This window comes from Micromonospora sp. MP36, from assembly GCF_008119785.1.
Taxonomy (GTDB): domain Bacteria; phylum Actinomycetota; class Actinomycetes; order Mycobacteriales; family Micromonosporaceae; genus Micromonospora.
This window is the reverse complement of sequence record NZ_VSFA01000001.1, coordinates 394,271-507,090: the sequence shown is the minus strand read 5'-3', so window position 1 is coordinate 507,090 and position 112,820 is coordinate 394,271. Positions and strand designations below refer to the sequence as shown.

Genomic DNA, 112,820 nt, shown 5'->3' with positions numbered 1-112,820 from the left:
CTGCTCGGCCTGCTCGATCACTGTCTCGCGGAACACCTCCCAGCTCAGCTGCACCGGGTCGCCGCCGACCTTCTCCAGCGCCTGGTAGATCGGCACGGTCCCGATCGGCACCGGCGAGTTGCGCACGATCGCCTCGCGGGTCTCGTGGATCCGCTTCCCCGTCGACAGGTCCATCACGGTGTCCGCGCCCCAGCGGGTGGCCCAGGTCAGCTTCTCCACCTCCTCGGCGACCGACGAGGTCACCGCGGAGGTGCCGATGTTGGCGTTCACCTTCACCAGGAACGCCTTGCCGATGATCGCCGGCTCGCACTCCGGGTGGTTGACGTTGAGCGGCAGCACCGCCCGCCCGGCGGCGATCTCGTCCCGGACGAACTCCGGCGGCACGCCCTCCCGGATCGCCACGAACTCCATCTCCGGCGTGACCAGCCCCGCCCGCGCGTACGCGAGCTGGGTCGGTCGCTTCCCGTCGACACCGGCCAGCGGGGTGCCCGCCCCGCGCACCGGGGCGACGTCCCCGCGTTCGGCGATCCAGGGTCCGCGCAGCGGCGGCAGCCCCACCGCCGGGTCCGATCCCGGACCGGAGGTGTCGTAGAGCCGTACCGGCGGGTTGTCCCCGGTCAGCGCCACCTCGGCGAACGGCACCCGGATGTCCGGGCGTGCCCCCGCCACGTAGATCTTGCGTCGTGCCTGCATGACAGCCTCCTGTCGGCTCAGGCGGACCAGCCGAAGTGGTCCAGCGGGCCGGATCCCGCACCCAGTTCCCAGTCCCGCGCGCCGGCCAGCGCGCGGGCGACGTACTCCTTGGCGGCGGTGACCGCGACCGGCACCGGATCGCCCGCCGCCAGCCGGACGGCGATCGCCGCCGAGAACGAACAGCCGGTGCCGTGGTGGTGCCGGGTGACCACCCGGCAGCCGCGAAGCAGCGTGGTCGCCCCGCCGCCGGCCAGCACATCCACCGACCCACCCGCCGCGTCCACGTCGCCGCCGGTCACCACCACGTGCGCCGGCCCGGTCGCCGCGAGGGCCTCGGCCGCCGCGACCATCTCCTCGACCGTGGTCACCGGACGTCCGGTGAGCGCCGCGGCCTCCGCGCAGTTCGGCGTCGCCACCTCGGCGTACGGCAGCAGCCGCTGCACCGCCTCCACCACGCCGAGCCGGTGTCCACTGGTGGCGACCAGTACCGGGTCGACGACGAGCCGGGGCAGCCGGCCCGCCTCTGCCGCCTCGGCGATCGCATCGGCGACCGCCGGGGTGCCCAGCATGCCGGTCTTGACCGCGCGGACGTCGAAGTCGCCGAGCACGCTGTCGAGCTGGGCGCGGACGGTCTGCGGGGGCAGCGGCAGGACCGCGTCGACGCCCCTGGTGTTCTGCGCGGTGATCGCGGTGATGACGCTGGTGCCGTACGCGCCGAGGGCGGCGAAGACCTTGAGGTCCGCCTGGATGCCGGCACCGGCGCCGGAGTCGGATCCGGCGATGGTGAGTACTGTCCTTGGCGTCACTGGTGCCCCTCGGTTGCGGTTGAGAGCCGTGCTGTTGGGGGCTGCGGCCGACCGTGCCCACTCCGGGCGGTCAGGCTTGATCCCTCCGTGGGCACGGTCGGCCGCAGCCCTCTCGTGGGGGCCTCCGCCGGGGTGTGCCAGCTTTGCGGCACGGGGGTGATCGCCTGCTGATAGCTCTCGGTCAGCCGGGTGACCGCCTGGTGGAAGCTCTCGGTCAGCGTGGTGGCTGCCTCGGTTGGGTCTTCGGCGCGCATGATCGCGCCGAGCACCGCCACCCCTGCGGCTCCTGCCTCGACGCACGCCTCGACCTGTTCCGGCGTCTCGATGCCGCCCAACGCCAGGGTCGGCACCGGACTGACCTGCGCTAAGGTGGCGAGCCCGCGCGTGTTCAGGGGTGGGCCGTAGCCGGGTTTGGTCTTTGTGGGGAAGACCGGGGACAGCGTCACATAGTCCTCTGTGGTGAGTCGGCGCAGCTCCTGCTCGTCGTGGCAGGAGCGGCCGACCAGGCCGACGGGCGGCGGTGGGTACGGGCCGGCGGCGGGCAGGTGCACGGCGCCGCCGCCGAGCGGGTCCGGCCCGGCCACGATCAGGTTGCCTCCGACGTCGGCGAGGATCGCCCGCAGCTCGACGGCAAGGGCGGCACGCTCGGCGCGCGGCAGGTCCTTCTCCCGCAGCACCACCCACCGCACCCCCCCGCCCACGGCCGCTGCGATCACCTCGGGCAGCGGCCCCCGCGCCACCCGCCGATCCGTCAGCACCACGAGACCGGACGGCGCGGCGCTCGACGAGATCTTGGAGGAATCCGGCCCCTCCAGGGGCCCTCTCCTATCAAGAAACTGGTGACCAGCGGCAACCCGCGCGGTCACAGGTCCGGCCGTCCCTCGTCCGAGGTGGAGGCGAGGGCGTGGAAGCGGCGGGCGATCCGTCCCGCCCCGTACGCGAGCCGCCCGGACTGGACCGCGTACCGCATGGCGGTGGCCATCGCCACCGGGTCGGCGGCCCGGGTCACCGCGCTGGCCAGCAGCACCGCGTCGCAGCCCAGCTCCATGGCGAGCGCGGCGTCCGAGGCGGTGCCGATGCCGGCGTCGAGGATCACCGGCACGTCCACGCTCTGCCGGATCAGCCGGATGTGGTGCGGGTTGCCCACCCCCAGGCCGGAGCCGATCGGCGCACCGGCCGGCATCACCGCCGCGCAGCCCACGTCGGCCAGCCGCCGGGCCAGGACCGGATCGTCCGACGTGTACGGCAGCACGGTGAACCCGTCCGCCACCAGTTCCTCGGCGGCGCGCAGCAGCTCCACCCCGTCGGGCAGCAGCGTGCGCTCGTCGCCGATCACCTCCAGCTTCACCCAGTCGGTGTCGAACGCCTCCCGCGCCAGGTGAGCCACCTTCACGGCCTCCGACGCGGTGTGGCAGCCGGCCGTGTTCGGCAACACCCGTACACCGCACCGGTCGAGCAGGTCGAGCAGGCCGCCTGCGGTGCCCGGGGCGGTGTCCACCCGGCGCAGCGCCACGGTGACCAGCTCGGTGCCGGAGGCGCGGATCGCCTGCTCCAGCACGTGCAGGTTGGCGGCGCCGCCGGTGCCGAGGATGAGCCGGGAGCCGAACGCCGTCCCGCCGACCTCGAAGGCCATGCCGGTCACCCGCCCTGCGCGGCGCTGAGCACCTCGACCCGGTCGCCGTCGCGCAGGGTGGTCGCCGACCAGCCGCCGCGCGGCACGACCTCGCCGTTGACCGCGACCGCCAGGCCGCGCCGCTGATCGGTGACCTCCCCGACCACGTCGGCCACGGTCGCCTCGCCGGGCACCGTCCGCCCGGCACCGTTGACGATCAGTTCCACCTGCGCTCCTCCTCGGGTACGAAGCGGTCCGGGGTGAACGGGGCGAGCAGCGGATCCGGCTCGCCGGTGACGATCAGCTCGGTGACCAGGTCGGCGGTGACCGGGGTGAGCACGATGCCGTGCCGGTGGTGGCCGGTGGCCACGAGCACGCCCGGCCGGCCGGGCAGCGACCCGATGACCGGCGCATTGTCCGGCGTACCGGGGCGCAGCCCGGCGGACGCCTCGACCAGGTCGTACTCGGCCAGCTCGGGGACCAGGTCGACGGCGGCGCGGAGCAGCCGGAGCACCGCCCCGGCGGTCACCTCGGTGTCGGCGCGCTCCTCGACGGTCGCCCCGACCACCACCTCGCCGCTGTCCCGGGGCACCAGATAGATCGACTCGCCGTCGGCGTACCCCCGGATCACGTGCCGGAAGCCCGGCGCGCCGCGGCCGGGCGCGCGGAGCCGGAGCACCTGCCCCTTCACCGACCGGACCGGCAGCCCGGTGAGTGCCGCCGCGCCGCACCCGGCGGCGACCACGGTGACCCGGGCGTCCAGGTCGGAGAGTCGGGCGACCGGGGCGGGGTGCAGCGCGGCGCCGGCCCGTTCGGCTGCCGCCCGCAGCGCGGGCACCAGCCGGCGCGGGTCGACCTGATGGTCGCCGGGCGCGACCGCGCCGCCGCGCACCCGGGGGGCCAGCGCCGGCTCCCGGTCCCGCAGCGCCGAGGGGCGCAGCGGCGTGATCGGCAGCCCCAACCCCTGCTGGTACGCCCAGAGTCGGCGAGCCTCGGCCAGGTCGTCGGCGGTCAGCCCGACCACCAGCGTGCCGTCGGTGCGGTACCCGACGTCGGCGCCGGCGGCCTCGGCGAGCTCGGCGGCGAAGGCCGGCCAGCGGGCGGCGGAGTCGGCGAGCAGCGCGGTCAGCTCGTGCTCCCCGAAGTACGCCTCGGCCACCGGCGACAGCATCCCGGCCGCCACGTGCGACGCCCCGGAGCCCGGTGCCGGATCGTGGACGACCACCCGCAGCCCGCGCTGCGCGCACCGCCACGCGATCGACAGCCCGACCGGTCCCGCCCCCACGACGGCGACGTCCACAAGGAAGGGTCCCTGGTTGACGCCGCCGGTAGCGGAGGGGTGCCTGCTCAACACGCCAGCGCTCCCAGCAGCTCGGCCGTCGCCCGAGCGGGATCGGCCGTCCCCGACAGCGCCCCGACCACCGCCACCCCGTACGCCCCGGCGGCGCGCAGCGCCGGCACGCTCGCGGCGGTCACCCCGCCGATGGCGATCACCGGCACGTCCACTGCCTCGACGACCGCACGTACGCCGGCGGGGCCGATCGGGTCGGGCAGCCCGGCCTTGGTGGTGGTGGCGTGGCAGGGGCCCACGCCCAGGTAGCTGGCCCCGGCGGCGACGGCCGCCGCGGCGGTCCCCGGTTCCCGCGCGGTGGCGCCGAGCACGGCGGCCGAGCCGAGCACCTGGCGGGCGGCTGCCACGGGCAGGTCGTCCGCACCGACGTGACCGCCGGCCGCGTCCACCGCGAGCGCCACGTGCAGCCGGTCGTTGAGCAGACAGGCCGCGCCGTACGGCCGGCACAGGGCGACGACCCGGCGGGCCAGCTCGTACGCCTCCCGGTCGGTGGCGTCGTCTGCTACCCGGACCTGGACGACCAGTTCGGCGCGGGCGACCGGCAGTGCGGCGCGCAGCACGGCGAGCGGGTCCCGCCCCGGCCGGGTGTCGGTGATCAGATGCAGACGTCCCAGGGACGGCACGGCAACACTCCTCCCTGCGCCGGCATTACCCGGATCAGGTTCGACGGTCGGGGGCTGCAGCCCCCCTCTCAGCCCGGTGCACCGGGCTCCCGTGGGTCACTTGCGGCCTACCGTACGACGCCCGCCACGGATCCGCCAAGGGCGGGTGACACATTTCCCACCCACCGTCGGCTGTGGAGGGCACGGACAGCAAGTGCTCACCCGGTCACGCCATGCTGTCCTGATGCCCGGATGAGCGGCGGACAGCGCGCTGCCCCGGTGCCGTGGGACGGCGCCGGGGCAGCGGGTGTGCGGGTCGAATCAGAGGATGGCGTCGAGGGCGGCCAGGTCCTCGTCGGTGGGCTGCCAGGTCCCCGCCTCGGCGTTGGCGCGCACCTGCTCGGGCGTGGTGGCGCCGGCGATCACCGAGGTCACCGCGGGGCGCGCGGCGAGTCCGCCGATGGCCACCTGGAGCATCGAGATGCCGCGCTCCGCCGCGTACGACCTGATCGCCTCGATGGTGTCCCAGTCCGCCGCGGCCAGCCGCTCGGCGTACCGGCCGCCGCCGGCGAGCCGGCTGCCGGCGGGCGGCGCCTCGCCGCGGTGGTACTTGCCGGTGAGCAGGCCGTTGGCCAGCGGGAAGAACGGCAGCATGCCCAGGCCGAACCGCTCGCAGGCCGGGATGACCTCGGCCTCCACGCCCCGCTCCAGCAGGCTGTAGTGGTTCTGCGCGGAGATGAAGCGGGTGCGGCCCTGGGAGGACGCGGTCCAGTCGGCGTCGGCGATCTGCCAGCCGGCGAAGTTCGAGTTGCCGAGGTAGCGGACCTTGCCGGCGCGGACCAGGTCGTCCAGGGCGGCAAGGGTTTCGTCGATCGGGGTGTCCGGGTCGGGTTCGTGCATCTGGTACAGGTCGATGTGGTCGGTGCCGAGCCGGCGCAGCGACGCCTCCACCGCGCGCGCGATGTAGCGGCGGGCGCCCCGGGCACCGAAGTCCGGCCCGTTCAGGCCGTGCATGTCCATGCCGAACTTGGTGGCGACCACCACGTCGTCGCGGTGGCCCTTGAGCGCCTGCCCGAGCAGTTCCTCGGAGCCGCCCTGCGGTTCGCCGTAGATGTCGGCGGTGTCGAAGAAGTTGATGCCGGCATCGAGCGCGGCCTCGACCACCGCCCGGGTGCCGTCGAGGTCGAGCTTGCGGCCGAAGTTGTTGCAGCCGACGCCGACCACGGACACCACGAGCCCGGAGTCGCCCAGCCGGCGGTACGTCATCTCACTCACGAGATCCACCCTATGCCCAGGCGCGGACCAGCATCCGGGTGAGTCGTTCATGCCATCAAGTTCGTAGCGGCGCGCCGTCCCCCTGCCACCGGTCCCGGCACACCGGCACCGGTCCGCCGCCGCCCGGCCCGCTCAGCCGAGCACGTCGGCGACCAGCCGCCGCGCGGCCGCCAGGGTCCGTGCCAGCTCCTCCGGGGTACGACCGACCTCAGCGAGCAGCCCGTACGCCCGGGACACGAAGTCGGGCGGCGCATCGGGCAGCCGGCCGGCCGAGGCGATCATCCCCTTCTCGTTGACCAGCCACCGCCCAGCCCGGCCGTGCAGCGCCTGGACCAGCACCCCGACCGCCCGGAACAGGCAGCCCGCCACGTACGCGCTGTCCCCGGCGGCGGCACCCTTGGCCGCCCCGTCGAGCAGGAAACCCGCCTCCCACCCGCCGGCCACCAGGGCCTTCCCCAGCGCGGGCGGATACGCCTGCGTCTCCGACCGCAGCGCGGTCAGCTCCCCGGTCGGGTCGCCGAGCACCCGGCCCAACGCCAACTCGCCTGCGTACGCGTGCGAGTAGAAACCGAGCGGGTGCCCGGCCTGCACGCCCACCGTGTAGCGGCCGGCTCGGCAGTCGGCCCAGACCGCGTGCACCCGGTCGAGGTCGCGGTAGATCCAGTCCACCGCCACCCCGCCGACGCGCAGCCAGCCACCGCCGTCGACCCACGGCCCCCAGCCGCCGGGCGCGGTGAGCTGCGCCTCGGCGTCGGCGACGGCGGCCACGGCCCGCAGCCCGGCCACGTCCAGCGGGCCCCGGTAGTAGAGGCCCAGGTCCCAGTCGGAGTCCGGGCGGTGCTCGCCCCGGGCCCGGCTGCCGCCGAGCGCCACGGCGACCACCCCGTTGACCGCGCAGAGCCGGTCGACCAGCGCGGCGTCGATCACGCCACGTCCCAGACCGGCTCGGGGGTCTCGACCACCTCACCGTCGCCGCGAAACAGCACGAACCGCTCGAAGGAGCGGGTGAACCACCGGTCGTGGGTCACCGCGATCACCGTCCCCTCGAAGGCGGCCAGTCCCGCTTCGAGCGCCTCGGCGGAGGCCAGGTCGAGGTTGTCGGTCGGCTCGTCGAGCAGCAGCAGGGTCGCGCCGGAGAGTTCCAGCAGCAGCACCAGGAAGCGGGCCTGCTGGCCCCCGGAGAGGGTGCCGAACCGCTGGTCGCCCTGCCCGGCCAGCTCATACCGGGACAGCGCCGCCATCGCCGCGTGCCGGTCCATCCCGGCCCGGTGCTCGTCACCCCGCCAGAGGATGTCGACCAGCGTCTTCTCCATCAGCTCCGGGCGGTCGTGGGTCTGCGAGAAGTGGCCGGGCCGGACCCGGGCGCCGAGGCGTACCACCCCGTCGTGGGCGACGGGCGCGAGCGCCGCCGCGCCGTCGACCGGGCTGTTGGCCGGGTCCGGGTCGGTGCCGCCGCGGGCGAGCAGACGGAGGAAGTGCGACTTGCCCGTCCCGTTCGCGCCCAGCACGGCGACCCGGTCGCCGTACCAGAGCTCCAGGTCGAAGGGGTAGGTCAGGCCGTCGAGCTCGAGCTGCTCGGCGATCACCGCGCGCTTGCCGGTGCGCCCGCCGGTCAGCCGCATCCGGATGTCCTGGTCCTTCGGGGGTACGGGCGGGGGCCCGGCCTCCTCGAACTTGCGCAACCGGGTCTGCGCGGCCTGGTAGCGCGAGGCCATCCCGTCGTTGTACGCGGCTTTCTGCTTGTACATCAGCATCAGCTCGCGCAGCTTCTGGTGCTCCTCGTCCCAGCGCCTGCGCAGCTCGTCGAGGCGGGCGTGCCGGGCCACCCGCGCCTCGTGCCAGCTGGCGAAGCCGCTCGGGTGCACCCAGGCGCTGCCGCCCTCGACGGCGACCACCCGGTCGGCGGTCTGCGCCAGCAGCTCGCGGTCGTGCGAGACGTAGAGCACCGACTTGCCGGACTCGCGCAGCCGCGCCTCCAGCCACCGCTTGCCCGGTACGTCGAGGAAGTTGTCCGGTTCGTCGAGGAGGAGCACCTCGTCGGTGCCCCGGAGCAGCAGTTCGAGGGCGAAGCGCTTCTGCTGGCCGCCGGAGAGGGTCCGCACCGGACGGTCCCGGGCGGCGTCCCACGGCAGGTCGAGGACGATGGTGGCGACGGTGTCGAAGAGCACCTCGGCGTCGTACCCGCCGACCTCGCCCCAGGCGGCGAGCGCGTCCGCGTACGCGAGCTGGGCCTTGCCGGCGGCGCTGCTGTACTTGCCGCGGACCTCGGCCGCCCGCATGGCCGCCTCGGTCTCGGCGAGGCGGTGGCCGGCGTCGCGCAGCGCCGGCGGGGCGAGCGAGAGCGCCAGGTCGGCGAGGGTCGAGTCGTCCCCGATCATGCCGATGAACTGCCGCATCACGCCGAGGCCGCCGGAGCGGGCGATCGCGCCGGTCTTCACCGGCAGGTCGCCGGCGACCATCCGGAGCAGCGTGGTCTTGCCGGCGCCGTTGGGGCCGACCAGGGCCACCTTGGCGCCCTCACCGACCCGGAACGACACCTCGGCGAAGAGCTCCCGGCCGTCCGGGAGCAAGTGACCGACCCCTGCCACGTCCACGTATCCCACGCGGGCATCCTGCCCGAGAGGCCGCCCCGAACGACACTCGATTACCGGGTGACCCGCAGTACCCGGTAGCCCTTCTGGCTGGCGTGCCGCTCGACCTGCCAGCCCTGCTCGACCAGCCAGCGCTGCAGCGAGTCGCCGCCGAGGTGCCGGGCGACGACCAGCCACGCCATCCCGTCCGGGGCGAGCCGGGGCAGCCAGCGCCGCAGCAGCTCGTGCAGTTCCGGCTTGCCGATCCGGATCGGCGGGTTGGACCAGATCTCGGCGAAGGAGAGGTCGGCCGGCACCTCGTCCGGCGCCGCCACCCGGACCCGGTCGGCGGCGCCCACCCGGGCGGCGTTGCCGGCGGTGAGCTCGCGGGCCCGCTCGTTGACGTCGACCGCCCAGACCGCGGCGGCCGGCGCGCTGGTGGCGAGTACGCAGGTGATCGGCCCGAATCCGCAGCCGAGGTCGAGCAGCGGTCCGGTGGCGGCGGCGCTCGGCAGCTCGGCCTTGCGCAGCAGGACGGCGGTGCCGGGGTCGAGCCGGTCGGCGGAGAAGACCCCGCCGGCCGAGGCGAGGGTGTAGTCGCGCCCGGCGACGGAGAACTCGACCTCGCGCGGCTGGGCAGCGGTCGTGGGTTCAGCGGTGAAGTAGTGGTCGCCGGTCACGTCGGGCATTGTCGCACCGGGCCGGGACGGTGCCGTCGACGGTGCTCGGGGCATGCGGCGCCAGCCAGGTGCCCGAGGCGGGCGAAAAAGAGATGCGACACCACTTCGCTTGATTTCCCCGAAATTACCCTCGAAAGGGACAATGGGCCCTAGGGTAACGCACATGGTGTATCGGTACGAGTCCGATGAGGACGCCTTCCTGGAGTTCCCGAGGCCCGGGTCGGACCCGTCCGTACCCGGGACACCGCCACCGCCGGGTCCCTCGCCGTCCCGCTTCCCCACCCCGTCGCTGCCCCCGCCGGTGCGGCGCACCCGGCCACCCGTCGACGTCGACCCCGCCCCCACGCCCGCCCCGGTGCCGGCCCGGTCCGGATCCGGTCGGGCGGTCGTCTCCCGGGACACCGTGCCGCAGCCGCCGCCCGCCGCCGCACCGCACCGGCCGGCGCCACCTGCGGCCACCGCCGCGTCGCGCCCACCCGCGGCGGCTCCGGAGGCCCCGGTCGCCGCTACGGTCGACGAGCTGGACCTGTCCGAGCCCCGCCAGGTCGACCGCAAGCGTGGCGGCGGCCGGACCTGGCAGGTGCTGATCGGCGGTGCCGCCGTGCTGGTGCTGCTCGCGCTCTGCGGCCTGGCCGTCGCCGCCCTGCTCCAGGACCGGACCGGCACGCCGACGGCCGGTCAGCAGACCGGGCAGCCGGCGGTGGAGCAGTCGGCCGTGGCCGACGGGAAGGACCTGGACTCCCGGGACACCGACCAGTCGGCGCTCACCGCCAAGGAGGTCTTCCCGGGGCGGCAGCTGGTGGTCACCAGCGGCCAGCCGGCCTACCAGGTGCTCAAGTCGCAGTCCAGCGGCAGCTGCGCGGTGGCGGCGACCGGCGAGATCGCGGACCTGCTGGTCCGCCTCGGCTGCAACCAGGTGGTCCGGGCGACCCTCCGCTCCCCCGACGGGGCCTACCTGCTCACCGCCGGCCTGTTCAACCTGACCGACGTGGCCAGCGCCCAGCGGGCCCGGGACCGGATGCGGCAGCTGCTTGACGAGCGCCAGGGCCGGCTGCAGGGCATGTCCGTCGACGCCAGCACCGAGGCCGTGGCCAAGGGCGCCGCCCGGGTCGGCTGGCAGGTACGCGGCCACTACCTCGCCTACTGCGTGGTCACCCGCGCCGACGGGCAGCGGATCAGCTCCACCGACGCCAAGGCGCGCGACATCCTGTACGACCTGATCGAGGTCCACCTGAACCGCGGCGTGCTGGAGCGTCGGGCGAACAGCGGGGTGGCCAGCCAGCCCACCCAGCCGCAGACCGACGACACCGCCGGCCAGGACGGGACCACCCAGCGGAACACCCGGAACAACTGACCGACGACAGCGGCGGCCCGTCGTCCCACCGGGGACGGCGGGCCGTACGACGTCCGGGCGGCGGTGCCGGCGGGACGGTCAGCCCTCGACGGCCGGGACCCGGAGCCGGCGGGTGAGGTCGGCGCGGCGGGCGTACTCGGCGGGGTCGTCCGGGTAACCGACGGCGACCAGGGTCAGCCCGTGCGCCGGGGCCACCGTGACCTCGCTGGACCGTTCCCGGCGGGTCAGCAGGCTGGCCGGCCACTCGACCGGCCGACGGCCGTCCCCGGCCACCAGCATGGCGCCGACCAGGCTGCGCACCATCGCCTGGCAGAACGCGTCGGCCTGCACCGTGGCGACCAGGATCCCGTCCGGGTCGCGCCGCCAGTCCAGCCGGGTCACCTCGCGCAGCGTGGTGGCGTTCTCCTTGCGCCGGCAGTACGCGGCGAAGTCGTGCTCCCCCACCAGGCCGGCGGCGGCGGCGTTCAGCGCCGCCAGGTCGAGCGGCTTCGGCCAGGAAAGGGTGTCGGTGCGGCGCAGCGGCTCGGCACCCCAGGGCGCGTCCGTGACCCGGTACGCGTAGCGGCGGAAGGTGGCCGAGAAGCGGGCGTCGAAGTCCGCCGGCACCTCGGTCATGGCGCGTACCCGCACGTCGGGCGGCAGCAGCCGGGCCAGGCGGCGCAGCAGGCTCCCCTCGTGCTGCCGCCACACGGCGGTCGGCAGGTCGAGGTGGCAGACCTGCCCGGTGGCGTGCACGCCGGCGTCGGTGCGGCCGGCCACGGTCAACCCGGTCGCGGTGCCCGCGCCGAGGACCAGGTCCAGCGTCTCGACGAGCACCCCGGCGACCGTACGCCGGGTGGGCTGGGCGGCCCAGCCGGAGAAGTCGGTGCCGTCGTACGAGACGTCCAGCCGCAGCCGGGTCCGCTCGTCCACCTCGTACCTCCCGTTGACGGCGTCGGGCCCGGCACCCCAGTGAGGGATGCCGGGCCCGACGATGCTGCCTCTGCTCAGGCCTTGTTCTCGTTGGCCTCGTCGCTGTCCTCGCGGGCGGCGGCGGTGTCACCGGAGACGTGCACCGGCGGCTCGGAGTCCTGGTCGGCCGGGGCCGGGCTCTCCTCGGCCGGGGCCAGGGCCTCGACCTTGTCCTGCTGCGCGGCCTTGCGGGCGGCAGTCTTCTTGTTCGCCTTCGGCTCGGCGACCTGAAGCTCCTCCACCAGCTCGATGATCGCCATCGGAGCGGCGTCACCCTTGCGCGGGCCGGTCTTCACGATCCGGGTGTAGCCACCGTTGCGGTTGGCGTACCGGGGCGCGATCTGGTCGAACAGGGTGTAGACCACGTCCTTGTCCTTGACGACGGCCAGCACCCGCCGACGCGAGGCGAGGTCGCCCCGCTTGGCCTTGGTGATCAGCTGCTCGGCCAGCGGACGCAGCCGCCGGGCCTTCGTCTCGGTGGTCTGGATCTTGCCGTGCTGGAACAGCGAGGTGGCCAGGTTGGCCAGCATCAGCCGCTCGTGCGCGGGGCTGCCGCCGAGGCGGGGGCCCTTGGTGGGCGTGGGCATTGTTGGTGCTCCTCAGATGTGGCGGCAGCCGGACTTAGAGCTGCTCGGTCTCGCGGTAGTCGTCGGTGTCGTAGTCGGCCTCGCCGAAGGCGTCCACGACGTGCGCCGGGTCGAAGTTCGGGGCGGAGTCCTTCAGCCCCAGGCCCATCCCGGCGAGCTTCATCTTGACCTCGTCGATCGACTTCTGACCGAAGTTCCGGATGTCGAGGAGGTCCGCCTCGGTACGCCCGATCAGCTCACCAACGGAGTTGATGCCCTCGCGCTTGAGGCAGTTGTAGGAGCGGACGGTGAGGTCCAGCTCCTCGATCGGCAGAGCCAGGTCGGCCGCCAGCTGGGCGTCCTGCGGGGACGGCCCGATGTCGATGCCCTCGGCGGTCTCGTCCAGCTCCCGGGCCAGCCCGAACAGCTCCACCAGCGTCGAGCCGGCCGAGGCCAGCGCGGTACGCGGGCCCATCGACGGCTTGGTCTCGACGTCGATGATCAGCCGGTCGAAGTCGGTCCGCTGCTCGACCCGGGTCGCCTCGACCCGGTAGGTCACCTTGAGCACCGGCGAGTAGATCGAGTCGACCGGGATCCGGCCGATCTCCGCACCCGCCTGCTTGTTCTGCGCCGCCGTGACGTAGCCACGACCCCGCTCGACGGTCAGCTCCATGTCGAGCCGGCCCTTGCCGTTGAGGGTGGCGAGCTTCAGGTCCGGGTTGTGCACCGAGACACCGGCCGGGGGCTGGATGTCACCGGCGGTCACGTCGCCCGGGCCCTGCTTGCGCAGGTACATGCTGACCGGCTCGTCGTGCTCGGAGCTGACGCAGAGCTCCTTGATGTTCATGACGAGCTCGACCACGTCCTCCTTGACCCCGGGGATCGTGGTGAACTCGTGCAGGACACCGTCGATCTTGATCGAGGTCACCGCCGCACCCGGGATGGACGACAGCAGCGTGCGCCGCAGCGAGTTGCCCAGGGTGTAGCCGAAGCCCGGCTCCAGCGGCTCGATGGTGAACCGGGACCGGGTCTCGTTGATCGACTCTTCGGAGAGAGACGGTCGCTGGCTGATGAGCATCTTTTCTCTTCTCTTCCGGGGCGCCCGCTATATGACGCCCACGACACAAACTGTTCCGGTGGCCCCGCCCCGGAGGGCGGGGCCACCGCAACGAGCCCTTACTTGGAGTAGAGCTCGACGATCAGCTGCTCCTGGACCTGGGTGTCGATCACCTGGCGGGCCGGGAGCGAGTGCACGAGGATCTTCAGCTGGCTCGGGATGGCCTCCAGCCACGCCGGGACGGTCCGCGAGCCGGCCTCACCCTGCGCCACCAGGAACGGGGTGAGCTCCTTGCTCTTCGCACGCACCTCGACGATGTCGTGCTCCTTGACCCGGTACGACGGGATGTCGACCTTCTTGCCGTTCACCGTGAAGTGACCGTGCTTGACCAGCTGACGGGCCATGTCCCGGGACTTGGCGTAGCCGGCCCGGTAGACCACGTTGTCCAGCCGCGACTCGAGGATCTGCAGGAGGACCTCACCGGTCTTGGCCTGCTTGCCCACGGCCTCCTCGTAGTAACCGCGGAACTGCTTCTCCAGCACGCCGTAGACCCGGCGAGCCTTCTGCTTCTCACGGAGCTGGAGCAGGTACTCCGTCTCCTTGGTGCGGCCACGGCCGTGCTGCCCGGGCGGGAACGGCCGGGACTCGAACGGGCACTTCGGGCCATCGCACTTGCTGCCCTTGAGGAACAGCTTCATCTTCTCCCGCCGGCAACGGCGGCAGTCAGCACCGGTGTAACGAGCCATCTCTCTCTAACCTCTCAGACCCGGCGACGCTTCGGCGGACGGCACCCGTTGTGCGGCTGCGGGGTGACGTCGGAGATCTGACCGACCTCGAGGCCCACGGCCTGCAGCGAACGGATGGCGGTCTCCCGGCCGGAGCCGGGTCCCTTGACGAACACGTCGACCTTGCGCATGCCGTGCTCCATGGCCCGACGCGCGGCGGCCTCGGCGGCCAACTGCGCGGCGAACGGAGTCGACTTGCGGGAGCCCTTGAAGCCCACCTGGCCCGCGGAGGCCCAGGAGATGACCGCACCGGTCGGGTCCGTGATGGACACGATGGTGTTGTTGAAGGTGCTCTTGATGTGCGCCTGCCCGTGGGCGACGTTCTTGCGTTCCTTGCGCCGGACCTTCTTGACGGCGGCTCCGGCACGAGCCTTCGGTGGCATAAGTCTGTGCGCTCCTAGTTACTTCTTGCCGGGCTTCTTCTTGCCGGCCACGGTCCGCTTCGGGCCCTTTCGGGTCCGCGCGTTGGTCTTGGTCCGCTGGCCACGGACGGGCAGGCCCCGGCGGTGCCGGATACCGGCGTAGCAGCCGATTTCGACCTTGCGGCGGATGTCAGCGGCGACCTCGCGGCGAAGGTCACCTTCAACCTGGTAGTTGGCCTCGATGTGGTCGCGGAGCTGCACGAGCTCCTCGTCCGTGAGGTCCCGAGCGCGCTTGTCCGGCGAGATACCGGTGGCGGCGAGCGTCTCCAGGGCACGGGTGCGACCGACCCCGAAGATGTAGGTGAGCGCGATCTCCATCCGCTTGTCGCGGGGGAGGTCCACGCCGACTAGACGTGCCATGTGCGGGCGTACTCCTCGTGATGTTGTGGCGGAGGTGTGGACCCGTCCCACCCCGCTACCGACCGTCCCTGTCCTTCCGGCGTCACGCGCCGGCGACCGGGATCGGTCGCTGCCCGAGCGGGCCCCGGCCTCCGACCGGGGGTCAACCACGAGGGAGTACGCGCTGCGTACGGCTCGCGGCTGGGACGAGCATGTGCTGTGTTGTCTGGATCTGCGACCCGGACCGATCCGACCGGCCGTCACGACCGGTTGGACTGGTTCAGCCCTGGCGCTGCTTGTGGCGCGGGTCCTGGCAGATGACCATGACCCGGCCGTGCCGGCGGATCACCCGGCACTTGTTGCAGATCCTCTTGACGCTCGGCTTGACCTTCACGGTTGCCTTACTTCCCATCTGGCCCGGAGGCGCGACGAGGCGCGACGCCGGACGTCGAAGACGGACACGGGGACGTCCCGGCCGTCGTCAGGCTTACTTGTAGCGGTAGACGATGCGCCCGCGGGTCAGGTCGTACGGCGAGAGTTCGACGACGACCCGGTCCTCCGGCAGGATGCGGATGTAGTGCTGCCGCATCTTGCCGCTGATGTGAGCCAGCACCTTGTGGCCGTTCGCGAGCTCCACGCGGAACATGGCGTTCGGCAGGGGCTCGATGACCCGACCCTCGATCTCGATGGCTCCGTCTTTTTTCGGCATGTCCTCCGCTGTCCTGACGTCGGTTGCTCCGGACGGCCCACAACGTCTTACACGGGTGAACTGATCAAGATCAGGAAACCCGCGCCAGCCGCGGCTCCAGCTCCCACCGAAGCGCGGGGTGGGCATGCCGGAGTGGACGCTGTGCGCCGATCAGAAAGTGTACGCCCGCCTGCGCGCCGCCGCCAAACCGGCCGCGCATCCGACCACCGGCCGGGGAAATTCGTCAAGCCACGCCGACCTGCCGTGACGCCGGCCACACCGCTGCCGCGCCGCGGCGGCTGCCGCTACCGATCCCCCGCGTCGCCCGCCTGCCGCCGGGCCTCCCGGCGGGCCCGGCGCCGCTCCCGGCGCCCCGCCGCGCGGCGGGGCTCGCCGGTGGCCAGGCCGCCCGCGGTACGCATCAGCAGCACGGCACCCCACGGGCCGAGCGCCCAGACCGGCCAGTAGAAGACAAGTTCCCCCGAGCCGAGGCAGGAGAGCAGCCAGACCGCGGTCAGGATCGCCGCCACCCGCAGCCAGGGCAGCCACGCTTCGATCAACCACCGGGTCGAGCTGGCGGCCGGCACCGGCGGCTCCGCGGACACCGGGGCGGGCTCGGGGCCGCGCTGCACGGGCGCCAGGGCCGACCGGTCCGCTGGCGGGGGCCCGGGCAGGTCCGCCAGCACCGCCGCCAGGTCGCCGTACGTCTTCGCGCCGTAGGCCCGCCCCAGTCGTTCGTCGTACTCGTGCAGGTTGAGCCGGCCCTCCTCCAGGGCCACCCGGAGCCGCTCCGCCGTGGCCTCACGGTCGGCGTCGGCCGCCCGCATCCCGCTCCGCCCGTCCATGACGGTAAGCATGACATCGGCACGCCAGTTGCCGGAAACGCCCTTTCCGATCGACCAGCCCTGGCCGGCGACGAGGACGGCGCAAGCGCCCGATCGGGGGCGAACCTCCCAGCCGTCGCCCTACGAACCTGCTGACGCAAACGGATCGGCCTGGTTCGAGTGCCGACACGGATCCTCCGGATCGCCACCGCCGGGCCAGCCCCAGGCCCGGCGGGGTGGTGGCCGCCTCCGGCCCCGGTCCGACGCGGCACCGCCCGCGGTGTCGCCTCCCGCCCTCACCCGCGCCGCCCGCGCGCTCGCCTGCACCCCTCGCCGGCCACCGCCCCGTGGCCACCGCCGTCACCGGGCGGCACCCGTGCGCTCGTCTCCGCCGTCCGGGTACGACACGCGCGATCGTCTCCGGCGTCGGGTGTCGGGTGTCGGGTGTCGGGTGTCGGGCGGCGGGCGGCGGGCGGCGGGCGGCGAATCGTCTACGACATCAAGTTCGTAGCGACGCGCACGGCATGCCTGGAGCGGTGCTCACCGAGACAGTGGTGACGCCGTGGCTGCCGGCCGGCGCGCCACCGGGCACCCGCGAGGAGACTCGGCAGCCGGGGCACGCCGGGCCGGACGCGGGCCGGTCAGATCGCTGGGGAGTCCGCCGGCTGGCGGGCGGTGACCAGGTCACCGAGCCGGGCCCGGCCGCCGTCCTCGGCGGTCAGCACCCACACACCGTCGTCCAGCAGGGCCATCGAGTGCTCGACGTGCGCCGCCACCGACCCGTCCCGGGTGACCACGGTCCAGCCGTCCGACAGTTCGACCGTACGCGGCGAGCCCATGGTGATCATCGGCTCGATCGCCAGCGCCATGCCGGGCACCAGCCGGGGGCCCTTGCCCGGGCGCCCGTGGTTGAGCACGTGCGGGTCCTGGTGCATCTCGGTACCGATGCCGTGCCCGCCGTACCCGTCGACGATGCCGTACCGGCCGGCCTTGCGGACCGCGTGCTCCACCGCGTGGGAGATGTCGGTGAGCCGGCCCTTCCCACCGGCCGCGCCCCGGGCGGCGGCGGCGATGCCGGCCCACATCGCGTCCTCGGCCACGGCGGCCATCCTCAGCAGGGCCGGGTCGGCCTCGCCCACGCCGACCGTGATCGCCGCGTCGCCGTGCCATCCGTTGAGCACCGCACCGCAGTCAATCGAGATCAGGTCGCCCTCGCGGAGCACCTGCTTCGAGGACGGGATGGCGTGCACCACCTGCTCGTTGACCGAGGAGCAGATCGACGCCGGGTAGCCGTGGTAGCCCTTGAACGACGGAACGGCGCCAGCCTCCCGGATGGTGGCCTCGGCGATCGCGTCGAGGTCGGCCGTGCTCACACCGGGGGCGACCGCCTCCCGCATCCGACGCAGCGCGCGGGCGACCACCAGACCGGCGGCCCGCATCATCTCGATCTGGTCGGGGGTCTTCAGCTGGATGTCCAGCTGGGGACGACGCATGGAGGCGTTACCTTTCGTTGCGCGGAACAGCGGGGCACGTCGCACGTACCCCGCTGCTCGCACTCTATCCGCCGGAGGCGGGCGGGACGTCAGCCGCCGTAGGAACGGAGGGCGTCGATGGCGCGGACGGTGACGTCCTCCACCGGCCCGGTCGCGTCGATGCCGACGAGCTTGCCCTGGGCGCCGTAGTAGTCGACCAGCGGCGCGGTCTTCTCGGCGTACTCCCGGAGCCGGGCGGCGATGGTCTCCGGCTTGTCGTCGTCCCGCTGGAACAGCTCGGCGCCGCAGCGGTCGCAGATCCCCTCACGGGTGGTGGCGTCGAACTCGACGTGCCAGATCTTGCCGCAGCCCCGGCAGGTGCGCCGGCCGGAGAGCCGCCGGATCACCTCGTCGTCGTCGACGACCAGTTCCAGCACCAGGTCCAGCGCGGTGCCGAGGTCGGCGAGGAGCTTGTCCAGCGCGGCGGCCTGCGGGGTGGTACGCGGGAAGCCGTCGAGCAGGAAGCCCTCACTGGCGTCCGGCTCGGCGAGCCGGTCCCGCACCATGTTGATGGTGACCTCGTCCGGGACCAGCTTGCCGGCGTCCATGTATCGCTTCGCCTCGACGCCCAGCGGCGTGCCCTGGGAGACGTTCGCCCGGAAGATGTCCCCGGTCGAGATCTTCGGCACCGACAGGTGAGCGGCGATGAACTCCGCCTGTGTGCCCTTGCCCGCGCCCGGCGGGCCAACCAGAACGAGTCGCATCTACCGCAGGAACCCTTCGTAGTTCCGCTGCATGAGTTGGCTCTCGATCTGCTTCACGGTCTCCAGACCGACGCCGACCATGATGAGCACAGCGGTGCCGCCGAACGGGAAGTTCTGGAACTGCTGGTTGTCGAGCCAGATGAAGAAGAAGTTCGGCAGGATCGCGATGATGCCCAGGTAGAGCGCACCCGGCAGGGTGATCCGGCTGAGGATGAAGTCGAGGTACTCGGCGGTCGGCTTGCCGGGGCGGATGCCCGGCACGAAGCCGCCGTACTTCTTCATGTTGTCCGCGACCTCGGTCGGGTTGAACGTGATCGACACGTAGAAGTACGTGAAGAAGATGATCAGCAGGAAGTAGATCGCGATGTGCTCCGGCGCGCTCGCCTTCACGATGTGGTTCTGGATCCAGGCCTGGGTCTTGCCCGGGTTGGTCTGGTCGAAGAACTGGAGCGCGAGCTGCGGCAGGTAGAGCAGCGACGAGGCGAAGATGACCGGGATGACACCGGCCTGGTTCACCTTCAGCGGGATGTAGGTGGAGGTGCCGCCGTACATCCGCCGGCCGATCATGCGCTTGGCGTACTGCACCGGGATCCGGCGCTGGGCCTGCTCGATGAAGGTGACCGCGGTAATGACCAGCAGGACTAGGGCGATGACGAGGAGGAACATCCCCCAGCCCTTGGTGGTCTTGATCTTCCAGCCCTCGCTGGGCAGCCGGGCGGCGATCGAGGTGAAGATCAGGACGGACATGCCGTTGCCGACGCCGCGGTCGGTGATCAGCTCGCCGAGCCACATCACCACGCCGGTGCCGGCGGTCATGGTCATGACCAGGATGCCCAGGGTCAGCCAGTCCGGGATGCCGGTGTCCCGCGGGACGATCGGCCACTGGTCGCAGCGGTTCTGGAAGAGCTGCCCGGAGCGGGCCAGCGCCACGAACGCCGAGGACTGGAGGATGCCCAGGCCCAGCGTCAGGTAGCGGGTGTACTGGGTGATCTTCGCCTGGCCGGCCTGACCCTCCTTGCGGAGCTGCTCCAGCCGCGGGATGACCACGGTCAGCAGCTGCAGGATGATCGACGCGGTGATGTAGGGCATGATGCCCAGCGCGAAGACCGAGAGCTGGAGCAGCGCGCCACCGCTGAAGAGGTCCAGCAGGTTCAGCACGCCGGTGCCGCCGCCCTGGATGGCGTCGAGGCACTTCTGCACGTTGCCGTACGAGACGCCGGGGCTGGGCAGGGTGGCGCCGAGCCGGTAGACCGCGATGATGCCTACTGTGAACAGCAGCTTCTTGCGCAGGTCAGGCGTTCGGAACGCACTGAGAAAGGCGGACAGCAACTTCTTCCTCCTGCGCGACGCGGGCCGCCGGTGATCACTGGCGGAGCGGGGTGGGTGCCGGGCGAGTGCCCGATATCCATAGCTGGGATGGGACTCTAACAGCCCGATCCCGGTCCGGGCAGATGTGCCCGGCTACATAAAACGAATCCGATGTTACCCGGCGCACATTCGCCAGGTAGACCATGGCGCCCGCCCAGTCACGCGGAACTGAGCGGGCGCCATGTGTCGTGCCTTACAGCTCGGTGACCGAGCCACCGGCAGCGGTGATCTTCTCCTTGGCCGACGCGCTGAACGCGTGCGCCGACACCTGGAGCGCCACTCCGCCGAGGTCGCCGGTGCCGAGCACCTTGACCGGCTGGCCCTTGCGGACCGCGCCGGCCTCGACCAGCTCGACCGGGCCGACCTGGCCGCCGTTCGGGAAGAGCTCGGCGAGCCGGTCCAGGTTGACCACCTGGAAGACGACCTTGAACTTGTTCTTGAAGCCCTTCATCTTCGGCAGGCGCATGTGGATGGGCATCTGCCCACCCTCGAACGCCGGCGAGATGTTCTTCCGGGCCTTCGAACCCTTGGTACCGCGGCCGGCGGTCTTGCCCTTGGAGCCCTCACCGCGACCCACGCGGGTCTTCTCGGTCTTGGCCCCCGGCGCCGGGCGCAGGTGGTGGACCTTGATCGTCATTACTCGACCTCCTCGACCTTCACGAGGTGGTTGACCGTGAAGATCATGCCCCGGATCTCCGGCCGGTCCTCCTTGACCACCACGTCGTTGATCCGCTTGAGACCGAGCGAACGCAGCGAGTCACGCTGGTTCTTCTTGGTCCCGATCTCGGACCGGACCTGGGTGACCTTCAGGCGCGCCATCAGGACGCCACCCCCGCCCGGGACGCCAGCATCGCGGCCGGCGCGACGTCCTCGACCGGCAGACCACGACGGGCCGCGACCGCCTCCGGCGACTCGAGCGCCTTCAGGGCCGCCACCGTGGCGTGCACGATGTTGATCGGGTTGGACGAGCCGAGGCTCTTGGAGAGCACGTCGTGGATGCCCGCGCACTCCAGCACGGCACGCACCGGACCACCGGCGATGACGCCCGTACCGGCCGAGGCCGGCTTGAGCAGCACCACGCCGGCCGCGTCCTCGCCCTGCACCGGGTGCGGGATCGAGGCACCGATCCGCGGCACCTTGAAGAAGTGCTTCTTGGCCTCCTCGACACCCTTGGCGATCGCCGCGGGCACCTCCTTGGCCTTTCCGTAGCCCACGCCGACGGTGCCGTCGCCGTCGCCCACGATCACCAGGGCGGTGAAGCTGAAGCGACGACCACCCTTCACGACCTTGGCGACGCGGTTGATCGCGACGACCCGCTCGAGGTGCGGGGTCTTCTCGACGGGCGCGTTTCCGCGGCCGCCCTCACGGCGGTTGTCGCGGCGACCACCCTCGTTGCCACCGGACCCGCCGCCACGGCGCTGTTGACCTGGCATCAGCAGCCTTCCTTCTCTCTCGTGACGGGGTTTCTAGAACTCGAGCCCGGCTTCGCGGGCGGCGTCGGCAAGCGCGGCGACCCGCCCCGCGTACCGGTTGCCACCGCGGTCGAAGACGACCTTCGAGATGCCGGCGGCCTTGGCCCGCTCGGCGAGCAGGGCGCCGACCTTGCCGGCCAGGGCGCTCTTGTCGCCCTCGGCGCCGCGCAGCGAGGCGTCCAGGGTCGAGGCCGACGCCAGGGTGTGACCCTTGGTGTCGTCCACGATCTGGGCGACGATGTGCCGCAGGGAGCGGGTGACGACCAGGCGGGGACGCTCGGCGGTGCCGCTGATGTTCTTGCGGACCCGGAAGTGCCGACGCGCACGCCCGACGGCACGCTTGGCGGCGACGCCGCGGCGGCGCTTGAGCAGCGTGGCGCTCACTTCTTACCTGCCTTTCCAGCCTTGCGGCGGATGACCTCGCCCTGGTACTTGACGCCCTTGCCCTTGTAGGGCTCCGGCGGGCGGATCTTCCGGATGTTGGCGGCAACCTCGCCGACCTGCTGCTTGTCGATGCCGGCCACGTGGAACAGCGTCGGCCGCTCCACCGTGAAGGTGATGCCCTCCGGCGCCGGCACCAGCACCGGGTGCGAGAACCCGAGCGCGAACTCCAGGTCCTTGCCCTTGGCGGTGACGCGGTAACCGGTGCCGGCGATCTCGAGGCTCTTGCGGTAGCCCTCGGTCACGCCGACGATCATGTTGGCGACCAGCGTACGGCTCAGGCCGTGCAGCTCCTTGGCCTTGCGCTCGTCGTTCGGCCGGTTGACGTGCAGCGCACCGTCCTCGCCCCGCTCCGCCGTGATCGGCTCGGCGAGGACGTGGGTCAGCTCGCCCTTCGGGCCCTTGACCTTGACGGTCTGGCCGTCGATCGTGATGTCGACGCCGGCTGGCACCGGGATCGACTTACGTCCAATACGCGACATTTCTACCTGTCTCCCGTTACCAGACGAAGGCGAGGACTTCCCCGCCAACGCTCCGCTTGCGGGCCTGCCGGTCGGTGAGCAGCCCCTGGGACGTCGAAATGATCGCCACACCCAGCCCGCCGAGCACCCGCGGGAGCCCGTCCGACTTGGCGTAAACCCGCAGACCGGGCTTGGACACGCGCTTGATGCCGGCCAGGCTCCGCTCCCGGTTCTGGCCGTACTTCAGCTCGACGACCAGTCGCTTGCCGACGGCGCCCTCCTCGGGCTCCTCGACCGACCAGGTGGCGATGTAACCCTCGGCCTTGAGGACCTCGGCGATGTTCGCCTTGATCTTCGAGTAGGGCATCGTCACCCGGTCGTGGTACGCCTGGTTGGCGTTACGCAGACGCGTGAGCATGTCTGCGATCGGGTCGGTCATCGTCATGGAATTCGTCAGCCTTTCTCGCCGCGGTTCCCCGGGCACGCCCGGGGCCTACGGCGAAGAGCAATAGCTATTACCAGGAAGCCTTGGACACGCCGGGCAGCTCACCGCGGTGGGCCATCTCCCGGATACACACCCGGCAGAGACCGAACTTGCGGTAGACCGCCTTCGGACGCCCGCACCGCTGGCAGCGGGTGTACGCGCGAACCGAGAACTTCGGCTTCGCGGCCGCCTTGAGGATCAGCGCCTTCTTGGCCATCTCAGTTCTCCTTGAACGGGAAGCCCAGGAGCTTGAGCAGCGCCCGGCCCTCGTCGTCGGTCGTGGCGGTCGTGACCACCGTGATGTCCATGCCCCGCTGGCGATCGATCTTGTCCTGGTCGATCTCGTGGAACACCGACTGCTCGGTCAGACCGAACGTGTAGTTGCCGTGCCCGTCGAGCTTGCGCCCGTCGAGGCCGCGGAAGTCGCGGATACGCGGCAGCGCGATGGACAGCAGCCGGTCCAGGAACTCCCACATCCGGTCGCCGCGCAGGGTGACCTTCGCGCCGATCGGCATGCCCTCACGAAGCTTGAACTGCGCGATGGACTTGGTCGCCCGCCGCACCTGCGGCTTCTGGCCGGTGATGGTGGCCAGGTCGCGGACCGCGCCGTCGATCAGCTTGGCGTCCCGAGCGGCCTCGCCGACACCCATGTTGACGACGATCTTGACCAACCGCGGCACCTGCATGGGGTTGCCGTAGTTGTGCTGCTTCTGCAGCTCCGCCACGATCTCGTTGCGGTACCGCTCCTTGAGGCGCGGCATGGTCTTGGTTTCGGTAGCCGTGGTCATCACAGGTCCTTACCGGTGCTACGCGCGATGCGGACCTTCTGGCCGTTCTCGTCGATCCGGTAACCGACGCGGGTCGGCTTGCCGTCGGAGTCCAGGACCTGCACGTTCGAGACGTGGATCGGGGCCTCCTGGGTGACGATGCCACCGGTCTTGGCGCCACGCTGGGTGGTGCTGATGCGGGTGTGCTTCTTGACCCGGTTCACGCCCTCGACCAGGACCTTGTCCTGCCGCGGGTAGGCCGCGATGACCTTGCCCTTGGCGCCCTTGTCCTTGCCGGCGATGACGACGACCGTGTCGCCCTTCTTGACCTTCACGGTCACAACACCTCCGGCGCGAGAGAGATGATCTTCATGAACCGCTTGTCCCGCAGCTCGCGGCCCACCGGGCCGAAGATACGGGTACCGCGCGGGTCCCCACCGTCCTTGATGATGACGGCGGCGTTCTCGTCGAAGCGGATGTACGAGCCGTCCGGCCGCCGCTTCTCCTTGGCGGTGCGAACGACGACGGCCTTGACGACGTCGCCCTTCTTCACACCGGCACCGGGGATCGCGTCCTTGACCGTGGCCACGATGACGTCGCCGATGCTCGCGTAGCGCCGACCGGAGCCACCGAGAACCCGGATGCACAGGATCTCCCGGGCACCCGTGTTGTCGGCGACGCGCAGTCGCGACTCCTGCTGAATCACGTCTATCTCCTATGTCTGCCGGTTCTCCGGCCGCCCACAGGCGGCCGGAGCCTGGCGGAACCTGCGCCCGACCGATGCCGGCCGAGCTCGAGCCTTCGCTACTTGGCCTTCTCGAGGATCTCCACGAGCCGCCACCGCTTGGTGGCGGACAGCGGCCGGGTCTCCATGATCAGGACCCGGTCGCCGATCCCGGCGGAGTTCTGCTCGTCGTGGACCTTGAGCTTGCTGGTCCGGCGCATGATCTTGCCGTACAGCGCGTGCTTGACCCGGTCCTCGACCTCGACCACGACGGTCTTTTCCATCTTGTCGCTGACCACGAGGCCCTCACGCACCTTGCGGCGGGCCCGCGCGGTGGCGGTGGTGTTCTCACTCATGATGCAGTCACCTCAGTCGGCGCGGCCGAGAGACCCAGCTCACGCTCACGCATGATCGTGTAGATCCGGGCGATCTCCCGACGGATGACCTGCAGCCGCCGGTTGTTGTCCAGCTGCCCGGTTGCGGCCTGCACGCGGAGGTTGAACAGCTCCGCCTTCGCCTCACGCAGCTTCGTGACCAGCTCCTCCTCGGAGAGCTCACGCAGCTCGGAGGCCTTGACGCCCGCTGCCATCAGGATTCACCCACTTCGCGCGTAACAATGCGGCACTTCATCGGGAGCTTGTGGATCGCGCGACGCATCGCCTCTCGCGCGATCTGCTCGTTGGGGAAGGACATCTCGAAGAGGACCCGACCCGGCTTGACGTTGGCGACCCACCACTCGGGCGAACCCTTACCGGAACCCATCCGGGTTTCCGCCGGCTTCTTGGTGATGGCCTGGTCCGGGAAGATCGTGATCCAGACCTTGCCACCACGCTTGATGTGCCGGGTCATCGCGATACGCGCCGCCTCGATCTGACGGTTGGTCACGTACGCCGGCTCGAGAGCCTGGATCCCGAACTCGCCGAACACCACCCGGTTGCCACCCTTGGACGCGCCGTGGCGGTCCGGGTGGTGCGGCTTGCGGAAGCCCTTCGGGGGCTTGCGCGGCATCAGCATCTGTCAGCCCTCCTGCTGCGTTTCTGCCGGAGTCGAAGCAGCCGCGGCGACAGCACCGCTGTCGATCGGCTCGCCGCTCGGCGTCTCGGCCTGCTGCGCGATGGTGGTCGCGGCAGCCCGGCCGGCCTCGGTGCCACCGGCAGTCGTGCCGGACGAACCCGACCGGCCGCGGCGCGGCCGCTCGGGACGCTCGCCGCGCTCACGGCGCGGGCGGGACGGACCGGCCTCGGCCGGAGCCTCCCGGCCCGGGACGGCGTCGCCCTTGTAGATCCAGACCTTCACGCCGATCCGGCCGAAGGTGGTACGCGCCTCGAAGAAGCCGTACTCGATGTTGGCCCGCAGCGTGTGCAGCGGAACCCGGCCCTCGCGGTAGAACTCGGTCCGGCTCATCTCGGCGCCACCGAGACGGCCCGAGACCTGCACCCGGATGCCCTTGCAGACCGGGTTCTTCATCGCGGACTGCATCGCCTTGCGCATGGCCCGACGGAAGCTGACCCGGCTGGACAGCTGCTCGGCGACGCCCTGGGCGACCAGCTGCGCGTCCGACTCGGGGCTCTTCACCTCGATGATGTTCAGCTGAACCTGCTTGCCGGTGAGCTTCTCCAGCTCGCCCCGGATCCGGTCGGCCTCCGCACCCTTACGGCCGATGACGATGCCCGGCCGGGCGGTGTGGATGTCGACGCGGACCCGGTCCCGGGTGCGCTCGATGTCGACCTTGGAGATACCGGCGCGCTCCAGGCCCTTGGACATCATCCGGCGGATCTTGACGTCCTCGCCGATGTAGTCCTTGTAGAGCTTGTCCGCGAACCAGCGGGACTTCCAGTCGGTCGAGATGCCGAGCCGGAACCCAGTGGGGTGAACCTTCTGACCCATTACTCGGCACCCTCCGTCGTGCTCTGCCCCTCGGCGGCCTCGGCCTGCTTGGCCGGGGCGGCCTTCTTCGCCGACTTCTTCGGCGCGGCCGGCGCCACCGCCTCGACCGCCACGGTGATGTGGCAGGTGCGCTTGCGGATCCGGTACGCCCGGCCCTGCGCCCGCGGCCGGAACCGCTTCATGGTCGGGCCCTCGTCGACGAACGCCTCGCTGACGAGCAGCGCGTCGGGGTCCAGCCGCTCGTTGTTCTCCGCGTTGGCGATCGCGCTCGCGAGCACCTTGTACACCTGCTCGCTCGCAGCCTGCGGCGCGAACTGCAGCACCGTGAGCGCCTCCTTCGCGGGCAGGCCGCGGACGAGGTTGACCACCCGGCGCGCCTTCATCGGCGAGATGCGCACGTGCCGCGCAACCGCCCGCGCGCCCGGAAGCACCGGAGCGTCGCCCTTTCCTGGCATCGCTGTAACCCCTTGTTCCTCTATCCGTATGCCCGCGGCGTCAGCGCCGGCGGCTCTTCCGGTCGTCCTTCTCGTGACCCTTGAACGTGCGGGTCAGCGCGAACTCGCCGAGCTTGTGCCCGACCATGGCCTCGGTCACGAACACGGGGACGTGCTTGCGTCCGTCGTGCACGGCGATCGTGTGCCCGAGCATCTCGGGGATGATCGTCGAGCGCCGCGACCAGGTCTTGATGACGTTCTTCGAGCCCTTGTCGTTCTGCGTCTCCACCTTCTTGAGCAGGTGGTCGTCGACGAACGGGCCCTTCTTCAGGCTGCGAGGCATCTGTCAGCTCTCCTGTTAGCCGCGCTTGCGGGTGGCGTAGCGGCGGCGGACGATCAGCCGGTCGCTCGGCTGGCCCTTACGACGGGTGCGGCCCTCGGGCTTACCCTGCGGGTTGACCGGGTGGCGACCACCGGAGGTCTTACCCTCACCACCACCGTGCGGGTGGTCGACCGGGTTCATCGCGACACCACGGACGGTCGGGCGCTTGCCCTTCCACCGCATCCGGCCGGCCTTACCCCAGTTGATGTTCGACTGGTCGGCGTTGCCGATCTCGCCGATGCTGGCGCGGCAGCGCACGTCGACCCGCCGGATCTCACCGGACGGCATGCGGAGGGTCGCGTACGCGCCCTCACGGCCGAGCAGCTGGATGCCGACGCCGGCCGAGCGGGCCAGCTTGGCGCCACCGCCCGGGCGCAGCTCCACGTTGTGGATCGTGGTGCCGACCGGGATGTTGCGCAGCGGCAGGTTGTTGCCCGGCTTGATGTCGGCGCTCGGGCCCGACTCGACGGCGTCGCCCTGCTTCAGGTCCTTCGGCGCGATGATGTAGCGCTTCTCGCCGTCGGCGTAGTGCAGCAGCGCGATCCGCGCGGTGCGGTTCGGGTCGTACTCGATGTGGGCGACCTTCGCCGGCACGCCGTCCTTGTCGACCCGCTTGAAGTCGATCAGACGGTACTGGCGCTTGTGGCCGCCACCGTGGTGCCGCGTGGTGATCCGGCCGTGGGCGTTGCGACCGCCCTTCTTCGGCAGCGGAGCAAGCAGCGACTTCTCGGGCGTCGACCGGGTGATCTCGGCGAAGTCGGCGACGCTCGAGCCACGCCGGCCCGGCGTCGTCGGCTTGTACTTACGGATAGCCATTGTCTACACCCCTCAGCTGACCGGGCCGCCGAAGGCCTCGATACGGTCACCGTCAGCCAGCTTCACGATCGCCCGCTTGGTGGCCTTGCGCTGACCGAAGCCGGTCTTGGTGCGCTTGCGCTTGCCCTCACGGTTGAGCGTGTTGACCGTCAGGACGCGGACGTTGAAGATCTGCTGGATCGCGATCTTGATCTCGGTCTTGTTCGCGTCCGGGTGCACCAGGAAGGTGTACCAGTTGCGGTTCAGCTCGCTGTAGCTCTTCTCCGAGACGACCGGCGCGACGATGATGTCGCGCGGATCGGCGATCGTGCTCACTTGCCACCCTCCTCGGTGGTCTCGGCGGGAACGCCCAGGAACTCGTCCAGGGCCTCCTTGGTGAAGACCACGTCGTCGGCGACCAGCACGTCGTACGTGTTGAGCTGGCCGGCCTCGATCAGGTGCACCCGCGGCTCGTTGCGCAGCGACACCCAGTTCAGCTCGTCGGTGCTGCTCAGCACGACCAGGACGCGCCGGGCGTCGGTCAGCTTCGCCAGCGTGGCCAGCGCGGCCTTGGTCGACGGCTTCTCGCCCGAGACGAACGCCTCGACGACGTGCACCTGGCCGGCGCGGGCCCGGTCGGAGAGGGCGCCACGCAGGGCGGCGGCCTTCATCTTCTTCGGGGTGCGCTGGCTGTAGTCGCGCGGCACCGGGCCGTGGACCACGCCACCGCCGGCGAACTGCGGCGCGCGGGTCGAGCCCTGGCGGGCACGACCGGTGCCCTTCTGCTTGTACGGCTTCTTGCCTCCACCGGAGACCTCGCCGCGGGTCTTGGCCTTGTGCGTGCCCTGCCGGGCCGCCGCGAGCTGAGCCACCACGACCTGGTGCATCAGCGCGATGTTGGCCTGGGCGTCGAAGATGTCGGCCGGCAGCTCGACCGAGCCGCTCTTGGTGCCTTCGACGCTGAGGACGTCAACGGTGGTCACTTGGCCGCACCGCCCTTCTTCACCTTGGTCTTGGCCGCGGTACGGACCAGGACCAGCGCGCCCTTGGGGCCGGGGATGGCACCACGGACGAGCAGGAGGTTGTTCTCGGTGTCGACCGCCTGGACGGTCAGGTTCTGGACGGTGTAGCGCACGCCACCCATCCGACCCGCCATCCGGGTGCCCTTGAAGACGCGACCCGGGGTCGCGCACGCGCCGATCGAGCCCGGCGAGCGGTGCTTGCGCTCGACACCGTGGCTGGCGCGCAGACCGTGGAAGCCGTGCCGCTTCATCGGGCCGGCGTAGCCCTTGCCCTTGGTCTTGCCGGTGACGTCGATGGTGACGCCGGCCGGGAACTCCTCGACCGTGACCTCCTGGCCCAGCGAGTAGTCCGCGGCGTCGACGGTGCGCAGCTCGACGATGTGCCGGCGCGGCGCGACGTCCGCCTTGGCGTAGTGCCCGGCGATCGGCTTCTTGACCTTGCGCGGGTCGATGGCCCCGTACGCCAGCTGGACCGCGGAGTAACCGTCCTTGTCGGCGCTACGAACCTGGCTCACGACGCACGGGCCGGCCTGAACCACGGTCACCGGGACAACGCGGTTGTTGTCCCAGACCTGGGTCATGCCGAGCTTTGCGCCCAGGATCCCCTTGACTTGCCTGTCCATTTGTCCGGTCCCTACAGCTTGATCTCGATGTCGACGCCAGCCGGCAGGTCGAGGCGCATGAGCGAGTCGACCGTCTTCGGGGTCGGGTCGATGATGTCGATCAGACGCTTGTGCGTGCGCATCTCGAAGTGCTCGCGCGAGTCCTTGTACTTGTGCGGCGAGCGGATAACGCAGAAACGGTTGATCTCCGTGGGCAGCGGCACCGGGCCAGCGACCTGCGCCCCGGTACGCGTCACCGTCTCGACGATCTTCCGAGCCGAGGAGTCGACGACCTCGTGGTCATAGGCCTTGAGCCGGATGCGGATCTTCTGTCCCGCCATGGTGGCTTCTGTTCCTTCTCTCGATGCCGCTGTGTTGCGGGCGCCTGCACCGGCTGGCACAGGCCCACTTCCGCCGACCCCCGCGGTCGGGCGTGTCGCGCCCGTGGGCCGGGCTCCGCCCCGGGACTCCGAAGCGGTTCTCCGACCACGCGGTGGGTCATGGCGCCGATCGCGTTACCGCGACCTGGACGCCGCGCGAGGGTGGTTGACCGCCAGGGGCGATCAACCACCCTACGCGAGACTGTCGGTCACCCGGAGGTCCAGCAGACACCGGACGCAGGCGACTGACCGTCGTTACGCAACCTGACTAGTATGCCGCACGACCGGCGGCGACGCTAATCGGGGTTACCCAGCTCACTTGATGATCTTGGTGACGCGACCCGCGCCGACCGTACGGCCACCCTCCCGGATCGCGAACTTGAGGTTCTCCTCCATCGCGATGGGCTGGATCAGCTTCACGGTCATCGTGGTGTTGTCGCCCGGCATGACCATCTCGGTGCCCTCGGGCAGCGTGACGACACCGGTGACGTCCGTGGTCCGGAAGTAGAACTGCGGACGGTAGTTCTGGAAGAACGGGGTGTGGCGGCCACCCTCCTCCTTGGAGAGGATGTAGACCGTCGCCTCGAACTCCGTGTGCGGGGTCGTGGTGCCCGGCTTGATGACGACCATGCCGCGCTCGACGTCCTCGCGCTTGATGCCGCGGAGCAGCAGGCCGACGTTCTCGCCCGCGCGGGCCTCGTCGAGCAGCTTGCGGAACATCTCGATGCCGGTGCAGACCGTCTTCTGCGACTTCTCGCGGATACCGACGATCTCCACCTCCTCGTTCGGCTTGAGGATGCCGCGCTCGGCGCGGCCGGTGACCACGGTACCGCGACCGGTGATGGTGAAGACGTCCTCGATCGGCATGAGGAACGGCTTCTCGGTCTCGCGCTCCGGCTGCGGGATCGCGGTGTCGACGGCGTTCATCAGGTCCATGAGCTTCCCGGTCCACTCCGGGTCGCCCTCGAGGGCCTTCAGCGCCGAGACCCGGACGACCGGCAGGTCGTCACCCGGGTACTCCTGCGAGGAGAGCAGCTCGCGGACCTCGAGCTCGACGAGCTCCAGGAGCTCCTCATCGTCGACCATGTCGCTCTTGTTGAGCGCCACGACGATGTACGGCACGCCGACCTGACGGGCCAGCAGCACGTGCTCGCGGGTCTGCGGCATCGGGCCGTCGGTCGCCGCCACCACCAGGATCGCGCCGTCCATCTGGGCGGCACCGGTGATCATGTTCTTGATGTAGTCGGCGTGACCGGGGCAGTCGACGTGCGCGTAGTGACGCGCCTCGGTCTGGTACTCGACGTGCGCGATCGAGATCGTGATGCCGCGGGCCTTCTCCTCCGGCGCCTTGTCGATCTCGTCGAACGGCGTGTACGGGTTCAGGTCCGGGTACTGGTCGTGCAGGACCTTGGTGATGGCCGCCGTCAGCGTCGTCTTACCGTGGTCGATGTGACCAATGGTGCCGATGTTGACGTGCGGCTTAGTCCGCTCGAACTTCGCCTTCGCCACTGGTGTCCTCCTGTGGACTTTCTTGGTTCGTTCGCCCCGGCGCGCCAGGTCGGCGCTTAGGACTCTGTCGACAGCCTTTCCGACCTGACGGCCGGAGAGCCTTTGTGGGTTCTGCGGCGATGAAGCCTACAGGCCCGGATTCACACAACTCGCCCGAGGTGGCCGCGGGCGGGAGATCCCTCCCGCGACCAGTCCCGGCTCATCGGATCAGCTCAGGTGAGCGTCACTCACCAGTCGCCTTGGCGATGATCTCCTTCGCCACGCTCTGCGGAACCTCGGCGTAGGAGTCGAACTGCATGCTGTAGCTAGCCCGGCCCTGGGTCTTCGACCGCAGGTCGCCGACGTAGCCGAACATCTCCGACAACGGCACCAGGGCGCGGACGACGCGGGCACCGCCGCGCTCCTCCATCGCCTGGATGATGCCACGGCGGGAGTTGAGGTCGCCGATGACGTCACCCATGTTCTCCTCAGGAGTGGTGACCTCAACGGCCATCATCGGCTCGAGCAGCGCCGGGTCGGCCTTGCGGGCCGCCTCCTTCAGCGCCATCGAACCGGCGATCTTGAACGCCATCTCGGACGAGTCGACCTCGTGGTACTGACCGTCCACCAACGTCAGCTTGACACCCACCAGCGGGAAGCCGGCGAGGATGCCGTACTGCATGGCGTCCTGGGCGCCCGCGTCCACCGAGGGGATGAACTCCCGGGGGATACGACCACCGGTGACGGCGTTCGCGAACTCGTAGGTCGGCGAGTCGTTGTCCAGCGGCAGCGGCTCCAGGCTGATGATGACCCGGGCGTACTGGCCGGAACCACCGGTCTGCTTCTTGTGGGTGTACTCGACCTTCTCCACCGTGCGGCGGATGGTCTCGCGGTACGCCACCTGCGGCTTACCGATGTTCGCCTCGACGTTGAACTCGCGGCGCATCCGGTCGACCAGGATGTCCAGGTGCAGCTCGCCCATGCCGGAGATGACCGTCTGGCCGGTCTCCTCGTCCAGCTTGACGCGGACGGTCGGGTCCTCCTCGGCCAGCCGCTGGATGGCGGTGCTGAGCTTCTCCTGGTCGGCCTTGGTCTTCGGCTCGATGGCGACCTCGATGACCGGCTCCGGGAAGGTCATCGACTCCAGGATGACCGGGTTCGCCGGGTCGCACAGCGTGTCACCCGTGGTGGTCTGCTTCAGGCCCTGGACCGCGATGATGTCGCCAGCCTTGGCGGAGCTGCGCTCCTCCCGCTTGTTGGCGTGCATCTGGTAGATCTTGCCGATCCGCTCCTTGCGGTCCTTGGTGGAGTTGACCACCTGGGACCCGGACTCGACCACACCCGAGTAGACCCGGACGTAGGTGAGCTTGCCGAGGTGCTTGTCGGTCTGGATCTTGAAGGCCAGGCCCGAGAACGGCTCCGAGGTCGACGGCTTCCGCTGCATCGGAGTCTCGCCGTCGGTCGCCGTGCCCTCGATCGCCGGGATGTCCAGCGGCGACGGCAGGTAGGCGACCACCGCGTCGAGCATGGGCTGGATGCCCTTGTTCTTGAACGCGGTGCCGCAGAGGACCGGGTTGGCCTTGCCGCCGATGGTGGCGCGGCGGATGCCGGCCTGGATGTCCTCGACGGAGAGCTCCTCGCCCTCGAGGTACTTCTCCATCACCGAGTCGTCGACGTCGGCCAGGGTCTCCAGCAGCTTCTCGCGCCACTCGGCAGCGGTGTCCGCCAGCTCGGCCGGGATCTCCTCGATCGCGTAGTCCTCACCCTTCTGGGTCTCCCCGCGCCAGGTGAGGGCGCGCATGCCGACCAGGTCCACCACGCCGACGAAGTCGGCCTCGGCGCCGATCGGCACCTGGAGGACCAGCGGGGTGGCGTTGAGCCGGTCGATCATCATCTGCACGCAGCGGAAGAAGTCGGCACCGGTCCGGTCGAGCTTGTTGACGAAGCACATCCGGGGGACGTTGTACTTGTCCGCCTGGCGCCAGACGTTCTCCGTCTGCGGCTCCACGCCGGCGACACCGTCGTAGACCGCGACCGCACCGTCCAGAACCCGCAGCGACCGCTCGACCTCCACCGTGAAGTCGACGTGGCCGGGCGTGTCGATGATCTGGATCGTGTGGCCCTTCCACTCGCACTTCGTGGCGGCGGAAGTGATGGTGATACCGCGCTCCTGCTCCTGCTCCATCCAGTCCATGACGGCAGCGCCCTCGTGGACCTCACCGATCTTGTAGGTGATACCGGTGTAGAACAGGATCCGCTCGGTGGTAGTGGTCTTACCGGCATCGATGTGCGCCATGATGCCGATGTTGCGTACGTTGGCGAGCGCGTCTGCGGCGGCCACTTCAATCCCTACTTATCGTCGTCTCGACACAACTGGTGGCGGTTCCGGCGCCTCGTGAGCGCCGGAACCAGGGTGTTACCAGCGGTAGTGCGCGAAGGCCTTGTTGGACTCGGCCATCTTGTGCGTGTCCTCGCGCCGCTTGACGGCGGCACCAAGGCCGTTGCTCGCGTCCAGCAGCTCGTTCATCAGCCGCTCGATCATGGTCTTCTCGCGCCGGGCGCGGGAGTAGGTGACCAGCCAGCGCAGGCCCAGGGTGGTCGCCCGGGCGGGCCGGACCTCGACCGGGACCTGGTAGGTGGCGCCACCGACGCGGCGGCTGCGCACCTCAAGGGTCGGCTTGACGTTGTCCATCGCCCGCTTCAGGGTGACGACCGGGTCGGTGCCGGACTTCTCCCGGCAGCCCTCGAGGGCGGCGTAGACGATGCGCTCGGCGAGCTGACGCTTGCCACGCAGCAGGATCTTGTTCACCAGCTGGGTGACCAGCGGCGAGTTGTACACCGGGTCAGCGACCAGCGGCTTCCGCGGAGCGGGTCCCTTACGCGGCATGTCAGCTCTTCTCCTTCTTCGCGCCGTAGCGGCTGCGCGCCTGCTTGCGGTTGCGGACACCCTGGGTGTCCAGCGAACCGCGGACGATCTTGTACCGCACGCCGGGGAGGTCCTTCACCCGGCCACCGCGGACGAGCACGATCGAGTGCTCCTGCAGGTTGTGGCCGACACCCGGGATGTACGCGGTTACCTCGATCTGGCTGCTGAGCTTGACACGAGCGACCTTGCGCAGCGCCGAGTTCGGCTTCTTCGGGGTGGTGGTGTACACGCGGGTGCACACGCCGCGCCGCTGGGGGGACCCCTTCAGCGCCGGGGTCTTGGTCTTGGTCGTCTTGGCCTGGCGGCCCTTTCGGACCAGCTGCTGAATGGTGGGCACCGGGTTTCTCCGCTCCCTTCGGCCGCTGCGAGGCGACCGCGCTGTCTGCTCGTTAGCCGACCTGGTGGACGGCTCTCCTACATTCCAACCAGGGCCACCTGACGGAGGTCCCAGCACCCGCGGTCGGGCGTGTCGCCCGGATCACGGCCCCGGTGCGCCGTTCACACGTCGTACCGGGTTTCTGTCACCGGCGCAGAAGAATCCAAACGCCGGATCTTGGACTTGGTCGTGCCGCCGCGCGATCACCGGGGACCGGGTCCAGCGCACGCACGCATTGCCCGGGCGCGCCCGGGCACAAGGGGAAAGGGTACCTACCACAGCCGCGCAGGTCAAAACCGAGCGGTCCGCGAACCCGTCTGATGGTCCACCGGCCGATCGTGTCTTTCCCTGCCCGCCCGCAACGGGCACCTACGGTGACAAGTGTACCGGCTTCCCCACGGATCACCCTCGGGGCCCCGGTTCCGCCCGACCGCCGGACCCCCTCGCGCGGTGGTCGCCCCTGGTCAGCCCGGCGGACCGGCCGCCGGACACCGCTCACGTGAGTTGCACCACCAGCGCCACTCCGAGCCCGAGCAGGCTGAGCGCCAGCCCCACTCCCCCGCAGCTCAGACCGGCCAGGGCCAGTCCGCGCCCGGTGAACCGGACCGCCGGCGGGGGTGCCGGGCGCCCGATCTGCCGGCGGGCCAGCAGCCCGGCCACGACGGCGGCAGCGCCGGCGAGCCCGCCGAGCACCGTGAACGCCCCGGCCGCCCAGGCTCCGCCGAAGTTCGGCCCGGCGATGCCGAAGCAGAAGACCAGCAGCGAGACCAGGATCGAGGCGATCCCGGTGACCAGTGAACCGATGGCGAGCCCCGAGGCCACCGGGGGCACGTCCAGATGGACCACACCGAACGGGGTGCCGGGGACCGGGTCGACCCGCTTCGGCGGGCGCGGGGCCTCCTGCGGGGGCGGCGGCACGCTGCCCGGGGCCGCCCACTCACCGCCGCCAGCCGGCACATTTCCCGGGTACGCCCCGGGCGGTGTCCATCCGTCGACACGCGGCGGCGGGCCCCACTGCGGCCCGGGTCCCGTCGGCAGGGCATACCCCCGGTGGTGGGGCGGAACGCCGGGCGGAGCCGGCGGCTGGCCCGGTGCGGCACCCGGGGCCGACGGCCGGACGGGCGGGTACAGCCCGGGCGGCGTGGGCTGCTGCCCGGGGGGCGGATACGGCCCGGCCGGCGGCCAGGACCCGGGCGGGGACGACTGCGGGGTGACCGGCGGTGGGGCGTACCCCAGGCTGGCGGGCTCCGGCGACGCGCTCGGCCCCTCGTCGGGCCCGACCCTCGGCGCGGCCCACGGGCTGGCGGGTGCCGGGCCCGGCGTGGCGGACTCCGGCCCGGCGACGGACCGGGTCGGGTCGTCCCCCGGCGATGGGGCCGGTTCCGTCACGGGGTCCTCCTGTCGACGCGACTCACCCGCCACGCGGCGGACACCGGCCAGGCTACCGTCGCGGCTCCCGCCGGCGGGTCCGGGCGCGGGGCCCCCGCCCGGTCAGTCGACGTTCGGGGGGTAGTCGTGCCCGAAGGGGGCGTCGGCGAGCCGGACCACCCCGATCACCACGGCCGCCACCACCGCGACCGCACACAGCACCAGACCCGCCCAGGCCAGCCGCTCCCCGCGCCGTAGCCAGTCCGCACCGGTGAGGAACCCGCCCGAGGCGTACGCCTCCCGCCGGGCCTGCCGGGCGAGCCACAGGGCGATGGTCGACGGCACCACCCCGCCGATGAACAGCCCGGTCAACCCGCCGATCAGCCCCAGGGCGAAAACGGCACGGGCCTTCGTCGAGCGGACCGGCTCAGGGTCGAGGGGATGGCGCGGCCCCTGCTGGGCGACGGGCACCTGCCCGGGCGCGGTCGTCATGCCGTCCATCATGCCCCGCCACGCGCCGGCCGGCGCTCGGTAGGAGCAGACGCGACGAGGCCCCCGGCGGATGCCGGGGGCCTCGTCGTTGCTGGTGCTTAGCGGTACGACCCGAAGTCGAAGTCGTCCAGCGGCACCGCCTGGCCGCTGGCCGGCCCGAAGCCGTAGTCGGTCTCCGGGTAGCCGGTCATCGAGTAGACCTTGGCCTTCGCCTCCTCGGTCGGCTCGACCCGGACGTTGCGGTACTTGCTGATGCCCGTACCGGCCGGGATGAGCTTACCGATGATCACGTTCTCCTTGAGGCCGATCAGCGAGTCGCTGCGGGCGTGGATCGCCGCGTCCGTCAGCACCCGGGTGGTCTCCTGGAAGGAGGCCGCCGACAGCCAGGAGTCCGTGGCCAGCGAGGCCTTGGTGATACCCATCAGCACCGGGCGGCCCGCCGCGGGCTCGCCGCCCTCGGAGACGAGCCGGCGGTTCTCCGACTCGAAGAGCGCCCGGTCGACCAGCACGCCCGGCAAGAACTCGGTCGAGCCGGAGTCGATGACCGTCACCCGCTTGAGCATCTGGCGGATGATGATCTCGATGTGCTTGTCGTGGATGAGCACACCCTGCGAGCGGTAGACCTCCTGGACCTCCTGGGTCAGGTGGACCTGGACCGCGCGCGGGCCGAGGATACGCAGCAGCTCGTGCGGGTCGATGGTGCCCTCGGTGAGCTTCTCGCCGACCTCGACGTGGTCCCCGTCGTGGGCCCGCAGCCGGACCCGCTTGGAGATCTTGTCGTAGACGATCTCGTCGCTGCCGTCGTCCGGCACCACGATGATCTTCCGCGACCGCTCGCCGTCCTCAATCCGGATCCGGCCCGGGGTGTCGGCGATGGGCGCCTTACCCTTCGGGACCCGGGCCTCGAAGATCTCCTGGACCCGGGGCAGACCCTGGGTGATGTCCTCACCGGCGACACCACCGGTGTGGAAGGTACGCATCGTCAGCTGCGTACCCGGCTCACCGATCGACTGGGCGGCGATGATGCCGACCGCCTCGCCGACGTCCACGGTCTTGCCGGTCGGCAGCGAGCGGCCGTAGCACGCACCGCAGACGCCCAGCTTCGACTCGCAGGTGAGCACGCTGCGCACCCGGACGGTCTCCACCCCGGCCGCGACGATCCTGTCGACCAGGATCGAGTTGATGTCCTGCCCCCGCTCGGCCACCACGGTGCCGTCCGGCCCCTTGATGTCGTCGGCCAGGGTACGGGCGTGCACGCTGGTCTCGGCGTGCTCGTGCACGACCAGCTTGCCGTCGATCCGCTCGCCGATCTGCATCGGGATGGCGCGGTCGGTGCCGCAGTCCTCCTCGCGGATGATGACGTCCTGCGAGACGTCCACCAGACGACGGGTCAGGTAACCCGAGTCGGCGGTACGCAGGGCGGTGTCCGCGAGACCCTTACGGGCACCGTGCGTGGAGATGAAGTACTCCAGCACGGACAGACCCTCCCGGTACGAGGCCTTGATGGGCCGCGGGATGATCTCACCCTTCGGGTTGGCCACCAGACCACGGATCGCCGCGATCTGCCGGAGCTGGAGCAGGTTACCGCGGGCACCCGAGTTGATCATCTTCCACAGCGGGTTCTCCTGCGGCAGCGCGGTGTCCATCTCCTTGGCGACCTCGTTGGTCGCCTTGGTCCAGATCTCGATGAGCTCGCCGCGGCGCTCCTCGGCGGTCATCAGACCACGCTGGTACTGCTTGTCGATCCGGTCGGCTTCCTTCTCGTACCGCTCCAGGATCTCCCGCTTGCGCGGCGGAGCGATGACGTCCTCCATGCCGATGGTGACGCCGGACCAGGTGGCCCAGTGGAAACCGGCCTCCTTGAGCCCGTCGAGGGTGGCCGCCAGGGCCACCTTCGGGAAGCGCTCCGCGAGGTCGTTGACGATCGCGGAGAGCTGACCCTTGCGGATCTCGTAGTTCACGAAGCGGTAGCCCGGCGGCAGCGTCTCGTTGAACAGGACCCGGCCCAGGGTGGTCTCCACCGTCACCGGCTCGCCCTCGACCCAGCCCTCGGGCGCGACCCACGGCTCGGCGCCGGCGCCGTTGTCGACCCCGACGATGTCCCGCAGCCGGATCTTGACCGGGGCCTGCAGGTGCAGCTCGCCGTTGTCGTACGCCATCCGCGCCTCGGCGTCCGAGCTGAACGCCCGGCCCTCGCCCGCACCACCGGGGGTGAGGTGGGTGAGGTGGTAGAGGCCGATGACCATGTCCTGGGTGGGCATGGTGACCGGCTTGCCGTCGGCCGGCTTGAGGATGTTGTTCGACGACAGCATCAGGATCCGCGCCTCGGCCTGGGCCTCGGCGGACAGCGGCACGTGCACCGCCATCTGGTCACCGTCGAAGTCGGCGTTGAACGCGGTGCAGACCAGCGGGTGGATCTGGATCGCCTTGCCCTCGACCAGCTGCGGCTCGAAGGCCTGGATGCCCAGCCGGTGCAGGGTCGGCGCCCGGTTCAGCAGAACCGGGTGCTCGCCGATGACCTCCTCCAGCACGTCCCAGACGACCGGCCGCTGCCGCTCCACCATCCGCTTGGCGGACTTGATGTTCTGGGCGTGGTTGAGGTCGACCAGCCGCTTCATCACGAACGGCTTGAACAGCTCCAGCGCCATCTGCTTGGGCAGGCCGCACTGGTGCAGCTTGAGCTTCGGGCCGACCACGATGACCGAACGGCCCGAGTAGTCGACGCGCTTGCCCAGCAGGTTCTGGCGGAACCGGCCCTGCTTGCCCTTGAGCATGTCGGACAGCGACTTCAGCGGGCGGTTGCCCGGGCCGGTGACCGGCCGGCCGCGGCGGCCGTTGTCGAACAGCGCGTCGACGGCCTCCTGCAGCATCCGCTTCTCGTTGTTGACGATGATCTCGGGCGCGCCGAGGTCGATCAGCCGCTTGAGGCGGTTGTTCCGGTTGATCACCCGGCGGTAGAGGTCGTTCAGGTCGGAGGTCGCGAAGCGACCACCGTCCAGCTGCACCATCGGCCGCAGGTCCGGCGGGATGACCGGGACGCAGTCCAGCACCATGCCGAGCGGCGAGTTGCGGGTGTTCTGGAACGCCGCGACGACCTTCAGCCGCTTGAGCGCCCGGATCTTCCGCTGGCCCTTGCCGGTACGGATGGTCTCGCGCAGGCTCTCGGCCTCGGCGTCGAGGTCCATGTTCTGGACCAGCGCCTTGATGGCCTCGGCGCCCATGCTGCCGGTGAAGTACTCACCGAAGCGGTCGCGCAGCTCGCGGTAGAGCAGCTCGTCGGTGACGAGCTGCTTGGGCTCGAGCTTGCGGAAGGTGTCGAGGACCTCGTCGAGGCGGTCGATCTCGCGCTGGGCCCGGTCGCGGATCTGGCGCATCTCGCGCTCTCCGCCCTCCTTGACCTTGCGCCGGACGTCCGCCTTCGCGCCCTCGGCCTCCAGCTCGGCCAGGTCGGCCTCGAGCTTGGCGGCCCGCTTCTCGATCTCCGAGTCGCGGCTGTTCTCGGCCTGCCGCTTCTCGGCCAGGATCTCGTTCTCGATCGTCGAGAGGTCGCGGTGACGCGCCTCGGCGTCCACGCTCGTCACGACGTACGAGGCGAAGTAGATGATCTTCTCGAGGTCCTTCGGGGCGAGGTCCAGCAGGTAGCCCAGCCGGCTCGGCACGCCCTTGAAGTACCAGATGTGGGTCACCGGAGCGGCCAGCTCGATGTGACCCATCCGCTCCCGGCGAACCTTGGAGCGGGTCACCTCGACGCCGCAGCGCTCGCAGATGATGCCCTTGAAGCGGACCCGCTTGTACTTACCGCAGTAGCACTCCCAGTCCCGCTGCGGACCGAAGATCTTCTCGCAGAAGAGCCCGTCCTTCTCCGGCTTCAGGGTGCGGTAGTTGATGGTCTCGGGCTTCTTGACCTCGCCGTGGGACCACTGACGGATGTCGTCGGCGGTGGCGAGGCCGATGCGCAGCTCGTCGAAGAAGTTGACGTCGAGCACTATGTCCCCTATGTCGTCGTCTGTACTGCTTAGCTATTGGGTGGGGTCGGGAGCCGGCGAGCCGGCCCCCGACCGCTCACCTCAGACCTCTTCGACCGAGCTCGGCTCGCGCCGGGACAGGTCGATGCCCAGCTCCTCCGCGGCCCGGAACACCTCGTCGTCGGTCTCGCGCATCTCCAGGGCCACACCGTCGCTGGACAGCACCTCAACGTTGAGGCACAGCGACTGCAGCTCCTTGAGCAGCACCTTGAACGACTCCGGGATGCCCGGCTCGGGGATGTTCTCGCCCTTGACGATCGCCTCGTAGACCTTCACCCGGCCGAGGACGTCGTCGGACTTGATCGTCAGCAGCTCCTGCAGGGCGTAGGCGGCGCCGTACGCCTGCATCGCCCAGCACTCCATCTCACCGAAGCGCTGGCCACCGAACTGCGCCTTACCACCCAGCGGCTGCTGCGTGATCATCGAGTACGGGCCGGTCGACCGGGCGTGGATCTTGTCGTCGACCAGGTGGTTGAGCTTCAGGATGTAGATGTAGCCGACCGCGATCGGGTCCGGCAGCGGCTCGCCGGAGCGACCGTCGAACAGCCGCGCCTTACCCGTACGGCCGATCAGCTGGTCGCCGTCCCGGTTGGGCAGGGTCGACTCGAGCAGGCCGGCGATCTCCTCCTCGCGAGCACCGTCGAAGACCGGGGTGGCCACGTTGGTGTCCGGCTCGGACTCGTGCGCGTTGATCGAGCGGAGCTGGCGCTTCCACTCCTCGTCGTCGCCCTGGACGCTCCAACCGGTCTTGGCCACCCACCCGAGGTGGGTCTCCAGGACCTGGCCGATGTTCATCCGGGACGGCACGCCGAGCGGGTTCAGCACGATGTCGACCGGGGTGCCGTCCTCCAGGAACGGCATGTCCTCGATCGGCAGGATCTTGGAGATGACGCCCTTGTTGCCGTGACGGCCCGCGAGCTTGTCACCGTCCTGGATCTTGCGCTTCTGGGCCACGTAGACCCGGACCAGCTCGTTGACGCCCGGGGGCAGCTCGTCGCCGTCCTCCCGGGAGAAGGTACGCACGCCGATGACCGTGCCGGTCTCACCGTGCGGCACCTTCAGCGAGGTGTCCCGGACCTCCCGCGCCTTCTCGCCGAAGATCGCGCGGAGCAGCCGCTCCTCCGGGGTCAGCTCGGTCTCACCCTTCGGGGTGACCTTGCCGACCAGGATGTCGCCGGGGACGACCTCGGCGCCGATCCGGATGATGCCGCGCTCGTCGAGGTCGGCGAGCATCTCCTCGCTGACGTTCGGGATGTCGCGGGTGATCTCCTCCGGGCCGAGCTTGGTGTCCCGGGCGTCGACCTCGTGCTCCTCGATGTGGATCGAGGTGAGCACATCCTGCTGCACGAGGCGCTGCGACAGGATGATCGCGTCCTCGTAGTTGTGGCCCTCCCAGGTCATGAACGCCACGAGCAGGTTGCGCCCGAGCGCCATCTCGCCCTCGTCGGTGCACGGACCGTCGGCGATGACCTGACCGGCCTCGACGCGGTCGCCCTCGAAGACGACCGGCTTCTGGTTGACGCAGGAGCCGGCATTGGAGCGGCGGAACTTGTGCAGCAGGTACGTCCGGCGGTGGCCGTCGTCCTGGTGGACGGTGATGTAGTCGGCGCAGAGGTCCTCGATCACACCGCCGACCTCGGCGACGACGACGTCACCGGCGTCGACCGCCGCGCGGTACTCCATGCCCGTACCGACCAGCGGGGACTCGGCCTTGACCAGCGGCACCGCCTGGCGCTGCATGTTCGCACCCATGAGCGCGCGGTTGGCGTCGTCGTGCTCGAGGAACGGGATCATCGCGGTCGCCACGGAGGTCATCTGCCGCGGCGACACGTCCATGTAGTCCACGGCCTCCGGCGGCACGTCCTCGGTCTCGCCGCCCTTACGGCGGACCAGGACGCGGTCCTCGGCGAACGACCCGTCGGACTTCAACGGGGCGTTGGCCTGCGCCTTGACGAACCGGTCCTCCTCGTCCGCGGTCAGGTAGTCGATCTGGTCGGTGACCCGACCGTTCACGACCTTCCGGTACGGCGTCTCGATGAAGCCGAACGGGTTGACCCGGGCGAAGGTGGACAGGGCGCCGATCAGACCGATGTTCGGGCCTTCCGGCGTCTCGATCGGGCACATCCGGCCGTAGTGGGACGGGTGCACGTCGCGGACCTCGAAGCCGGCCCGCTCCCGGGACAGACCACCCGGGCCGAGCGCGCTCAGCCGGCGCCGGTGGGTCAGGCCCGCCAGCGGGTTGGTCTGGTCCATGAACTGGGACAGCTGCGACGTACCGAAGAACTCCTTGATCGCCGCCACCACCGGGCGGATGTTGATCAGGGTCTGCGGCGTGATCGCCTCGACGTCCTGGGTGGTCATCCGCTCGCGGACGACCCGCTCCATGCGGGACAGGCCGACCCGAACCTGGTTCTGGATCAGCTCGCCCACGGTACGCAGGCGCCGGTTGCCGAAGTGGTCGATGTCGTCGGCCTCGTAGCCCTCCTCACCGGCGTGCAGCCGGCAGAGGTACTCGACGGTGGCGACGATGTCGTCCTCGGTCAGCGTCCCCGTGGTGATCGGGACGTCGATCTCGAGCTTCTTGTTGAACTTGTATCGCCCGACCTTGGCCAGGTCGTACCGCTTCGGGTTGAAGAAGAGGTTGTCCAGCAGGGTCTGGGCGTTCTCACGGGTCGGCGGCTCGCCCGGACGGAGCTTCCGGTAGATGTCGAGCAGCGCCTCGTCCTGGCCGGCGATGTGGTCCTTCTCGAGCGTGGTCATCATCAGCTCGGACCAGCCGAACTTCTCGCGGATCTGCTCCGCGGACCACCCGATGGCCTTGAGCAGGACGGTGACGGCCTGCCGGCGCTTGCGGTCGATGCGGACGCCGACCGTGTCGCGCTTGTCAATGTCGAACTCCAGCCAGGCACCCCGGCTCGGGATGACCTTGACGCTGGAGAGGTCGCGGTCGGAGGTCTTGTCCGGCTGCTTGTCGAAGTAGACGCCCGGCGAGCGGACGAGCTGGCTGACCACGACGCGCTCGGTGCCGTTGATGATGAAGGTGCCCTTCGGCGTCATCATCGGGAAGTCACCCATGAACACCGTCTGGCTCTTGATCTCGCCGGTGGTGTTGTTGGTGAACTCCGCGGTCACGAACAGCGGGGCGCAGTAGGTCAGGTCCTTCTCCTTGCACTCCTCGATCGAGGCCTTGACCTCGTCGAAGCGCGGAGCCGAGAAGGAGAGCGACATGGTGCCGGAGAAGTCCTCAATGGGACTGATCTCGTCGAGGATCTCCGCGAGACCCGAGCGTGCGTGCGGGTCGTCCGCCGACCGGCCCTGCCAAGCCTCGTTGCCGACGAGCCAGTCGAAGGACTCGTTCTGAATGGCGAGGAGGTTGGGGACCTCGAGGTGTTCGGTGATCCTGCCGAAAGAAACTCGGCGGGGCGCAAAAGCGCTCGACGTACGACTGGTCTTCGCAGGGCGGGAAGCTGCCAAGATGCGTCCTTCCGAGGACCGGTGCTGCAGAACGGCTGGTACGCGTGCACTCCAATGACCCCACCAGAAATATCCGCAATCGGACATTTCCGAGCAGGGGTCAAGTCGGAAGGCAGCGCAAACTAGCAGTGTAGCCGAGAGGCTAACCGCTGTCCAGCCCACCCCGCAGGTCGTCGCGGAACTTGCCTCGGGACCCTCGAAATCAGGTCTACCGGGCCGCTCGGAACGCGACGCTCCTGCCGGGCCGCTCGGGTGTCACGGCGATCGTGCTGCCGCTGCCATACCCAAGAGGTGGCCGTTGCAAGCGCGGAAGGTCTTGCTGGTGTCAGCGTGCCTGGCAGCCGGGTGCCGCGTCAAGGGCCGGTTACCGCTCGGGGTGTCTTTCCCACCGACGGGCTACCGACAGGCGCCGCTGTGAGGCCGGTGCGAGGAACCTGTACGCCCTGCTCACGCCGCTGCCACCGGTACCGCCAACCACAGCGGGCGGCGATCCGTTCCCGGATCACCGCCCGCCGCGACGCGGTGTGCCCCGGCTCACGTGAGCCGGACGCGCGTCAGGTCAACGCAAGGTCACTTGAGGGTGACCTTGGCGCCCTCGCCCTCGAGCTTGGCCTTGGCCTTCTCGGCGGTCTCCTTGTTGACCTTCTCCAGGACCGGCTTCGGCGCGGCCTCGACCAGGTCCTTGGCCTCCTTCAGGCCCAGGCCGGTCAGCTCACGCACGACCTTGATGACCTGGATCTTCTTGCCACCGTCGGCGTCGAGGATGACGTCGAACTCGTCCTTCTCCTCCTCGGCCGGGGCGGCCGGGCCACCGGCAGCCGGGCCCGCGGCGACGGCGACCGGAGCGGCGGCGGTGACCTCGAAGGTCTCCTCGAACTGCTTCACGAACTCGGAGAGCTCGATCAGCGTCATCTCCTTGAACGCGTCGAGCAGCTCTTCGGTGCTGAGCTTCGCCATGTCTGGCGTCCTTTCCTAATGGTTTGACTAAGAACGTGGGTGCGCCGCGGGGCCTCAGGCCGCCTCGGCGCCCTCCTTCTCGCGCTTGTCCGCCAGGGCGGCCGCCGCACGGGCGGCCTTGGAGAGCGGAGCCTGGAACAGGGCCGCGGCCTTGCTCAGGTTGCCCTTCATGGCGCCGGCCAGCTTGGCCAGCAGCACCTCGCGGGACTCCAGGTCGGCGAGCTTCGTGACCTCGGCCGCGGAAATGGCCTTGCCCTCGAAGACACCGCCCTTGATGACGAGCTTCGGGTTGGCCTTCGCGAAGTCGCGAAGCCCCTTCGCCGCCTCGACGACGTCGCCCGAAACGAAAGTCAGCGCGGTAGGACCGGTGAACAGCTCGTCGAGGCCGGAGATGCCCGCCTCGGTCGCGGCACGCTTGGCCAGCGTGTTCTTCGCGACCGTGTAGCTGGTCTCCTTGCCGAGCGAGCGCCGCAGCTGGGTGAGCTGGGAAACCGTGAGCCCGCGGTACTCGGTCAGCACGGTCGCCCCCGCGTTGCGGAAGCTCTCGGTCAGCTCGGCGACGGCCGTGGCCTTGTCGGCCCGGATCGGCTTGTCCGCCATGTCCCTCCTCTCTCGTTGCTCGGAGCTGGTACGCCGGCGACGAGCGGACGCTCACGACGGCGGCGGAGGCATCACGACAACGAGAAAAGCCCCGGCGCAGGGCGCACGGGGCGAGGGCCGGCACAACGGGCGCGGTCGGCGGACCACACACAGCACCGATTTTCGCTTGCCGCCCTGCGCGGGTCGCCCGTCATCGCGGGACCTTCGACCGTGCCAGGGCACGGTGACCAGCGGTCTCTGGGTGGAACTACGGCACAAGGTTACGCGACCTGTCCCGTACCGCCAAATCGCCCCCGGAGTGCCGCCCGTCACCCCGGCCCGGTTCGGTGATCGACTCTGGGTGCCGCACCTCGCGCCGTCGGCAGGGCGGGAGCCGCCGGTGAGCGGCACTCCGGGTCGATCAGGCGCGGGTTCGGCGGACCCAGGCGTAGCCGCTCAGGGCCACCACCGCCCAGAACAGCGCCCAGGCGCTCAGCAGCAGTGCCGTCGAGGCGGTCAGCGCGCCGGTCAGCGCCCGGGCGGTGGGCATCACCGGCGGCACCAGCCACGGCGCCACCGAGCTGCTCAGCCCCAGGACCAGGGTGCCGACCACGCCGACCGCGAGCACCGCCACGCCGTACCCGGCGCTGCGGGTGACCGCCCGGCTCGCCAGGGCGCCGAGCGCCACGGCCGCCGGCAGGGCGAGCAGGTGGGCCCAGAGGCCGAGGGCCACCCCGGCGGCCACCGGCAGGTCCCCCGGCCCGGTCTCGACGGTCACCCCGCCGACCAGCCAGGGAAGGACCAGCGCGACGGCCACCGTGCCGAGCCCGGCCACGGCCGCCGCGAGCAGGCCGGCCGCCCGCTCCCGGGCCGGGCCGACCAGCACCCGGGCCAGCCGGCGCTGCACGTCCGGCTCGACGTCCAGCAAGAGCTTGGTCTGCCAGGCCAGCACCGGGAACAGCACCACCGCCGAGACGCCGTACGCCTCCGCCGGGCGGGCCCGGCCGCCGCCGTAGAGGATGCCGAGGGCCAGCAGGCCGGCCAGCACCGGCGCCAGCGCCCGCCCGGTACGCAGGAAACCGGCCAGCCGCAGCCGGACCAGCCCGGTCACCGGGCCACCTCCGGGGCTTGGTCGGCCGGTGCATGGCCGTCGAGGGCGACGGGGGCCGGCTCGACCGGGCTGGGGACGCCGGCCATCGGGTCGCCAGCCGAAGCTATGCCGGCATCGACGGCCGGCCCGGGCTCGGGACGCCCGGTGGGAGACAGGGTGGTGCCGGCAGGCGTCCCAGGCTCGGGGAGCGCGGCGGACGGCGCGACGGAGTCCGCGGCCGGCCCGGGGTCGGGACGAGCGGCGGAAGGCGGGACCAGGTCGGCGGACGGCCCGGCGGGGCGCGTGGCAGGCGGCGGGGCGGCGTGGTCGCGTACCCGCAGAACGTGGTGGCCGTCGGCGCGCAACCGGGCGACGGCGGCCGCGACCCGCGCGGCCGGCACCGCCAGCTCGACCACCGCCACGGCCGCGCCCTCGGACGGCGCCTGCTCGGTGACCGTGCCGTCGGCGACCGTCCACTGCCGCGCGCCGGGCAGCCGGACCGTCTCGCCGCGGTGGTCACTGACCAGTACCGCGCCGCCGTCGGCCAGCACCTCGCCGATCACCTCGGGCACCAGCTCGCGGGCGGCGGCGTCCAGCCCCTCCCAGGGCTCGTCGAGGACGAGCAGGCCGGGCGGGCGCAGCATCGCCTGGGCCAGGCCCACCTTCTGGGCGGTGCCCTTCGACAGCTCGGGCAGCCGGACCCCGTGGAACCGGGCCAGGCCGAGCCGGTCGACCCAGTGCCGCACCGCCCGGTCTGCCACCGGCGCGCCGAGGCCGGCGACCCGGCCCATCGCGGTGAGGTACGCGCCGACGGTGAACGGCTGGTCGGCGGGGAACCGCTCGGGCACCCAGGCAACGGCCGCCGGGCGGTCGACCACCCGGCCCCGGCTCGGCCGGAGCACGCCCGCCGCGAGCTGGAGCAGGGTGGACTTGCCGGCGCCGTTGCGCCCGAGCACCACCGCCACGTCGCCCGGGTCGATCCGCACCTCCGCACCGCGCAGCACCCACGGACCGCGCCGGTGGTAGCGCAACCAGACGTCCTCCAGCCGCATGGGGCGAGCCTGCCACACCGGACAGACGAACGGGGCCCCGCCACGTGGTGGCGGGGCCCCGTCGGGGCTGTCTGGCTCAGGCCTCGGCCGCAGCCTCGGTCAGGTTCTTCACCGCGTTCGGGTCGACCGGGACGCCCGGGCCCATGGTGGTGGTGAGGGTGACCTTCTTCAGGTACTTGCCCTTGGCCGCGGACGGCTTCGACCGCAGCACCTCGTCCAGCACCGCCGCGTAGTTGTCGATCAGCTGGGCCTCGGTGAACGAGGCCTTGCCGATGATCAGGTGGAGGTTGGAGTGCTTGTCCACCCGGAAGGTGATCTTACCGCCCTTGATGTCCGAGACGGCCTTGGCGACGTCCATGGTCACCGTGCCGGTCTTCGGGTTCGGCATCAGGCCGCGCGGGCCCAGGATCCGCGCGATCCGGCCGATCTTGGCCATCTGGTCCGGGGTGGCGATCGCCGCGTCGAAGTCCAGCCAACCGCCCTGGATACGGGCGACCAGCTCGTCGGTGCCCACCTCGTCCGCACCCGCGGCGGCGGCCTCCTCGGCCTTCGCGCCAGCGGCGAAGACGATCACGCGGGCGGTCTTACCGGTGCCGTGCGGCAGGTTGACCGTGCCACGGACCATCTGGTCCGCCTTGCGGGGGTCGACGCCGAGGCGCATCGCGACCTCGACCGTGGCGTCGAACTTGACGGAGGTGGTCTCCTTGGCCAGCTTGACGGCCTCGGCGGGAGAGTAGAGCTTCGACCGGTCGATGACCTCGGCGGCCTTGCGGTAGCTCTTGCTGCGCTGCATTTCTCGTTACTCCTGTGGTCTATGGCGGGCCGCGACGTCCGCGGGCCCTCCCACGAAACTGATCGGGTGAGGCGCTGAGGCGAGGTCAGTCGGTGACGTTGAGGCCCATCGACCGGGCGGTGCCGGCGATGATCTTCTCGGCCTGGTCGAGGTCGTTGGCGTTGAGGTCCGCCATCTTCTTCTCCGCGATCTCCCGCACCTGGGCGCGGGTCACGCTGCCGACCTTCTCCTTGTGCGGGACACCCGAGCCCTTCTGCACGCCGGCGGCCTTGATCAGCAGCCGGGCGGCGGGCGGGGTCTTCAGCACGAAGGTGAAGGTGCGGTCCTCGTAGACGCTGATCTCGGCGGGGACGATGTCGCCCCGCTGCGACTCGGTCTGCGCGTTGTAGGACTTGCAGAACTCCATGATGTTCACGCCGTGCTGGCCGAGCGCGGGGCCGACCGGCGGCGCCGGGGTGGCCTGGCCCGCCGGCAGCTGAAGCGTGAACGTCTTGACGAGCTTCTTCTTCGGAGGCATGTCTCTTCCTGGGACTTGGAACGGGATTCTCGCCGGCCGCGGGCGCGCACGGTCAGCGCGGTGCGACAGCGGCGACGTTCTAGGTTAGCGCAGACTTCCGTCGCCCCCGCCGCCGAGGTAGGCGGGACGGCGAAACGACGCACCGGCGGCGGGCCGGAAGCCCACCGCCGGTGCCCGACGTACGTCAGATCTTGGCGACCTGGTTGAAGTTGAGCTCGACCGGGGTCTCCCGGCCGAAGATCGACACCAGCACCTTGAGCTTCTGCTGGTCGGCGTTGATCTCGCTGATCGTCGCCGGCAGCGAGGCGAAGGCGCCGTCGGTGACGGTGACCGAGTCGCCGACCTCGAAATCGAGGACCTTGACCTCGGGCTTGGCCTTCTTCTCCACCGCCTCGACCGCGGGGGCCAGCCACTTGAGCACCTCGTCGAGGCTCAGCGGCGCCGGGCGGTCGGCCCGGTCGGTCGCCCCCACGAAGCCGGTGACCCCGGGGGTGTTGCGGACGCAGGAGTAGGACTCGGCGGTCAGCTCCATCCGGACCAGGATGTAGCCCGGGAAGACCTTCGCCTGCACCTGGGACCGCTTGCCGTTCTTGACCTCGACCTCTTCCCGGGTCGGCACCTCGACCTGGTAGATGTAGTCCTCCATGTCGAGGGACGTGATCCGGGTCTCGAGGTTGGTCTTGACCTTGTTCTCGTAGCCGGCGTACGAGTGCACCACATACCAGTCGCCGGGAGCGTAGCGCAGCTTCTGGCGCAGCTCGGCGACCGGGTCGAACTCCTCGTCCGGCGCGGGCTCGGTGGTCGGGAATTCCGGCGCGCTGGCGGCCTCGACCGACTCATCGTTGGCCGCCGTCGCCACCGGAGACTGCTCGTCCGGGGTCTCGGCGGTCTCGTCGTACTCAGGCACGCTCGCTCACTTCCGTCTGTATCGCTGGTAGCCGGTCAGCTGGGGTTGCCGAAGACCCACAGCACCGCCTTCGCGAAGCCGTAGTCCAGGCCGGCCACGATCGCCAGCATCACCGCGACGAAGGTGACCACCACAGCCGTGTAGGTCAGCAGCTCCTTGCGGGTCGGCCAGATGACCTTACGCAGCTCGGCCACGACCTCGCGGAAGAACCGCGCGATGCGGGCGAAGAGCCCGATCCGCTCGGTGTCCTTCCGGGTCTTCCGGCCCTCGGTCGACTCGGCGCGGGCCCGCTTGCGGGTGGCGGTGCCGCCCCGGGAGACCGGCTCGTCCGCGTCGGTGGCGTCGTCTTCGGCGGTCACGTCGTCGACGACCGCGTCCTCAGGCAGACGCTCGTCGCCGGCGTCCTCGCCGCGCCGCTTGTTCTCGGCCACTTCGCCCTCCGTGCGGGATATCGGGTCGCACGCCGATGGGCGTGCGCGACGTGTGCTCACGCCGGCCGGACCAACCGTCCCGCGACGGGCCGCGGCCGGCGGACCGACCGGGAGGGCCCCGAATGCCTCGGAACCACCCCGCCGGTGCCACCACCACGGGCCGAACGCCGCCCTGCGGCGGCGCGACCCACGGAACGGTCAGGCCTGAGGCGCAGGGGTGACAGGACTTGAACCTGCAGCCTGCGGTTTTGGAGACCGCTGCTCTGCCAATTGAGCTACACCCCTGTGCGGCAACTCACCCCACCCGGACACGCAGTGCCAGGCAGGGTTCACTTGCCCCACGGCGGACCAGTGTACGGGTAGTCGTGCGACTTTCCCAACCGGTCTGCCCCTCGCGCGCCGACAGACTGGTCAGCGGGGCGTCCGGACGGTCGCCCGAGCCTGCGACAGGACCTTCTCCCCCAGGCACGTGGCGGTGACGTCGAGCCTGGTCAGGCCGTCTTCGGTGACCCCCTTGACCACCGCGCTGACCTCGATCTCGGTGCCCTCGTCGGTGTCCGGGACGACCACCGGCCGGGTGAATCGGACGCCGAAGTCGACCACCGCGTCCGGCGCGCCGGCCCAGGTGGTGACCGCCCGGCCGACCAGCGCCATGGTGAACATGCCGTGGGCGATCACCCCGGGCAGGCCCACCTTGGTGGCGGTCCGGTCGCTCCAGTGGATCGGGTTGAAGTCGCCCGAGGCGCCCGCGTAGCGGACCAGGTCCGCACGGGTCACCCGGAACGTCTGGGTGGGCAGTTCCACGGTCACGCCTCCCCGCGTACGACGAGCTTGGACCAGACGGCGACCACCGGCTCACCGGCGGCGGTGCTCACGTCGGTGCGGGTGGTCAGGAAGCCGTGCGCGCCCCGGGTGGTGATCTCCTCGATGGTGTTCACGCAGACCAGTTCGTCGCCGGCCACCACCGGCCGGGTGTACGCGAACCGCTGGTCCCCGTGCACGACCCGGCTGTAGTCGACGCCCAGCGCCGGGTCCTCGATGATCTGCTGGCTGGCTGCCATGGTGACCAGCACGGGGAAAGTCGGCGGGGCCACCACGTCGGGGTGGCCGAGCGCCCGGGCGGCCTCCGGGTCGTGGTACGCCGGGTCGGTGGCGCCGATGGCGGTGGCGAACTCGCGGATCTTTTCTCGGCCCACCTGGTAGGGGGCGGTCGGCGGATAGGTCCGGCCGACGAAGGACGGGTCCAGGGACATGCCGCGAACCTACACGGAAAACACGAAAGCCGATCCGCGCGGGCCGGGCGGCTCGGGGCCGCTGGCCGTGCGGATCGGCTTTCGGAGATGCTGCGGGACCGGGCCGGCGAGCCGGCCGCGGGTCAGCGGGTCTCGCGGTGGATGGTGTGCTTGCCGTCCCGGGGGCAGAACTTCTTCAGCTCGATGCGGTCCGGGTCGTTACGACGGTTCTTGCGCGTGATGTAGTTGCGCTCCTTGCACTCCACACACGCCAAAGTGATCTTCGGCCGGACATCGGTCGCCTTCGCCACGGCGGAGTGCCTTCCTCGCTAACGGGTAACAACTACGGCGCATCAGCCTACGCGCTGACGGCGCGGACACGCAAAGTGGGCGCCTGTGGCGCCCATCCCACCGACCACCGGGTGACCCGGAGGATGAGAGTAGCGGTGGCCGGACTTGAACCGGCGACACAGCGATTATGAGCCGCTTGCTCTGCCATCTGAGCTACACCGCCGTGGCGGGTCCAGCCGGACCCTTTGAGCCCCCTTACGGAATCGAACCGTAGACCTTCTCCTTACCATGGAGACGCTCTGCCGACTGAGCTAAGGGGGCCTGCCCGATCACCCGTGGGTGTCGCGCAGGGGAAACAGTACACGACCGCGCCCCCGAGGTGAAATCGGATCCCCCATCGCCGCGTTTCCGCAGCTCAGGGCACCACGCGCAGGCGGGGCAGATCGCCGACCGAGATCGTCTCGGGCTCGACCTGGGCACCGAACCAGGCCTCCAGCCGCTCGTACGGCAGGGGTCGGCTGAACAGGAAGCCCTGGCCGATCTCGCAGCCGATGTCCTGGAGCAGCTCCAGGGTCAGCTCGCTCTCCACCCCCTCGGCCACCACGGCCAGGCCGAACTGCTGGGAGAGCGTCACCACGGCGTTCACGATCGCCAGGTCGCTCGGGTCGGTCGCCATCCCCTGCACGAAGGAGCGGTCGACCTTCACCTCGTGCACCGGCAGCCGGCGCAGTTGGGCCAGGGACGAGTTGCCGGTGCCGAAATCGTCCACCGATAGCCGGACGCCGAGGTCACGTAGGCGCCGCAGGGTGGGTATCGGGCGTTCGGTGCCGTCCAGCACCCCGGCCTCGGTGATCTCCAGGGTGAGCCGCTGCGGCGGCACACCGTACTCGTCCAGCAGCTCTTGTACCAGGGTGGGGAAATGCTGGTCGGCGAGGGTGCGGGCGGCGAGGTTGACCGACACGGCGAGCGCCCGCTCGCCGTAGCTCCAGTCCCGGCTGCGGCGCAGGCTCTCCCGGAGCACGAACTCGGTGAGCCGGCCCAGCTGCCCGGTGTGCTCGGCCACCGCCACGAAGTCCTCCGGCGCCACCGTGCCGTGGGCCGGATGCTCCCAGCGGGCCAGGCACTCCACCCCGACCAGGCGCCGGTCCCGCAGCGTCACCTTGGGCTGGAAGTAGACCTCCAGGGCGCCGGCGTCCAAGGCGCGACGCAGGTCGCTGGCGAGGCCGAGCCGGCGCAACGAGCGGGACTCCAGCGCCGGGTTGTAGAGCTGCACGCTGCCCGGGACGGACTTCGCCGCCGACGTCGCCAGGTCCACCCGCTGGAGCAGGGTGACCGCGTCGCTGCCGTGGTCCGGATGCACGGCCACCCCGACCGCGGTGTCCACGTCGAGGGTGAGTGCGTCGAAGACCATCTCGTCGCGGATCTGCTCCCGCAACTGCCCGGCCAGTTCCAGCGCCGCCTCGGCGCTCTCCAGCCGCAGGGTCACCAGGAACTCGTCGCCGCCGGCGCGACCGACCAGGGCCGAGGAGGGCACGCAGGCGCGCAGCCGCTCGGCGACCTCGACGAGGACCTTGTCGCCGGCCGCGTGACCGAGCGACTCGTTGACCTGGCGCAGCCGGTCGACGTCGAACAGCAGCAGGGCCACGACCTCACCGGGTGCCGCGATCTTGACCGCCTCGGCCACCGCCGCGGTGACCCGACGCCGGTTGGCGAGCTTGGTCAGCGCGTCGTGGTTCGCGTCGTGCCGCAGCCGGTCGACCAGGCGGGAGTTTTCCAGGGCGACGGCGGCATGCGCGGCGACCGTCTCGAAGACCGGTATGTCGCTCTGGGTGAAGTGACCCACGTCGCTCAGCCGGTTGACGACCTCAAGCGTGCCGATCACCGCCTGACCCGAACGCAGGGGCACCACGATGACGTCCTTGACCTTGGCGTCATGTGCGGCCCGGCGGGCCTCCCGCTCCGCATCGAAAGCCCGGCCGACCGCCACCGTGCGGCCTTCCGTTGCGGCCCGCTCCCGCAGCACCGCAGGCGTGTAGACCACGTCGAGCAGGCCCTGGTCGTCGACCCGGGCGGTGAGCAGCAACTCGGGATGCCGACCTTGGGCGGGCAACCAGAGGGTGGCGTACTCGGCCTGCATCAGTGCTCGTACCCGGCCGAGGAGGGCGTCCGCGAGGGTGCCGTCCTGGCCGCGCTCGGCGGTGGCGCGGGTCAGGTCGTACATCTGAGCGAGGGTGCGGTGCTGCCGGAAGAACTCCGCGTAGGACCGGTAGACCAGGACGAGCGCCGCCGCCAGCGCCGCGAGCAGCAGCACCGACCACCAGGTGGTCTTGATCGCGATCAGGATCATCAGACCCATCGAGGTGTTGATCGCGGCGGTGAGCAACGCGGGCGGGGCGGTGCGGAGCGCGTCTCGCCCGGCCTGCCAGCCCTGCAGGAGGGTGTGCACGCCGACGATGCCGCCAAGGCTGACGACGATCACCGCGGCCACGGCGGTGAACAGGATCATCCACGTGCCAGGCCCCACGCCCCGCATGGGCGGAAGGGCCTGGAGCACGAGCCCGGCCAGGGAGGTGCCGGCGGCCGCCTTGGCCACGTTGAACCAGAACTTTGCTGGCGGCAGGCGATGCCGGGCCTGGGTGACCATCGATGCGACGGTGTAGATCACCACAACCGTCAGCGGCGGCAGCAGGAAGAGCGCCACGACGAGTGGGATCTCGGTCAGAGTCATGCCGAACGACTGGCGCCGGACCACGAAGTTGAGCACCGGAATGCCGACGACGACCATGATGACCAGCAACGCGGCAGCCAGCGTCCACTTGCCGAGCGGCTGCTCCGAGACCAACCCGGTGATCGTGGCGCAGACGACCGCGAGCAGACCGAGTGGTCCGGTGATGAGCCAGGCGTGATCCGTAGATCTCCGTCGCGAGCGTTCACGACCGGCCATGGCACTCCCTACGGGCTACGGACGTACAGGCTCCTTGCCCGTCAGACGTTTCCCCGCGTCAGTCAGTAACCAGTGTCCGCGGGGGCGGAGGTCCAAATGAGATCCGCCTGCACGTGGCGACCGGCAACGTCGTTGAAGAGCCCGAAGTTGAACCCGATCGCTGCGGCGGCGGCGATCGCGAGGACCGAGCCAAGCAGTCGGCCCAACCTTCGACCAGACATGATTACTCCTGTCGGGGGAGTGTCACAGGGGTTAAGGGTTCCACGATCGTGCCACAGGGCGCGCACATAGGAAAGCGCCGGGACCCGGCCCGGCCCCGGGGGGCGGCCAGGTTTCGCCGTTCGGCCCACACCCCACGGCACACCCGGCCAGATCAGAGCCGTCCTGGATCGGTGGAACGCTTCGCCCAGCGCGGATTCCGACCTAAACCGCAAATCGATCATCCGACCCCCGAGGGTCCCGTCCACAGCCCTCCAGGACAGACCGAAAACGCTCCTGGCACCGACCCGCACCGTCGGCCATAGGCCACCATACATGCGTGGAGCCGAAATCCAGACCCCTGACGTCATCTTTCCGTCACCCCTCGCCCCGACCCACGGTCGCGTACGGCTAGCACTTAATACAGCGAGCGCTGTACTATCGGCGGAGTGGAGACGTTGACGTACGGGCAGGTGCTCGCCCGGTTCGGCCATGCCCTGTCCGACCCCACCCGGGCGCGGTTGCTCCTGGCGCTGCGGGACGCTCCGGGCTATCCGGCGGAGCTGGCCGACCTGCTCGGCACGACCCGCCAGAACCTGTCCAACCACCTGGCCTGCCTGCGGGGCTGCGGCTTGGTCATGGCCGTGCCCGAGGGGCGGCGGACCCGCTACGAGCTGGCCGACGCGCGACTCGCGCATGCGCTCGGTGACCTGCTGAACCTGGTCCATACCGTCGACCCGACGGTATGCGCGGACGCCGATCAGCGGGGCTGCTGCTGATGTCGGCCCCGCTGGTCCAGATCCAGCCCGGCGGCCGCGCAGCTCGGCGTGCAATGCTCGCTCGCCGAGTGCGGCTCCTGGTGGCCGCGACGATCACCTACAACGTGATCGAGGCGGTCGTCGCGATCGCGGCCGGCAAGGCCGCATCGTCCACCGCCCTGATCGGCTTCGGTCTCGACTCGGTCATCGAGGTGTCCTCGGCGGCAGCGGTGGCGTGGCAGTTCGCCGGACGTGACCCCGAGGCGCGGGAGAAGGCCGCACTGCGGATCATCGCGGTGTCGTTCTTCGCGCTCGCCGCGTACGTCACCGTCGAGTCGGTGCGCGCGTTCGCCGGCGGCGGAGAGGCCGAACACTCCACCATGGGTTTGGTCCTGGCCGCCCTGTCGCTGCTCATCATGCCGGTGCTGTCCTACGCGCAGCGGCGGGCCGGCCGTGAGTTGGGTTCCCGATCGGCCGTGGCCGACTCCAAGCAGACGCTGCTCTGCACCTACCTGTCGGCCGTACTGCTCGTCGGCCTGGGCCTCAACAGCCTGTTCGGCTGGTCATGGGCCGACCCGCTGGCCGCGCTGGTCATCGCCGCGGTGGCGATCAAGGAGGGGCGAGAAGCATGGCGTGGGGACGCCTGTTGCGCGGTGCCCGTGAGCGGCGCGAGCTCGCTCACTGTTCAGGCTGTGGGCACCGACGCCTGCGGGTGCGAGCCCGGCTGTTCCTGCTGCTCAGGAGAGGCCAAGTGATCTTCCAGCGCATGCCCGGTCGCGAGCGAGACACGCTCGAAGTGGCGTTCGTGAAGCGCTGGATCGAGCTGGGCCGGACGAGAACGGCCCCGGAGTGCGTTTCCGCAGCTCACGGGGCCGTTGTCGCACCTGGTGGCGGGTAGAGGATTCGAACCTCTGTAGCTTTCGCGACGGATTTACAGTCCGCTCCCATTGGCCGCTCGGGCAACCCGCCAGGGCGTTGCCACCACGCTATCGCGCGGCAGCGGTTGCAAGGATAGCGGTTGCCCCCCAGGGCGCCGCAACCGGGTACCGTCAGGGGGTCCCACCGCTGGCCAGCGGGGGACGGAACAGGACAGACCGCCGGACAGCAGGAGCATGAGCATGGCAGCGAACCCGTCGTTCGACATCGTGAGCAAGGTCGACCGGCAGGAGGTCGACAACGCCCTCCGCCAGGCGGAGAAGGAGCTCGCGACGCGGTTCGACTTCCGGGGCACCGGTGCGGAGATCTCCTGGTCGGGCGAGGAGGCGATCAGCCTCCAGGCGGAGACCGAGGAGCGGGTCCGGGCCGCCCTGGACGTCTTCAAGGAGAAGCTGGTCAAGCGGAACATCTCGCTCAAGTCGCTGGACGCCGGCGACCCGCGGTCCTCCGGCAAGGTCTTCAAGATCGACGCCAAGGTGATCCAGGGCATCGACTCGGACAAGGCCAAGGCGATCAGCAAGAAGATCCGGGAGGACGGCCCGAAGGGCGTCCAGGCGCAGATCCAGGGCGACCAGCTGCGGGTCACCGGCAAGAAGAAGGACGACCTCCAGGCCGTCATCGCGCTGCTCAAGGGCGAGGACTTCGGGGTCGCCCTTCAGTTCACCAACTACCGCTGAGCATCTCGGCCGGCCCCTTCCGGGGCCGGCCGAGCCAGCGCCGCACCACATCCCGGACGTCGCGCCTTACGACCCGCGGGGGCACCGCGGCCTCGCCGCTGTGGGGCAGGCGGGAGGAGAGCGGACCCGGTCAGCGGGCGAAGATCAGCAGCAGGATCACGGTCACGATGGCGCTGATCAGGATCGAGCCGAGGCAGCCGATCCGGTTCGAGAAGAAGACGAACATGCCGGGGCTGTACCCGCCCGGGGGCCGGTTCGATCCCCGGACGGGCCGCGAGGGGGCAGGTCAGGCGGCGACCGCGTGTTCGGCGCGTACCGCCGTGGCCTCGGCCCGGGCGATGGGGCCGGCGGGCAGCGCGGCGACGGCGGCCCCGACGGCGACCGCCGCCCCGGCGAAGAGGAAGGCCCAGGGCACGCCGCCCGCGTGGTCGACGATCAGCCCGGCCACCGCTCCCCCGGCCGCGCTGGCGGCCACCGACATGGTGACCACCCAGGTGTACGCCTCGTTCAGCATGCCGGCTGGGGCGATCCGGCCGACCAGGGTGTTCTCCAGGGTCAGCGCCGGGGCGATGGTGGCCCCGCCGAGCACCAGCGCGACGCCGAGCGCCAGCGGGGCCGACATCACCGCGTACACGGCGAAGCTGGCCGCCACCGCGCCGAGCAGCCAGGCGAACTGGCGGGTCATGTTGGCGGCCGGCCGGCGTACCCCGAACCAGAGGCCGCCGACGGCGCTGCCGATTCCCCAGACGGCGAGCAGCACGCCGGCCAGGCTCTCCGGGTCGTCGGCCGCGGCCTGCCCGGCGAAGGCCGGGACGATCACGCCGGCGGCACCGAACGCGATGCCGAGGCTGGCGACGCAGAGCAGCAGGGCCGGGAAGCCCCCGACCCGCAGCGGGCCGAGGCCCTTCGCCTGGTGCTCGCGCGGGTGCGGGCGCCAGCCCCGCATCACCCGGCCGAGCGCGACGGCGGTGGTCCCGACCAGGGTGACCACGGCGGCCCCGACCAGCGCGGCGGCGGCGTCGGCGGCCAGCACGAACCCGGCCACCAGCAGCGGGCCGAGCACGAAGACGACCTCGAAGAGCGAGGTCTCCGCGGCGAGCGCGGTGTTGCGCAGGTGGGCGCGGCCGGTGGTGGGCGCGGTGAGGTCGTTCCAGGCGCCCCGGATGGCGGCGGTCAGCGGCGGGAAGGTGGCCCCGGCGATGCCGGCGGCCAGGTAGATCAGGGCGAGGTTGTCGGCCCCGGACCGGCTGGCCCCGAGCAGACCGAAGAGGGCGAGCGGGTGGGCGACCGCGGTGACCAGCAGCACCGGGGTGGGACCGACCCGGTCGGCGATCCGCCCGGCGATCGGGCTGAGCGCCGCGCCGGCAAGCGCGTAGATGCCGCCGGCGACCGCGGCGAGGGAGTACCGGTCGGTCACCTCCTCGACCACGAGCAGCAGCGCGAGCGGGGTCATGCCGATCCCGAGGCGGCCGATGATGCCAAGGATCAGCAGCATCGGTGCGCCGGGGATCCGCCAGACGCCCAGGTACTGGCGCAGGGCGGCCAAGGAAGCACCTCCGGGGGGAGACAGGTAATGGGCGAGAAGCCCCTTTGACCCTAACGCCGCAGCTCGCCGTGGGAATGGTCGGTTCGCTCACACGTCCGGACACGGCTCCGCCCGCGTCCCGGGTTCGGGACGCGGGCGGAGACGAGCGCGGTCAGCGCTGGAACTGCACCGGGCCGGCGTTGCGGGCCATCTGCTCCAAGCGGGCCACCCGCTGCTCCATCGGCGGGTGGGTGGCGAACATGGCGGCGATGCCGCCACCCCGCTTGAACGGGTTGTCGATCATCAGGTGGGCGGTGCTGGTGAGCTGGCCCTGCGGCGGCAGCGGGCGCATCTGCGTACCCATGTGGATCTTCCGCAGGGCGCTGGCCAGGGCCAGCGGGTCCCGGCTCAGCTCGGCGCCCGACTGGTCGGCCTGGAACTCACGGCTCCGGCTGATTGCCAGCTGGATCAGGGTGGCCGCGATCGGGCCGAGGATCAAGGTGAGCAGCAGGACCGCCGGGTTCGGGCCGTCCTCGTCGTCCGAGGAGCCCAGCGGGATAAACCAGGCGATGTTGGCCAGCATGGTGATGATGCCGGCCAGACCGGCCGCCACGCTGGAGATCAGGATGTCCCGGTTGTAGACGTGGGACAGCTCGTGCCCGATCACGCCGCGCAGCTCGCGGTAGTCGAGGATCTCCACGATCCCCTGGGTGACGCAGACCGCCGCGTTCTGCGGGTTGCGCCCGGTCGCGAACGCGTTGGGCTGGGCGGTGGGGCTCACATACAGGCGGGGCATCGGCTGGCCCGCCTGGGTGGACAGCTCGCGGACCATCCGATACAGCTCGGGGAACTGTGCCTCGCTGACTGGTTGCGCCCCCATCGAGCGCAGTGCGAGCTTGTCGGAGTAGAAGTAGGTCACGCCGTTCATCAGCAACGACACGACGACGGCGATGACGAGGCCACCGCTCCCGCCGAACCAGTAGCCGACCGCGAGGATCAGCGAGGTCAACAGGCCGAGCAGCGCTGCGGTCTTCAGACGGTTGTGATGCACGATCGCTCCTTCGGTGCGCGGATCCGTGCGGGATCCGCCGACCGGTTCAACACCACCGGTACCCGTCAACCATCCCGCCCATGACTGAGAGTTGGCTGAGGATTTCTGTGTGGCCGCTGTGCCGATTGGGCACCGAGGGACAAACCGCCGCTTCAGCGGGCGGCCAGGTCCAGCACCAGCTGTGGGGCGAAGCCCACCACCACGGCGAGGGCGGTGGCCACCCCGAGGGCCGCGACCACCAGCCGGGCGGGCCGGGCGGTGGCCGGGCCGGGTGCCGCGTAGAGGGTGGCAATCAGGCGCAGGTAGTAGGCCAGGCCGAGCACCGCGTTCAGGGCCACCACCAGGGCCAGCCAACCGGCGTGCCCGGCCAGCAGGGCCCGGACCACGGTCACCTTGGCGAACAGGCCGGCCAGGCCCGGTGGCAGGCCGGCCAGCCCGACCAGCGCGAGCGCGAACGCCCCGCCCACCCACGGGTGGCGGCGGGCCGACCCGCGCAGGTCGGCCAGGGTGCCGCCGTCGCCGTCCGCCGGGCGCAGCGCCACCACCGCCGCGAAGGCGGCCAGCTCCAGCAGCACGAAGAAGACCAGGTACGCGACGGCCGCCGCGTACGCCGCCGCGCGGGCGTCGGCGGTGCGGCCGGCGGCCAGCGCCAACGCGCCCAGCGGGGCGAGGACGTAGCCGGCCTGGGCCACCGAGGACCAGGCGAGCAGCCGGACCGTGCGCTGCTGGCGCAGCGCCACCAGGTTGCCCACGGTCATGGTGAGCGCGGCGAGCAGGGCCAGCACCGGCCCGGTGACGGTGGCCGGCAGCGCCCGCTGCACCACCGCGAGCAGGGCCACCACGCCGCCCAGCTTGGAGGCCGTCGACAGGTACGCGGCGACCGGCAGCGGCGCGCCGTCGTACGTGGCCGGGGCCCAGGCGTGGAACGGCACGGCGGCGACCTTGAACGCCAGCCCGGCCACCACCAGCGCCACGGCGACCGTGGTGAGCGGCAGGTCGCGCACGTGGGCGTCGGCGGCGAGGACGGCGCCGAGCCGGTCCAGGTGCAGGGCGCCGGTCACCGCGTAGAGCAGCGCCGCGCCGAGCAGGGTGAGGGTGGTGGCCACCACGCTGACCACGAAGAAGGTCACCGCCGCCTCGGCGCCGGCCAGGCTGCCCCGGCGCAGCCCGACGAGCACGTAGAGCGGCAGGGTGAGCGTCTCCAGCGCCACCACCAGGGTGATCAGGTCGCCGGCCGCGCCGAGCAGCACGCCGCCGGTCATCGCGCAGGCGAGCAGGAAGGCGTACTCCCCCACCGGGGTCCGGCCGGCCCGCAACAGCGGACCGGACAGCGCCAGCACGCCGAGGGTGAGCAGGGCGACGACCGCCGCGACCAGGGCGGCCCGGCCACCGAAGACGTAGGAGCAGTCGGCGCCGACGCAGAAGGTTCGCCGCTCGTCGCCCGTACCGACCCCGGCCGCGCCGAGCGTGGTGGCCGCCGCGCCGACGGCGGCCACCGCCACGGTGACGCCGGCCCGGGCCACCAGCAGGTCGGCCAGGAGCACGAGTACGGCGGTGCCGGCGGCCAGGTAGGCCGGCAGCAGCGCCACGTGGTCCACGCTCTGCACCAGACTCATCCGGCCTCACCTTCGTTCGCGGCCGCGGGGCTCCGCTCCGCCGCACTCACCGAAGTCCACCTTCGTTCGCGACCGCGGGATTTCCGCTCCGCCTCCCGCCCCGCGCTCAATCGAAGACCGCCAGCAGGGCGTTGACCGGGCCGGCGGCGTAGGACAGCACGAGGGCCGGGGCCAGGCCGACAGCGAGGGCGAGCAGCACCAGCGGCGCCCAGGCGGTCAACTCCGCCCCAGCCAGCCCCGGCGCGAGCCGCCCGACGGCCGGGCTGGGCCGCCCGTGGCTGACCCGGCGCAGCAGCCGCAGGAAGTACGCGGCGGTCAGCGCCCCGCCCAGCGCGGCCAGCACCGCGAGGGTGGTCCAGAGCCCGCCGCCCCGCCGGATGGCCGCGATGACGGCGAACGCCTCCCCCCAGAAGCCGGCCAGCCCGGGCAGCCCCAGCGAGGCGACCGCCGCGAAGCCGAGCAGCCCGGCGAGCCGGGGCGTGGTCTCCCGGAGCCCGGACAGCTCGGCGAGGGACCCGGTGTGCGTACGGTCCTTGACCGCCCCGGCCAGGAAGAAGAGCAGGCCGGTGATCACGCCGTGCGCGATGTTGCCGATCAGTGCGGCCTGCAGGCCGGTGGCGGTGAGCGTGGCCACCCCGAGCAGCACGAAGCCCATGTGCCCCACGCTGGAGTACGCGATCAGCCGCTTCAGCTCGTCCTGCGCGAGGCAGACCAGGGACCCGACGAGGATCGCCGCCACGGCGAGCACCCCGAGCACCGGGGCGGCCCAGCGGGCGCCCTCCGGGGCCACCCCGACCGCCACCCGGATCAGGCCGTACGTGCCCATCTTGAGCAGCACCCCGGCGAGGATCACGCTGCCCACGGTGGGCGCCTGGGTGTGCGCGTCGGGCAGCCAGGAGTGCAACGGCCAGAGCGGGCTCTTCACCGCGAACGCCAGCGCCAGCAGGGTGAACGCCGCGAGCTGGGTGCCCCGGGGCAGCCCGGACCCGCCGGTCAGCGTCACCAGGTCGGCGGTGCCCGCGGCGGCGACCACCACGTAGACGCCGACCAGCAGCAGCACCGAGCCGAAGAGGGTGTAGAGGACGAACTTGCGGGCCGCCCGCCGCCGGTCGTCGCCGCCCCAACCGGCGATGATCGCGTACATCGGGAGGAGGACGACCTCGAAGAAGAGGAAGAAGAGCACCAGGTCGAGGGCGAGGAAGGTGCCCAGGATGCCCACCTCGACCACCAGCAGCAGCGCGACCAGGGCCCGCCCGCTGCCACCGCCCTCGGGCACCCGCCACAGCGTGTAGCCGCAGCAGAGCAGGGTGAGCAGCGCGGTCAGCACCACCAGCGGCCAGGAAATGCCGTCCACCCCGAGGTGGAAGCGCAGGTCGAGGCCGGGCGCCCAGGGCAGGTCGAGCTGGTGCCAGGGCTGCACCGCGGGCGACGGCCCGTAGCCGAACCAGCCGTGGTCGCCGCTCACCAGCGGCAGGGTGGCGAGCAGCGTCAGCCCCGCGGCGACGGTGCCGACCAGCCGCCCGGCCCGGTCGCCCGGCGTGGCGACCGCCGCGACGGCGCCCAGCGCGGGCACCGCGAGGACCGCGACCAGCAGGAACTCCCCGAACGTCATGAGGCCACTCCGATCAGCGCCACGGTGAGGCCGATCAGCAGGGCGCCGGCCAGCACGCCGGCCGCCGCGCGCGGCAGCGCCGCCCGGTGCAGGGCGGCCAGCCCGCCGCCCAGCTCGACCGCGGCCCGGCCGCTCCCCTCCACCAGGCCGTCCACCCCCAGCTCGTCCCCGGTACGTACGGCCCGGGCCAGCGCGGTCGTCGGGCGTACCACGAGGGCGTGCTGGACGTCGTCGAGCCGGAACGCCCGGGCGAAGACCGGCCGCAGCGGGCCCAGGACGCGGGCCGGATCGGCGGCCGGGTCGCGGCGCCAGCCGACCCAGGCGACGCCGGCCCCGGCCAACAGCAGCACCAGCGGCAGCAGCAGGTTCGGCCCGAGGTGGACCAGCTCGACGGCCTCCCCGCTGCGGTCGGCCGGAACGCGGAGGCGGTCGGCGAACCACGGCGCGAAGGCGGCCAGGCCGAGCAGCGCGGCGGGAACCGCGAGCAGCAGCACCGGCCAGCGCAGCACCGCGGGCGGGTCGTGCGGGTGGGCCAGCGGGAGCCGGGCCGCGCCGAGGAAGGCGCGCAGCAGCAGGCGGGTGGCGTACCAGGCGGTGACGGCGACGCCGAGCAGCCCGGCCAGCCAGACCAGCCAGCCGACCCAGGCGTAGCTCGGGCCGCTGCCCTCCAGCGCGGCGGCCTCGGCGGCGGCGAGCACGCCGTCCTTGCTCCAGAAGCCGGACAGCGGCGGCACCCCGGCGAGCGCACCGAGGCCGATCACCGTGCACCAGAAGGTCACCGGCATGGCCGTGCGGAGGCCGCCCATCCGGGACATCAGGGTGGTGCCGACGGCGTGGATCACCGCGCCGGCCGCGAGGAACAGCAGCGCCTTGAACGCGGCGTGGGTGAGCAGGTGGAACAGGGCCGCCGCGGGCGCGCCGACGGCGAGCGCGCCGGTCATGTAGCCGATCTGGGAGACCGTCGACCAGGCCAGCACCCGCTTGATGTCGTCCTGAGCGGTGGCGGCGAACGCACCCAGCAGCACGGTGATCGCCGCCAGCACGCCGAGCACGGCGAGGGCGGCCGGAGCCTGCGCGAAGAGCGGGAAGAGCCGGGCCACCGCGTACACGCCGGCGGCGACCATGGTGGCAGCGTGGATCAGCGCGGAGATCGGGGTGGGACCGGCCATCGCGTCCGGCAGCCAGGTGTGCAGCGGGAACTGGGCGCTCTTGCCGGCCACCCCGGCGAGCAGCAGCAGGCACGCGGCGGTGAGCGTGCCGGTGGAGTAGTGATGGGCCAGCACGTCGGCGATCCGGAAGCTGCCCGCGGCGACGCCGAGCAGCGCGATGCCGAGCAGGAAGCCGACGTCACCCACCCGGGTGACCAGGAACGCCTTCACCGCGGCGGCGGGCGCCTCGGGCAGCCGCCGGTCGTGGGCGATGAGCAGGTACGAGCAGAGGCCCATCACCTCCCAGCCGACCAGCAGCAGGATCAGGTCGCCGGAGACCACCACGGTCAGCATCGCGGCGGTGAAGAGGCTGATCTGCGCCGCGTACGGCGGGTAGCGGTGGTCCACCTCGACGTCGTCGTGCGGGCCGCGCTTCAGGTAGCCGATCGAGTAGACCTGCACGGCCAGGGCCACCGCGGCCACCGCCGTGGCGACCAGCACCGCCACGCCGTCCAGCCGGTAGCCGAGGGTGACCGTCAGCCCGCCCAGCTCGACCCAGGTGGTGCCACCCTCGATCGGGCGGTCCACGCGGACCAGCAGCGCCACCGCCGCCAGCAGGGCCACGGCCGCGCCGGCCACGCCGAGCGTGATCGCCACCCGCCGGGCCCGGTCCTCGCCGGTCGCCGCGCCCCTGGGCGACGGCGGCAGCAGCAGCCCGACCAGGCCCACCAGCAGGGGTACGCCCGGCAGCGCCGCCGCGAGCAGTCCGGTCACTTCTCCCCCTCCGGCGCGTCGGTGGCCGGCCCGCCCGATGGCGGGCTCGCCGGGCCGGCCGTCGCGCCGGCGGGTACGGCCCCCGGCGGCTCGGTCAACGGCACGTCGTCCACGGTCACGCTGGCCCGCAGCCGGTAGAGCTGGAGCACGATGGCCAGCCCGACGCCGATCTCGGCGGCGGCGAGCACGATCACGAAGAGCGCGAAGACCTGACCGGAGTGCGGCAGCTGGGCCCGGACCGTGGTGTCGGCGGTGACCAGGATCAGGTTCACCGCGTTCAGCATCAGCTCGACGGCCATCAGCACGAGGACGGCGTTGCGCCGCCGCAGCACGCCGTAGCCGCCGAGACCGAACAGCAGCGCGGCGGTGACGTACGGGATGACCGGCCTCACCCGCGCCCACCCTCCTCGGCGACGGTGGCCATGGCACCGGCCGGCTCGGGTCGGGCCGGAGGTCCGCCGGCCGGCCGGCGGCGACCATGCGGCGCGCCGGGCCGGCCGATGTCGACGCGGGACAGCACGATCGCGCCCACCAAGGCGGCGAGCAGCAGCACCGAAAGCAGCTCGAAGGGCAGCACCCAGGAGCGGAAGACCTGCTCGCCCAGGCGGTCGGCGGTGCCCGCGGCGGGCAGGTCCACCCGGGACCAGCGGAACGCGTGCACCAGCAGCACGGCCAGACCCAGCCCGCTGCCGCCGCCGATCAGCGCGGCCGGCCAGCCGGGCCGGTCCAGGTCGGCGGAGGCGCCGATCGGGGCGCGGGTCAGCATCACCGCGAAGAGCAGCAGCACCACCACCGCGCCGACGTAGATCAGCACCTGCACCCAGGCCACCAGCTCGGCGGTGAGCACCAGGTAGTCGCCGGCCAGCGCGCCCAGGCAGACCACCAGCCAGAGGCCGGCCCGGACCAGGTGCCGGGTGCCCACCACCAGCGCGGCGGCACCGACCGCCACCGCGCCGAGGGCCAGCAGCAGCACGTCCGCACCGGTCATGACGGCGCACTCCCGCCCTGCTCGGCACCGGGCTCGGGGCGTACCCGGGAGGGGGCCGGACGCGCGGCGGGGGCCGCGGCCTTGCGGGCGGCGGTGGTCTCCTCCTTCGAGGGTTCGCCGCGTGGGTCGTGGGCCGGCGGTGGCGGAACGGTGCCCATCCACTCGCCGAGGTGGTCCTTGTCGTGCAGCAGGTCCTTGATGTCGTACTCGGCGTACTCGAACTCGGGCGACCAGTAGAGCGCGTCGAACGGGCAGACCTCGACGCAGATGCCGCAGTACATGCAGAGCGAGAAGTCGATGTCGAACCGGTCGAGCACGTTGCGCTGGCGGGGGCGGGCGGCACCGGGCACCGCCACCTCCTCCTTGTGCGAGTCGATGTAGATGCACCAGTCCGGGCACTCCCGGGCGCAGAGCATGCAGACCGTGCAGTTCTCCTCGAGCAGCGCGATCACCCCGCGCGAACGGGGCGGCAGCTCGGGGGCGACCTCCGGGTACTGCTGGGTGGTCGAGCGGCGGGTCATCGTCCGCAGGGTGACCGCCAGCCCCTTCGCCAGCCCGCCACCGGGCACACCACTGCGCTCGCTCACGCCGTCGCCTCGCTTCGCTCGCCGACGCCGTAAGGCACCTCCGCGCTGAGCTTGCTGATTCGCTCGCTGCGCTCGCTCATGCCGCCCATCCTGCCCTGTGCCCCCGGCGCGCGCGACCACCACCCGGCGCATTGCGGCGGTACCGTAGCTCCGGGGGGGGGGGGAGAGAACGACGCACCTGGAAGGACCGACCGATGACCGCCGCGCTGCAGAGCGACTATCCGCCCGAAGGCGGGTGGACGACCGACGACCTCGATCGCCTGCCTGACGACGGCCGCCGCCGGGAACTGCTCGATGGAGTGCTGCTCATGTCCCCCTCCCCCACCCGGGTGCACCAGACCATCGCGATGCGGCTCGGCGTCGCGCTCGAAGAGAACTGCCCCGACGACTACGACGTGACCCAGGGGGTGGAGGTACGGATCAACCGCACCCGCTCCTTCATCCCGGACGTGCTAGTCACCACGTCGGTCGCGGCGGCCCGCGAGCCGTCGAAGTACGAACCGCACGAGGTGGTGCTCGCCGTCGAGATCGTCTCGCCCAGCACCCGATCCATCGACCGGGTGCTGAAGCCCGCGCTGTACGCGCAGGCCGGTATCCCGTTCTACTGGCGGGTGGAGATGGAGGACGACGGGTTGGTGATCTACACCTACAAGATCGATCCGGTGAACGAGGTCTACACGGAGACCGGCGGTGGACCAAGTTCGTCGACACCGGCGAGCCGTTCCCGGTGAACCTGCCGATCAGCCGGATCACCCCCCGCCACCTGTGAGCGGCGGGAGCATCTCGACGCCGAGCTGCTGGAGGACCTGGAACAGCTCGTTGACGCTCCACACGTCCACGATCCGGCCGCTGTCGTCGAACCGCAGGAACGTCGCCCCGGAGTAGCTGACCACCCGGCCGGTCGGCGGCACCGGGCCGAACTGCCCGGCCTGTGTGCCGGCGGCCCGCCAGTGCACGGCCACCCGGTCGCCGGAGGCCACCACCTCTACAATCTTGTAGCGCAGGTCCGGGAAGGACGCCCGACGGTCCCGGTGCCAGGCCAGGGCGGCCGCCGGCCCGGTCCCGCCCAGCCCCGGGCAGTCCTCGGCGACCAGCTCGTACGCGGTCTCCTCGCGGGTCGCGTTCCACACGTCGGTGATGAAGCGTCGGGCCACGGCCTCCACATCGGTCACCGCGGCAGCCTAGTCCCCGCCTCCGGGCGGGCCTGCCGGACCGGGCGGGAACGACCATGATGGGACGGGACGACAGCGACAGGAGGCAACGACGTGAGCGCGAGGAGTGAGGCGGGGTTGCGAGCCCCGCAGTCGCGAACCGAGGTGGCACCGTGACCCAGAGCGGCGACGAGATCCTTAACCGGACCGGCGGAAAGTACGTCGAGCCGGGCGGCGAGTTCACCCGCGACCAGCGCTACATCGCCACCCGGATCACTGCCGACGGGCGGGACGGCTGGCCGGTGGCACCCGGCCGCTACCGGCTGGCGGTGAGCCGGGCTTGCCCGTGGGCGAGCCGGCTGATCATCGCCCGCCGGCTGCTCGGGCTGGAGGACGCGATCTCGATGGCGGTGGCCGGGCCGACCCACGACAAGCGGAGCTGGACCTTCGACCTGGACCCGGGCGGGCGGGACCCGGTGCTCGGCATCGAGCGGCTGGCCGAGGCGTACTTCAAGCGCTTCCCGGGGTACGACCGGGGCATCACCGTGCCGGCGATCGTGGACGTGCCGACCGGGCAGGTGGTCACCAACGACTACGCGCAGATGGGCCTGGACCTGTCCACCGAGTGGACTGCGTACCACCGCGAGGGCGCGCCGGAGCTCTACCCGGAGCGGCTGCGGGACGAGATCGACGAGGTCAACGCCGTGGTGTTCAAGGACGTGAACAACGGCGTCTACCGGTGCGGCTTCGCCGGCGGCCAGGAGGCGTACGAGAGCGCGTACCGCCGGCTCTTCGACCGGCTCGACTGGCTGAGCGAGCGGCTGAGCGGGCAGCGCTATCTGGTCGGTGACACGATCACCGAGGCGGACGTGCGGCTGTTCACCACGCTGGTCCGCTTCGACCCGGTCTACCACGGCCACTTCAAATGCAACCGGCAGAAGCTGACCGAGCTGCCGGTGCTCTGGGCGTACGCCCGGGACCTGTTCCAGACCCCCGGCTTCGGCGACACCGTCGACTTCGACCACATCAAGCGGCACTACTACGAGGTGCACCGGGACATCAACCCGACCGGGATCGTGCCGCTCGGCCCGGACCTGTCGGGCTGGCTCACCCCGCACGGCCGGGAGGCCCTGGGCGGTCGACCCTTCGGGGACGGCACCCCGCCCCCACCGCCGGCCGAACCCGTCGACCCCGCCCACACCCCGCTGCGGGTCGGCTGAGCCTCCGGAGGGCCCCTGCGTCAGGGCGGGGGCCCTCCTCACATCGCCAGCCGGACGGCGGCGGTCAGGACCAGCTGGGCCAGGGCCAGCGGGACGAGCACCAGCCAGCAGAGCCGCTGGAGCTGGTCCTCGCGCAGCCGCGGGTACGACACCCGGAGCCAGATGATCACGAAGGCCACGGCGAAGACCTTGAGCAGGGTCCACAGCCAGCCCAGCTGGGCGTCCGCGAACGGGCCCTGCCAGCCGCCCAGGAAAAGCACGGTGGTCAGCGCCGCGATCACCACGATGCCGACGTACTCGGCGAGCAGGAAGAACGCGAAGCGCAGACCGGTGTACTCGGTCATGTAGCCGAAGACCAGCTCGGAGTCGGCCACCGGCATGTCGAACGGCGGCCGCCGGATCTCCGCCAGCCCCGCGACGAAGAAGATCACCATGGCCGGCGCCTGCCAGAGCAGCCACCACGGCCGCCACGCCTCGACGATCCCGGGCAGGCTGAGCGTCCCCGCCGCCATCGCCACCGATGCGGCGGCCAGCACCAGCGGCAGCTCGTAGCCGAGCAGCTGGGCGGCGCCGCGCAGCCCGCCGAGCAGGCTGTACTTGTTGGCCGAGGCCCAGGCGGACATCAGCACCGCCAGCACCCCGATGCCGACCACGGCCAGCACGAAGAACAGGCCGATGTCCAGCGGCTGCCCGACCAGGTCGCCCGGGCCGAGCGGGATCACCAGCAGGGCCAGCAGGTACGGCACCAGCGCCACCGCCGGGGCCAGCCGGAACACCGGCCGGTCGGCGTCGCGCGGGGTGACGTCCTCCTTCTGCACGAACTTGACGCCGTCGGCGATGAGCTGCGCCCAGCCGTGGAAGCCGCCCGCGTACATCGGGCCGAGCCGGCCCTGCATGTGCGCCATGACCTTGTGCTCGGCCTGCCCGACGATCAGGGGCAGGGTGAGGAACGCGACCAGCACGCCGGCCACCCGGAGGACCAGCTCCAACCAGGCGGGCATCAGCCGTCACTCTCCTCGGTCCCCGGTTTGGCGGCCGGCTCCTGCCGGGGCGGGCCGGTCGGCGGCTCGCCCGGGGTCGGCCGACCCGGCGTCCCAGGCCCGGCCGGGGCCGGACCCGCCGGTCGCTCCCCGGGCGTACCCCGGGCCGGACCCGCCGGTCGCTCGGCCGAAGTGGACCGGGTCGGGCCCGCCGGTCGTTCCGCAGTGGTCGGGCGGGCCGGGCGCTCGCCAGGGGCGGGGCGCGGCGGGCGTTCCCGGGCCGGGCGGGCTGGCGTACCCCCGCGCTGGCCCTCGCCCACCCCGGCCGCGCCGGCAGGCGTGGGCGTCATTCCCCACTCCCCCGGCGCCGGCACGCCCGGCGGCCGGATCGGCCGGCGACCGCCGCCCGCCTCCGACTCTCCCGGCTCCTTCGCGCCCGGCCAGGGCTTGGCGACCCGGGAGGCGAGCACGAACTCCTTGCGCAGCGGGTGCCCCTCGAACTCGGGCGGCAGCAGCAGCGGGCGCAGCTCGCCATGCCCGTCGAAGCCGATGCCGAACATCTCGTGGGTCTCCCGCTCGTGCCAGCCCGCGCCGGCGAAGAGGTCGACCACGGACGCCACGACCGGCGCCTCCCGGGGCACCCGGGTGCGCAGCAGCAGCCCGTGCCGGTGCCGCGTCGACCAGAGGTGGGCCACCACGTCGAAACCCTCGGCCAGCTCGTCCACCGCCGACAGCCAGTCGAAGAAGTCGAGGCCCAGCTGGGCATCGTCGCGAGCCGCGCGCACCGCGTCCCGCCAGCTCGCCGGGGGTACGTCGACGGTGGCGCGGGCGTACGCCTGGCCACCGGAGACCGACGCGGTGACCTCGACCGGCGCGAGCAGCGCGACCAACCGCTGGCCGACCTCTTCCGGAGTCATGCCGCTGATCCTATGGCGTCCCGACTCGCGTCGAGCCGCCCGCGTGCTCCGGCCGGTTCCGCCGCTTTGCGCGCGGGCGGCCGCCCGGCAGGGAAGGATGTTCACCGTGCGTGCTGTGACTGTGACTCCCGGCGTCCCGAACTCGCTGCGCTGCGATCCCGACTGGCCCGAACCGCCCCCGGAGGAGGGGGCGATCCTGGTCGAGGGGCTGGCCGTGGGCATCTGCGGCACCGACCAGGAGATCATCTCCGGCGCCTACGGCGAGGCGCCGCCCGGGCAGGAGCGGCTCGTGCTCGGCCACGAGGCGCTGGGCCGGGTGCTGGAGGACCCGACCGGCACCCTTCGGCCCGGCGACCTGGTGGCCGGCATCGTCCGGCATCCCGACCCGGTGCCGTGTCAGAACTGCGCCGTGGACGAGTGGGACATGTGCCGCAACGGGCAGTACACCGAGCACGGCATCAAGGGGCTCCCCGGGTTCGCCCGGGACCGGTGGCGGGTGCAGCCGAAGTTCGCCGTCGGCCTGGACCCGATGCTCGCCCCGGTGGGCATGCTGCTGGAGCCGACCAGCGTGCTGGCGAAGGCCTGGGACCACATCGAGCGGATCGGCCGCCGCGCCGAGTGGAAGCCGCAGACCGTGCTGGTGACCGGGGCCGGGCCGATCGGCCTGCTGGCCGCGCTGCTCGCCACCCAGCGCCAGCTGTCGGTGCACGTGCTGGACCGGGCCACCAGCGGGCCGAAGCCGGAGCTGGTCCGCTCGCTCGGCGCGACCTACCACACCTCGCGGGTGAGCGAGCTGGACTTCGCGCCCGACGTGGTGGTGGAGTGCACCGGCGCGCCGGTGGTGGTGATGGACGCGATGTGCCAGGCCGGCCCGACCGGCATCGTCTGCCTCACCGGGGTGTCCAGCGGCGGCCGGACCATCGACTTCGACGCGGGCGCGCTCAACCGCGAGCTGGTGCTGGAGAACAACGTGGTCTTCGGCTCGGTGAACGCCAACCGGCGGCACTGGGAGATGGCCGCCGAGTCCCTCGCGCGGGCCGACCAGGGCTGGCTGAACTCGCTGATCACCCGCCGCGTGCCGGTGGCGGCGTACACCGAGGCGTACGCCACCGGACCGGACGACATCAAGGTGGTGCTGGACTTCACGGCCTGAGCGGCCGGGCGGACCGCGGCTCAGATGCCGGGCAGCCGGCCGTTGCGGAACAGGTCGACGAAGAGCTGGTGGTCCTCGCGGGCCCGGATCCCGTACGCATGCGCGAAGTCGACCAGGTACCCGACGAAGCCCTCCGCGTCGGCGTCGACCGCGGCGACGATCGCCTCCTCGGTCGAGTAGTCGACCAGGTCGTGGCTGGACTCGTCGTCGGCGACGGAGTGCATCCGGGCCACCGCCCGGCCGAGGTCGGTGAGCACCCCGGCGAGTTCCTCGGGCTCGTTCACGTCGGCCCAGTCCAGGTCGGCCGCGTACGGCGACACCTCGGCGACGAGCTGACCGACCCCGTCCAGCTCGGTGAACCCCACCCACGGGTCGGCGTACGCCTGCAGCGCCCGCTGCGACTCGGCGGTCCGGTGCCCCTGGTGCCGGAAGTAGGACCGGACCCGCTCGTCGTCGATGTGCCGGGCCACCGCCGGCACCTGGGCCTGCTTCATGTAGATGACGACGTCGTTCTCCAGCGCCTGGGTATGCCCCTCCAGCAGCAGGTTGTACGAGGGCAGCCCGGCCGAGCCGATGCCGACGCCCTTACGCAGCACCACGTCCTTGATGGTGGCGGCGACCGGGCGGAGCCGGGCGGTGGCCGCCGGCAGGGTGGCCAGGTAGTCGTGGAACGCGGCGCAGACCTTCTCCCGGGTCGCGGCATCGACCTCGAAGACGCCGTCGCCGAGGGAGAACCGGCGGTCGTAGTTGTCGATGCTGGTCTGCTCGGCGAGCAGGTCCACCCGGGTGTTCAGCCGGGCCTGCTGGAGCACCCGGCGCAGCACGCCGTCGGCGTTCGCCAGGGTGATCGAACCGATCGCGTCGTCCCCGCCGGCCGCGATGGCCCGCAGCTCGGTCAGGTACGACCGGGCGAAACCGCTGACCAGCTCGCCGATCACCCGGTCGGAGAGCGCCTTGGCGTAGCCGAGCAGGGCCACGCTGGCCGCGAACCGCTTCAGGTCCCAGGAGAACGGCCCGACGTACGCCTCGTCGAAGTCGTTGACGTTGAACACGAGCTGCCCGGAGGCGTTCATGTAGGTGCCGAAGTTCTCGGCGTGCAGGTCGCCGTGGATCCACACCCGGCTGGTCCGGTCGTCGAGGTAGCGGTCGCTGACGAAGTCGCCGCGCTGGTCGGCGTAGAAGAGCGACGCGCTCCCCCGGTAGAACGCGAACGGGGAGGCGGCCATCTTGCGGAACTTGCGGCGGAACGCCGCCGGGTCGAGCGCCATCGAGGCGCCGAACTCCTCGGTCAGCACGTCGACGATGAAGGCGGAGCGCTTGTCCGCAGACTGGGTCATGGCCCGCACGCTAGCCCCCGGCCGCCAACGGCGACCTCGGCCGGCCGGCGGGGGCGACGTCAGCCGGCCGGCGGGCGGACTGGCGGCGCGGTGAGGGATTCCACCGGGCGCGGCGTGCTCTCCGCGGGCCGCGGGTCGACCGGCGGGGCGAGCCGGTCCGGGCGGGCCACGCCGCCGATGCCGGACTCCTCGGCGGCGATCTTCTCCTGCAGCCGGAGGATGCCGTGCAGCAGCGCTTCCGGGCGGGGCGGGCAGCCGGGCACGTAGACGTCGACCGGGATGAGCTGGTCGACTCCCTTGGTCACCGAGTAGGAGTCCCAGTACGGGCCGCCGCAGTTGGAGCAGGCGCCGAACGAGATCACGTACTTCGGCTCGGGCATCTGGTCGTAGAGCCGCTTGATCGCCGGGGCCATCTTGTCGGTGACCGTGCCGGAGACCACCATGAGGTCGGCCTGCCGGGGGCCGTGGGCGAACGGGATCACCCCGAGCCGGATGAAGTCGTGGCGGCCCATGCTGGTGGCGATGAACTCGATGGCACAGCAGGCCAGCCCGAAGTTGAACACCCAGAGCGAGTAGCGCCGGCCCCAGTTCAGCACGAACCGGATCGGCTCGCCGAGCACCGCCGGAACCTGCACCTCAGGCCTCCCTCACCTGTCCCCGATGTGACAGTCAACCACAGCGCCGGAGGTGGCAACCCGCGCAACCGTCGCCGGCGTCGATGCGTGTGACGGATGTCGATCGCGTCGGCGGCGACGCGCACGGGGAGGACCAGATGACGGTGACCAGGGAACCGCGGCTCGGTGAGCCGCCACCTGAGCGGACCGCGGAGCGCCCGGAGCGGGCCGAGGCGATCGACTTCGACGGGCTCTACCATGCGCACTTCCGGTCCCTGACGCTCCAGCTCGCCGCGTACTGCGGGGACCTCTCACAGGCCCAGGACCTGGTCCAGGACGCTTTCTGCCGGGCGTTCGCCCGCTGGTCCCGGGTGTCCCGCTACGACGACCCGGTGGCCTGGGTACGCCGGGTCGCCTGGAACCTCGCCACCAGCCGGTGGCGGCGGCTGCGGACCGCCCAGGCCTGGCTGCGCCGGCAGCGGGAGGAGCACGTGCCCGGGCCGGACCCGGACCGGGTGGCCCTGACCGCCGCCCTGGCCCAGCTGCCGCCCAGCCAGCGGCGCGCGGTGGTGCTGCACTACCTGGCGGACCTCTCCGTCACGCAGATCGCCCTCCAGGAGGGGGTGCCGGAGGGCACGGTCAAGTCCTGGCTGCACCGGGGCCGGGCGGCGCTGGCCGCGCAACTGACCGGCACGAACGAGGTGGACGACCATGAGTGAGTTCGAGGACATCCTGGTCGGCGGCGAGTTCGCCGCGTTCCGCGCGGCGTACGCGCCGGCGGTGCGGCCGGTCGGCCCGGCAGCGGTACGGGAGACGGTACGCCGTCGGCGGCGGCGTACCGCGGTCGTCACCGCGGCGGCCGTGGTGCTCGCCGTGGCGATCCCGGTCACCGCGAACGCGGCGCTGCATCGGCGCGACGGTCCGCCGCACGTGCCAGCCGCTACTCCCGGCTCGCCCCCGTCTGCCACCACCCCGTCTCCGACCCCGTCGCCGACGTCGAGCACGGCCAGCCCCACCCGGGCCGCGCCGGACGGACGGATCAGCAGGGCACAACTGCTGGCCGCCCGCCTCGACCTGCCTACCTGGCCGTCGTACGCCCCGAAGACCTGCACCACCCACGATGTGCGGCTGCGGGCCGAGCCGGAGCCGGAGCCGGACTACCGGCCGGTACTGCTGGGTGACGAACTCCGCTACGGCGATCTCGACGGCGACGGCGCCACCGAGACGGTCGGCCTGGTCGGCTGCCGGTTCGGCGAGGCCAAGGCCAAGCAGGTGCTGGCCTTCGACCGGGACGAGACCGGCCGCATCGTCACCATGGGCCGGATCGTCGGCACCCGCGAGGGGATGGATGACATCACCGAGTTCTCGGTGCAGGCCGACGGGAAGGTCCGGGTACGGGTGGCCGACATCCAGCCCTGCTGCAGCACTCCTGAGTGGGCGCCACAGCGGCAGTGGCGGACGTACGCCTGGACCGGCGAACGGTTCGCCCAGACCGCCGGGCCGACGAAGTTCGGGATCGACCCCAGGCTGACCGACCTCACCCTGACCGCCGGTGACCTCGTGCTCGGGCCGCCGGACAACGTGGGCAGGCGGCTCGGGTCGGTGACGGTCACCGTGGTCAACAAGGGGCCGGTGGACGTGCCGCGGCTCGGCTTCACCGACTTCTCCAGCGTCGGTAAGCCCTCGGGCGGTGACGTGACCCGGTGCCGGCCGGTGCGATCGGAGGGGTCCGACGCCTGCGTGCTGGACAGCCTGCCGGCCGGGGGACGAAAGACGTACACCTTCCGGTTCCTGATCGGCCCGGTGCCGATGGGCGGGCCAGCGCTCCTGCGCGTCATCCACTACGACTCGCAGGAGCAGTACTGGACGGACCTGAAGCCGAAGGACAACGCGGTGGAGCTGCACACGGCCGGCTAGGCGTACACCCCCTGCGGACGCGGCGACCCGGTGGCCCGGGTCGCCGCGTCGCATTCGCGACAAATCAGGTTGCAACCGGCGACTCGGCAGAGACGTGTCCCCACCATCGGGCGGACGGAAGCGCCGCCGCCCACCAACGGGGATCACGGGAGGAACAGCAATGACCACACGTACGGCACGGGTCGCCACCGCGCTGCTCGGCGGGGCCGCCGCCCTGCTCACCCTGGCGGCACCCGCCACCGCCGCGACCGCGACGGCTCGGCCCAGCATCACCGCCCAGCAGCTCGACCTGACCCCCACCGACCGTGGGTACGTCGGGACGATGACCGCGACGGTGACCAACCCGGGCTCGACCGCCACCTCGGTGGACCTGGTCGTCACCGAGCCGGCCGGGGCCTCCTTCACCACCATTGAGCCCGGTGGCCCGTGCTTCTACGAGCGGCTGGTGGAGAACCGGCTGGTCACCAGCTGCTACGGCGGCCGTATCGAGGCCGGGGCGAGCCTGACCTTCCAGCTCGGCTTCCAGGTCTGGACCACCGCCCGCGACTACCCGATGGTGTCCCGGGACGGGCGCATCGCGGTGGTGCCGGCGGGTGCCACCGATCCGTCGGACACCGCCCGGTTCACCACGTTGTTCGAGTCCACCACGGGCAGCGTGCGCAGCCCACGGACGTACGTGCAGGCCACCGAGACGGACCTGACCATCCGCGGCGAGGCCGTGGTGCTGACCAGGCAGGCCGACGGCAGCCTGCTCGGCCGGATGCCGGTCACCGTCCGGTACGGCAACGACGCCCCGTCGTTCCACCTGAACGTCAATGCCGCCCTGCCGGCGGGCGTCATCGTCCACCACATCGAGCCGCAGGACATGCCGAGCTTCCCGGACTCTTTCGTCGTGCCGGGAGGCCGGTTCATGCCCGGTGAGGAGCGGACCTTCGACGTCTACCTCAGCGCCCCGGCCGGAACCCCGGCCGGCGCGCTGGGCACCGGCTCGTACACGCTCAGCCCGAGCTACTTCTACGGCAGCTCCATGCCGGGCGTCGACCCGGCGGACAACACCACCTCGTTCCCGGTGACGGCGGTCGAGGCGGGCTGACCACGTGACGACGGGCCCGGCGCGATGCGCCGGGCCCGTTTCGTCCAGCTGGGGCGCCCATAGTGGATCAGCCTCGCTATGGTGCTGGTCGATGCCCGCCGGCAACGGCGTGACACCGACCACGGGGAGGAACATCCATGCCAATCACCATGCCTGTCGGACGCCGAATCGCGGCCGGCCTGCTCGGCTCCGCGCTGGCGGTGCTCGCGGCCGGGGCGCCGGCCGCCGCCGCGCCGAGCCAGTCCAGCGACACGCTCTCCGTCACCGCGCAGCGGCTGGTGCTGGAGCCGACCGACCGGGGCTACGTCGGCACCCTCAGCGCCACGGTCACCAACAACGGCCCGACCGCCACTCAGTTCAACCTGACCTTCCTCGAACCGGCCGGCGCGTCGGCGGGTGACCTGGTCCCGTCCGACACCTGCTGGTGGTCCGCCTCGGGCGTCGGAGTCCGCCTTCGCATCATGTGCGGTGGCTCCACCACGTGGCTCGAGCCCGGTGCCAGCCAGACGTACGGCCTGAAGATCCAGGTCCTCACCACCCCGCGCGACTACGCCATGGTCGTCGACGACGGCTCCGTCGGTGTGCTGGTCGGAAACTCGGAGCAGCCGGTGGCCAGCGCTCCCTTCACCACCCTCTTCCGCTCCACCAAGGGCGGCATCAACAAGCCGAAGCCGTACGTGCAGGCGACGCAGACCGACATCTCGCTCCGCGCGAGCGCGGTCACGCTCGACCGGCAGCCCGACGGGAGCCTCAAGGGCCGGATGCCGGTGACCGTCCGGTACGGCAACGACGCGCCCTCGTTCCTCCTCAACGTCCGCGCCAGCCTGCCGGCCGGCGTCTGGGTGGATCACATCGAGCCGCAGGACCTGCCGAGCTTCCCTGAAGCGTTCACCGTGCCGGAGGGCCGGTTCATGCCGGGCGAGGAGCGCAGCGTCGACGTCATCCTCACCGCGCCCGCCGGCACCCCGGCCGGCGAGCTGGGCACCGGGTCCTACACGGTCGAGCCGAGCTATCCGATCAGCCTGACCGACGTGGACCCGACCGACGACACCACCTCGTTCACCGTCACGGCAAACTGAAAGACGTCGTTCGGCCGGGGTGCTTCCCCGGCCGGACGACAGGGTCGGGTCGCGAGCGGCACTCACCAGGTGGGGCGTTGCAACAGCCCGACGAACTCCACCAGCAGCCGTTCCCGCAGGGGCACCGGGGCGGCGTCGAGCAGGGTGTTCACGGCCGCCATCCGGTCCGGCGCCGGCCCGGCACCGAGCCCGAGGCCGGCGGCCAGTCCGGCGATCAACTCCGGGCTGAGCTCCTCCGGGGTCAGCGACGCCGCGAGCGCACGCACCTCCGGCGGCAGGACGACCGGGCCGGCCGCCCGCGCGACCGCCGCCGCGTCGGCCAGCGCCGGGCCGAACTCGGCCACCCGCGGGGCCACCGCCGCGGTCACCGTGAGGTGCACGCTGGCCGGCAGCCCGGCGTACGCGAGCTGGGGCTGGGTGTGCCAGCCGCGCGCGGTCAACTCGTCGACCAGCACGAACAGGTCGAGACCGGGGTCGTCGCTGGTGAAGCAGACCACGGTCGACTCCGGCTCGGCCAGCAGCCGCAGCCCGTCGACGGCGCGTACCGCGTCGGCCAGCCCGGACACCGCCTCCCGGGTCCGCGCGGCCAGCCGCAGGTAGCCGGCCTCGCCGAGGTGGCGCAGGGTGGCGTACGCGGCGGCGATCGGACCGCCGGACCTGGTGGAGGCGATCACCGGGTTGACCATGGTGTAACCGGGCCAGTCCGCGTATCCGAAGTACTGCGGCGCCCGCAGCCCGGCGTCCCGGTGCAGCAGCACCGACACCCCCTTCGGGGCGTACGCGTACTTGTGCAGGTCGACGGAGATCGAGGTGACCCCGTCGACGGCGAAGTCGAACGCCGGCACCGGCGCGCCGAGCCGCCGCAGCCAGGGCAGCGCCCAGCCGCCGAAGCAGGCGTCCACGTGGCAGCGCACCCCGGCCGCCGCCGCCACCGCCGCGATCTCCGCGACCGGGTCGATCACGCCGTGCGCGTATGCGGGGGCGGAGGCGGCGACCAGCACGGTCTCCGGCCGGATCGCGGCGGCCACGTCCGCCACCGCCGGCCGCAGGGTGGCCGGGTCCACGGGCACGGTGTCGAGGGCCACCCGCAGGTAGTGGGCCGCCTTGGCGAACGCGGCGTGCCCGCTGGCCGGCACCACGATCCGCGGCGCGGCGAGGTCCGGCCGGGCGTCCCGGGCCGCCTTGACGGCCAGGATCAGTGACTCGGTGCCGCCGCCGGTGACGCTGCCGACCACCTCCGGGGCGCTCGTGCCCGGGCCACCGCCAAGCAGCCGGGCGGCCGCCCCGACCAGGGCGTTCTCCATCGCCAGCAGGGACGGAAAGGCCGTCGGGTCAAGCCCATTGACGTGGGCGCTCTCCGCGTACGCGGCCCGGGCCAGCTCGTCCAGCCCGGCCACGCCGGGGTCGTAGACGTAGGCGAACAGCCGCCCGCCGTGGGTCGGCCGGTCGGCCGCGCGCAGGGCCCGGATCTCCGCCAGCACCCGGTCCGCGGGCACCCCCTCGACGGGCAGCGCGCCCGTCCCTTCCTCGATCATCGACTCGTGACGCCCTTTCCTCGTGGCGGTCGGCAGGGCAGGGACCCCGGTCAACGCCGCGCGTGGTGGAGGAGACCCCTGCTGGCACTCACTCGCCGCGGCCGGCCCGCCCGGTCGCGGTTCATGCGCCCGCCGGCGCGGTAACCGACCGCGCCGAGCCGGCGGCGAGCTGGGCGGGGGTCAGGGTGTAGGCGCGCAGCAGCAGCACCGGGGCGGCGACCAGCAGGGCCGGGAGGACGGTGAAGCCGAGCAGCACGCCGAGGCGGGCGCCGGCGGACTGGTCGGCGGCGACCCCGGTGGACGACGACACGTAGCCGGAGAGCTGGAGGACCAGGCCGTAGAGGCCCGGGCCGAGGGCGAGACCGAACGTCTCCCCGGCCGTCCAGAGCCCGGTGAACACGCCGGCCTGCCGGCGGCCGGTGCGCGCGGTGTCGTACGCGATGCAGTCCGGCAGCATGGCGAGGGCGAAGACCTGCTGGCCGGCGTACCCGACGCCGATCAGCGCGACCACGGCGTAGACCCCGACGGCCGGCAGCGCGGGCGCGGCGACGAGGGCCAGCGCGCCGGCCGCGAAGAGCAGCGACGCGGCGACCAGGGCCGCCCGCTTGCCGACCCGCGCGCCCACCCGGGTCCAGAGCGGCATGACGAGCAGCGCCGGCCCGACGAAGCAGGCGAAGAGCAGGGTCGGCCCGGTCTCCGGGGCGCGGAGCACCTGGCCGGCGAAGTAGCTCACCCCGGCCAGCACGGTCGCCACCCCGGCGGACTGCACCACGAAGCAGACCAGCAGGGCCCGGAACGGCCGGTTCCGGCCGGCGACCGCGAGCTGGGCGCGCAGGCTCGGTTCGCTCTCCCCCACCGTCCCGGTGGGCGCGGACCGGGTGCCGAGGAACGCCCCGACCGCCCCGGCCACGATCAGCGCGGCGACGAAGAGGCCCATCCAGCGGTGTCCCGGCACCCCGTCGCCGCCGGCGGTCACCACCGCCGGGGCCACCGCGCCGGAGACCAGGATGGCCAGCGCCAGCACCGCGATCCGCCAGCTCATCAGCCGGGTACGCTCCGCCGGGTCGCCGGTCAGCTCGGCCGGCATCGCCACGTACGGCACCTGGAAGAAGGCGAACGCGGTCGCGGTGGCCAGGAACGCCACCGCCACGTACGCCCCGGCGGCCGGGCCGGCCCCGAACGGCGCGGCGAAGATCGAGGCGAAGAGCACCGCCAACGCCAGCCCACCGCCGAGCAGGTACGGCCGGCGGGCACCCCAACGGGACCGGGTCCGGTCGGAGACCCGCCCGGCCACCGGGTTGACCAGCACGTCCCAGGCCTTGGGCAGGAGCACCAGCAGGGCGGCCACGCCGGCCGCGACGCCCAGCGTGTCGGTGAGGTACGGCAGCAGGAGCAGCCCGGGCACGGTGCCGAACGCCCCGGTGACCAGCGAGCCCAGCGCGTACCCGAGGTGCACCCGGCGGGGCGGCGGCCCCTGCCCCGCCGGGTCCATGGAGCCGAATGCTACTCACGTTATGGCCGGGATCACATCGTCTCGTCGGGCGACCATGATGCCGCCATGTCCACCCCCGCCCCGCGCAGCGGACAGCCCTCGGCGCGCAGCCGCGCCCGCGCCTCCACCTCGTGCCCGGGTGGCAGCCGCCCGGCCGAGTTCACCACCCGGTGCCAGGGCACTCCGCCCCCGTGCCGGGCCATGATCGAGCCGACCAGCCGGGCCGAGGCCCGCCCCGAGCGCTCGGCGAGCGCGTCGGCCACCGCCCCGTACGACATCACCCGGCCCGGCGGGATCCGCTCGACCAGGTCGAGCACCGCCTCGACGTACTCGTCAGGTGTCACGAGCTGCCACGATATGGGAACGCGACGGGGCCTCGCCGACCCGGACGCGCAGAATGGTCGGGTGCGTGAAGCAGTAACCGCGGCCCGCCGGATCGTCGTCAAGATCGGCTCGTCCTCGCTGACCACGGCGGCGGGCGGCCTGGACGACACCCGGGTCGACGCCCTGGTCGACACCCTCGGCGCGCTGGCCGGCGCCGGCCGCGAGGTGGTGCTGGTCTCCTCCGGCGCGATCGCCGCCGGCCTCGCCCCGCTCGGCCTGGCCCGGCGCCCGCGCGACCTGGCCACCCAGCAGGCCGCGGCCAGCGTCGGGCAGGGCCTGCTCATCGGCCGGTACGCGGCCAGCTTCGCCCGACACGGCCGCACCGTCGGGCAGGTGCTGCTGACCGTCGACGACGTGACCCGGCGGGCGCACTACCGCAACGCGTACCGGACCCTGCGCAAGCTGCTCGACCTGCGGGCGGTGCCGATCGTCAACGAGAACGACACGGTGGCCACCGAGGAGATCCGGTTCGGCGACAACGACCGGCTGGCCGCGCTGGTCGCCGCCCTGGTCGACGCCGACCTGCTGGTGCTGCTGTCGGACGTGGACGCGCTCTGGACCGGAAACCCGGCCCGCCCGGGCAGCACCCGGATCGCCGAGGTCCACGGCGAGGGCGACCTGGCGGGCGTGGACATCGGCGGCGCCGGCCGGGCCGGGGTGGGCACCGGGGGCATGGTGACCAAGGTCGAGGCGGCCCGGATCGCCACCGGCTTCGGCATCCCGGTGGTGCTCACCGCCGCCCCGCTGGCCGCTTCAGCGCTGGCCGGCGAGCCGGTCGGCACGTTCTTCCACCCGAGCAGCCGCCGGCCGGCCGCCCGGCTGTTCTGGCTGGCGCACGCCACCGCACCCCGGGGGCGGCTGCACCTCGACCCGGGCGCGGTGCAGGCGGTGGTGGGCCGGCGCAAGTCGCTGCTGCCGGCCGGGATCACCGCCGTGGACGGCGCGTTCACCGCCGGCGACCCGGTCGATCTGGTGGACACCGCGGGCGCGCCGGTGGCCCGGGGGCTGGTCAACTACGACGCGGTGGAACTGCCCGGGCTGCTCGGGCGCTCCACCTCGGAACTCGCCGCGGCCCTGGGCCCGGCGTACGAACGGGAGGTCGTCCACCGCGACGACCTGGTGCTGCTGTGAATCCGGGACGCATGGCGTCCCACAGAACCCCGAGGAGTGCAGGATGAGCGTCGTCGAGCAGGCCCGGCGGGCCCGGGACGCGGCGGAGGCCCTCGCGGTCGCCACCCGTACCGTGAAGGACGCCGCGCTTCACGCGATGGCCGACGCGCTGGTGGCGCGTACCCCGGAGATCCTAGCCGCGAACGCGACGGACCTGGCGGCCGGGCGCGAGGCCGGGCTGACCGCGGCGGTGCTGGATCGGCTGGCGCTCGACGCGGGCCGGGTGGTCGGCATCGCCGACGCGCTGCGCCAGATGGCCGCGCTGCCCGACCCGGTCGGCGAGGTGGTCCGCGGCTCGACCCTGCCGAACGGGCTGGAGCTGCGGCAGGTCCGGGTGCCGTTCGGGGTGGTCGGCATCATCTACGAGGCCCGGCCGAACGTGACCGTGGACGCGGCCGGGATCTGCCTGAAGTCGGGCAACGCGGCGCTGCTGCGCGGCTCCTCCTCGGCGGCCCGGTCTAACGCCGCGCTGGTCGCCGTGCTCCGGGACGCGGTCGCCGGAGCCGCCCTGCCGGCGGACGCGGTGCAGCTGCTCGACGCCACCTCGCGGGACTCGGTCAAGGAGCTGATGCGCGCGCGAGGGCTGGTCGACGTGCTGATCCCGCGCGGCGGGGCCTCGTTGATCCGGACCGTGGTCGAGGAGTCGACCGTGCCGGTGATCGAGACCGGGGTGGGCAACTGCCACGTCTACGTGGACGCCGCCGCCGACGTCGCCAAGGCCGTGGCGGTCACCCTGAACGCCAAGACCCAGCGCCTCTCCACCTGCAACACCGCCGAGTCGCTGCTGGTCCACGCGGACGTCGCGGACGCGTTCCTGCCGGCGATGCTCGACGCCTTCGCGCAGGCCGGGGTGACCGTGCACGGCGACGCCCGGGTGGCCGCTCACTCCGCCGCGGTGGTCCCGGCCACCGAGGAGGACTTCGCCACCGAATACCTCTCCGCCGACATCTCCGTCGCCGTCGTCGACTCGCTCGACGCGGCGGTGGCACACATCCGGCGGTACGGCACCGGCCACACCGAGGCGATCGTCACCGACTCGCAGTCGGCGGCGCGGGAGTTCGTGGCTCGGGTGGACGCGGCGGCGGTGATGGTGAACGCCTCGACCCGGTTCACCGACGGCGGCGAGTTCGGCTTCGGCGCCGAGATCGGCATCTCCACGCAGAAGCTGCACGCCCGGGGTCCGATGGGGCTGCCCGAGCTGACCAGCACCAAGTACGTGGTCACCGGCGACGGCCACCTGCGCTGACGGCCTGCGCGCCGGCCGGTCGCGCCCGCTCAGGCGGTGGGCGCGGCCGGCTCGGGCGGCGCGGCGGGCTCCGGCGGAGGCAGCGGCACCAGCGGCGGCGGCACCGGCGCGACCGGCGGCCCGGCCTGCACCGGCGGGACCGGCGACCCCGCCGGTCCCGCCGCGACGGGCGGCGCAGCGAGGTGCGGCGGCGGCACGGCGGGCGACGCGGCCGGCCGGGGATCTGGCGCTGGCACGGGGGCCGGCCGGGGAGCCGGCGGCGGCACAGCGCCCGCCGGGGGTGCCGGGCGCGGCGCCGGCATCGCGGGCGGATCCGGCAGCGCGGCCGGCTGCGGCGGCACGAACGGGGCGCCGGACACCGGGGCCTCGGGAGCGCTCGGACGGCAGGCCCGGATCGCGCGCAACGTGGTGTGCACGTCGAACTGGTGGCCGTCGTCGCTGTCCCAGCCGCCGTCGCTGCGCTGGGTCTCGGCGAGCCGCTGGCGCGCCGCCACCAGCAGCCACTGCTCCTCGCCCACCTCGACCCGGCGCAGCGTGGCGGCCAGCCAGGCCACGTCGGCCGGGGACATCTGCGGGATCCGCTCAGCCAGCACCGCCTGGATCCGCGCCGACTCGTAGTACATCTGCTGGCGGTGCAGCACGGCCGCGGCCAGCCAGCCGGCGGGCAGGAACGACGGCCAACTCCCGTCGGGGGCGAGCTGCGCGGCCAGCGCCTGGGCCGCCGCCTGCACCACCCCAGCGTACGCCCCGCCGACCCGGTGGTCGAGCGGGCCGGCGGCGCGGGCGTCCAGCCCGGCGACGGTCAGCCAGAACCCGGCGTTGGCGGTCAGGAAGAGCTGCGCCTCCGGGTCGCCCGGGGTCGCCCACTCGGGGGCGAACCCGGCCAGCGACGGGTCCTCGTCCCAGCCGCCGTCGCGCAGCTGCCGGGCGGCCAGCCAGTCCAGGGCGTGCCGGGCTGCCGGACGGCTGAGCCCCCCGAGGTCGTCCAGCTCGGCCAGCCGGAAGCAGGTCGCGTCGACCGAGGCGACCTCGCCGTCGAGCACGGCCGGCCAGCCGCCGCCGGGTGCCTGCCCGACCTCGGCCGCGTCGAGCAGCTCGGCCGGCACCGGGGCACCGGTGCGCAGCCGGGAGAGGCGGGCGCGGTCCACCGCGTCCCCATGCGCCACGACGAAGCCGATGGCGGCGTCCAGATCGACCACGACGGAGACGCTACCTGCGGGAACGTCCTCCCGCCTCGGTATCTCGGCCAAGGATGGCCCGGCTCACCGGCGGGTACGCGGGGGCCCTCCCGGCATCCCGGAAGGGCCCGTAGGGCTGGTGTCAGGAGACCCCGCTCGGCGAGCCTCAAGACGCCGGCCCTCGCCGACTCAGTACGCGGGCAGCGACGGATCGATCTGCTTGATCCAGGAGAGCACGCCACCCTGGACGTGCACCGCGTCCTTGAAGCCCGCCGCCTTGAGCGCGGCGAGCGCCTCGGCGGAGCGGACGCCGGACTTGCAGTGCAGCACGATCTGCTTGTCCTGCGGGAGCTTGGCGAGCGCCTCGCCGGAAATGATCTCGCCCTTGGGGATGAGGGTCGCGCCGGGGATCCGGACGATCTCGTACTCGGCGGGCTCCCGGACGTCGATCAGGAAGACGTCCTTGCCGGCGTCCTGCCACTCCTTCAGCTCCAGGGCGGTGATGGTCGAGTCGACCACCGCCTCCTGCGCCTCGACGGAGACCGCGCCGCAGAAGTCCTCGTAGTCCTCCAGCAGGTCGGTGACCGTGGGGTTCTCGCCGCAGAGCACGCAGTCCGGGTCCTTGCGGACCTTGATCTTGCGGTAGCTCATCTCCAGGGCGTCGTAGACCATCAGCCGGCCGACCAGCGGCTCGCCGATGCCGGTGAGCAGCTTGATCGCCTCGTTGACCTGGATCGACCCGATGGACGCGCAGAGCACGCCCAGCACGCCGCCCTCGGCGCAGGACGGGACCATGCCGGGCGGCGGCGGCTCCGGGTAGAGGCAGCGGTAGCAGGGGCCGTGCTCGGCCCAGAACACCGACGCCTGGCCGTCGAACCGGTAGATCGAACCCCAGACGTACGGCTTGCCGAGCAGCACCGCCGCGTCGTTGACCATGTAGCGCGTGGCGAAGTTGTCGGTGCCGTCGACGATCAGGTCGTACTGGGAGAAGATCTCCTTGACGTTGTCCCGGTCCAGCGCGGTGTTGTGGATCTCCACGGTGACCAGCGGGTTGATCTCACGGATCGAGGCGGCCGCGGACTCGGCCTTCGACCGGCCGACGTCGGAGACGCCGTGGATGACCTGCCGCTGGAGGTTGGACTCGTCGACGGTGTCGAAGTCGATGATGCCGAGGGTGCCGACGCCGGCGGCGGCAAGGTAGAGCAGGGCCGGCGAGCCGAGACCGCCGGCGCCGACGCAGAGCACCCGGGCGTTCTTCAGTCGCTTCTGTCCCTCGACCCCGACGTCCGGGATGATCAGGTGGCGCGAGTAGCGACGGATCTCGTCTACGGTCAGCTCGGCGGCGGGCTCGACGAGCGGGGGCAGCGACACGGTGGACTCCCCGGGATCGGCGGTGGGACCGGGTAATTGTCACTCGTCGTGGTAGGGATCGGCCATGATGAGCGCCACGTAGCCCGACATGCGGGAGCGGGAATAACTCAGACCCCGTCGGTCAGCTCCCCCTCGTAGCGGATCCCGTCCACGTACGGCCAGGCGTTGGCGACGCAGCCGTCCAGCCCGTACGTCTGCTGCTGCATCACCGGGGCCGGCTCGCCCGGCCCGGGGCAGGCCTGGTGCAGCTCCCCAAACTCGTGCCCGACCTCATGGTTGATCACGTACGTCCGGTAGACCTCCAGCGGCGCGCCGTAGTCCGGGACCGCGTCCATCCAGCGGGCCAGGTTGATGACGACCCGGCCGGGCAGCCGACACGAGGTATACCGCTGGGTGCTCAGGCCGCCGTCGGCGCACATCCGCTCCGAGGTGGCCGGGGTGGCCAGGTAGATGGTGAAGTCGGCGGCGGCCGCCTCGGCCACCCGCTGCACCCGCAGCTCCCCCGAGGCGATCCAGCTCCGCGGGTCGCCGAGCACCGCGTCCACCGTGGCGGCGAACTCGTCCGCGTCCTGTCCGGTGCCCTGCTCCACCTCGACCCGGTAGCGGCGCAGCGGCCCCTCGTGCCCCCGTACCGGAGAGCGGCCGTCGGCGGCGGCGAAGCTGCCGGGCCCGGCGGTCGGGTAGCCGCTCGCGGCCACCCGGGGACCGCCGTTCGCCGGCCGCTGGTTCGAGGTGGCCACCGGGGGCCGGCCGGCGGACCGGTGGACCAGGACCGGCAGGCCGGCCGCGCCGCCGCCCGCCACCAGCAGGGCGGCCAGGAGCAGGACCGTACGGCGGCGTCGCCACCGCGGCAGGCGCCCTCCGGGCTGGACCGGGAAGGTGGTCCCGGGCTGGGCCGGCGGGCGGTCGAAGTCGAGCCGGGCCGGACCGCCGGACCATGGATGACCGGTCTCGGCGTCCGGGTCGGAAGGGGACGAGGAGGTCATGACACCAGCGTGTCATGCAATTCGGGCGATCAGCCGCGTTTGCCCAAGGTTACGCGAATGGTTCTCATCATTGCCAAAAGGGCGCATCAGACCGCCGGGCCGGTGTAGCGCCTGCCGTCGAGGTACGGCCACGGGTTCGGCCGGCAGCCATCGAGGAAGAGGGTCTGCTGCTGCATCACCGGCGCCGGCTTCCCGGCCCGCGGGCACCCCTCGTGATGATGCCCCAACTGGTGGCCGACCTCGTGGTTGATCACGTAGAGCCGGTAGGTGTCCAGCGGCACCTTGGCCGCCACCAGGTGCGGCGCCGAGGTACGCCAGCGGTCCAGGTTGATGACCACCTTGCCGGGCACCCGGCAGGACGTGTACGGCCGTCCGCCCACCCGGATGTCGATCCCCCCGGCCAGACACAACCGCCCCGCGGTGTCCCGGGTCGCCAGGTAGACGGTGAAGTCGTACCGCGCGCCGGGGGCGACCCGCTGCAACCGGAGCCGGCCACTGTCCACCCAGCTCCCGGGCCCGGCCAGGGCGCGCTGCACGGCGTCGCCGAAGGCGGACACGTCCTCGTCGGAGCCGTCCTCCACCGCCACCCGGAAGCGCCGCAGCACCCCCGCCCGGCCCAGCACCTCGCCCGGCCGGTCGTCGTACGCGAAGCTGCCCCGCCCGTGCGCCGGCACCGGACCGGGCAGGGTCAGCACCGGCGCCGGGCTGGTCGGGCTCGGCGTCGACGACGGGCTCACCGGGGCGGACGGCGTCGGTGGGGCGCTCGGCGCCGGCGGCTGGGCCACCGAGTCGTCGCTGACCAGCACCTCGGCGGCACCGGCCGACGGCCGTTGCACCACGGCGGCGACGGCTATCCCGGCGGCGGTCAGGAACGCGAGCACCACGATCGCGGACCGCCAGCGGCCGGCCGGGCGACCGGCGGCAACCGGCGCGGTGGAGCGGCCCGGGCGGGAAGAGGGAGGCATCCGGCTCAGCCTGCCATGTCGCGGCGGAGCGCGCTGTCCTCCGTTCCGGCGAGCAGGTCGTCCCGGATCTCGACGGGCACCGCGCCGGCCAGAGCCTCGGCGGGCACTGCGCTGCCCCGCGGCTCGGCGGGCACTGCCCCGCCCTGCGGCTCGGCGGGCACTGCGCTGCCCCGCGACTCGGCGGGCACTGCCCCGCCCCGCGACTCGGCCGTGCCGCGCGGCTCGGCCGGCGCGGCGCTCGCCTCGGCGAGCAGCGCCAGGACGGCGCGCGCCACCGTTCGGGGCACCTCCAACTGGGCCACGTGCCCGACCCCGTCGAGCATCAGCAGGCGGCTGTCCGGAATCACCCGGGCGGCCCGCGGCGTCACCCGGACGTCCACCAGCCGGTCCTGGAGTCCCCCGATCACCAGGGTGGGGGCGCGCACCGCCGCCGCCAGCCGCCACAGCGAACCGGCGCCCGGCAGATACGACCGCAGGAAGCTGGAGACCAGGCCACGGAAGGTGCGGACGTACGCGGCGGCGTAGTGGGCCGCCTCGTAGCGGATCCGGATCTCCTCGATCGCCTCCTGCCGGCGCTGCTCGCTGATCCGGGTCAGGTCGGCGATGCACGCCTCCATCACCTCCTGGGCCATCACCTCGGGGGCGAGCTGGGCCAGCCGCCAGGCGGCCAGCCGCTCCCCCCGGGGGATCGCCAGCAACGGCAGCATCCGCCCCTGCAACGAGCGACGGAAGTCCAGGAACGGCAGCGCCGGGGAGATCAGGGTCAGCGTCCGGACCAGGTCCGAACGCAGGGCCGCCACCCGTACCGAGATGGCGCCGCCGAGCGAGTTGCCGAACAGGTGCACCGGGCCCCGGTCGCTGTGCTCGATCCAGCGGACCACCCGCTCGGCGAAGGCCGGCACCGTGTACCGCCGGCCGGGCTCGCTGCGGCCGAAGCCGGGCAGGTCGATCGCCTGCCCGTCGAGCCGGTCGGCGAGCAGGCCGGCCAGGTCCGTCCAGTTCTGCGACGAGCCGCCCAGGCCGTGCACGTAGAGCGCCGGCTCGGCGTCGGGGCCGGTGGCCGGGGTGTCCCGGACGTACGTCACGGTGCCGTCGAGGCGTACCGCCCGGCCGGGCCAGGGCGGTGGGACGTGGTGCACCGGCAGGAGCTGGTCCGGCCAGAGGGCGGCACGTTTCATGGTTCCAGTGTTCCCGCGCCCCGGCCGTCCGACACCGGCCTTCGGCTTAGGCGAGCAGGGCCTCCAGCCGGCGATTCACCGCGGCCAGCGTCGCCCGGACCACCGCCTGCCGGGGATCCCCGGCCACCAGCGCCGAACCGGCCAACTGCTCCACCCAGCCGTCGCAGACCAGCAGCACCACCACGGTCGCCACCTCGCAGTTGCCGAACGGCACCACCGCCGCGTGCTCGACGAAGCAGCGCCCCCGCTCCGCGGTCAGGGCCGCGCGGCCGAGCAACTCGTCCACCGCCGCCGCGGCGGCCACCGCGCAGAGCCGCAGCACGTACCCGTCGACGGCCGGCCCGGTGGCGTGCCCCTCCGCCGTCCGGTCCCCGGCGATCAGGCGTACCTCCACGGTGGCGTCGAGGCCGAAGGTGCTCACCAGGACGTGGTCGATCACCACCCGGGGCCCCGGCGCGCCGCCGGTCTCCAGCGGTCGCGACGGCGCGGTCTCCGTCGTGGTCATGTGCCCGCCGGAGTACGACGCGCCGAGCGTGACCGGGCTGCCGGTGGCCGCCCCGGTCGGGGCGGCGGCGAGGGACGACTCCTCCACCGCGGCCCGGCCCCGGTGGGTCGCGCCCTGCCGGCGCCGGCGGGGCGGCTCGGCAGCCGGCTCCGCCCCCGGGGCCGGCGCCTCCGCGAGCCGGCCGGTCCGCGCCTCGGGCGCACCGAACCGGCTCTCCGGGGTCTCCGCCGACCGGTTCGGCACGGGCCGCGCCGCGCCGGCCCGGTCCTCCGGGCTCGGGGACGGTCGGGCCGCGCCCGGGCGGTCCTCCGCCGTGCGCGGGTCACCGGCGGCACGCTCCCCACGCGCCTGACTCGACCGTCGGCGGATCGGAGGCGGCGCGGCGGCGGGGGCACCGGGCAGGTTCTGCGGGGCGGCGGCCAGCCCCATCCGCTCCTGGAGCAGGCGGGCCACCACCCGGCTCACCTCGGCTGGGTCGGCGCCGTCGGCGAGGTCGAGCCGGAGGCTGTGCGCCCCGGCCGGGGTACGGCGCAGCGCGGCGTCCCGGACGCCGGCCACCTCCCGGACGGCGTCGAGGATGGCATTGACGTCGAAGCCCTCGGGCCGCTCGCGCAGCGGCGCGGGCTCGTCGTCACGGCGCAGGTGAGTGGCGATGCGGGCGAGTTCGGGGGTTTCGGCGGACGGTTCCACGGCTGGCGGCTCCGGCACGACGGGCACGTCCGGCTCGGCGGGGACGCGCTGCGGCAGCACCGCCGCAGCCTCCGCCGGCAGCGGGTCGGCGACCGGCTCGGCCGTCGACACCGGCTCGGGGGCGGACCGGCGGGCCGCGTAGGGGGGCGCGCTCGTCGGGGCGGGCGCGTGGGTGCGGTCGAAGCGGGACGCACCGCTGGCGGTCGCGGCGGGGCCTGGCGTCTCGCCGGCGCGTGGCCGGTACGGCGCGCCCTCCCGCTCCTCGGCCGACCGGGTGCCTGAGGCCGGGGCGTATCCGGCGGGCGGGGCGCTGGCCGGAGCCTCGCGCGGGACCGGCGGGGCGCTCGTCGGGGCGGCGTGCGGCGGCGCACTGGTCGGGGCGGCGTGCGGCGGCGCGCTGAACGGGGTCACCGGCACCGGCGGCCCGGCCCAGGAGGGTCGTTCGCGCACCGGCTCGTACGCCGGGCGGGAATCCTCGTCGGTCCGGGGCGCCTCGTGCGGCTGGGCCGACTCGGGGCGCGGCGGCCCGTACCCGGACTGCTGGTCGGCGCGGACCGGCTCGTACGCGCGGGTCGGCTCTCCGCGCGGCGGCTCGTACGGCGCGGACTGCTCGGCGCGGGCCGGCTCGGGTGCCCACTCGGCGGCGCGCTCCTCGCGGGCGCGGCGGCCGACCGGCTCGTCCTCCCGGGCCCGGCGACCGGCCGGCTCCTCCTCGCGGGCGCGGCGGCCCGTCGGCTCCTCCTCGCGGGCACGGCGGCCCGTCGGCTCTTCCTCCCGGGCCCGGCGGCCGGCCGGTTCCGCCTCGCGGGACCACGGCGGCGCCCAGCCGCCGCCCCAGCCTGGCTCGGACCACTCCGGCTCCTCGGCCGGCGACGGCCGGCGCTCGTCCGCCGGCCCGGCACCCCGGTCGTCGGCCGACGTGGCGCGCGGCTCCTCGACCGGGCCGGCGGCGGGCGGCGCCGACGAGGGATGCTCGGCCCAGCCGCGGGACAGCGACGGCGGCTCGGCCGGCGGCTCAGCCGGCGCCCAGCCGCGGGACAGCGACGGCGGTTCCGCCGGCGACTCGGCCGGACCCCGCTCGGCCCAGCCTCGGGACGTCGACGGTGACTCGGCCGGCGGTTCGCCCGGCGCCTGGTCGGCCCAGCCCCGGGACTCGGTCGGCTCGGGCGGCACCTGGTCGGCCCAGCCCCGGGAGAGCGACGGGGGCGGCTCGGCGGCCGCCCGCTCGGTGGTCGGGGCGTGGAAGCCGGGCGGCACCTCGAAGCCCGAGGCGGCGGCACCGACCGGCGGCACCTGGAGGGCCGGCGGCGCGGAGGTGGGCCTCCCGCCCTCCGCCCGGCGCGACGCGCGGCCGGGCAGCGCCTCGTCGGACGAGTACCGCGCCGGCGGCGGCTCCGCCTCGGCGGACGGCTGCTCCACTGCGGGGGCGGGCCGCTGGACCGGCACGACCAGGCGGTCGCCGTCGGTCTCCCGGCGGGGCTCGTCGACGGGCGGGGCACTCACCGGCGCCTGGCGCGTCACGGGCGACTCCTCCCCGGCGTGGTGCACGCCGTTGACCTGGCGGCCGTTGACCCGGCCCGACGGCTCCTCGGCGGGCAGCCCGGGCAGCGGGGCCGGGAGGTCACCGTGGCGGGGCGACGAGGCGGCCCAACCGGCGAGATCGGCGCGGGGCCAGGCGAGGGGCGGCTCCCCGCTCCGGGCCCAGCCGGTCGCCGGGGGCGCCCACCCGTTGCCGGCCCGGGCCAGGTCATCCCGCTGACCCGTCCCGTCGCCGTGCTCTCCCGGGGTGGCGGCTCCGGGTTGCCCTGATTCACTCACCGCGCGCTCCTTGGTCGCCCCCGCTGAGGCTACCGTGTGGCGACAGTGGCGATAAGTTACAGCGGCGGGCCAATTCCGCGACGGGTTCACCAGCCCCGACCGGTTCGGGTGATAAGTGCCGGCTCGTACGATGAAACTCGGAGGTTCCCATGACCGCTGTGGGGAACGGTGCACAGACCGCCGGCCGGCCCACCCGCCTGCCCCGCTCCGCGCGCCGCAAGCAGCTGCTCGCCGCCGCCCAGGAGGTGTTCGTCGCGCAGGGCTACCACGCTGCCGCGATGGACGACATCGCCGAGCGGGCGGGAGTCTCCAAGCCCGTGCTCTACCAGCACTTCCCGGGCAAGATGGAGCTCTACCTCGCGCTGTTGGACACGCACTGCGACGCCATCGTGGCGAAGGTGCGCGACGCGATGCGGGGCACCAACGACAACAAGGAGCGGGTCGGCGCGTCGGTGCGCGCGTACTTCGACTTCGTCGACCACGAGAGCGAGGCGTTCCGGCTGGTCTTCGAGTCGGACCTGCGCAACGACCCGGCCGTCCGGCAGCGGGTGGAGCGGGTCGAGCAGGGCTGCATCGCCGCGATCACCGACACCATCATCTCGGACACCGGCGTGAGCCGGGCGCACGCCGAGCTGCTCGCCTCCGGCCTGGTCGGCGCCGCCGAGACGGCCGCCCAGTTCTGGCTGGCCGGCGGCCGGCAGGTGCCCAAGGCGGAGGCCGAGGCCCTGGTCGCCGCCCTCTCCTGGCGGGGCATCGCCAGCTTCCCGCTGCAAGGTGAGTCAGCCTGAACATCGGTACGCCAGATCGGATAGCCTTCTCACGGCGGCTCATTCGCCCCAGTTGAGGAGGCACCGTGGAGGTCAAGATCGGCGTGCAGTACGCGCCGCGTGAGCTGGTCCTGGAGAGCGGGCAGTCGCCGGCCGAGGTCGAGCAGATCGTGACCGACGCGATCGCCAAGGGGGAGGGCACGCTCTCCCTGACCGACGAGAAGGGCCGGCGGGTCATCGTGCCGGTCGGCAAGGTCGCCTACGTCGAGATCGCCGAGGCCGCACCCCGCGCGGTCGGGTTCACCGTCCGCTGATTGCCCGCCGGAGCCGCCGCGGCGGGCGCCACGGCGGCTCCGGACCTCAGTTGTTCAGCCCCGCGGCGGTCATCCGCGCGGTGTGCGCGTCGGTCAGCTGGCGGAACAGCGCCGGCACGTCCACCGCCTCTCGGCGAGCGATCAACACGGTGAGCGCGCCCCGGTCCGCGGCGGCGACCCGGCCGGCCTGGGAGAGCGCCTCCCCGACCAGCCGCCGCGCCCACATGGAGAGCCGGTTGGCCACCCGGGGGTCGGCCTCGATGGCCGCCCGGATCTCGGCGGCGGCGAACTCGGCGTACCGCGAGTCGTGCAGCACGTCGAGGACGAGTTGCCGGTCCGGCCCGTCGAGCCCGTGCGCGATCTCCCGCAGGAAGTCGTCGGAGATGCCGTCCCCGACGTACGCCTTGGTCACCGCCTCCAGCCAGTCCTTCGGCTCGGTCGAGTCGTGGTACGCCTGCAACGCCTCCACGTACGGGGCCATCGCCTCGTCGGGCCGTACGCCCAGCGCGGTGATCCGGTCGGCGATCCACCGGTAGTGCGCGATCTCGGCGGCGGCCATCTCGCTGAGCGCGGCCCGCCGGGGCAGGTCGGGGGCGAGGCGGGCGTCGGCGGCGAGCCGGTCGAAGGCGAGCAGTTCGCCGTACGCCACGAGGCCGAGCAGGTCGACCAGGGCGGGATCGGGGGCGGACACGAGCGCAGGCTACCGTCCGGCCGCCAACACGGGTCGCCCCGTCAATGTGTGGCCCAGGTCACACCGAGCCGCCCCGGACGACCACCCAGCAGCGGAATCAGAACGGCCCAGGAGCCGTTCAGGTAGGATGACACAGTTGCCGTGGGCACCGATTCGTTCAGCTGAGCTGATCAACACCGGTCCCCGGCGCGCGTGCGGCCCGGTCCGGCTCGGCGTACCGCCCCCGACCGTGTGGCCCGCGCCATACCAACCGCGCCCTGAGGACATGAGGGGCGCACCACGAGAGGGCACCCCCAAATCCATATGAGTGAGCAGATTCAGGGCCAAGAACTGGCTCCCACCGCTCCGGTTCGTCCGGAAGCTCCCACTTTCGCCGCACTCGGCGCCCGACAGGAGACCGTCGAGGCTCTCGCGGCCGCCGGCATCACCCGCGCGTTCGCCATCCAGGAATACGCGCTGCCGATCGCGCTGCGCGGCGTCGACCTGATCGGCCAAGCGCCGACCGGCACCGGCAAGACCCTCGGCTTCGGCATCCCGCTGCTGGAGCGGGTGTTCGCCCCGTCCGAGGGCGGCGACGGCGTGCCGCAGGCACTGGTCGTCGTACCCACCCGTGAGCTGGGCCTCCAGGTCGCCAAGGACCTGGACGCCGCCGGCCGCACCCGGGGCGTCCGGGTGCTGCCGATCTACGGCGGCGTGGCCTACGAGCCCCAGGTCGAGGCGCTGCGCAAGGGCGTCGAGATCCTGGTCGGCACCCCGGGCCGGCTGCTGGACCTGGCCAAGCAGAAGCACCTGCGGCTCGACCGGGTGCACGCGCTGGTGCTCGACGAGGCCGACCGGATGCTCGACCTGGGCTTCCTGGACGACGTCGAGAAGATCCTGGCGATGCTGCCGGAGGACCGGCAGACCATGCTCTTCTCGGCCACCATGCCGGACCCGATCGTCGCGCTGTCCCGGCGCTTCCTGCGCCACCCGATCACCATCCACGCCGGGCACACCGCCGAGACCGGCCCGAACCCGCAGACCAAGCAGCTGGCCTACCGCACCCACTCGCTCAACAAGATCGAGATCGTGGCGCGGATCCTCCAGGCGGAGGGGCGGGGCCTCACCATGATCTTCACCCGGACCAAGCGGGCCGCCGACCGGGTCGCCGAGGACCTGGACTTCCGCGGCTTCGCGGTGGCCGCCGTCCACGGCGACCTGGGCCAGGGCGCCCGGGAGCGGGCGCTGCGCGCGTTCCGCGCCGGCAAGATCGACACGTTGGTCGCCACCGACGTGGCGGCCCGGGGCATCGACGTCACCGGCGTCACCCACGTGATCAACTACGACTGCCCCGAGGACCAGGACACCTACACCCACCGGATCGGGCGTACCGGCCGGGCCGGGGCGACCGGTGTCGCCGTGACCTTCGTCGACTGGGACGACGTCCCGCGGTGGCGGATCATCGACAAGACCCTCGGACTCGACATGCCCGAGCCGCCGGAGACGTACCACACCTCCGCGCACCTCTACACCGACCTGGACATCTCCCGGGAGGTCAGCGGCACCCTGCCGACCGCCGAGCGCACCCGCGCCGGGCTGTCGGCGGAGGTCGAGGAGGACCTGGGCGGTGGCCGGTCGCGGCGGGGCGAGCGCGGCTCGCGGCGCGGCGAGGGCCGGGGCCGCGAGCGCCGGCAGGGCCGGGGCGGCGACGCCGGCGCGACGCCCGCCGAGGGCGACACCGGTGCCGAGGCGTCCGAGGGCACCCGCACACCGCGCCGCCGCCGGCGCCGCCGGGCCGGCGAGGTGCTCGCCGGCGAGCCCACCGCCGTGGTCACCACCGAGGGTGGGGCCGAGCCGGCCGCGTCGGTCGCCGCCGAGGGCGAGGCGGCAGCCAAGCCGCGCCGCCGCCGTCGCCGCCGTGGTGGCGGTGGTGCGGGCAGCGGTACGCCGGCCGAGGCGACCGCCGACTGATTCACACCCGCTTCGGCGACATGGGGGTGTCAGGACCTGCCTGACACCCCCATGTCGCGTACCTGGGGTGGATCAACAGACTGCCCGACGACGAGGAAGATGAGGCCATGCCGGAACCGCTGGACGCCGCCCTGACCGAGGTACGGGCGCTGCTACTCGACCCCGCCCTGACCCGGGCGGTCGCCGCGGGTCGGCGCCGCGGCCAGCGCCCCTCGGTGGTCCGCGCCGAGCTGCGCCCGGTCACCCTGAAGGCCGGCCCGCGGCTGCAGATCTCCACCTCGGACGGCGCCCGGCCGTACACCCGTAACGTGGCGCCGGGCGCGGAGGCCGGCGCGGCGATCGACGCGCTGCTCGCCGAGCCCTTCGGCAACTGGCACGTGGAGACGGCCGACAGCACGCTCCAGCTCCGGGTGACCAAGTCCGGCGAGGCGCAGGTGCACCGGGCCGTGGCGAGCCGACCGGCGCCGGAGCCGGGCGCCCACGACCGGACCAAGGACTACCTGCTCGACCCGGGCGACCCGATCTTCGCCGAGATCGGCGGCTCGGCGGCCAAGCGCCGCCAGGTGGACGCGTTCCTGCGCGCTCTGGCGGCCACCCTGCCCGACGACCTGACCGGGCCGTTGCGGGTGGTCGACCTCGGCTGCGGCAACGCCTACCTGACGTTCGCGGCCCACCGCTACCTGATCCAACGCGGGCTGGACGTGACGCTGGTCGGGGTGGACGTCCGCGAGGACCAGCGCCGCCGCAACAGCGAGCTGGCCGAGCGGCTGGGCTGGGCCGACCGGGTCAGCTTCGTGGCCGGCACCATCGCGGACGCGGTGGTCGAGCCGGCACCCGACCTGGTGCTGGCGCTGCACGCCTGCGACACCGCCACCGACGAGGCGCTCGCCCGCGCGGTCCGGTGGAACGCCCGCTGGGTGCTGGCCGCCCCCTGCTGCCACCACGACGTGGCGGCCCAGCTCCGCTCCCGTACGGCTCCCGGGCCGTACGGGCTGCTCACCCGGCAGGGCATCCTGCGCGAGCGGTTCGCGGACGTGCTGACCGACGCGCTGCGGGCCGGCCTGCTCCGGCTGCACGGCTACCGCGCCGAGGTGGTGGAGTTCGTCGACTCCCGGCATACCCCGCGCAACCTGCTGATCCGGGCCCGCCGCACCGGCAACCCGCCGGCCGCCGAACAGCGGGCGGAATACCGGGAGTTGATCGACCAGTGGGGCGTGACACCCCGCCTGGAGACGCTGCTCGCGGACTCGCCGGCCGGAGCCGCCGCGGGTCACGTTAGTTGACCGGGGGCAACCGATGTGTCGTCCCGGCCATTGAGTCACCCGGCCGATCAGTCGGTTACTTCGACGTGCCTTCGTACTACCCTCGGAGGCGCACCGAGGGGTGCTCCGGCCGGAAAGGGAAGACCCGGGGGATGGGTTCCGCAGAAGTTTCGCCGCAGATGGCCTTCGCCCGCTTCGTGCGGCGCGCCATCGACGACGCCCGCGAGGAGCGCGGCTGGACGGTGACCGACCTGGCCTCGCACACCGGCGTGGGGCGGTCCACGGTGTTCCGCTGGCTGGCCGGCGACTGGCAGGACTACCCCGAACTGGCCAAGGTGCGCGGCTTCTGCGCCGCGCTCGACCTGCCGGTGGCGGCGGCCTTCCGCGCCCTCGGTCTCCCCGACGCCGGCCAGGTCCCCCGCCGGCGCCTGGAGGACGCCCCGGTCGAGGCGGACGTCCGGGTGATCCTGGAGCGGCTGGCCGATCCCCACGTCCCCGCGGAGGAGAAGCACCACATCCGCGACCTGCTCCGCTACCTGGCCCGCCGCCCGGTCCGCCGGGCCGGCTGACGCCGGCGGTTTCTCAGTCGACCGTCGCCGTGAACGCGGCGGTACGCACCACGCCGCCGACCTGGAAGTCGAGGAACATCCGGTAGCGGCCCGGCCCGGGCGCGCTGAACGAGAATGTGACCGATTCCCCGTCCCGCCGGGTCTCCGGGTGCACGTGCGCGTAGCCCAGGTCGCCCTCGCGCAGCGCGACCAGGTGGCCGTACGCGCCGAGGTAGGGCTCGAGCGGGGCGGCCGTGCCGCCGGAGGTGAGCACCTGGAACCGCAGCGGCACGGCCGCCCCCGCCTTCGGCGTGCCCTCGTACCCGACGGTGAGCCCGTCGACCGTGGTCGAGGTGGCCGGGGCCGGCAGCGGCCGGGGCGCGTACCCGCCGGGCGCGGCCAGGTCGATGCCGAGGGTGACGGCGGTCTGCCGGCCGTCGTCGGCGACCGCGGTGAAGTCGGCGTACGCCCGCCAGACCCCGGCCTCGGGCAGGGTCAGCGGCACCGACCAGGTGCCGTCCGCCGCCATCGTCGGGTGCAGGTGCTGGTAGCCGGTGAGGTCGCGGCGCACCACGATCAGGTGCATCGGCTTGTCGTGCACGACGGCGAACCGGGTGACCGGCCGCCGCCGCTCGTCCCGGATCTGGAACCGCAGCTCACCGGCCCGGCCGGCGGTGAACTCCACGGTCGACGGGGTGAGCGTGTAGCCGGCCGAACTGAGCGAGAGCCCCGCCGCGTCCACGCCGTCGCCCTGGGTGACCGTGGCCCCGCCGTGCGAGTGCGCGCCGGTGCCCGGCGCGTGGGTGTGCGTCGCGGTCGCCGGGGCGGCGCCGGACGCGGTGGTCGGCGGCGGGTTCAGCCGGCCGAGGCCGAAGCCGAGCAGCACGGCGAGCACCAGCCCGCCCACCACCAGGGCGAGCCGCAGCGTGGCCCGGTCCACCACGCCCTCCCCCGGCGTCAGGTCACGGCCGGGCTCGGGCGCCGGCTCGGCCGGGGCCTCGGGAGCGGTGACGGACGGCGACTCAGGCAACGCCGCCGGCCAGTTCGTAGCCCGCCTCTTCGACGGCGGCCCGGACGGTCTCGACCGGCAGCGCCTCGACGCTGGTGAGGGTGGCCGTGCCGGCGGTGAGGTCGACCCGGACCTCCTCGACGCCGGGCAGCGCGGACAGCTCCTCGGTCACCGCCCGCACGCAGTGCTCGCAGGTCATCCCGGTAACGGCGTACGTCTGGGTGACGGGTCGCTGCTCGGTCATGCGCCCACGGTACCGCCAGGTACGGTGCCGCTCGGCTGACCGTCGGTGACGGTGGCGACGCTCGCAATCCGGCCGGCCCGGGAACTTTCGCCGACCCGTGGACGACAACGTCAGCCGGCGGCCGCGAGGGCCAGCGGGAGCACCTCCGGGGCGCCGGCCCGACGCAGCAGCCGGGCCACCATGGTCATGGTCCAGCCGGAGTCGACCAGATCGTCGACGAGCAGCACCGGCCCGGCCAGCCCGGCCAGGGCGTCGGCCAGCTCGTCGGGCAGCGCGAAGGCGTCGTGCAGGGCGCGTACCCGCTGGGCGCTGTTGCCGCGCGGCCCCGCGGAGCCCGACGGACCGGTCCGGGCGACCCGGCCGAGCAGCGGCAGCCGGCCCACGGTGGCGATCCGCTCGGCGAGCGAACCGACCAGCGCCGGGTGGGTGCGGGAATCGACCGCCACCACGGCGACGGGCCGGCGCGGCCACGGGTCGTCGCCGTGCGCCCACGCCTTCAGCACCTCGACCACCGCCGCCGCCACGTCGTCGGGGACTGGACCGTCCGCCGCGTCCGGCCCGACCAGGCCGCGCAACCGGCCACCCCAGCCCAGGTCGGAGAGGCGACCCACGGCCCGGCCGGGCAGCGCCTGCTCCGCTGGGGGGATGCGCCCCTTGAGGGGTACGCCCACCGCGTCGAGGCCGGTCGGCCAGAGCTTCTTCGGCGCGATCGCCACGCCGGGGCGGCCGAGGAAGGTCTGCGCGGCGGTGAGCGCGGCGTCGCTGACCTCGGGACCGACCACCTGGCCGGCGCAGTTGTCGCAGCGGCCGCAGTCGCCCGCCCCGCTGTCGTCCAGGCATTCCCGCAGGTAGCGCATCCGGCAGCCGGTCGTGCTCGCGTACCCGAGCATGGCCTGCTGCTCGGCGGTGCGCGCCTGGGCGACGCGGCGCAACCGGGGTTCGTCGTAGACCCAGGGCTCGCCGGTGGCGAGCCAGCCGCCGCGCACCCGGCGGACCGCGCCGTCCACGTCGAGCACCTTGAGCATCAGCTCCAGCCGGGTCCGGCGCAGGTCGACGATCGGTTCGAGGGCCTGGGTGGACATCGGCCGGTCGGTGTGCAGCGCGGCGAGCACCGCGCGGACCTGCTGCTCGGGCGGGAAGGCGAGCGAGGCGAAGTATCGCCAGATGGCCGCGTCCTCGGCACCCGGGAGGAGCAGGACCTCGGCGTGCTCCACGGCCCGGCCGGCCCGGCCGACCTGCTGGTAGTAGGCGATCGGCGAGGGCGGCGCGCCGAGGTGCACCACGAAGCCGAGGTCGGGCTTGTCGAAGCCCATGCCGAGCGCGCTGGTGGCGACCAACGCCTTGATCTTGTTGTCCAGCAGGTCCTGCTCGGCGGCGCGGCGGTCGGCGTCGTCGGCCTGGCCGGTGTACGCGGCCACCTGCCAGCCCCGGGCGCGGAGGAACTCCGCCGTCTCGCCGGCCGCCGCGACGGTGAGGGTGTAGATGATCCCGGATCCGGGGAGCCCGTCGAGGTGGTCGGCGAGCCAGCCCAGCCGGTGGGCCGGGCTCGGCAGGTCGACCACGCCGAGCCGGAGCGACTCCCGGTCGAGGGTGCCGCGCAGCACCAGGACGTCCGGTCGCTGGGCGGCCGGAGCGGTCAGCTCGGTACCGAGCTGCTCGGCGACGTCCGCGGTGACCCGGGCGTTGGCGGTGGCGGTGGTGGCGAGCACCGGGGTCCGCTCGGGCAGGTTGCCGAGGAAGGTCCGCAGCCGGCGGTAGTCCGGCCGGAAGTCGTGCCCCCAGTCGGAGACGCAGTGCGCCTCGTCCACCACCAGCAGCCCGGTGGTGGCGGCCAGCTTCGGCAGCACGCCGTCGCGGAAGTCCGGGTTGTTGAGGCGTTCCGGGCTGATCAGCAGCACGTCGACCGCCCCGGCGTGGATCTCGGCGGTGATCTCGTCCCACTCGTCGAGGTTGGCCGAGTTGATGGTGCGGGCCCGGATGCCGGCCCGGGCCGCCGACCCGACCTGGTTGCGCATCAGCGCCAGCAGCGGCGAGACGATCACCGTCGGGCCGGCTGCCTCGCCTCCCATGTCGGCGGCGGGTCCGGCGGCGCCGACCTGGCGGAGCAGCGCGGTGGCCACGAAGTAGACGGCCGACTTGCCCCAGCCCGTGCGTTGCACGCAGAGCACGCGCCGGCGGTCCACCACCAGCGCCTCGATGGCCCGCCACTGGTCCTCGCGCAGCCGGGCGTGCTCGCCCGCCAGCCGCCGCAGCACCGCCTCGGCCCGCTCCCGTACGGCCACCCGATCCTGGCTCATCCGGCATTTCTACCAGGCATCCGGGCGACGGCCGGGATCACGAGGGCCGGTAGGCCGACGGAGGCGGCAGGAAGAGCAGCACCTCGCGGAGCGGTTCGCTCACGGCGGGCGGCAGCAGACACCGGGCGGCCAGTTCCTCCATCGAGGCGTACGCGCCGCGCACGCGCCGATCCAGCATCAGATGCTGCGCCTGCGTCGGACTCAGCCCGGGCAACCCGAGGAGCACCTGGTCCGCCACCGCGTTGATGTCGACCAGACCACCGTCGTCGTACGCCCGGGGCAGGTCGGGGCGGCCGATGTGCAGCTCCCCGCGCGCCGTCGGGTAGTGGTAGAGCAGGTAGCGGGCGTGCTCCCGGCGCAGCCGGCGGTCCTCCGTCGTCGGCCGGCGACGCCAGCGGGCGCGGAACCAGCCGAGCAGCCGGCCGTTGAGCAGCACGACGTGCACCGCGCCCGCCAGCCAGGTGATCAGCCAGATGGTGATCAGGAAGGCCTCGAAATCCGTTACGTCTTCCGTCTCGCTGGTGCCGACGGTGCTCAGGCAGGTCGCTGCCGTGGTCAGGTAGTAGGCCGCCGCGAGACCGTTGCGCCAGCTCCGTCGCCAGACCGCGTACAGGAGCACCACCAGCCAGGTGAGGAAGCCGAAGGAGCCCAGGGCGGTGAGCACGGCCACCACGGTGGTACCGATGCTCAGCCAGGGTGGCACGCCGCCACGCGGGACCGCGGGCATCGGCACCGGCCCCAGCGGCGGGCCGGCGGGCCAGACCTGCGCCGGCCCGGTGGCGGTGCCGGGCGGCAGCCAGCCCGCCGGCGGTGGGACCGGGCCAGCACCCCAGTCCGGCGGCGAGGCCGGAACCGGCTGCGCGGGACCGACCGGCCCCGCCACAGCGACCGGCTCAGCTTCGGTCCGGTTCTCGAACGCGACCGGCGCGGCGGGCGGGGCCGGGTTCTCGAACGCCCCCGGCGCGGCTGGCGTGGCCGGGTCCTCGAACGCCACCGGTGCGGCGGGCGTCGCCGGGCTCCCGGGGGCGACCGGCGCGGCGGCCGTGGCGACGGCGACCGTCTCGACCGGGCGCGCCGACTGAGCCGGCACGGCCGGGGCCGAGGCCGGTGCGGTGCGCGCGGGCAGCAGCGTGGCGTCCGAGCGCAGCATCCGCCCGTGCAACTCCTGGAGCACCTCGCCGGGCTCGATGCCGTACTCCTCGCGGAGCAGCCCGGCGAACTCCCGGTACGCGGCGAGCGCCTCCGCCTGCCGGCCGCTGCGATACAGCGCCAGCATGAGCTGGTGCCGCAGCCGTTCCCGGACCGGGAACTCGGCCACCAGCTCGACCAGTTCGCCGACCAGCTCGCGGTGCCGCCCGCTCTCCAGTGCCAGCTCGACGCGGGTCTCCAGGGCGACGGCCCGCAGCTCCACCAGCCGGTGCCGGGCGGTGTCGAAGTAGGGCCCGGGGAACCCGGTGAACGGTTCCCCCTGCCACAGGTCCAGCGCGGCGGTCAGCTCCGCCAGCGCCTCGGCGGTACGCCCGGCCGCGTGCTGCTGCCGGGCCCGCTGCACGCCGCGCTCGAAGCGGGCCGCGTCCACCGACTCCGGCGGGATCCGCAGCAGGTAGCCGGCGTCGGTGAGGGTCAGCACCCGCCCGGGCGTACGGGGGGACCGGTCCGGCTCCAGCACCCGGCGCAGTCCGGCGACGTGCTTCTGCACGACGTTGGGGCCGTTCGCGGGCGGCTCCTCCGGCCAGACCGCCTCGACGAGTTGTCCGGTGGAGACCGGGCGGCCGGCGGAGAGCAGCAGCACGGCGAGCACGGCCCGCTGCTTGCCGGCGCCGAGGTCGAGCGGACGGTCGGCGTACCAGGCCCGCTGCGGACCGAGGATCTCGAAGCGCAACGCCTCTGACATGCGACTTCCCCGCTCCTACACCCCCGGCCGTGCGGACCGGCAGTGCACGGCAGTCGGACGGCAGCATATCGGCAGCCGAACCACCGTCGCGGCCCCCAGCATCGTCGTCGGCAGAGGCCACGCAAGCGAGAAAGAGAACTGCGATGACACAGGCAACGGGCAGCGCCGGAACCGTCCGCCGGACGCTGGGCACGGTCGCGGCCATGCTGGCCGCCACCACCCTGCTCGGGGGTTGCGGACCGAAGAACGACGCCGCGCCGGGGAACGGCTCGGCCACCAGCCCGACCGCCAACCCGAAGCAGGCGCTCCTCGACGCAGTTCCCGACGAGGCCGCGGGTGCCTTCCGGTTCACCGGCAAGGACGCCTCCAGCGATCTGAGCGGGCGGATCGACCCGGCGTCGAAGGCGATGGAGATGAACATGGCGATGCCGCCGGAGGACGGCGTCACCGTGAAGATGTCGTTCCTGGTCATCGAGGACCAGGTCTGGATGAAGGCGAAGTTCAGCGGCCGCCCGGGCCTGCCGAAGCTCCCGGACAAGTGGATGGCGCTGGACAGGACCAAGCTCACCGACGGCGGCGGCGTGCCGAGCTACGACGGCGCGGACCAGGGCAACGCCGGCCCGCTGATCGACGCGGCGACCTCCGTCGAGCAGCAGGGCCCCGGGAAGTACGCCGGGGTCATCGACGTGACCGGCGGCGAGGCGGTTAAGGCGCTGGACGAGGGCGAGGCGGCGGCGCTCGGCGAGGCCGGCAAGCAGGTGCCGTTCACCGCGCTGGTCGGGCCGGACGGGCACCTGTCCTCGCTGGTGCTGGAGATGCCCGCGGCCGGGGGCCGCAAGGCGTACCAGTACGTCGTCGCCTACACCGATTTCGGCAGCACGCCGAAGATCACCGCGCCGACCGGGAGCGCGGTGACCAAGGCGCCCGCGCTGGCGTACGAACTGCTGAACATCTGACCGACGACGCGGCGGAGCGGCGGCCACACGGGGGGTCGCCGCCCTGCCGTGACCGGAGGGGTCCCCGCTTGATGCCTGGCGTCAAGCGGGGACCCCTCCTCACTTCAGCGACCGAGGACCGAGCCGCCGTTGACCCCGAGGACCTGGCCGGTGACGTAGCCGGCGGCGGGGCTGACCAGGTAGCGGACGGCCGCCGCGATGTCGTCCGGTACGCCGGCCCGCCCGACCAGGGTGGCCGCGACCCGCTTGGCGTGCCCGTCCGGGGTCATCCGGTCGCCGAAGAACTCGGTCTCCGCGACGTACCCGGGGCTGACCACGTTGACCGTGATCTGCTCCGGACCGAGCTGGGTGGCCAGGTCGTACGCCCAGCCGTGCAGCGCCGCCTTCGCCGCCGAGTACGGCCCGGCCCCGCCGCGCTGGGCGGCGATCGAGCTGATCAGCAGCACCCGGCCGCCGGGGCGGCGCAGGGCGGGGCGCAGCGCCTCGGTGAGCAGGACGGCGGTGAGCACGTTGGCGTCCAGGTTGGCCCGCCACCAGGCCGCCACGTCGGCGAGCGTGTCGGTCGGGCCGCCCAGATACCCACCGGCGTTGTTCACCACCGCGTCGACGGTCCGTTCCCCTACCGCCGAGACCACCCCGGCGAGCTGTGCGGGGTCGGTGAGATCGGCGGTGACCGCACTGACCGCCTCCGGCCGCCCGCACTCCGCCGAAATCCGTTCGGCGGTGGCCAGCAGCACGTCCGCCCGCCGCCCCACGATCAGCACGTCGTACCCGTCGGCCACCAGTCCCCCGGCGACGGCGGCCCCGATCCCGGTCCCGCCCCCGCTCACCACCGCGAACCTGCTCTCCCCCACCGGCCGCCTCCCCTCCGCTCAACCTTCGTCGATCATGAAGTTATCGCCGCCGCCAACGGCGTGTCGCGACAATAACTTCATGATCAACGGGGCGGGCAGGGGCGGCCCGCGGTGGGTCAGCGGCGGCGGCGGGCCGTCAGGAGGGGGTGCAGGCGGGTGCGGAGGCTGGCCAGGCCGCCGGGGAAGAAGTAGACGGCCAGGATGAAGACGGTGCCGAGGACGAAGAGCGGCTGGGACAGCGGGTGGCTGAGGAACGCCGGGAGGCTGTTCACCGCGTCGCTGGTGCCGAAGGCAGTCAGCCGGTGGTCCAGGTACATGTAGAGGACGCCGCCGAGCACCGGGCCCCACCGGGTGCCGGGACCGCCGAGCACCACCATGACCAGCAGCGACAGGGTCAGTTCCGATGAGGTCACGTGCGGGCTCGCACCACCCACGATCAGGCAGTAGACCACCCCGCCCGCCGTCGCCAGCCCGCCGGCCAGGGTGAACGCGACCAGCTTGAACCGGTACGGGTCGAGCCCCAGCACCCCGATCCGGCGCTCGTCGTCGCGCAGCCCGGCCAGCACCCGACCGGTGGGCGAGCCGCTCACCCGATGCACCACGAAGACCACCAGGGCCAGGTACGCCAGCGCCAGCCAGTAGAGGTTCACCGTGTTGGCGACCCCGACCAGGGCGGACGGCAGCCCGGAGACGTCCAGTGGCAGCCCCTCCTCGCCGCCGGTGAGGCCGCCGAAGTCGCGGGCCACCAGGATCGCCCCGACCTGGGCGAAGGCCAACGTCACCATGGCGAATGCGATTCCCACGGTACGCAGCGCGACCGCGCCGAGCAGCGCGGCGAGGACCGTCCCGCCGGTGATCGTGAGCAGGGCCGCCTGCCACAGCGGCAGCCCGCCCCGGGTGACCAGCACGTCGGTGCCGTACACGCCGGCGGCGAAGTAGAGCGCGTGCCCGAAGGAGAGCATCCCGGTCCGCCCGAAGAGCAGGTCGTACCCGGCCGCGAGGCCGCCGAACACCAGGCAGATGGCGAGCAGTTGCAGGGTGCCCGGCGAGTTCAGCGGCCCCTCGAAGACGCCCGGCAGGTTCACCGTCGAGTACGGCACGATCGCCGCCACCACCAGGGCGGCCAGCGGCGCGTACGGGCGCAGTCCGTGCCAGCGGGAGCGCCCGGGGGTCAGCTCGTCGGGCACCTGCGCGGGCGGCGCCGCAACCTCGGGGCTCTTCACCTCGGTCATGCCGTTGCCACCTTTCCGGCCAGGCCCTGCGGACGCAGCAGCAGCACCACGGCGAGCAGCCCGACCACGCAGAGGTCGCCCAGCCCGGACGTGCCGTAGTAGTTGACGAACTGTTGCAGCAGCCCGACCGCGACCGCCGCGTACGCGGACCCGACCACCGACCCCATCCCGCCGATCACCACCACGATGAACGCGAAGATCAGCAGCGAGCCGCCCTGCCCGGGCGAGACGGTGCCGAAGTAGACCCCGCCGAGCGCGCCGGCCAGCGCGGCGGCCGCCCCGCCGATCGCGAAGACCAGGGTGAACGCCTTGCGGACGTCGATGCCGAGCGCGGTCACCATCTCCCGGTTCTCCACCCCGGCCCGGATGATCAGGCCGTACCGGGTGAAGCGGAGGAAGGCGAGCAGCCCGCCGAGCACCAGCACCGCGGCGATGATCAGCAGCAGCCCGGCGTTCGGCACGTTCGCACCGAGGATCGAGGTCACCTCGCGCGTCCACGCGGGACGCGGGAACGGCCGCGCGTCGGCGCCCCAGGTGGCCTGGAGCAGCGCCACCCCGGCCAGCGATAGGCCGACGGTGACTAGCACCTGCTCGATGGTGCGGGAGTAGAGCGGCCGGATCAGCACCAGCTCGACCAGCACCGCCACCAGCGCCCCGGCGAGCACGCCGAAGGCGACCGCCACCACGAAACCGAACCCGCCCGAGCCGGCGCCGGGCAGGTTGCCGGCCGCCCACCAGGTCGCGTACGCCCCGACGCCGAGGAACAGGCCGTGCGCGAAGTTGAGCACGTCGGCCAGGCCGAAGACCAGGGACAGGCCGGAGGCGACCAGGAAGTAGAGCGCCGCCAGACCGAGCCCGGTCAGCGTCAGCAGGATCACCGTGCTCATGCCTTCACCTCCGCGCCGACCCCGAGCAGCGACTTGGTCAGCGCGGTCTCCAGCAGCAGTTCCTGCGCGTTCCCGGTCCAGGCCACCTGGCCGGCGGAAAGCACCACCGCGTCCTTCGCCAGCCGCCGGACCACCGCCAGGTTCTGCTCGACCAGCAGCACCGGCACGGATTCCGCCACCCGCTCCAGCACCTCGGCCACCTCGGTCACCACCTTGGGCGCCAACCCCTTGGTCGGCTCGTCGATCAGCAGCAGCCGGTTGTCGTTGAGCAGCACCCGGCCGATGGCGAGCATCTGCTGCTGCCCGCCGGAGAGCGAGCCGGCCCGTTGCCGTCCGCGCCGGTCCAGCTCCGGGAAGAGCGCGAAGACCTTGTCGTACGCCGGGGTGGTGCCCCGCCGTTCGGCGAGCCGCAGGTTCTCCGCGACGGTGAGGCCAGCGAAGACGCAGCGGTCCTCCGGCACGTAGCCGAGGCCGTCGCGGACCAGCCGGTGGGTGGGGCGGGCGAGCAGGCTGCGGGCACCCATCCGGACCGTGCCGCGCACCTCGCCGTTGCGGGGCGTCAGCCCGACGACGGCCCGCAGGGTGGTGGTCTTGCCCACGCCGTTGCGCCCGAGCAGCACGGTCACCCCGGTGGACGCGACCTCGAACGACACCCCCTGGAGGATGTGCAGCCCGGCGATCCGCACCGACAGGTTCTCGACGCTGAGGACGGGTTCCGTCATCAGAGTGCCTCCCCCAGGTACGCCTCCTGCACGGTGGCGTTGGCCATCACCGTGTCCGGGGTGTCGCAGGCCAGCAGCGCCCCGTGGTGCATCACCGCGATCCGGTCGGCCAGCTCCAGGATCACGTCCATGTGGTGCTCCACCATGAGCACCGACCGCCCGCTGTCGCCGGTCAACGACTTGATGACGGCGACCAGCTCGGGCACGTCCTCGGCGCTGACCCCGGCCATCGGCTCGTCCAGCAGCATCACCCGGGGCTCCCCGGCGAGCAGCAGGGCGATCTCCAGCTTGCGCTTCTCGCCGTGGGCCAGGGTGCCGGCGAGCGCCGTACCCCGGCGGGCGAGGCCGACCCGGTCGAGCGCCGCGTCGGCGGCGGCGGCCACGTCCCGGTCGGCCGCCGCCCGCCGCCACAGCTTCATCGAGCCACCCCGGTGCGCCTGTACGGCGAGCCGGACGTTCTCCCGCACCGTCAGCGAGCCGAACACCGAGGACGCCTGGAAGGTACGCCCCAGCCCGAGGCGGGCCCGCCGGTGCGGCGGGAGGGCGGTGACGTCCTCCCCGTCCAGCAGGATCCGCCCCTCGGTGGGCCGGCGCAGGCCGGTGATCAGGTTGAACAGGGAGGTCTTGCCGGCGCCGTTCGGACCGATCACGCCGAGGAACTCGCCGGGCGCGAGGTCGAGGTAGACGCTGTCGACGATGGCGACCTCACCGATCCGCCAGGTCAGACCGCGGGTGGCGAGCACGGATCAGCCCTTCATCTGGGTGACCGGCGGCGCGGTCTCGTCACCGGTCAGGGTCTTCTGGGCGGTCGCCGTGTAGGCGGTGCCGCTGCCCGTGAGCTTGGCCTGGTACATCGGCTGGAGCAGCGCGTGGTCCTCGGGCCGGATGGTCATCTGGCCCTTGACGCTGTCGAACTGCCAGCCCTCCAGCGCCTTGATCATCTTATCGACGTCGTCGCCGCCCTCCTGCACGGCGCGGACCACCATCTGGGCGGCGGCGAAGCCGTCCGGGTGGAACAGGTCCACCGTGCCGACCTTGCCCTTCAGCGCCTTGGCGGCCTCGGTGTCGCTGGCCCCGTCGAAATAGTGCGACAGGAAGGAGATCTTGCTGCCGGCCGCGCCGAAGGTCGGCCAGGAGGCCCGGATGTCCAGGCCGGTGACGACCGTGGTGGAGGCGAGTACGCCCTGCTGGTCGAGGGTCTGCCACATCGCCGGGGCGGTGGTGCCGGCCCACGCGACGAAGAGCAGATCCGGCTTGGCGGCCTTGATCTGGCTGGCGAACGGGGTGAACTCGGTGGCGCTCGCCGGGGCCCGGACGCTGCTCACGGTCGCGCCGGCACCGCCGATCACCGCCTTGACAGCGGCCTCGTTCGCGTCACCGAAGGCGCCGTCCTGGGCGAACACGACCACCTTCTTGCCGGTGGCGTCGCCGATGAAGGACTTGGCGGTCACCACGTCCTGGTAGGACTGCCGGCCCGAGCGGAACGTGTACTTGTTCGCCCCGGTCACCGCGTCGGTGGCGGCCGGCCCGGAGATGAAGAGCACCTTGTTCTGCGCGGCGATCGGGGCCACCTGGAGAGCCACACCCGAGGAGGTGGAGCCGGCAATGATCTTCGTGCCCTTGCCGATCAGGTCCTTGGCCGCGGAGACCGCCTTCGCCGGGTCACCCGCGTCGTCGACCTCAGTGAGTTCGATCTTCCGGTCACCGACCTTGCCGGTGCCCTTGGTGGCGAAGTCGAGGCCGGCCTTGAAACCCTCGATGTACTGCTTGCCGTAGCTGGCCAGCGGCCCGGACTGGGAGTACACCAGGCCAACCTTGACCGGGGCGGCGTCGCCGCCGCCGGAGGCGGTGTCCTGCGGGCTGCCACAGGCCGTGACGGCCACCGCGGCCGCCATCATCGTGGCGGCGGAAAGGAACACCCGTCGCGTGTGCCGGATCGTCATTGCGACTCCAGGTGAGGACAGGGGGAACGTCAGTTGTCGGCTCACGCTAGAAGTGACGTCACCCACGGGCTATGTGGCGGAAACACACAAGTGATCGGGGCAGGATGGCCGCATGTAACAACCCCCGACATCACCGCGTAACCGCACCGACTCCGGATGGCCTCCGCCGCCATCGATGCGCCGGCCGGTGTGTCGCGCCCCGCCATCGCGGAGCGGCCACCCGCGAGGGCCGCCGGACCGCCTACCCGGGCGCTCCAGACCCGCACGCCCCGTCGTGGTCGGCCGGGCGCGGGCAACGCCGGCCGCCGTCGAGCAGCCGGTCGCAGTAGACCCAGTGGCGTACGGACTGGGCGTCCTCGGTCGACACGGTCGCGCCTGCCACCGCCTCGCGGGCCCTGTCGCTGCTGCACGATCGGGAGCTGATCACCGGCTACCCCGGCCGCGGCACCTACGTCGCCGAGCGCCCCGGACAGTAAGGTCCGCACCCCCTACAGACCTGATGACGTAAACGATTCAGGCACACGGGGCCCCCGCTTGAATCGTTCGCGCCATCAGCCCCAAAGGACCCGACGCGGACAACCTCGCCCGGCCCGGCTGAATCTAGATCCACTCCAGATACGCGAGGTTGCGGTGTCAGCGGGACCCCGACACCGCCAGATCCCCGATACGGAGTCGATCACGACGCGCGAACCAGAACGGCACGTGGGGTGCCCGGACATCGCCGGACACCCCACGTCGTCGGAGCGCCGCGCCGGGTCCCGAGCGCCCCGGCGCGGACGCCGTTCAGCGGCCGGCGCGGGCCGCCACGGCGGTGTCCGGCTGGTCGGCGAAGGCGCCGTCCAGGCCGAGCTTGAAGAAGAGCTCGTACTCGGCGGTGATGTCGCCGCGGGCGTTCGGGTCGGTGCCGATGCGGAAGTCGACCGGGAGGAACTGGTTCTCGGCGCGGAACGTCCAGGCGTGCACGAGCAGCTTCACCCGGTGCGCGTCCCGGATCACCATGGTCGGGGCGAGCAGCTTGCCGGCCGCGTCCCGGGGGACGATCAGGTTCTTGTTCGCGCCGACGCCGTCGGCGTACTCGGCGACCCAGGCCAGGCCGGCGGCAGAGGCCAGGTCGGCGTAGGTCCGGGTGTCGCCGGCGAGGGTGAAGTCATACGGACGGCCGGTGGCGTCGAGCAGCTGGGCCAGCTTGACGTCGATCATGCCGTTGAGCTTGCGCAGGTTGGCCGTCTCGAAGCTCTGGATGAAGACCGGGTCGTTGCGGTGGGTCAGCTTGTTGGCCGTCAGCACCGCTACCAGCGGCTCCTCCAGCGGCAGCCCGATCGAGGCGAAGTAGCTGGGGTGCTTGGTCTCCGGGTAGACGCCGATGGTCCGGCCGCGGGCCTTCGACTCGGCCCGGGCCAGGTCGATGACCTCCTGGAAGGTCGGCACCTCGAACTTCCCGTCGAACGCGGTGTTGGCCACCCGCACCTGGGGCAGCCGCTCCTTGGCCCGCAGCGTCTTTAACTCGACCAGGGTGAAGTCCTCAGTGAACCAGCCGGTGACGCTGACCCCGTCGATGCGCTTGGTCGTCCGGCGGGCGGCGAACTCGGGGTGGGCGGCCACGTCGGTCGTACCCGAGATCTCGTTCTCGTGCCGGGCGACCAGGATGCCGTCCTTCGTCGAGACCAGGTCCGGCTCGATGTAGTCGGCGCCCATCCGGATCGCCAGCCGGTAGGCCTCCAGGGTGTGCTCGGGTCGGTAGCCACTCGCGCCCCGATGGCCGATCACGATGGGGTGGTTGTCCGCCCGGGACCGCTCGGCGGCGGCCTCGGGCCGGGCCTGGGCGGCCACGGCCGGCACCACCACTGCCGCCGCGAGCAGCGCGCCGGCCGTGCCGAGGGCGGAAAGGGTACGTCGCAACGCCGTCTCCTGTCGTCGATGGGTACGGACAGCAGACCGGCCGGGGTTGTCCGGCAGTTGGTCGGTTCCTGACCTGCCGGTGAATCTCCGGACGGAAGATGACCTGGTGCGCCGCCTGCTCCGTCATCCCGTGCGGCTGGTGCCGTTCGGGTTCCTGGCGGTGATCCTGGTCGGCACCGGCCTGCTCATGCTGCCCTGGGCCACCAGCCACCACCGGTACACCCCGTTCCTGACCGCACTGTTCACCGCCACCTCGGCGGTCTCCGTCACCGGCATGGCCGTCAACGACACCCCGAACTACTGGAACGGCTTCGGCCTGGCGATGATCACCGTGCTGACGCAGCTTGGCGGCCTGGGCATCCTGACCGTCGCGGCGCTGGTGATCCTGGTGGTCTCCCGCCAACTCGGCCTGCGCAACCGGCTGCTGGTGCAGGCCGAGACCGCCGAGTTCGGCGTCGGTGACGTCCGCCGGCTGCTGACCCGGATCGCGGCGACGGTCTTCGTCACCGAGGCGGTGATGACGGCGGTGC

At 72.4% G+C, this 112,820-nt stretch carries 115 protein-coding genes, 4 tRNA genes, 4 pseudogenes and 1 riboswitch (2 of these 124 running past the window's edge); of the genes and pseudogenes, 20 read left to right on the top strand and 103 right to left on the bottom strand.

Annotated features, from left to right (window positions below; genetic code table 11):
• The 11 genes and pseudogenes from thiC to FXF52_RS02400 all read right to left on the bottom strand — a co-directional run.
• A protein-coding gene (thiC, locus tag FXF52_RS02450) for a phosphomethylpyrimidine synthase ThiC (protein WP_148793505.1) crosses the window boundary here: on the bottom strand, window positions 1-693 show its start. 900 nt of this gene lie to the left of the window's left edge; the window shows 693 of its 1,593 coding nt (coding positions 1-693); it begins with the start codon at window positions 691-693; its stop codon lies beyond the left edge, outside the window.
• Between the two features lie 17 nt (window positions 694-710).
• Window positions 711-1,499 (bottom strand): bifunctional hydroxymethylpyrimidine kinase/phosphomethylpyrimidine kinase, encoded by a 789-nt coding sequence (gene thiD, locus FXF52_RS02445; protein WP_148793502.1) that lies wholly within the window; start codon window positions 1,497-1,499, stop codon window positions 711-713.
• A gap of 203 nt (window positions 1,500-1,702) precedes the next feature.
• Window positions 1,703-2,290, bottom strand: a pseudogene (locus FXF52_RS02440) (thiamine phosphate synthase); the annotation flags it as partial.
• A gap of 71 nt (window positions 2,291-2,361) precedes the next feature.
• Window positions 2,362-3,141 carry a thiazole synthase gene (locus FXF52_RS02435; protein ID WP_148793500.1) on the bottom strand — a complete coding sequence of 260 codons (780 nt, stop codon included), beginning with the start codon at window positions 3,139-3,141 and terminating at the stop codon, window positions 2,362-2,364.
• Window positions 3,138-3,338 carry a sulfur carrier protein ThiS gene (thiS, locus tag FXF52_RS02430; protein WP_148793498.1) on the bottom strand — a complete coding sequence of 67 codons (201 nt, stop codon included), beginning with the start codon at window positions 3,336-3,338 and terminating at the stop codon, window positions 3,138-3,140. The genes FXF52_RS02435 and thiS overlap by 4 nt, the downstream gene beginning before the upstream one ends.
• Complete coding sequence (gene thiO, locus FXF52_RS02425; RefSeq protein WP_148793497.1) at window positions 3,329-4,465, bottom strand: glycine oxidase ThiO; 1,137 nt, start codon at window positions 4,463-4,465, stop codon at window positions 3,329-3,331. The genes thiS and thiO overlap by 10 nt, the downstream gene beginning before the upstream one ends.
• Entirely contained in the window at window positions 4,459-5,085 is a 627-nt protein-coding gene (thiE, locus tag FXF52_RS02420; RefSeq protein WP_148793495.1) for a thiamine phosphate synthase, read from the bottom strand. The genes thiO and thiE overlap by 7 nt, the downstream gene beginning before the upstream one ends.
• A riboswitch (TPP riboswitch) is annotated at window positions 5,080-5,187 on the bottom strand. Its footprint overlaps the gene before it by 6 nt.
• Window positions 5,188-5,385: 198 nt before the next feature.
• A complete protein-coding gene (locus FXF52_RS02415; protein ID WP_187413284.1) occupies window positions 5,386-6,348 on the bottom strand; it encodes an aldo/keto reductase in 963 nt (320 codons plus the stop codon).
• A 123-nt stretch (window positions 6,349-6,471) separates the two neighbouring features.
• Window positions 6,472-7,266 carry a nucleotidyltransferase family protein gene (locus tag FXF52_RS02410; protein ID WP_148793493.1) on the bottom strand — a complete coding sequence of 265 codons (795 nt, stop codon included), beginning with the start codon at window positions 7,264-7,266 and terminating at the stop codon, window positions 6,472-6,474.
• Window positions 7,263-8,942, bottom strand: a complete 1,680-nt coding sequence (locus FXF52_RS02405; RefSeq protein WP_148793491.1) for an ATP-binding cassette domain-containing protein — start codon at window positions 8,940-8,942, stop codon at window positions 7,263-7,265. Before FXF52_RS02405 ends, FXF52_RS02410 begins: the two co-directional genes overlap by 4 nt.
• A gap of 41 nt (window positions 8,943-8,983) precedes the next feature.
• On the bottom strand, window positions 8,984-9,589 hold the full coding sequence (locus FXF52_RS02400) for a class I SAM-dependent methyltransferase (RefSeq protein WP_148793489.1): 606 nt from the start codon (window positions 9,587-9,589) through the stop codon (window positions 8,984-8,986).
• A gap of 163 nt (window positions 9,590-9,752) precedes the next feature.
• Here FXF52_RS02400 and FXF52_RS02395 point away from each other — a divergent pair, with 163 nt between their 5' ends.
• The gene (locus FXF52_RS02395) at window positions 9,753-10,943 is read left to right on the top strand and encodes a hypothetical protein (protein ID WP_255471698.1); all 1,191 of its coding nucleotides are present in this window, start codon (window positions 9,753-9,755) and stop codon (window positions 10,941-10,943) included.
• A gap of 78 nt (window positions 10,944-11,021) precedes the next feature.
• On the opposite strand, the gene truA is transcribed toward FXF52_RS02395, so the two are convergent.
• From truA to FXF52_RS02115, 56 genes are all read right to left on the bottom strand, one after another.
• Entirely contained in the window at window positions 11,022-11,855 is an 834-nt protein-coding gene (gene truA / locus FXF52_RS02390; RefSeq protein ID WP_148793487.1) for a tRNA pseudouridine(38-40) synthase TruA, read from the bottom strand.
• A gap of 74 nt (window positions 11,856-11,929) precedes the next feature.
• On the bottom strand, window positions 11,930-12,481 hold the full coding sequence (gene rplQ / locus FXF52_RS02385) for a 50S ribosomal protein L17 (RefSeq protein ID WP_148793485.1): 552 nt from the start codon (window positions 12,479-12,481) through the stop codon (window positions 11,930-11,932).
• A gap of 34 nt (window positions 12,482-12,515) precedes the next feature.
• Complete coding sequence (locus FXF52_RS02380) at window positions 12,516-13,538, bottom strand: DNA-directed RNA polymerase subunit alpha (RefSeq protein ID WP_007073009.1); 1,023 nt, start codon at window positions 13,536-13,538, stop codon at window positions 12,516-12,518.
• Window positions 13,539-13,636: 98 nt separating this feature from the next.
• Entirely contained in the window at window positions 13,637-14,263 is a 627-nt protein-coding gene (gene rpsD / locus FXF52_RS02375; protein WP_073834915.1) for a 30S ribosomal protein S4, read from the bottom strand.
• 14 nt (window positions 14,264-14,277) lie between these two features.
• On the bottom strand, window positions 14,278-14,685 hold the full coding sequence (gene rpsK / locus FXF52_RS02370) for a 30S ribosomal protein S11 (RefSeq protein WP_007073011.1): 408 nt from the start codon (window positions 14,683-14,685) through the stop codon (window positions 14,278-14,280).
• Window positions 14,686-14,703: 18 nt separating this feature from the next.
• Window positions 14,704-15,084, bottom strand: a complete 381-nt coding sequence (gene rpsM / locus FXF52_RS02365; RefSeq protein WP_091262776.1) for a 30S ribosomal protein S13 — start codon at window positions 15,082-15,084, stop codon at window positions 14,704-14,706.
• Between the two features lie 259 nt (window positions 15,085-15,343).
• The gene (gene rpmJ / locus FXF52_RS02360; RefSeq protein ID WP_073834917.1) at window positions 15,344-15,457 is read right to left on the bottom strand and encodes a 50S ribosomal protein L36; all 114 of its coding nucleotides are present in this window, start codon (window positions 15,455-15,457) and stop codon (window positions 15,344-15,346) included.
• A 93-nt stretch (window positions 15,458-15,550) separates the two neighbouring features.
• Window positions 15,551-15,772, bottom strand: a complete 222-nt coding sequence (gene infA / locus FXF52_RS02355; protein WP_007073013.1) for a translation initiation factor IF-1 — start codon at window positions 15,770-15,772, stop codon at window positions 15,551-15,553.
• 284 nt (window positions 15,773-16,056) lie between these two features.
• On the bottom strand, window positions 16,057-16,596 hold the full coding sequence (locus FXF52_RS02350) for a DUF1707 domain-containing protein (RefSeq protein ID WP_187413283.1): 540 nt from the start codon (window positions 16,594-16,596) through the stop codon (window positions 16,057-16,059).
• Between the two features lie 620 nt (window positions 16,597-17,216).
• Window positions 17,217-18,068 (bottom strand): type I methionyl aminopeptidase, encoded by an 852-nt coding sequence (gene map, locus FXF52_RS02345; protein ID WP_148793483.1) that lies wholly within the window; start codon window positions 18,066-18,068, stop codon window positions 17,217-17,219.
• Window positions 18,069-18,157: 89 nt separating this feature from the next.
• Window positions 18,158-18,811: an adenylate kinase gene (locus FXF52_RS02340; protein ID WP_073834919.1), complete on the bottom strand. Its 654-nt coding sequence runs from the start codon at window positions 18,809-18,811 to the stop codon at window positions 18,158-18,160.
• Window positions 18,812-20,140: a preprotein translocase subunit SecY gene (gene secY, locus FXF52_RS02335; RefSeq protein WP_148793481.1), complete on the bottom strand. Its 1,329-nt coding sequence runs from the start codon at window positions 20,138-20,140 to the stop codon at window positions 18,812-18,814. It abuts the gene before it with no gap.
• 232 nt (window positions 20,141-20,372) lie between these two features.
• The gene (rplO, locus tag FXF52_RS02330) at window positions 20,373-20,816 is read right to left on the bottom strand and encodes a 50S ribosomal protein L15 (protein WP_148793479.1); all 444 of its coding nucleotides are present in this window, start codon (window positions 20,814-20,816) and stop codon (window positions 20,373-20,375) included.
• Window positions 20,816-20,998, bottom strand: coding sequence for a 50S ribosomal protein L30 (gene rpmD, locus FXF52_RS02325; RefSeq protein ID WP_013473693.1), 183 nt, complete (start codon window positions 20,996-20,998; stop codon window positions 20,816-20,818). Before rpmD ends, rplO begins: the two co-directional genes overlap by 1 nt.
• Entirely contained in the window at window positions 20,998-21,612 is a 615-nt protein-coding gene (rpsE, locus tag FXF52_RS02320) for a 30S ribosomal protein S5 (protein WP_073834922.1), read from the bottom strand. Before rpsE ends, rpmD begins: the two co-directional genes overlap by 1 nt.
• A gap of 33 nt (window positions 21,613-21,645) precedes the next feature.
• A complete protein-coding gene (gene rplR / locus FXF52_RS02315) occupies window positions 21,646-22,035 on the bottom strand; it encodes a 50S ribosomal protein L18 (RefSeq protein WP_073834923.1) in 390 nt (129 codons plus the stop codon).
• Entirely contained in the window at window positions 22,032-22,574 is a 543-nt protein-coding gene (gene rplF / locus FXF52_RS02310) for a 50S ribosomal protein L6 (RefSeq protein WP_148793477.1), read from the bottom strand. Before rplF ends, rplR begins: the two co-directional genes overlap by 4 nt.
• A 16-nt stretch (window positions 22,575-22,590) precedes the next feature.
• A complete protein-coding gene (rpsH, locus tag FXF52_RS02305) occupies window positions 22,591-22,998 on the bottom strand; it encodes a 30S ribosomal protein S8 (RefSeq protein ID WP_013288624.1) in 408 nt (135 codons plus the stop codon).
• A 70-nt stretch (window positions 22,999-23,068) separates the two neighbouring features.
• The gene (locus FXF52_RS02300; RefSeq protein ID WP_007073023.1) at window positions 23,069-23,254 is read right to left on the bottom strand and encodes a type Z 30S ribosomal protein S14; all 186 of its coding nucleotides are present in this window, start codon (window positions 23,252-23,254) and stop codon (window positions 23,069-23,071) included.
• Window position 23,255: 1 nt separating this feature from the next.
• On the bottom strand, window positions 23,256-23,825 hold the full coding sequence (gene rplE / locus FXF52_RS02295) for a 50S ribosomal protein L5 (RefSeq protein ID WP_073834925.1): 570 nt from the start codon (window positions 23,823-23,825) through the stop codon (window positions 23,256-23,258).
• Complete coding sequence (gene rplX, locus FXF52_RS02290) at window positions 23,825-24,145, bottom strand: 50S ribosomal protein L24 (protein ID WP_172896341.1); 321 nt, start codon at window positions 24,143-24,145, stop codon at window positions 23,825-23,827. Before rplX ends, rplE begins: the two co-directional genes overlap by 1 nt.
• A complete protein-coding gene (rplN, locus tag FXF52_RS02285) occupies window positions 24,142-24,510 on the bottom strand; it encodes a 50S ribosomal protein L14 (protein ID WP_007073026.1) in 369 nt (122 codons plus the stop codon). The genes rplX and rplN overlap by 4 nt, the downstream gene beginning before the upstream one ends.
• 98 nt (window positions 24,511-24,608) lie before the next feature.
• A complete protein-coding gene (rpsQ, locus tag FXF52_RS02280; protein ID WP_088991889.1) occupies window positions 24,609-24,884 on the bottom strand; it encodes a 30S ribosomal protein S17 in 276 nt (91 codons plus the stop codon).
• A complete protein-coding gene (rpmC, locus tag FXF52_RS02275) occupies window positions 24,881-25,117 on the bottom strand; it encodes a 50S ribosomal protein L29 (protein WP_007073028.1) in 237 nt (78 codons plus the stop codon). Before rpmC ends, rpsQ begins: the two co-directional genes overlap by 4 nt.
• The gene (gene rplP, locus FXF52_RS02270; RefSeq protein ID WP_148793475.1) at window positions 25,117-25,542 is read right to left on the bottom strand and encodes a 50S ribosomal protein L16; all 426 of its coding nucleotides are present in this window, start codon (window positions 25,540-25,542) and stop codon (window positions 25,117-25,119) included. The genes rpmC and rplP overlap by 1 nt, the downstream gene beginning before the upstream one ends.
• 3 nt (window positions 25,543-25,545) lie before the next feature.
• The gene (rpsC, locus tag FXF52_RS02265) at window positions 25,546-26,415 is read right to left on the bottom strand and encodes a 30S ribosomal protein S3 (RefSeq protein ID WP_148793473.1); all 870 of its coding nucleotides are present in this window, start codon (window positions 26,413-26,415) and stop codon (window positions 25,546-25,548) included.
• Entirely contained in the window at window positions 26,415-26,870 is a 456-nt protein-coding gene (rplV, locus tag FXF52_RS02260) for a 50S ribosomal protein L22 (RefSeq protein WP_073834929.1), read from the bottom strand. The genes rpsC and rplV overlap by 1 nt, the downstream gene beginning before the upstream one ends.
• Window positions 26,871-26,910: 40 nt before the next feature.
• Window positions 26,911-27,192 (bottom strand): 30S ribosomal protein S19, encoded by a 282-nt coding sequence (rpsS, locus tag FXF52_RS02255; protein ID WP_007073032.1) that lies wholly within the window; start codon window positions 27,190-27,192, stop codon window positions 26,911-26,913.
• A 15-nt stretch (window positions 27,193-27,207) separates the two neighbouring features.
• Entirely contained in the window at window positions 27,208-28,047 is an 840-nt protein-coding gene (gene rplB, locus FXF52_RS02250; protein ID WP_148793471.1) for a 50S ribosomal protein L2, read from the bottom strand.
• Window positions 28,048-28,059: 12 nt separating this feature from the next.
• Window positions 28,060-28,362, bottom strand: a complete 303-nt coding sequence (gene rplW, locus FXF52_RS02245; protein ID WP_073834931.1) for a 50S ribosomal protein L23 — start codon at window positions 28,360-28,362, stop codon at window positions 28,060-28,062.
• Window positions 28,359-29,009 (bottom strand): 50S ribosomal protein L4, encoded by a 651-nt coding sequence (rplD, locus tag FXF52_RS02240; protein WP_148793469.1) that lies wholly within the window; start codon window positions 29,007-29,009, stop codon window positions 28,359-28,361. Before rplD ends, rplW begins: the two co-directional genes overlap by 4 nt.
• On the bottom strand, window positions 29,006-29,671 hold the full coding sequence (gene rplC / locus FXF52_RS02235) for a 50S ribosomal protein L3 (RefSeq protein ID WP_148793467.1): 666 nt from the start codon (window positions 29,669-29,671) through the stop codon (window positions 29,006-29,008). Before rplC ends, rplD begins: the two co-directional genes overlap by 4 nt.
• A gap of 11 nt (window positions 29,672-29,682) precedes the next feature.
• A complete protein-coding gene (gene rpsJ, locus FXF52_RS02230; RefSeq protein WP_007073037.1) occupies window positions 29,683-29,991 on the bottom strand; it encodes a 30S ribosomal protein S10 in 309 nt (102 codons plus the stop codon).
• A 354-nt stretch (window positions 29,992-30,345) separates the two neighbouring features.
• Window positions 30,346-31,539, bottom strand: a complete 1,194-nt coding sequence (tuf, locus tag FXF52_RS02225) for an elongation factor Tu (RefSeq protein ID WP_148793465.1) — start codon at window positions 31,537-31,539, stop codon at window positions 30,346-30,348.
• A gap of 223 nt (window positions 31,540-31,762) precedes the next feature.
• Entirely contained in the window at window positions 31,763-33,859 is a 2,097-nt protein-coding gene (gene fusA, locus FXF52_RS02220) for an elongation factor G (protein WP_148793463.1), read from the bottom strand.
• A gap of 75 nt (window positions 33,860-33,934) precedes the next feature.
• Window positions 33,935-34,405 (bottom strand): 30S ribosomal protein S7, encoded by a 471-nt coding sequence (gene rpsG, locus FXF52_RS02215; RefSeq protein WP_077938296.1) that lies wholly within the window; start codon window positions 34,403-34,405, stop codon window positions 33,935-33,937.
• A gap of 1 nt (window position 34,406) precedes the next feature.
• A complete protein-coding gene (gene rpsL / locus FXF52_RS02210) occupies window positions 34,407-34,781 on the bottom strand; it encodes a 30S ribosomal protein S12 (protein WP_007465318.1) in 375 nt (124 codons plus the stop codon).
• A gap of 534 nt (window positions 34,782-35,315) precedes the next feature.
• A complete protein-coding gene (locus FXF52_RS02205; protein WP_148793713.1) occupies window positions 35,316-35,738 on the bottom strand; it encodes a hypothetical protein in 423 nt (140 codons plus the stop codon).
• 573 nt (window positions 35,739-36,311) lie between these two features.
• Window positions 36,312-36,680 carry a hypothetical protein gene (locus FXF52_RS02200; protein ID WP_148793461.1) on the bottom strand — a complete coding sequence of 123 codons (369 nt, stop codon included), beginning with the start codon at window positions 36,678-36,680 and terminating at the stop codon, window positions 36,312-36,314.
• A gap of 98 nt (window positions 36,681-36,778) precedes the next feature.
• Window positions 36,779-40,666, bottom strand: a complete 3,888-nt coding sequence (locus FXF52_RS02195) for a DNA-directed RNA polymerase subunit beta' (RefSeq protein WP_148793459.1) — start codon at window positions 40,664-40,666, stop codon at window positions 36,779-36,781.
• 81 nt (window positions 40,667-40,747) lie between these two features.
• Window positions 40,748-44,179, bottom strand: coding sequence for a DNA-directed RNA polymerase subunit beta (locus tag FXF52_RS02190; RefSeq protein WP_148793458.1), 3,432 nt, complete (start codon window positions 44,177-44,179; stop codon window positions 40,748-40,750).
• 570 nt (window positions 44,180-44,749) lie between these two features.
• The gene (rplL, locus tag FXF52_RS02185) at window positions 44,750-45,136 is read right to left on the bottom strand and encodes a 50S ribosomal protein L7/L12 (protein ID WP_148793456.1); all 387 of its coding nucleotides are present in this window, start codon (window positions 45,134-45,136) and stop codon (window positions 44,750-44,752) included.
• A gap of 54 nt (window positions 45,137-45,190) precedes the next feature.
• Window positions 45,191-45,736: a 50S ribosomal protein L10 gene (rplJ, locus tag FXF52_RS02180; RefSeq protein ID WP_089005205.1), complete on the bottom strand. Its 546-nt coding sequence runs from the start codon at window positions 45,734-45,736 to the stop codon at window positions 45,191-45,193.
• 400 nt (window positions 45,737-46,136) lie between these two features.
• On the bottom strand, window positions 46,137-46,826 hold the full coding sequence (locus FXF52_RS02175; RefSeq protein WP_148793454.1) for a hypothetical protein: 690 nt from the start codon (window positions 46,824-46,826) through the stop codon (window positions 46,137-46,139).
• Complete coding sequence (locus tag FXF52_RS02170; RefSeq protein ID WP_255471697.1) at window positions 46,823-47,857, bottom strand: ATP-binding cassette domain-containing protein; 1,035 nt, start codon at window positions 47,855-47,857, stop codon at window positions 46,823-46,825. Before FXF52_RS02170 ends, FXF52_RS02175 begins: the two co-directional genes overlap by 4 nt.
• A gap of 76 nt (window positions 47,858-47,933) precedes the next feature.
• Window positions 47,934-48,650 (bottom strand): 50S ribosomal protein L1, encoded by a 717-nt coding sequence (rplA, locus tag FXF52_RS02165; protein WP_148793452.1) that lies wholly within the window; start codon window positions 48,648-48,650, stop codon window positions 47,934-47,936.
• 85 nt (window positions 48,651-48,735) lie between these two features.
• Window positions 48,736-49,167 carry a 50S ribosomal protein L11 gene (gene rplK, locus FXF52_RS02160; RefSeq protein ID WP_148793450.1) on the bottom strand — a complete coding sequence of 144 codons (432 nt, stop codon included), beginning with the start codon at window positions 49,165-49,167 and terminating at the stop codon, window positions 48,736-48,738.
• Window positions 49,168-49,351: 184 nt separating this feature from the next.
• Window positions 49,352-50,074, bottom strand: coding sequence for a transcription termination/antitermination protein NusG (gene nusG / locus FXF52_RS02155; protein WP_148793449.1), 723 nt, complete (start codon window positions 50,072-50,074; stop codon window positions 49,352-49,354).
• A 35-nt stretch (window positions 50,075-50,109) separates the two neighbouring features.
• Window positions 50,110-50,505 carry a preprotein translocase subunit SecE gene (gene secE, locus FXF52_RS02150; protein ID WP_148793447.1) on the bottom strand — a complete coding sequence of 132 codons (396 nt, stop codon included), beginning with the start codon at window positions 50,503-50,505 and terminating at the stop codon, window positions 50,110-50,112.
• A 212-nt stretch (window positions 50,506-50,717) separates the two neighbouring features.
• Window positions 50,718-50,790: transfer RNA gene (locus FXF52_RS02145), tRNA-Trp, on the bottom strand.
• Between the two features lie 126 nt (window positions 50,791-50,916).
• A complete protein-coding gene (locus FXF52_RS02140) occupies window positions 50,917-51,309 on the bottom strand; it encodes a MaoC family dehydratase (protein ID WP_148793712.1) in 393 nt (130 codons plus the stop codon).
• A gap of 2 nt (window positions 51,310-51,311) precedes the next feature.
• Window positions 51,312-51,758 (bottom strand): MaoC family dehydratase N-terminal domain-containing protein, encoded by a 447-nt coding sequence (locus tag FXF52_RS02135; protein ID WP_148793446.1) that lies wholly within the window; start codon window positions 51,756-51,758, stop codon window positions 51,312-51,314.
• A 122-nt stretch (window positions 51,759-51,880) separates the two neighbouring features.
• Complete coding sequence (rpmG, locus tag FXF52_RS02130; RefSeq protein ID WP_067301359.1) at window positions 51,881-52,048, bottom strand: 50S ribosomal protein L33; 168 nt, start codon at window positions 52,046-52,048, stop codon at window positions 51,881-51,883.
• A 130-nt stretch (window positions 52,049-52,178) separates the two neighbouring features.
• Window positions 52,179-52,251, bottom strand: a tRNA-Met gene (locus FXF52_RS02125).
• Between the two features lie 25 nt (window positions 52,252-52,276).
• Window positions 52,277-52,349 (bottom strand) — tRNA-Thr (locus FXF52_RS02120).
• A 94-nt stretch (window positions 52,350-52,443) separates the two neighbouring features.
• Complete coding sequence (locus FXF52_RS02115; RefSeq protein WP_148793444.1) at window positions 52,444-54,972, bottom strand: bifunctional diguanylate cyclase/phosphodiesterase; 2,529 nt, start codon at window positions 54,970-54,972, stop codon at window positions 52,444-52,446.
• A 647-nt stretch (window positions 54,973-55,619) separates the two neighbouring features.
• On the opposite strand from FXF52_RS02115, the gene FXF52_RS02110 reads away from it, so the two are divergent.
• Window positions 55,620-55,949: a helix-turn-helix transcriptional regulator gene (locus tag FXF52_RS02110; RefSeq protein WP_187413282.1), complete on the top strand. Its 330-nt coding sequence runs from the start codon at window positions 55,620-55,622 to the stop codon at window positions 55,947-55,949.
• Window positions 55,949-56,683, top strand: a complete 735-nt coding sequence (locus tag FXF52_RS02105) for a cation transporter (RefSeq protein ID WP_148793440.1) — start codon at window positions 55,949-55,951, stop codon at window positions 56,681-56,683. Before FXF52_RS02110 ends, FXF52_RS02105 begins: the two co-directional genes overlap by 1 nt.
• 130 nt (window positions 56,684-56,813) lie before the next feature.
• On the opposite strand, the gene FXF52_RS02100 is transcribed toward FXF52_RS02105, so the two are convergent.
• A tRNA-Tyr gene (locus tag FXF52_RS02100) sits at window positions 56,814-56,897 on the bottom strand.
• A gap of 149 nt (window positions 56,898-57,046) precedes the next feature.
• On the opposite strand from FXF52_RS02100, the gene FXF52_RS02095 reads away from it, so the two are divergent.
• Window positions 57,047-57,541 (top strand): YajQ family cyclic di-GMP-binding protein, encoded by a 495-nt coding sequence (locus FXF52_RS02095; RefSeq protein ID WP_148793438.1) that lies wholly within the window; start codon window positions 57,047-57,049, stop codon window positions 57,539-57,541.
• Between the two features lie 286 nt (window positions 57,542-57,827).
• Here the strand turns inward: FXF52_RS02095 and FXF52_RS02090 are convergent, their stop codons facing one another.
• The 8 genes from FXF52_RS02090 to FXF52_RS02055 form a co-directional block, all read right to left on the bottom strand.
• Window positions 57,828-59,087, bottom strand: a complete 1,260-nt coding sequence (locus FXF52_RS02090) for an MFS transporter (RefSeq protein ID WP_148793436.1) — start codon at window positions 59,085-59,087, stop codon at window positions 57,828-57,830.
• Between the two features lie 151 nt (window positions 59,088-59,238).
• Window positions 59,239-60,117 carry a zinc metalloprotease HtpX gene (gene htpX, locus FXF52_RS02085; protein ID WP_148793434.1) on the bottom strand — a complete coding sequence of 293 codons (879 nt, stop codon included), beginning with the start codon at window positions 60,115-60,117 and terminating at the stop codon, window positions 59,239-59,241.
• Between the two features lie 152 nt (window positions 60,118-60,269).
• Complete coding sequence (locus FXF52_RS02080; protein ID WP_148793432.1) at window positions 60,270-61,733, bottom strand: NADH-quinone oxidoreductase subunit N; 1,464 nt, start codon at window positions 61,731-61,733, stop codon at window positions 60,270-60,272.
• Between the two features lie 106 nt (window positions 61,734-61,839).
• Window positions 61,840-63,345, bottom strand: a complete 1,506-nt coding sequence (locus FXF52_RS02075) for a NuoM family protein (RefSeq protein WP_148793429.1) — start codon at window positions 63,343-63,345, stop codon at window positions 61,840-61,842.
• Window positions 63,342-65,267, bottom strand: a complete 1,926-nt coding sequence (locus FXF52_RS02070) for an NADH-quinone oxidoreductase subunit L (protein WP_148793427.1) — start codon at window positions 65,265-65,267, stop codon at window positions 63,342-63,344. Before FXF52_RS02070 ends, FXF52_RS02075 begins: the two co-directional genes overlap by 4 nt.
• Entirely contained in the window at window positions 65,264-65,659 is a 396-nt protein-coding gene (gene nuoK / locus FXF52_RS02065; protein ID WP_148793426.1) for an NADH-quinone oxidoreductase subunit NuoK, read from the bottom strand. Before nuoK ends, FXF52_RS02070 begins: the two co-directional genes overlap by 4 nt.
• The gene (locus FXF52_RS02060) at window positions 65,656-66,255 is read right to left on the bottom strand and encodes an NADH-quinone oxidoreductase subunit J (RefSeq protein WP_255471696.1); all 600 of its coding nucleotides are present in this window, start codon (window positions 66,253-66,255) and stop codon (window positions 65,656-65,658) included. Before FXF52_RS02060 ends, nuoK begins: the two co-directional genes overlap by 4 nt.
• Complete coding sequence (locus FXF52_RS02055) at window positions 66,252-66,842, bottom strand: NADH-quinone oxidoreductase subunit I (RefSeq protein ID WP_148793424.1); 591 nt, start codon at window positions 66,840-66,842, stop codon at window positions 66,252-66,254. The genes FXF52_RS02060 and FXF52_RS02055 overlap by 4 nt, the downstream gene beginning before the upstream one ends.
• 194 nt (window positions 66,843-67,036) lie before the next feature.
• Here FXF52_RS02055 and FXF52_RS02050 point away from each other — a divergent pair, with 194 nt between their 5' ends.
• Window positions 67,037-67,573, top strand: a complete 537-nt coding sequence (locus tag FXF52_RS02050) for a Uma2 family endonuclease (protein ID WP_255471695.1) — start codon at window positions 67,037-67,039, stop codon at window positions 67,571-67,573.
• 18 nt (window positions 67,574-67,591) lie between these two features.
• Here FXF52_RS02050 and FXF52_RS02045 read toward each other — a convergent pair whose 3' ends face one another.
• On the bottom strand, window positions 67,592-68,014 hold the full coding sequence (locus FXF52_RS02045; protein WP_148793422.1) for an ester cyclase: 423 nt from the start codon (window positions 68,012-68,014) through the stop codon (window positions 67,592-67,594).
• A 152-nt stretch (window positions 68,015-68,166) separates the two neighbouring features.
• Between FXF52_RS02045 and FXF52_RS02040 the strand changes: the two genes are divergently transcribed.
• Window positions 68,167-69,213 carry a glutathione S-transferase family protein gene (locus FXF52_RS02040; RefSeq protein WP_148793420.1) on the top strand — a complete coding sequence of 349 codons (1,047 nt, stop codon included), beginning with the start codon at window positions 68,167-68,169 and terminating at the stop codon, window positions 69,211-69,213.
• Between the two features lie 38 nt (window positions 69,214-69,251).
• Here FXF52_RS02040 and nuoH read toward each other — a convergent pair whose 3' ends face one another.
• On the bottom strand, window positions 69,252-70,214 hold the full coding sequence (gene nuoH / locus FXF52_RS02035; RefSeq protein WP_148793418.1) for an NADH-quinone oxidoreductase subunit NuoH: 963 nt from the start codon (window positions 70,212-70,214) through the stop codon (window positions 69,252-69,254).
• Between the two features lie 272 nt (window positions 70,215-70,486).
• Window positions 70,487-71,110 (bottom strand): annotated as a pseudogene (locus FXF52_RS42820) (NADH-quinone oxidoreductase subunit C); the annotation flags it as partial.
• Between the two features lie 106 nt (window positions 71,111-71,216).
• Here FXF52_RS42820 and FXF52_RS02025 point away from each other — a divergent pair.
• A complete protein-coding gene (locus tag FXF52_RS02025) occupies window positions 71,217-72,263 on the top strand; it encodes a glucose 1-dehydrogenase (RefSeq protein ID WP_187413281.1) in 1,047 nt (348 codons plus the stop codon).
• Window positions 72,264-72,283: 20 nt separating this feature from the next.
• On the opposite strand, the gene FXF52_RS02020 is transcribed toward FXF52_RS02025, so the two are convergent.
• On the bottom strand, window positions 72,284-73,600 hold the full coding sequence (locus FXF52_RS02020) for a DUF2252 domain-containing protein (RefSeq protein WP_148793413.1): 1,317 nt from the start codon (window positions 73,598-73,600) through the stop codon (window positions 72,284-72,286).
• A gap of 59 nt (window positions 73,601-73,659) precedes the next feature.
• A complete protein-coding gene (locus tag FXF52_RS02015) occupies window positions 73,660-74,235 on the bottom strand; it encodes an NADH-quinone oxidoreductase subunit B (protein ID WP_148793411.1) in 576 nt (191 codons plus the stop codon).
• Window positions 74,236-74,372: 137 nt separating this feature from the next.
• On the opposite strand from FXF52_RS02015, the gene FXF52_RS02010 reads away from it, so the two are divergent.
• The 4 genes from FXF52_RS02010 to FXF52_RS01995 all read left to right on the top strand — a co-directional run bounded on the left by FXF52_RS02010 (window position 74,373) and on the right by FXF52_RS01995 (window position 78,303).
• Window positions 74,373-74,933: a SigE family RNA polymerase sigma factor gene (locus tag FXF52_RS02010; protein WP_148793409.1), complete on the top strand. Its 561-nt coding sequence runs from the start codon at window positions 74,373-74,375 to the stop codon at window positions 74,931-74,933.
• Complete coding sequence (locus FXF52_RS02005) at window positions 74,926-76,131, top strand: hypothetical protein (protein WP_148793407.1); 1,206 nt, start codon at window positions 74,926-74,928, stop codon at window positions 76,129-76,131. The genes FXF52_RS02010 and FXF52_RS02005 overlap by 8 nt, the downstream gene beginning before the upstream one ends.
• A gap of 160 nt (window positions 76,132-76,291) precedes the next feature.
• Window positions 76,292-77,224: a hypothetical protein gene (locus FXF52_RS02000; protein ID WP_148793405.1), complete on the top strand. Its 933-nt coding sequence runs from the start codon at window positions 76,292-76,294 to the stop codon at window positions 77,222-77,224.
• Between the two features lie 137 nt (window positions 77,225-77,361).
• Entirely contained in the window at window positions 77,362-78,303 is a 942-nt protein-coding gene (locus FXF52_RS01995) for a hypothetical protein (RefSeq protein WP_255471694.1), read from the top strand.
• A 62-nt stretch (window positions 78,304-78,365) separates the two neighbouring features.
• On the opposite strand, the gene FXF52_RS01990 is transcribed toward FXF52_RS01995, so the two are convergent.
• The 3 genes from FXF52_RS01990 to FXF52_RS01980 form a co-directional block, all read right to left on the bottom strand.
• Window positions 78,366-79,838, bottom strand: a complete 1,473-nt coding sequence (locus FXF52_RS01990; protein ID WP_148793403.1) for an aminotransferase class V-fold PLP-dependent enzyme — start codon at window positions 79,836-79,838, stop codon at window positions 78,366-78,368.
• A 121-nt stretch (window positions 79,839-79,959) separates the two neighbouring features.
• Window positions 79,960-81,330, bottom strand: a complete 1,371-nt coding sequence (locus tag FXF52_RS01985; RefSeq protein ID WP_148793401.1) for an MFS transporter — start codon at window positions 81,328-81,330, stop codon at window positions 79,960-79,962.
• A gap of 32 nt (window positions 81,331-81,362) precedes the next feature.
• Window positions 81,363-81,674 (bottom strand): MGMT family protein, encoded by a 312-nt coding sequence (locus FXF52_RS01980; RefSeq protein WP_148793399.1) that lies wholly within the window; start codon window positions 81,672-81,674, stop codon window positions 81,363-81,365.
• A gap of 13 nt (window positions 81,675-81,687) precedes the next feature.
• Here FXF52_RS01980 and proB point away from each other — a divergent pair, with 13 nt between their 5' ends.
• The gene (proB, locus tag FXF52_RS01975) at window positions 81,688-82,845 is read left to right on the top strand and encodes a glutamate 5-kinase (RefSeq protein ID WP_148793397.1); all 1,158 of its coding nucleotides are present in this window, start codon (window positions 81,688-81,690) and stop codon (window positions 82,843-82,845) included.
• Between the two features lie 43 nt (window positions 82,846-82,888).
• Complete coding sequence (locus tag FXF52_RS01970; protein ID WP_148793395.1) at window positions 82,889-84,130, top strand: glutamate-5-semialdehyde dehydrogenase; 1,242 nt, start codon at window positions 82,889-82,891, stop codon at window positions 84,128-84,130.
• A 380-nt stretch (window positions 84,131-84,510) separates the two neighbouring features.
• Here FXF52_RS01970 and FXF52_RS01965 read toward each other — a convergent pair.
• From FXF52_RS01965 to FXF52_RS01940, 6 genes and pseudogenes are all read right to left on the bottom strand, one after another.
• A pseudogene (locus tag FXF52_RS01965) lies at window positions 84,511-85,380 on the bottom strand (hypothetical protein); the annotation flags it as partial.
• Window positions 85,381-85,497: 117 nt separating this feature from the next.
• A complete protein-coding gene (gene moeZ / locus FXF52_RS01960) occupies window positions 85,498-86,679 on the bottom strand; it encodes an adenylyltransferase/sulfurtransferase MoeZ (protein WP_148793391.1) in 1,182 nt (393 codons plus the stop codon).
• Window positions 86,680-86,786: 107 nt separating this feature from the next.
• A complete protein-coding gene (locus FXF52_RS01955) occupies window positions 86,787-87,665 on the bottom strand; it encodes a DUF3152 domain-containing protein (RefSeq protein ID WP_148793390.1) in 879 nt (292 codons plus the stop codon).
• 86 nt (window positions 87,666-87,751) lie between these two features.
• Complete coding sequence (locus FXF52_RS01950; protein WP_148793388.1) at window positions 87,752-88,630, bottom strand: DUF3152 domain-containing protein; 879 nt, start codon at window positions 88,628-88,630, stop codon at window positions 87,752-87,754.
• A gap of 212 nt (window positions 88,631-88,842) precedes the next feature.
• Window positions 88,843-89,808 (bottom strand): annotated as a pseudogene (locus tag FXF52_RS01945) (alpha/beta fold hydrolase); the annotation flags it as partial.
• Between the two features lie 46 nt (window positions 89,809-89,854).
• Window positions 89,855-91,996: a hypothetical protein gene (locus FXF52_RS01940; RefSeq protein ID WP_255471711.1), complete on the bottom strand. Its 2,142-nt coding sequence runs from the start codon at window positions 91,994-91,996 to the stop codon at window positions 89,855-89,857.
• A 974-nt stretch (window positions 91,997-92,970) separates the two neighbouring features.
• Between FXF52_RS01940 and FXF52_RS01935 the strand changes: the two genes are divergently transcribed.
• Both FXF52_RS01935 and FXF52_RS01930 read left to right on the top strand, forming a co-directional pair.
• Window positions 92,971-93,609, top strand: coding sequence for a TetR/AcrR family transcriptional regulator (locus FXF52_RS01935; RefSeq protein ID WP_148793385.1), 639 nt, complete (start codon window positions 92,971-92,973; stop codon window positions 93,607-93,609).
• Between the two features lie 65 nt (window positions 93,610-93,674).
• Window positions 93,675-93,902: a DUF3107 domain-containing protein gene (locus tag FXF52_RS01930; protein WP_073834372.1), complete on the top strand. Its 228-nt coding sequence runs from the start codon at window positions 93,675-93,677 to the stop codon at window positions 93,900-93,902.
• A 46-nt stretch (window positions 93,903-93,948) separates the two neighbouring features.
• Here the strand turns inward: FXF52_RS01930 and FXF52_RS01925 are convergent, their stop codons facing one another.
• Entirely contained in the window at window positions 93,949-94,593 is a 645-nt protein-coding gene (locus FXF52_RS01925) for a ferritin-like fold-containing protein (RefSeq protein WP_148793383.1), read from the bottom strand.
• 303 nt (window positions 94,594-94,896) lie between these two features.
• Here FXF52_RS01925 and FXF52_RS01920 point away from each other — a divergent pair, with 303 nt between their 5' ends.
• The 3 genes from FXF52_RS01920 to FXF52_RS01910 all read left to right on the top strand — a co-directional run bounded on the left by FXF52_RS01920 (window position 94,897) and on the right by FXF52_RS01910 (window position 98,374).
• On the top strand, window positions 94,897-96,543 hold the full coding sequence (locus FXF52_RS01920) for a DEAD/DEAH box helicase (RefSeq protein ID WP_148793381.1): 1,647 nt from the start codon (window positions 94,897-94,899) through the stop codon (window positions 96,541-96,543).
• Between the two features lie 107 nt (window positions 96,544-96,650).
• The gene (locus FXF52_RS01915; protein ID WP_148793379.1) at window positions 96,651-97,826 is read left to right on the top strand and encodes an SAM-dependent methyltransferase; all 1,176 of its coding nucleotides are present in this window, start codon (window positions 96,651-96,653) and stop codon (window positions 97,824-97,826) included.
• A gap of 131 nt (window positions 97,827-97,957) precedes the next feature.
• Complete coding sequence (locus FXF52_RS01910; protein WP_148793377.1) at window positions 97,958-98,374, top strand: helix-turn-helix domain-containing protein; 417 nt, start codon at window positions 97,958-97,960, stop codon at window positions 98,372-98,374.
• 13 nt (window positions 98,375-98,387) lie between these two features.
• On the opposite strand, the gene FXF52_RS01905 is transcribed toward FXF52_RS01910, so the two are convergent.
• From FXF52_RS01905 to FXF52_RS01890, 4 genes are all read right to left on the bottom strand, one after another.
• On the bottom strand, window positions 98,388-99,314 hold the full coding sequence (locus FXF52_RS01905; RefSeq protein WP_148793710.1) for a hypothetical protein: 927 nt from the start codon (window positions 99,312-99,314) through the stop codon (window positions 98,388-98,390).
• A 61-nt stretch (window positions 99,315-99,375) separates the two neighbouring features.
• Window positions 99,376-99,606 carry a heavy-metal-associated domain-containing protein gene (locus tag FXF52_RS01900; protein WP_148793376.1) on the bottom strand — a complete coding sequence of 77 codons (231 nt, stop codon included), beginning with the start codon at window positions 99,604-99,606 and terminating at the stop codon, window positions 99,376-99,378.
• A 110-nt stretch (window positions 99,607-99,716) separates the two neighbouring features.
• Window positions 99,717-101,903 (bottom strand): RecQ family ATP-dependent DNA helicase, encoded by a 2,187-nt coding sequence (locus FXF52_RS01895; RefSeq protein ID WP_148793374.1) that lies wholly within the window; start codon window positions 101,901-101,903, stop codon window positions 99,717-99,719.
• Window positions 101,904-101,940: 37 nt separating this feature from the next.
• Complete coding sequence (locus tag FXF52_RS01890) at window positions 101,941-103,797, bottom strand: BTAD domain-containing putative transcriptional regulator (RefSeq protein ID WP_148793372.1); 1,857 nt, start codon at window positions 103,795-103,797, stop codon at window positions 101,941-101,943.
• A 143-nt stretch (window positions 103,798-103,940) separates the two neighbouring features.
• Between FXF52_RS01890 and FXF52_RS01885 the strand changes: the two genes are divergently transcribed.
• A complete protein-coding gene (locus FXF52_RS01885; protein ID WP_148793370.1) occupies window positions 103,941-104,753 on the top strand; it encodes a hypothetical protein in 813 nt (270 codons plus the stop codon).
• 104 nt (window positions 104,754-104,857) lie between these two features.
• Here the strand turns inward: FXF52_RS01885 and FXF52_RS01880 are convergent, their stop codons facing one another.
• The 8 genes from FXF52_RS01880 to FXF52_RS01840 form a co-directional block, all read right to left on the bottom strand.
• Entirely contained in the window at window positions 104,858-105,607 is a 750-nt protein-coding gene (locus tag FXF52_RS01880; protein ID WP_148793368.1) for an SDR family NAD(P)-dependent oxidoreductase, read from the bottom strand.
• A 116-nt stretch (window positions 105,608-105,723) separates the two neighbouring features.
• Window positions 105,724-106,839: a branched-chain amino acid ABC transporter permease gene (locus tag FXF52_RS01875; protein ID WP_148793367.1), complete on the bottom strand. Its 1,116-nt coding sequence runs from the start codon at window positions 106,837-106,839 to the stop codon at window positions 105,724-105,726.
• Entirely contained in the window at window positions 106,836-107,726 is an 891-nt protein-coding gene (locus tag FXF52_RS01870) for a branched-chain amino acid ABC transporter permease (RefSeq protein WP_148793365.1), read from the bottom strand. Before FXF52_RS01870 ends, FXF52_RS01875 begins: the two co-directional genes overlap by 4 nt.
• Window positions 107,723-108,448 (bottom strand): ABC transporter ATP-binding protein, encoded by a 726-nt coding sequence (locus FXF52_RS01865; protein ID WP_148793364.1) that lies wholly within the window; start codon window positions 108,446-108,448, stop codon window positions 107,723-107,725. The genes FXF52_RS01870 and FXF52_RS01865 overlap by 4 nt, the downstream gene beginning before the upstream one ends.
• Window positions 108,448-109,191, bottom strand: coding sequence for an ABC transporter ATP-binding protein (locus FXF52_RS01860; protein ID WP_148793362.1), 744 nt, complete (start codon window positions 109,189-109,191; stop codon window positions 108,448-108,450). The genes FXF52_RS01865 and FXF52_RS01860 overlap by 1 nt, the downstream gene beginning before the upstream one ends.
• 3 nt (window positions 109,192-109,194) lie before the next feature.
• Complete coding sequence (locus tag FXF52_RS01855; RefSeq protein ID WP_148793361.1) at window positions 109,195-110,391, bottom strand: substrate-binding domain-containing protein; 1,197 nt, start codon at window positions 110,389-110,391, stop codon at window positions 109,195-109,197.
• A 241-nt stretch (window positions 110,392-110,632) separates the two neighbouring features.
• Window positions 110,633-110,758, bottom strand: a complete 126-nt coding sequence (locus tag FXF52_RS42815; protein ID WP_255471712.1) for a hypothetical protein — start codon at window positions 110,756-110,758, stop codon at window positions 110,633-110,635.
• A 416-nt stretch (window positions 110,759-111,174) separates the two neighbouring features.
• The gene (locus FXF52_RS01840) at window positions 111,175-112,290 is read right to left on the bottom strand and encodes a glycerophosphodiester phosphodiesterase (protein WP_148793357.1); all 1,116 of its coding nucleotides are present in this window, start codon (window positions 112,288-112,290) and stop codon (window positions 111,175-111,177) included.
• A gap of 106 nt (window positions 112,291-112,396) precedes the next feature.
• Here FXF52_RS01840 and FXF52_RS01835 point away from each other — a divergent pair, with 106 nt between their 5' ends.
• A protein-coding gene (locus FXF52_RS01835) for a TrkH family potassium uptake protein (protein WP_148793356.1) crosses the window boundary here: on the top strand, window positions 112,397-112,820 show its 5' portion. It continues 911 nt past the right edge of the window; 424 of the gene's 1,335 nt are visible here — the first part of the coding sequence; it begins with the start codon at window positions 112,397-112,399; its stop codon lies beyond the right edge, outside the window.

Coding starts and splice junctions, on each gene's coding strand:
- FXF52_RS01895 (WP_148793374.1), bottom strand. CDS start 101,903: ATGAGCCAGGATCGGGTGGCCGTACGGGAGCGGGCCGAGGCGGTGCTG.
- rpsQ (WP_088991889.1), bottom strand. CDS start 24,884: ATGAGTGAGAACACCACCGCCACCGCGCGGGCCCGCCGCAAGGTGCGT.
- rpsM (WP_091262776.1), bottom strand. CDS start 15,084: ATGGCACGTCTAGTCGGCGTGGACCTCCCCCGCGACAAGCGGATGGAG.
- FXF52_RS02135 (WP_148793446.1), bottom strand. CDS start 51,758: ATGTCCCTGGACCCGTCCTTCGTCGGCCGGACCTATCCGCCGACCGCC.
- rplQ (WP_148793485.1), bottom strand. CDS start 12,481: ATGCCCACGCCCACCAAGGGCCCCCGCCTCGGCGGCAGCCCCGCGCAC.
- FXF52_RS02380 (WP_007073009.1), bottom strand. CDS start 13,538: ATGCTCATCAGCCAGCGACCGTCTCTCTCCGAAGAGTCGATCAACGAG.
- FXF52_RS01865 (WP_148793364.1), bottom strand. CDS start 108,448: ATGACGGAACCCGTCCTCAGCGTCGAGAACCTGTCGGTGCGGATCGCC.
- FXF52_RS02080 (WP_148793432.1), bottom strand. CDS start 61,733: ATGAGTCTGGTGCAGAGCGTGGACCACGTGGCGCTGCTGCCGGCCTAC.
- FXF52_RS02020 (WP_148793413.1), bottom strand. CDS start 73,600: ATGACCCAGTCTGCGGACAAGCGCTCCGCCTTCATCGTCGACGTGCTG.
- FXF52_RS02340 (WP_073834919.1), bottom strand. CDS start 18,811: ATGCGACTCGTTCTGGTTGGCCCGCCGGGCGCGGGCAAGGGCACACAG.
- rplP (WP_148793475.1), bottom strand. CDS start 25,542: ATGCTGATGCCGCGCAAGCCCCCGAAGGGCTTCCGCAAGCCGCACCAC.
- rplJ (WP_089005205.1), bottom strand. CDS start 45,736: ATGGCGGACAAGCCGATCCGGGCCGACAAGGCCACGGCCGTCGCCGAG.
- infA (WP_007073013.1), bottom strand. CDS start 15,772: ATGCCGAAAAAAGACGGAGCCATCGAGATCGAGGGTCGGGTCATCGAG.
- rpsE (WP_073834922.1), bottom strand. CDS start 21,612: ATGCCAGGTCAACAGCGCCGTGGCGGCGGGTCCGGTGGCAACGAGGGT.
- FXF52_RS01995 (WP_255471694.1), top strand. CDS start 77,362: ATGCCAATCACCATGCCTGTCGGACGCCGAATCGCGGCCGGCCTGCTC.
- FXF52_RS01870 (WP_148793365.1), bottom strand. CDS start 107,726: ATGAGCACGGTGATCCTGCTGACGCTGACCGGGCTCGGTCTGGCGGCG.
- FXF52_RS01890 (WP_148793372.1), bottom strand. CDS start 103,797: ATGTCAGAGGCGTTGCGCTTCGAGATCCTCGGTCCGCAGCGGGCCTGG.
- FXF52_RS02005 (WP_148793407.1), top strand. CDS start 74,926: ATGAGTGAGTTCGAGGACATCCTGGTCGGCGGCGAGTTCGCCGCGTTC.
- proB (WP_148793397.1), top strand. CDS start 81,688: ATGGGAACGCGACGGGGCCTCGCCGACCCGGACGCGCAGAATGGTCGG.
- rplO (WP_148793479.1), bottom strand. CDS start 20,816: ATGACGATCAAGGTCCACCACCTGCGCCCGGCGCCGGGGGCCAAGACC.
- FXF52_RS02395 (WP_255471698.1), top strand. CDS start 9,753: ATGGTGTATCGGTACGAGTCCGATGAGGACGCCTTCCTGGAGTTCCCG.
- rpsC (WP_148793473.1), bottom strand. CDS start 26,415: ATGGGTCAGAAGGTTCACCCCACTGGGTTCCGGCTCGGCATCTCGACC.
- FXF52_RS02075 (WP_148793429.1), bottom strand. CDS start 63,345: ATGACGTTCGGGGAGTTCCTGCTGGTCGCGGTCCTCGCGGTGCCCGCG.
- rpsG (WP_077938296.1), bottom strand. CDS start 34,405: ATGCCGCGTAAGGGACCCGCTCCGCGGAAGCCGCTGGTCGCTGACCCG.
- FXF52_RS02170 (WP_255471697.1), bottom strand. CDS start 47,857: ATGCGGCTGGAGGACGTCTGGTTGCGCTACCACCGGCGCGGTCCGTGG.
- FXF52_RS01955 (WP_148793390.1), bottom strand. CDS start 87,665: ATGACCTCCTCGTCCCCTTCCGACCCGGACGCCGAGACCGGTCATCCA.
- FXF52_RS02350 (WP_187413283.1), bottom strand. CDS start 16,596: ATGGACGGGCGGAGCGGGATGCGGGCGGCCGACGCCGACCGTGAGGCC.
- FXF52_RS02115 (WP_148793444.1), bottom strand. CDS start 54,972: ATGGCCGGTCGTGAACGCTCGCGACGGAGATCTACGGATCACGCCTGG.
- FXF52_RS01915 (WP_148793379.1), top strand. CDS start 96,651: ATGCCGGAACCGCTGGACGCCGCCCTGACCGAGGTACGGGCGCTGCTA.
- rpsD (WP_073834915.1), bottom strand. CDS start 14,263: ATGGCTCGTTACACCGGTGCTGACTGCCGCCGTTGCCGGCGGGAGAAG.
- FXF52_RS01970 (WP_148793395.1), top strand. CDS start 82,889: ATGAGCGTCGTCGAGCAGGCCCGGCGGGCCCGGGACGCGGCGGAGGCC.
- rplL (WP_148793456.1), bottom strand. CDS start 45,136: ATGGCGAAGCTCAGCACCGAAGAGCTGCTCGACGCGTTCAAGGAGATG.
- FXF52_RS02050 (WP_255471695.1), top strand. CDS start 67,037: ATGACCGCCGCGCTGCAGAGCGACTATCCGCCCGAAGGCGGGTGGACG.
- rpsJ (WP_007073037.1), bottom strand. CDS start 29,991: ATGGCGGGACAGAAGATCCGCATCCGGCTCAAGGCCTATGACCACGAG.
- FXF52_RS02010 (WP_148793409.1), top strand. CDS start 74,373: ATGACGGTGACCAGGGAACCGCGGCTCGGTGAGCCGCCACCTGAGCGG.
- rpmD (WP_013473693.1), bottom strand. CDS start 20,998: ATGGCGCGCCTGAAGGTCACCCAGGTCCGGTCCGAGATCGGGACCAAG.
- rplB (WP_148793471.1), bottom strand. CDS start 28,047: ATGGCTATCCGTAAGTACAAGCCGACGACGCCGGGCCGGCGTGGCTCG.
- rplE (WP_073834925.1), bottom strand. CDS start 23,825: ATGACCACGGCTACCGAAACCAAGACCATGCCGCGCCTCAAGGAGCGG.
- rpsH (WP_013288624.1), bottom strand. CDS start 22,998: ATGACGATGACCGACCCGATCGCAGACATGCTCACGCGTCTGCGTAAC.
- map (WP_148793483.1), bottom strand. CDS start 18,068: ATGCGTCGTCCCCAGCTGGACATCCAGCTGAAGACCCCCGACCAGATC.
- rplV (WP_073834929.1), bottom strand. CDS start 26,870: ATGCCAGGAAAGGGCGACGCTCCGGTGCTTCCGGGCGCGCGGGCGGTT.
- rplK (WP_148793450.1), bottom strand. CDS start 49,167: ATGCCTCCGAAGAAGAAGCTCGTCAAGACGTTCACGCTTCAGCTGCCG.
- rpsS (WP_007073032.1), bottom strand. CDS start 27,192: ATGCCTCGCAGCCTGAAGAAGGGCCCGTTCGTCGACGACCACCTGCTC.
- FXF52_RS01985 (WP_148793401.1), bottom strand. CDS start 81,330: ATGGACCCGGCGGGGCAGGGGCCGCCGCCCCGCCGGGTGCACCTCGGG.
- FXF52_RS02060 (WP_255471696.1), bottom strand. CDS start 66,255: ATGACCGGTGCGGACGTGCTGCTGCTGGCCCTCGGCGCGGTGGCGGTC.
- FXF52_RS02000 (WP_148793405.1), top strand. CDS start 76,292: ATGACCACACGTACGGCACGGGTCGCCACCGCGCTGCTCGGCGGGGCC.
- rplA (WP_148793452.1), bottom strand. CDS start 48,650: ATGCAGCGCAGCAAGAGCTACCGCAAGGCCGCCGAGGTCATCGACCGG.
- nuoH (WP_148793418.1), bottom strand. CDS start 70,214: ATGCCCGCCTGGTTGGAGCTGGTCCTCCGGGTGGCCGGCGTGCTGGTC.
- FXF52_RS02095 (WP_148793438.1), top strand. CDS start 57,047: ATGGCAGCGAACCCGTCGTTCGACATCGTGAGCAAGGTCGACCGGCAG.
- rplC (WP_148793467.1), bottom strand. CDS start 29,671: ATGGACAGGCAAGTCAAGGGGATCCTGGGCGCAAAGCTCGGCATGACC.
- FXF52_RS02105 (WP_148793440.1), top strand. CDS start 55,949: ATGTCGGCCCCGCTGGTCCAGATCCAGCCCGGCGGCCGCGCAGCTCGG.
- FXF52_RS01920 (WP_148793381.1), top strand. CDS start 94,897: ATGAGTGAGCAGATTCAGGGCCAAGAACTGGCTCCCACCGCTCCGGTT.
- FXF52_RS01885 (WP_148793370.1), top strand. CDS start 103,941: ATGACACAGGCAACGGGCAGCGCCGGAACCGTCCGCCGGACGCTGGGC.
- rpmC (WP_007073028.1), bottom strand. CDS start 25,117: ATGGCAGCGGGCGTCAAGGCCTCCGAGCTGCGTGAGCTCTCCGAGGAG.
- FXF52_RS01935 (WP_148793385.1), top strand. CDS start 92,971: ATGACCGCTGTGGGGAACGGTGCACAGACCGCCGGCCGGCCCACCCGC.
- FXF52_RS01950 (WP_148793388.1), bottom strand. CDS start 88,630: ATGCCTCCCTCTTCCCGCCCGGGCCGCTCCACCGCGCCGGTTGCCGCC.
- FXF52_RS02300 (WP_007073023.1), bottom strand. CDS start 23,254: ATGGCCAAGAAGGCGCTGATCCTCAAGGCGGCCGCGAAGCCGAAGTTC.
- FXF52_RS01910 (WP_148793377.1), top strand. CDS start 97,958: ATGGGTTCCGCAGAAGTTTCGCCGCAGATGGCCTTCGCCCGCTTCGTG.
- FXF52_RS02200 (WP_148793461.1), bottom strand. CDS start 36,680: ATGACGACCGCGCCCGGGCAGGTGCCCGTCGCCCAGCAGGGGCCGCGC.
- FXF52_RS01900 (WP_148793376.1), bottom strand. CDS start 99,606: ATGACCGAGCAGCGACCCGTCACCCAGACGTACGCCGTTACCGGGATG.
- FXF52_RS01990 (WP_148793403.1), bottom strand. CDS start 79,838: ATGATCGAGGAAGGGACGGGCGCGCTGCCCGTCGAGGGGGTGCCCGCG.
- FXF52_RS01855 (WP_148793361.1), bottom strand. CDS start 110,391: ATGACGATCCGGCACACGCGACGGGTGTTCCTTTCCGCCGCCACGATG.
- FXF52_RS01875 (WP_148793367.1), bottom strand. CDS start 106,839: ATGACCGAGGTGAAGAGCCCCGAGGTTGCGGCGCCGCCCGCGCAGGTG.
- rpsK (WP_007073011.1), bottom strand. CDS start 14,685: ATGCCACCGAAGGCTCGTGCCGGAGCCGCCGTCAAGAAGGTCCGGCGC.
- rplF (WP_148793477.1), bottom strand. CDS start 22,574: ATGTCGCGTATTGGACGTAAGTCGATCCCGGTGCCAGCCGGCGTCGAC.